General features: G+C 41.8%; 109 protein-coding genes and 3 tRNA genes (1 of these 112 cut by a window edge). 55 read left to right on the top strand and 57 right to left on the bottom strand.

Going from position 1 to position 115,343, the window contains the following annotated elements:
- Positions 1 to 530, top strand: the 3' portion of a protein-coding gene (locus tag ABH008_RS05565) for a sulfite exporter TauE/SafE family protein (protein ID WP_347988862.1). Its footprint begins 196 nt before the window's first position; 530 of the gene's 726 nt are visible here — the last part of the coding sequence; its start codon lies beyond the left edge, outside the window; the stop codon is at positions 528 to 530.
- A gap of 10 nt (positions 531 to 540) precedes the next feature.
- On the top strand, positions 541 to 1,497 hold the full coding sequence (locus ABH008_RS05560; RefSeq protein ID WP_347988861.1) for a sigma-54 dependent transcriptional regulator: 957 nt from the start codon (positions 541 to 543) through the stop codon (positions 1,495 to 1,497).
- A 104-nt stretch (positions 1,498 to 1,601) separates the two neighbouring features.
- On the opposite strand, the gene ABH008_RS05555 is transcribed toward ABH008_RS05560, so the two are convergent.
- The 6 genes from ABH008_RS05555 to ABH008_RS05530 all read right to left on the bottom strand — a co-directional run bounded on the left by ABH008_RS05555 (position 1,602) and on the right by ABH008_RS05530 (position 7,171).
- Positions 1,602 to 3,014 carry a PhoH family protein gene (locus ABH008_RS05555; RefSeq protein ID WP_347988860.1) on the bottom strand — a complete coding sequence of 471 codons (1,413 nt, stop codon included), beginning with the start codon at positions 3,012 to 3,014 and terminating at the stop codon, positions 1,602 to 1,604.
- Positions 3,015 to 3,333: 319 nt separating this feature from the next.
- Complete coding sequence (gene lipA / locus ABH008_RS05550; protein WP_347988859.1) at positions 3,334 to 4,290, bottom strand: lipoyl synthase; 957 nt, start codon at positions 4,288 to 4,290, stop codon at positions 3,334 to 3,336.
- Positions 4,287 to 4,907 carry a lipoyl(octanoyl) transferase LipB gene (gene lipB / locus ABH008_RS05545; protein ID WP_347988858.1) on the bottom strand — a complete coding sequence of 207 codons (621 nt, stop codon included), beginning with the start codon at positions 4,905 to 4,907 and terminating at the stop codon, positions 4,287 to 4,289. The genes lipA and lipB overlap by 4 nt, the downstream gene beginning before the upstream one ends.
- Before the next feature lie 5 nt (positions 4,908 to 4,912).
- The gene (locus tag ABH008_RS05540; protein ID WP_347988857.1) at positions 4,913 to 5,179 is read right to left on the bottom strand and encodes a DUF493 domain-containing protein; all 267 of its coding nucleotides are present in this window, start codon (positions 5,177 to 5,179) and stop codon (positions 4,913 to 4,915) included.
- On the bottom strand, positions 5,176 to 6,012 hold the full coding sequence (locus ABH008_RS05535) for a D-amino acid aminotransferase (protein WP_347988856.1): 837 nt from the start codon (positions 6,010 to 6,012) through the stop codon (positions 5,176 to 5,178). Before ABH008_RS05535 ends, ABH008_RS05540 begins: the two co-directional genes overlap by 4 nt.
- A 1-nt stretch (position 6,013) precedes the next feature.
- On the bottom strand, positions 6,014 to 7,171 hold the full coding sequence (locus ABH008_RS05530) for a D-alanyl-D-alanine carboxypeptidase family protein (protein ID WP_347988855.1): 1,158 nt from the start codon (positions 7,169 to 7,171) through the stop codon (positions 6,014 to 6,016).
- Positions 7,172 to 7,334: 163 nt separating this feature from the next.
- On the opposite strand from ABH008_RS05530, the gene ABH008_RS05525 reads away from it, so the two are divergent.
- The 3 genes from ABH008_RS05525 (at position 7,335) to ABH008_RS05515 (ending at position 8,598) form a co-directional block, all read left to right on the top strand.
- A complete protein-coding gene (locus ABH008_RS05525; RefSeq protein WP_347988854.1) occupies positions 7,335 to 7,730 on the top strand; it encodes a PilZ domain-containing protein in 396 nt (131 codons plus the stop codon).
- A gap of 80 nt (positions 7,731 to 7,810) precedes the next feature.
- Complete coding sequence (locus ABH008_RS05520; RefSeq protein ID WP_347988853.1) at positions 7,811 to 7,996, top strand: YbdD/YjiX family protein; 186 nt, start codon at positions 7,811 to 7,813, stop codon at positions 7,994 to 7,996.
- Positions 7,997 to 8,064: 68 nt separating this feature from the next.
- Entirely contained in the window at positions 8,065 to 8,598 is a 534-nt protein-coding gene (locus tag ABH008_RS05515; protein WP_347988852.1) for a gamma carbonic anhydrase family protein, read from the top strand.
- Positions 8,599 to 8,672: 74 nt separating this feature from the next.
- Here ABH008_RS05515 and ABH008_RS05510 read toward each other — a convergent pair whose 3' ends face one another.
- Positions 8,673 to 9,614: a DUF523 and DUF1722 domain-containing protein gene (locus tag ABH008_RS05510; RefSeq protein ID WP_347988851.1), complete on the bottom strand. Its 942-nt coding sequence runs from the start codon at positions 9,612 to 9,614 to the stop codon at positions 8,673 to 8,675.
- 385 nt (positions 9,615 to 9,999) lie between these two features.
- On the opposite strand from ABH008_RS05510, the gene ABH008_RS05505 reads away from it, so the two are divergent.
- Positions 10,000 to 10,749: a DUF2490 domain-containing protein gene (locus ABH008_RS05505; RefSeq protein WP_347988850.1), complete on the top strand. Its 750-nt coding sequence runs from the start codon at positions 10,000 to 10,002 to the stop codon at positions 10,747 to 10,749.
- 209 nt (positions 10,750 to 10,958) lie between these two features.
- Here the strand turns inward: ABH008_RS05505 and ABH008_RS05500 are convergent, their stop codons facing one another.
- From ABH008_RS05500 to ABH008_RS05440, 13 genes are all read right to left on the bottom strand, one after another.
- On the bottom strand, positions 10,959 to 11,345 hold the full coding sequence (locus ABH008_RS05500) for a cupin domain-containing protein (protein ID WP_347988849.1): 387 nt from the start codon (positions 11,343 to 11,345) through the stop codon (positions 10,959 to 10,961).
- A 78-nt stretch (positions 11,346 to 11,423) separates the two neighbouring features.
- Positions 11,424 to 14,687, bottom strand: a complete 3,264-nt coding sequence (locus ABH008_RS05495) for an efflux RND transporter permease subunit (RefSeq protein ID WP_347988848.1) — start codon at positions 14,685 to 14,687, stop codon at positions 11,424 to 11,426.
- The gene (locus ABH008_RS05490; RefSeq protein WP_347988847.1) at positions 14,684 to 15,781 is read right to left on the bottom strand and encodes an efflux RND transporter periplasmic adaptor subunit; all 1,098 of its coding nucleotides are present in this window, start codon (positions 15,779 to 15,781) and stop codon (positions 14,684 to 14,686) included. The genes ABH008_RS05495 and ABH008_RS05490 overlap by 4 nt, the downstream gene beginning before the upstream one ends.
- A 24-nt stretch (positions 15,782 to 15,805) precedes the next feature.
- Positions 15,806 to 17,146, bottom strand: coding sequence for a TolC family protein (locus tag ABH008_RS05485; RefSeq protein WP_347988846.1), 1,341 nt, complete (start codon positions 17,144 to 17,146; stop codon positions 15,806 to 15,808).
- A gap of 112 nt (positions 17,147 to 17,258) precedes the next feature.
- Positions 17,259 to 18,542, bottom strand: coding sequence for an FAD/NAD(P)-binding oxidoreductase (locus ABH008_RS05480; RefSeq protein ID WP_347988845.1), 1,284 nt, complete (start codon positions 18,540 to 18,542; stop codon positions 17,259 to 17,261).
- Positions 18,543 to 18,578: 36 nt separating this feature from the next.
- A complete protein-coding gene (locus ABH008_RS05475; RefSeq protein ID WP_347988844.1) occupies positions 18,579 to 18,791 on the bottom strand; it encodes a DUF2892 domain-containing protein in 213 nt (70 codons plus the stop codon).
- Positions 18,792 to 18,793: 2 nt separating this feature from the next.
- Positions 18,794 to 18,943 carry a cytochrome bd-I oxidase subunit CydX gene (cydX, locus tag ABH008_RS05470; RefSeq protein ID WP_347988843.1) on the bottom strand — a complete coding sequence of 50 codons (150 nt, stop codon included), beginning with the start codon at positions 18,941 to 18,943 and terminating at the stop codon, positions 18,794 to 18,796.
- A gap of 11 nt (positions 18,944 to 18,954) precedes the next feature.
- The gene (cydB, locus tag ABH008_RS05465; protein WP_347988842.1) at positions 18,955 to 20,094 is read right to left on the bottom strand and encodes a cytochrome d ubiquinol oxidase subunit II; all 1,140 of its coding nucleotides are present in this window, start codon (positions 20,092 to 20,094) and stop codon (positions 18,955 to 18,957) included.
- Positions 20,095 to 20,132: 38 nt separating this feature from the next.
- Positions 20,133 to 21,680 carry a cytochrome ubiquinol oxidase subunit I gene (locus tag ABH008_RS05460; protein WP_347988841.1) on the bottom strand — a complete coding sequence of 516 codons (1,548 nt, stop codon included), beginning with the start codon at positions 21,678 to 21,680 and terminating at the stop codon, positions 20,133 to 20,135.
- Positions 21,670 to 21,915 (bottom strand): hypothetical protein, encoded by a 246-nt coding sequence (locus ABH008_RS05455; RefSeq protein WP_347988840.1) that lies wholly within the window; start codon positions 21,913 to 21,915, stop codon positions 21,670 to 21,672. The genes ABH008_RS05460 and ABH008_RS05455 overlap by 11 nt, the downstream gene beginning before the upstream one ends.
- A gap of 44 nt (positions 21,916 to 21,959) precedes the next feature.
- Positions 21,960 to 22,382 carry a phosphate-starvation-inducible PsiE family protein gene (locus ABH008_RS05450; RefSeq protein WP_347988839.1) on the bottom strand — a complete coding sequence of 141 codons (423 nt, stop codon included), beginning with the start codon at positions 22,380 to 22,382 and terminating at the stop codon, positions 21,960 to 21,962.
- A 4-nt stretch (positions 22,383 to 22,386) separates the two neighbouring features.
- On the bottom strand, positions 22,387 to 23,310 hold the full coding sequence (locus tag ABH008_RS05445) for a sulfite exporter TauE/SafE family protein (RefSeq protein WP_347988838.1): 924 nt from the start codon (positions 23,308 to 23,310) through the stop codon (positions 22,387 to 22,389).
- A gap of 22 nt (positions 23,311 to 23,332) precedes the next feature.
- A complete protein-coding gene (locus tag ABH008_RS05440; RefSeq protein ID WP_347988837.1) occupies positions 23,333 to 24,031 on the bottom strand; it encodes an MBL fold metallo-hydrolase in 699 nt (232 codons plus the stop codon).
- Between the two features lie 190 nt (positions 24,032 to 24,221).
- Between ABH008_RS05440 and ABH008_RS05435 the strand changes: the two genes are divergently transcribed.
- From ABH008_RS05435 to topA, 6 genes are all read left to right on the top strand, one after another.
- Entirely contained in the window at positions 24,222 to 25,571 is a 1,350-nt protein-coding gene (locus ABH008_RS05435) for a sigma 54-interacting transcriptional regulator (protein ID WP_347988836.1), read from the top strand.
- Between the two features lie 355 nt (positions 25,572 to 25,926).
- Positions 25,927 to 27,330 (top strand): sigma-54 dependent transcriptional regulator, encoded by a 1,404-nt coding sequence (locus tag ABH008_RS05430; protein ID WP_347988835.1) that lies wholly within the window; start codon positions 25,927 to 25,929, stop codon positions 27,328 to 27,330.
- Between the two features lie 376 nt (positions 27,331 to 27,706).
- A complete protein-coding gene (locus ABH008_RS05425) occupies positions 27,707 to 28,750 on the top strand; it encodes a LysM peptidoglycan-binding domain-containing protein (RefSeq protein WP_347988834.1) in 1,044 nt (347 codons plus the stop codon).
- 184 nt (positions 28,751 to 28,934) lie between these two features.
- The gene (dprA, locus tag ABH008_RS05420; RefSeq protein WP_347988833.1) at positions 28,935 to 30,029 is read left to right on the top strand and encodes a DNA-processing protein DprA; all 1,095 of its coding nucleotides are present in this window, start codon (positions 28,935 to 28,937) and stop codon (positions 30,027 to 30,029) included.
- 11 nt (positions 30,030 to 30,040) lie between these two features.
- Positions 30,041 to 30,508: a DUF494 domain-containing protein gene (locus tag ABH008_RS05415; RefSeq protein WP_347988832.1), complete on the top strand. Its 468-nt coding sequence runs from the start codon at positions 30,041 to 30,043 to the stop codon at positions 30,506 to 30,508.
- A 19-nt stretch (positions 30,509 to 30,527) separates the two neighbouring features.
- A complete protein-coding gene (topA, locus tag ABH008_RS05410) occupies positions 30,528 to 32,846 on the top strand; it encodes a type I DNA topoisomerase (RefSeq protein WP_347988831.1) in 2,319 nt (772 codons plus the stop codon).
- Positions 32,847 to 32,858: 12 nt separating this feature from the next.
- On the opposite strand, the gene ABH008_RS05405 is transcribed toward topA, so the two are convergent.
- Positions 32,859 to 33,293 (bottom strand): DUF192 domain-containing protein, encoded by a 435-nt coding sequence (locus ABH008_RS05405; RefSeq protein WP_347988830.1) that lies wholly within the window; start codon positions 33,291 to 33,293, stop codon positions 32,859 to 32,861.
- Between the two features lie 113 nt (positions 33,294 to 33,406).
- On the opposite strand from ABH008_RS05405, the gene ABH008_RS05400 reads away from it, so the two are divergent.
- From ABH008_RS05400 to ABH008_RS05370, 7 genes are all read left to right on the top strand, one after another.
- Positions 33,407 to 33,490, top strand: a tRNA-Leu gene (locus tag ABH008_RS05400).
- A 101-nt stretch (positions 33,491 to 33,591) separates the two neighbouring features.
- Positions 33,592 to 34,899, top strand: a complete 1,308-nt coding sequence (gene tig, locus ABH008_RS05395) for a trigger factor (protein ID WP_347988829.1) — start codon at positions 33,592 to 33,594, stop codon at positions 34,897 to 34,899.
- Between the two features lies 1 nt (position 34,900).
- Entirely contained in the window at positions 34,901 to 35,536 is a 636-nt protein-coding gene (gene clpP / locus ABH008_RS05390; RefSeq protein WP_347988828.1) for an ATP-dependent Clp endopeptidase proteolytic subunit ClpP, read from the top strand.
- A 118-nt stretch (positions 35,537 to 35,654) separates the two neighbouring features.
- Positions 35,655 to 36,932 carry an ATP-dependent Clp protease ATP-binding subunit ClpX gene (gene clpX / locus ABH008_RS05385; protein ID WP_347988827.1) on the top strand — a complete coding sequence of 426 codons (1,278 nt, stop codon included), beginning with the start codon at positions 35,655 to 35,657 and terminating at the stop codon, positions 36,930 to 36,932.
- A gap of 148 nt (positions 36,933 to 37,080) precedes the next feature.
- On the top strand, positions 37,081 to 38,133 hold the full coding sequence (locus ABH008_RS05380; RefSeq protein ID WP_347988826.1) for a PIG-L family deacetylase: 1,053 nt from the start codon (positions 37,081 to 37,083) through the stop codon (positions 38,131 to 38,133).
- A gap of 287 nt (positions 38,134 to 38,420) precedes the next feature.
- Positions 38,421 to 39,617, top strand: coding sequence for a Fic family protein (locus ABH008_RS05375; protein ID WP_347988825.1), 1,197 nt, complete (start codon positions 38,421 to 38,423; stop codon positions 39,615 to 39,617).
- Between the two features lie 1,217 nt (positions 39,618 to 40,834).
- Positions 40,835 to 41,668 (top strand): ATP-binding protein, encoded by an 834-nt coding sequence (locus tag ABH008_RS05370; protein ID WP_347988824.1) that lies wholly within the window; start codon positions 40,835 to 40,837, stop codon positions 41,666 to 41,668.
- Positions 41,669 to 41,678: 10 nt separating this feature from the next.
- On the opposite strand, the gene ABH008_RS05365 is transcribed toward ABH008_RS05370, so the two are convergent.
- Genes ABH008_RS05365 through ABH008_RS05355 form a run of 3 tightly spaced genes read right to left on the bottom strand, consistent with a single transcriptional unit; the run spans position 41,679 to position 45,267 of the window.
- Positions 41,679 to 42,095, bottom strand: a complete 417-nt coding sequence (locus tag ABH008_RS05365; RefSeq protein ID WP_347988823.1) for a DUF3574 domain-containing protein — start codon at positions 42,093 to 42,095, stop codon at positions 41,679 to 41,681.
- A gap of 2 nt (positions 42,096 to 42,097) precedes the next feature.
- The gene (locus ABH008_RS05360) at positions 42,098 to 44,581 is read right to left on the bottom strand and encodes an FtsX-like permease family protein (RefSeq protein WP_347988822.1); all 2,484 of its coding nucleotides are present in this window, start codon (positions 44,579 to 44,581) and stop codon (positions 42,098 to 42,100) included.
- Positions 44,578 to 45,267: an ABC transporter ATP-binding protein gene (locus tag ABH008_RS05355; protein ID WP_347989949.1), complete on the bottom strand. Its 690-nt coding sequence runs from the start codon at positions 45,265 to 45,267 to the stop codon at positions 44,578 to 44,580. The genes ABH008_RS05360 and ABH008_RS05355 overlap by 4 nt, the downstream gene beginning before the upstream one ends.
- Position 45,268: 1 nt before the next feature.
- Here ABH008_RS05355 and ABH008_RS05350 point away from each other — a divergent pair, with 1 nt between their 5' ends.
- The 3 genes from ABH008_RS05350 to ABH008_RS05340 all read left to right on the top strand — a co-directional run bounded on the left by ABH008_RS05350 (position 45,269) and on the right by ABH008_RS05340 (position 47,081).
- Entirely contained in the window at positions 45,269 to 45,871 is a 603-nt protein-coding gene (locus ABH008_RS05350; RefSeq protein ID WP_347988821.1) for an arylesterase, read from the top strand.
- A gap of 31 nt (positions 45,872 to 45,902) precedes the next feature.
- Entirely contained in the window at positions 45,903 to 46,679 is a 777-nt protein-coding gene (locus tag ABH008_RS05345) for an alpha/beta fold hydrolase (RefSeq protein ID WP_347988820.1), read from the top strand.
- Between the two features lie 144 nt (positions 46,680 to 46,823).
- Positions 46,824 to 47,081 carry a hypothetical protein gene (locus ABH008_RS05340; RefSeq protein WP_347988819.1) on the top strand — a complete coding sequence of 86 codons (258 nt, stop codon included), beginning with the start codon at positions 46,824 to 46,826 and terminating at the stop codon, positions 47,079 to 47,081.
- Here ABH008_RS05340 and ABH008_RS05335 read toward each other — a convergent pair.
- Positions 47,078 to 47,872, bottom strand: coding sequence for a DUF2797 domain-containing protein (locus ABH008_RS05335; RefSeq protein ID WP_347988818.1), 795 nt, complete (start codon positions 47,870 to 47,872; stop codon positions 47,078 to 47,080). The genes ABH008_RS05340 and ABH008_RS05335 overlap by 4 nt on opposite strands.
- Before the next feature lie 227 nt (positions 47,873 to 48,099).
- Between ABH008_RS05335 and ABH008_RS05330 the strand changes: the two genes are divergently transcribed.
- Positions 48,100 to 49,329, top strand: coding sequence for a pyrophosphate--fructose-6-phosphate 1-phosphotransferase (locus ABH008_RS05330; RefSeq protein WP_347988817.1), 1,230 nt, complete (start codon positions 48,100 to 48,102; stop codon positions 49,327 to 49,329).
- A gap of 166 nt (positions 49,330 to 49,495) precedes the next feature.
- Here ABH008_RS05330 and ABH008_RS05325 read toward each other — a convergent pair whose 3' ends face one another.
- Positions 49,496 to 50,641 carry a PilT/PilU family type 4a pilus ATPase gene (locus ABH008_RS05325; RefSeq protein WP_347988816.1) on the bottom strand — a complete coding sequence of 382 codons (1,146 nt, stop codon included), beginning with the start codon at positions 50,639 to 50,641 and terminating at the stop codon, positions 49,496 to 49,498.
- A 556-nt stretch (positions 50,642 to 51,197) separates the two neighbouring features.
- Between ABH008_RS05325 and ABH008_RS05320 the strand changes: the two genes are divergently transcribed.
- From ABH008_RS05320 to ABH008_RS05290, 7 genes are all read left to right on the top strand, one after another.
- Positions 51,198 to 52,826, top strand: coding sequence for a CTP synthase (locus ABH008_RS05320; protein ID WP_347988815.1), 1,629 nt, complete (start codon positions 51,198 to 51,200; stop codon positions 52,824 to 52,826).
- A gap of 2 nt (positions 52,827 to 52,828) precedes the next feature.
- Positions 52,829 to 53,662 (top strand): 3-deoxy-8-phosphooctulonate synthase, encoded by an 834-nt coding sequence (gene kdsA / locus ABH008_RS05315; protein WP_347988814.1) that lies wholly within the window; start codon positions 52,829 to 52,831, stop codon positions 53,660 to 53,662.
- A 12-nt stretch (positions 53,663 to 53,674) separates the two neighbouring features.
- The gene (gene eno / locus ABH008_RS05310; RefSeq protein WP_347988813.1) at positions 53,675 to 54,958 is read left to right on the top strand and encodes a phosphopyruvate hydratase; all 1,284 of its coding nucleotides are present in this window, start codon (positions 53,675 to 53,677) and stop codon (positions 54,956 to 54,958) included.
- 113 nt (positions 54,959 to 55,071) lie between these two features.
- Entirely contained in the window at positions 55,072 to 55,341 is a 270-nt protein-coding gene (locus ABH008_RS05305) for a septum formation initiator family protein (protein WP_347989948.1), read from the top strand.
- A 3-nt stretch (positions 55,342 to 55,344) separates the two neighbouring features.
- Entirely contained in the window at positions 55,345 to 56,040 is a 696-nt protein-coding gene (gene ispD / locus ABH008_RS05300) for a 2-C-methyl-D-erythritol 4-phosphate cytidylyltransferase (RefSeq protein WP_347988812.1), read from the top strand.
- A complete protein-coding gene (ispF, locus tag ABH008_RS05295) occupies positions 56,037 to 56,510 on the top strand; it encodes a 2-C-methyl-D-erythritol 2,4-cyclodiphosphate synthase (RefSeq protein ID WP_347988811.1) in 474 nt (157 codons plus the stop codon). Before ispD ends, ispF begins: the two co-directional genes overlap by 4 nt.
- Before the next feature lie 4 nt (positions 56,511 to 56,514).
- Entirely contained in the window at positions 56,515 to 57,540 is a 1,026-nt protein-coding gene (locus tag ABH008_RS05290) for a tRNA pseudouridine(13) synthase TruD (RefSeq protein WP_347988810.1), read from the top strand.
- Positions 57,541 to 57,665: 125 nt separating this feature from the next.
- On the opposite strand, the gene ABH008_RS05285 is transcribed toward ABH008_RS05290, so the two are convergent.
- Positions 57,666 to 58,067 (bottom strand): hypothetical protein, encoded by a 402-nt coding sequence (locus ABH008_RS05285; protein ID WP_347988809.1) that lies wholly within the window; start codon positions 58,065 to 58,067, stop codon positions 57,666 to 57,668.
- A gap of 1,006 nt (positions 58,068 to 59,073) precedes the next feature.
- Here ABH008_RS05285 and rpoZ point away from each other — a divergent pair.
- From rpoZ to ABH008_RS05255, 6 genes are all read left to right on the top strand, one after another.
- The gene (gene rpoZ, locus ABH008_RS05280) at positions 59,074 to 59,313 is read left to right on the top strand and encodes a DNA-directed RNA polymerase subunit omega (RefSeq protein WP_347988808.1); all 240 of its coding nucleotides are present in this window, start codon (positions 59,074 to 59,076) and stop codon (positions 59,311 to 59,313) included.
- Between the two features lie 8 nt (positions 59,314 to 59,321).
- Complete coding sequence (locus ABH008_RS05275; protein WP_347988807.1) at positions 59,322 to 61,499, top strand: bifunctional (p)ppGpp synthetase/guanosine-3',5'-bis(diphosphate) 3'-pyrophosphohydrolase; 2,178 nt, start codon at positions 59,322 to 59,324, stop codon at positions 61,497 to 61,499.
- Positions 61,500 to 61,502: 3 nt separating this feature from the next.
- Positions 61,503 to 61,898 (top strand): RidA family protein, encoded by a 396-nt coding sequence (locus ABH008_RS05270; RefSeq protein ID WP_347988806.1) that lies wholly within the window; start codon positions 61,503 to 61,505, stop codon positions 61,896 to 61,898.
- A gap of 38 nt (positions 61,899 to 61,936) precedes the next feature.
- Positions 61,937 to 64,036 (top strand): ATP-dependent DNA helicase RecG, encoded by a 2,100-nt coding sequence (gene recG, locus ABH008_RS05265; protein WP_347988805.1) that lies wholly within the window; start codon positions 61,937 to 61,939, stop codon positions 64,034 to 64,036.
- Between the two features lie 141 nt (positions 64,037 to 64,177).
- Positions 64,178 to 64,729 carry a chorismate lyase gene (locus ABH008_RS05260; protein WP_347988804.1) on the top strand — a complete coding sequence of 184 codons (552 nt, stop codon included), beginning with the start codon at positions 64,178 to 64,180 and terminating at the stop codon, positions 64,727 to 64,729.
- A gap of 90 nt (positions 64,730 to 64,819) precedes the next feature.
- Positions 64,820 to 65,332 (top strand): hypothetical protein, encoded by a 513-nt coding sequence (locus tag ABH008_RS05255; protein WP_347988803.1) that lies wholly within the window; start codon positions 64,820 to 64,822, stop codon positions 65,330 to 65,332.
- Positions 65,333 to 65,521: 189 nt separating this feature from the next.
- Here the strand turns inward: ABH008_RS05255 and ABH008_RS05250 are convergent, their stop codons facing one another.
- The gene (locus tag ABH008_RS05250) at positions 65,522 to 66,220 is read right to left on the bottom strand and encodes an SDR family oxidoreductase (RefSeq protein WP_347988802.1); all 699 of its coding nucleotides are present in this window, start codon (positions 66,218 to 66,220) and stop codon (positions 65,522 to 65,524) included.
- A 501-nt stretch (positions 66,221 to 66,721) separates the two neighbouring features.
- Between ABH008_RS05250 and ABH008_RS05245 the strand changes: the two genes are divergently transcribed.
- From ABH008_RS05245 to ABH008_RS05210, 8 genes are all read left to right on the top strand, one after another.
- On the top strand, positions 66,722 to 66,940 hold the full coding sequence (locus ABH008_RS05245; RefSeq protein ID WP_347988801.1) for a cold shock domain-containing protein: 219 nt from the start codon (positions 66,722 to 66,724) through the stop codon (positions 66,938 to 66,940).
- A 651-nt stretch (positions 66,941 to 67,591) separates the two neighbouring features.
- Positions 67,592 to 69,742, top strand: a complete 2,151-nt coding sequence (locus ABH008_RS05240) for an adenosylcobalamin-dependent ribonucleoside-diphosphate reductase (protein WP_347988800.1) — start codon at positions 67,592 to 67,594, stop codon at positions 69,740 to 69,742.
- Between the two features lie 14 nt (positions 69,743 to 69,756).
- Positions 69,757 to 70,431, top strand: coding sequence for an NrdJb (locus tag ABH008_RS05235; protein ID WP_347988799.1), 675 nt, complete (start codon positions 69,757 to 69,759; stop codon positions 70,429 to 70,431).
- Between the two features lie 153 nt (positions 70,432 to 70,584).
- Complete coding sequence (gene lon / locus ABH008_RS05230; protein ID WP_347988798.1) at positions 70,585 to 72,996, top strand: endopeptidase La; 2,412 nt, start codon at positions 70,585 to 70,587, stop codon at positions 72,994 to 72,996.
- Positions 72,997 to 73,216: 220 nt separating this feature from the next.
- On the top strand, positions 73,217 to 73,489 hold the full coding sequence (locus ABH008_RS05225) for an HU family DNA-binding protein (RefSeq protein WP_347988797.1): 273 nt from the start codon (positions 73,217 to 73,219) through the stop codon (positions 73,487 to 73,489).
- A 13-nt stretch (positions 73,490 to 73,502) separates the two neighbouring features.
- Positions 73,503 to 73,578 (top strand) — tRNA-Val (locus ABH008_RS05220).
- A 6-nt stretch (positions 73,579 to 73,584) separates the two neighbouring features.
- Positions 73,585 to 73,661, top strand: a tRNA-Asp gene (locus ABH008_RS05215).
- A 103-nt stretch (positions 73,662 to 73,764) separates the two neighbouring features.
- Positions 73,765 to 75,633, top strand: a complete 1,869-nt coding sequence (locus ABH008_RS05210; protein ID WP_347988796.1) for a SurA N-terminal domain-containing protein — start codon at positions 73,765 to 73,767, stop codon at positions 75,631 to 75,633.
- A gap of 136 nt (positions 75,634 to 75,769) precedes the next feature.
- Here ABH008_RS05210 and pdxJ read toward each other — a convergent pair whose 3' ends face one another.
- From pdxJ to tusD, 14 genes are all read right to left on the bottom strand, one after another.
- Positions 75,770 to 76,513: a pyridoxine 5'-phosphate synthase gene (pdxJ, locus tag ABH008_RS05205; protein ID WP_347988795.1), complete on the bottom strand. Its 744-nt coding sequence runs from the start codon at positions 76,511 to 76,513 to the stop codon at positions 75,770 to 75,772.
- A 119-nt stretch (positions 76,514 to 76,632) separates the two neighbouring features.
- Positions 76,633 to 77,334 carry a DNA repair protein RecO gene (gene recO / locus ABH008_RS05200; protein ID WP_347988794.1) on the bottom strand — a complete coding sequence of 234 codons (702 nt, stop codon included), beginning with the start codon at positions 77,332 to 77,334 and terminating at the stop codon, positions 76,633 to 76,635.
- Between the two features lie 8 nt (positions 77,335 to 77,342).
- The gene (era, locus tag ABH008_RS05195; RefSeq protein WP_347988793.1) at positions 77,343 to 78,233 is read right to left on the bottom strand and encodes a GTPase Era; all 891 of its coding nucleotides are present in this window, start codon (positions 78,231 to 78,233) and stop codon (positions 77,343 to 77,345) included.
- The gene (gene rnc / locus ABH008_RS05190; RefSeq protein WP_347988792.1) at positions 78,230 to 78,913 is read right to left on the bottom strand and encodes a ribonuclease III; all 684 of its coding nucleotides are present in this window, start codon (positions 78,911 to 78,913) and stop codon (positions 78,230 to 78,232) included. Before rnc ends, era begins: the two co-directional genes overlap by 4 nt.
- The gene (locus ABH008_RS05185) at positions 78,910 to 79,281 is read right to left on the bottom strand and encodes a DUF4845 domain-containing protein (protein WP_347988791.1); all 372 of its coding nucleotides are present in this window, start codon (positions 79,279 to 79,281) and stop codon (positions 78,910 to 78,912) included. Before ABH008_RS05185 ends, rnc begins: the two co-directional genes overlap by 4 nt.
- 17 nt (positions 79,282 to 79,298) lie before the next feature.
- Positions 79,299 to 80,075: a signal peptidase I gene (gene lepB, locus ABH008_RS05180; protein WP_347988790.1), complete on the bottom strand. Its 777-nt coding sequence runs from the start codon at positions 80,073 to 80,075 to the stop codon at positions 79,299 to 79,301.
- A gap of 20 nt (positions 80,076 to 80,095) precedes the next feature.
- Positions 80,096 to 81,895, bottom strand: a complete 1,800-nt coding sequence (gene lepA / locus ABH008_RS05175) for a translation elongation factor 4 (RefSeq protein WP_347988789.1) — start codon at positions 81,893 to 81,895, stop codon at positions 80,096 to 80,098.
- A 64-nt stretch (positions 81,896 to 81,959) separates the two neighbouring features.
- On the bottom strand, positions 81,960 to 82,658 hold the full coding sequence (locus ABH008_RS05170) for a cell division protein ZipA C-terminal FtsZ-binding domain-containing protein (RefSeq protein WP_347988788.1): 699 nt from the start codon (positions 82,656 to 82,658) through the stop codon (positions 81,960 to 81,962).
- Complete coding sequence (gene smc, locus ABH008_RS05165; RefSeq protein ID WP_347988787.1) at positions 82,658 to 86,155, bottom strand: chromosome segregation protein SMC; 3,498 nt, start codon at positions 86,153 to 86,155, stop codon at positions 82,658 to 82,660. Before smc ends, ABH008_RS05170 begins: the two co-directional genes overlap by 1 nt.
- Before the next feature lie 221 nt (positions 86,156 to 86,376).
- On the bottom strand, positions 86,377 to 87,225 hold the full coding sequence (locus ABH008_RS05160; protein ID WP_347988786.1) for a type III pantothenate kinase: 849 nt from the start codon (positions 87,223 to 87,225) through the stop codon (positions 86,377 to 86,379).
- On the bottom strand, positions 87,222 to 88,214 hold the full coding sequence (birA, locus tag ABH008_RS05155; RefSeq protein WP_347988785.1) for a bifunctional biotin--[acetyl-CoA-carboxylase] ligase/biotin operon repressor BirA: 993 nt from the start codon (positions 88,212 to 88,214) through the stop codon (positions 87,222 to 87,224). Before birA ends, ABH008_RS05160 begins: the two co-directional genes overlap by 4 nt.
- Before the next feature lie 19 nt (positions 88,215 to 88,233).
- On the bottom strand, positions 88,234 to 88,818 hold the full coding sequence (locus ABH008_RS05150; protein ID WP_347988784.1) for a PilZ domain-containing protein: 585 nt from the start codon (positions 88,816 to 88,818) through the stop codon (positions 88,234 to 88,236).
- Positions 88,819 to 88,885: 67 nt separating this feature from the next.
- A complete protein-coding gene (gene tusC, locus ABH008_RS05145; RefSeq protein WP_347988783.1) occupies positions 88,886 to 89,242 on the bottom strand; it encodes a sulfurtransferase complex subunit TusC in 357 nt (118 codons plus the stop codon).
- A 6-nt stretch (positions 89,243 to 89,248) separates the two neighbouring features.
- A complete protein-coding gene (gene tusD / locus ABH008_RS05140; RefSeq protein ID WP_347988782.1) occupies positions 89,249 to 89,638 on the bottom strand; it encodes a sulfurtransferase complex subunit TusD in 390 nt (129 codons plus the stop codon).
- A gap of 130 nt (positions 89,639 to 89,768) precedes the next feature.
- On the opposite strand from tusD, the gene ABH008_RS05135 reads away from it, so the two are divergent.
- Positions 89,769 to 91,223 carry a M48 family metalloprotease gene (locus ABH008_RS05135; RefSeq protein WP_347988781.1) on the top strand — a complete coding sequence of 485 codons (1,455 nt, stop codon included), beginning with the start codon at positions 89,769 to 89,771 and terminating at the stop codon, positions 91,221 to 91,223.
- 3 nt (positions 91,224 to 91,226) lie between these two features.
- Here the strand turns inward: ABH008_RS05135 and gloB are convergent, their stop codons facing one another.
- The gene (gloB, locus tag ABH008_RS05130; RefSeq protein WP_347988780.1) at positions 91,227 to 91,997 is read right to left on the bottom strand and encodes a hydroxyacylglutathione hydrolase; all 771 of its coding nucleotides are present in this window, start codon (positions 91,995 to 91,997) and stop codon (positions 91,227 to 91,229) included.
- A gap of 432 nt (positions 91,998 to 92,429) precedes the next feature.
- On the opposite strand from gloB, the gene ABH008_RS05125 reads away from it, so the two are divergent.
- The 5 genes from ABH008_RS05125 to ABH008_RS05105 all read left to right on the top strand — a co-directional run bounded on the left by ABH008_RS05125 (position 92,430) and on the right by ABH008_RS05105 (position 95,989).
- Positions 92,430 to 93,629, top strand: coding sequence for an HDOD domain-containing protein (locus ABH008_RS05125; RefSeq protein WP_347988779.1), 1,200 nt, complete (start codon positions 92,430 to 92,432; stop codon positions 93,627 to 93,629).
- 11 nt (positions 93,630 to 93,640) lie between these two features.
- Complete coding sequence (locus ABH008_RS05120) at positions 93,641 to 94,054, top strand: rhodanese-like domain-containing protein (protein ID WP_347988778.1); 414 nt, start codon at positions 93,641 to 93,643, stop codon at positions 94,052 to 94,054.
- 21 nt (positions 94,055 to 94,075) lie between these two features.
- A complete protein-coding gene (gene hflD, locus ABH008_RS05115) occupies positions 94,076 to 94,699 on the top strand; it encodes a high frequency lysogenization protein HflD (RefSeq protein WP_347988777.1) in 624 nt (207 codons plus the stop codon).
- 3 nt (positions 94,700 to 94,702) lie between these two features.
- Positions 94,703 to 95,518: a bifunctional DNA-formamidopyrimidine glycosylase/DNA-(apurinic or apyrimidinic site) lyase gene (mutM, locus tag ABH008_RS05110; protein WP_347988776.1), complete on the top strand. Its 816-nt coding sequence runs from the start codon at positions 94,703 to 94,705 to the stop codon at positions 95,516 to 95,518.
- A 120-nt stretch (positions 95,519 to 95,638) separates the two neighbouring features.
- A complete protein-coding gene (locus ABH008_RS05105) occupies positions 95,639 to 95,989 on the top strand; it encodes a DUF6164 family protein (RefSeq protein WP_347988775.1) in 351 nt (116 codons plus the stop codon).
- Between the two features lie 80 nt (positions 95,990 to 96,069).
- Here ABH008_RS05105 and ABH008_RS05100 read toward each other — a convergent pair whose 3' ends face one another.
- From ABH008_RS05100 to ABH008_RS05045, 12 genes are all read right to left on the bottom strand, one after another.
- Positions 96,070 to 96,303, bottom strand: a complete 234-nt coding sequence (locus ABH008_RS05100) for a TIGR02647 family protein (RefSeq protein WP_347988774.1) — start codon at positions 96,301 to 96,303, stop codon at positions 96,070 to 96,072.
- 33 nt (positions 96,304 to 96,336) lie between these two features.
- Positions 96,337 to 97,134 (bottom strand): DUF3530 family protein, encoded by a 798-nt coding sequence (locus tag ABH008_RS05095; protein ID WP_347988773.1) that lies wholly within the window; start codon positions 97,132 to 97,134, stop codon positions 96,337 to 96,339.
- A gap of 29 nt (positions 97,135 to 97,163) precedes the next feature.
- On the bottom strand, positions 97,164 to 98,246 hold the full coding sequence (locus ABH008_RS05090) for an AI-2E family transporter (RefSeq protein WP_347988772.1): 1,083 nt from the start codon (positions 98,244 to 98,246) through the stop codon (positions 97,164 to 97,166).
- Positions 98,247 to 98,888 (bottom strand): DedA family protein, encoded by a 642-nt coding sequence (locus ABH008_RS05085; RefSeq protein WP_347988771.1) that lies wholly within the window; start codon positions 98,886 to 98,888, stop codon positions 98,247 to 98,249. It abuts the gene before it with no gap.
- A gap of 59 nt (positions 98,889 to 98,947) precedes the next feature.
- Positions 98,948 to 99,274, bottom strand: coding sequence for a cold shock domain-containing protein (locus ABH008_RS05080; RefSeq protein ID WP_347988770.1), 327 nt, complete (start codon positions 99,272 to 99,274; stop codon positions 98,948 to 98,950).
- A 315-nt stretch (positions 99,275 to 99,589) separates the two neighbouring features.
- Positions 99,590 to 99,949, bottom strand: a complete 360-nt coding sequence (locus ABH008_RS05075; RefSeq protein WP_347988769.1) for a hypothetical protein — start codon at positions 99,947 to 99,949, stop codon at positions 99,590 to 99,592.
- Positions 99,950 to 100,062: 113 nt separating this feature from the next.
- Positions 100,063 to 100,470: a ketosteroid isomerase-related protein gene (locus tag ABH008_RS05070; RefSeq protein WP_347988768.1), complete on the bottom strand. Its 408-nt coding sequence runs from the start codon at positions 100,468 to 100,470 to the stop codon at positions 100,063 to 100,065.
- Positions 100,471 to 100,532: 62 nt separating this feature from the next.
- Positions 100,533 to 101,069: a cob(I)yrinic acid a,c-diamide adenosyltransferase gene (gene cobO, locus ABH008_RS05065; RefSeq protein ID WP_347988767.1), complete on the bottom strand. Its 537-nt coding sequence runs from the start codon at positions 101,067 to 101,069 to the stop codon at positions 100,533 to 100,535.
- Between the two features lie 238 nt (positions 101,070 to 101,307).
- Positions 101,308 to 102,606 carry a tetratricopeptide repeat protein gene (locus ABH008_RS05060; RefSeq protein ID WP_347988766.1) on the bottom strand — a complete coding sequence of 433 codons (1,299 nt, stop codon included), beginning with the start codon at positions 102,604 to 102,606 and terminating at the stop codon, positions 101,308 to 101,310.
- 139 nt (positions 102,607 to 102,745) lie between these two features.
- Positions 102,746 to 103,030 (bottom strand): SemiSWEET transporter, encoded by a 285-nt coding sequence (locus ABH008_RS05055; protein ID WP_347988765.1) that lies wholly within the window; start codon positions 103,028 to 103,030, stop codon positions 102,746 to 102,748.
- 10 nt (positions 103,031 to 103,040) lie between these two features.
- Positions 103,041 to 103,235, bottom strand: coding sequence for a hypothetical protein (locus ABH008_RS05050; protein WP_347988764.1), 195 nt, complete (start codon positions 103,233 to 103,235; stop codon positions 103,041 to 103,043).
- A complete protein-coding gene (locus ABH008_RS05045; protein ID WP_347988763.1) occupies positions 103,235 to 105,550 on the bottom strand; it encodes a DNA translocase FtsK 4TM domain-containing protein in 2,316 nt (771 codons plus the stop codon). Before ABH008_RS05045 ends, ABH008_RS05050 begins: the two co-directional genes overlap by 1 nt.
- A 185-nt stretch (positions 105,551 to 105,735) precedes the next feature.
- Here ABH008_RS05045 and trxB point away from each other — a divergent pair, with 185 nt between their 5' ends.
- From trxB to ABH008_RS05020, 5 genes are all read left to right on the top strand, one after another.
- Positions 105,736 to 106,686, top strand: coding sequence for a thioredoxin-disulfide reductase (gene trxB, locus ABH008_RS05040; protein ID WP_347988762.1), 951 nt, complete (start codon positions 105,736 to 105,738; stop codon positions 106,684 to 106,686).
- A gap of 181 nt (positions 106,687 to 106,867) precedes the next feature.
- Positions 106,868 to 107,560 carry a leucyl/phenylalanyl-tRNA--protein transferase gene (gene aat / locus ABH008_RS05035; protein WP_347988761.1) on the top strand — a complete coding sequence of 231 codons (693 nt, stop codon included), beginning with the start codon at positions 106,868 to 106,870 and terminating at the stop codon, positions 107,558 to 107,560.
- Positions 107,560 to 108,261, top strand: coding sequence for an arginyltransferase (locus ABH008_RS05030; RefSeq protein WP_347988760.1), 702 nt, complete (start codon positions 107,560 to 107,562; stop codon positions 108,259 to 108,261). Before aat ends, ABH008_RS05030 begins: the two co-directional genes overlap by 1 nt.
- Before the next feature lie 27 nt (positions 108,262 to 108,288).
- A complete protein-coding gene (yeiP, locus tag ABH008_RS05025; RefSeq protein ID WP_347988759.1) occupies positions 108,289 to 108,855 on the top strand; it encodes an elongation factor P-like protein YeiP in 567 nt (188 codons plus the stop codon).
- Positions 108,856 to 109,119: 264 nt separating this feature from the next.
- Positions 109,120 to 111,366 carry a heavy metal translocating P-type ATPase gene (locus ABH008_RS05020; RefSeq protein WP_347988758.1) on the top strand — a complete coding sequence of 749 codons (2,247 nt, stop codon included), beginning with the start codon at positions 109,120 to 109,122 and terminating at the stop codon, positions 111,364 to 111,366.
- Between the two features lie 70 nt (positions 111,367 to 111,436).
- Here the strand turns inward: ABH008_RS05020 and ABH008_RS05015 are convergent, their stop codons facing one another.
- Entirely contained in the window at positions 111,437 to 112,666 is a 1,230-nt protein-coding gene (locus tag ABH008_RS05015; RefSeq protein ID WP_347988757.1) for a hypothetical protein, read from the bottom strand.
- A gap of 50 nt (positions 112,667 to 112,716) precedes the next feature.
- Positions 112,717 to 115,242: a 6-hydroxymethylpterin diphosphokinase MptE-like protein gene (locus ABH008_RS05010; RefSeq protein WP_347988756.1), complete on the bottom strand. Its 2,526-nt coding sequence runs from the start codon at positions 115,240 to 115,242 to the stop codon at positions 112,717 to 112,719.
- Positions 115,243 to 115,343 lie beyond the last annotated feature (101 nt).

Here is a 115,343-nt window from a genome sequence, read left to right as displayed (position 1 = left end):
ATGCTATGGCAGGCGCAGTGGTTGCAGTGGTGGTAGAATTTTTGAGCCTACCTTTTAGCAATGGGCAGGCTCATCGTGCTTTACAATTAATTTCTGCAGTGATTATGGCTGGTGCAGGTTTGTATTTAGCCGGTTGGTTTCCACGTTTTGCCTATATCGAAAAATTAGGCATACACTTATGGAAAATTGCTGAACCCTATGGTCGCAAACTTATTCCAGTTAAATCTTTAAAACAAGCGTTGTTATTCGGCATGGTTTGGGGCTGGCTCCCTTGCGGTTTAATCTATACCGCTCTTGCCTTAGCTGCAACCACTGGCAATATATTACATAGTGCGCTAACCATGTTCATTTTTGGCTTAGGTACTTTACCCGCTGTTATGGGTGTAGGTATAATTACACCTTTGTTAACCCGACTATCCAGAGCTCAGCGCTTTAAAAGCATTGTAGGGGTTTTGTTTATTATCTTTGCCTTACTGGCTGCATTCCCTTCGCTTAACCCCATGCGGGTTGAACACATAATGACGTATTAAAGGGTTATTAATGAATCATTTCAATTCGATTATTGGCAAATCACCTGCATTAGAAGCTTTAATTCGTAGCGCACAAATTGTGGCAGCAACCGATGTCACAGTGCTCATTAAAGGCGAAACTGGCACTGGCAAGGAAGTATTAGCCACCGCCATACAAAAAAGTAGCCCACGGGCAAATAAACCGTTTATTACTTTAAATTGCGCAGCTTTACCTGAAGCGCTGGTTGAATCTGAAATTTTTGGTCATAAAAAAGGCGCATTTACTGGCGCTACCAATGACAAAATCGGTTTGTTTAAGGTTGCAGATGGCGGCACATTATTCCTTGATGAAATCAATTCATTACCACTTTCTATACAATCCAAATTATTGCGTTTTCTTGAGTCGGGCGAATGTTTATGTATTGGTGAAACTACACCCTACAAAGTAAATGTACGCATTTTTGCGGCGACTAACATGGATTTAAACGCCTTGATTGATGCGGGTGAGTTTCGACGCGACCTGTATTTCCGACTTAATGTCGTGCCTTTGGAACTACCCTCCTTACATGAGCGTAGTGAAGATTTAGACTTATTGATTGAGCATTTTTTCAAAAATTTTTCTGCTACCCATAACCTGGAAGCACCGGTATTCAGCCGCGCGGCTGTAAAAGTGTTACGTAGCTACAAATGGCCTGGCAATGTCAGAGAATTACGCAATTTATGTGAACGACTCTGTATTTTGCTGTCAGGACGTAACATAGAACCTGAAAATCTGCCTCGTGAATTTACACTAGTAAAAAGCACTGAAACAGTTGGCGGCTACATATTGCCAGAACTGGGCGTGCAATTGGAAGAACTGGAAGCAGATATTATTTATCAGGCGTTAATAAGAACTAAAGGCAACCGCAGTAAAACTGCCCGCTTACTTGGCATATCCAGAGATGCTTTACTCTATCGCATCCAAAAACACGGATTAGCCAGTCACTGAATGATACTGGCTTCCAAATGTCATTCAGTGATAATCCTTGAACTGTTAATACCTACCAAAATGGCGGAAAAAATATTAACAGTCAGCCAAGAAAACAAATAAAGTTATAAATTTTCTGAAGCAAAATCCGCCAACCTGGAGCGTTCGCCACGCCTTAGTGTTATATGCGCACTGTTCTCCCAATTTTTAAATCGGTCTACTACATAGGCCAAGCCGGAACTGGTTGCCGTGAGATAAGGCGTATCAATTTGCGCCAGATTACCAATACAAATAATTTTTGTTCCTGGGCCAGCCCGTGTAATTAAAGTTTTCATTTGTTTCGGCGTCAGGTTTTGCGCCTCGTCAATGATGAGAAAACGATTTAAAAAAGTACGACCGCGCATGAAATTTAATGAGCGGATTTTAACCCGATTCATCATCATATTATGTGAAGCACCTTGCTCCCATTCGGTAGCCCCAGAACGGCTACCTAGCAGTTCCAGATTATCCATTAAAGCCCCCATCCAAGGTGCCATTTTTTCTTCCTCAGTACCCGGCAAAAAGCCAATATCCTGACCAACGGGCATGGTTTCCCGTGTCATAATAATTTCCAGAAAGGCTTTTTGCTCCAATGTCAAAGACAATCCCGCCGCCAAAGCCAACAAGGTTTTTCCAGTACCTGCCGAACCCAATAGCGTAACAAAGTCAACATCAGGATCTAATAATGCATTAAGGGCAAAATTCTGTTCACGGTTTTTGGCGATTACACCCCATACGTTATGATTTTTAGTTTTATAGTCGCGCGTTAATTGCAACACAGCGGACTCACCATCACACGACTTAACCACCGCTTCAAAACCAAAGTCATCGTCCATGTACAGATACTGATTGGGATACCATTCAGCCACTAACGGACCATGCAAGCGATAAAAAGTACGATTATTATCCTGCCAGGACTCCATTTTACTGCCGTGTTCTTCCCAAAAATCAGCATCCAACGCCATAGAGCCACTATATAGCAGGTCTATATCTTCGATAGCCTGATCATTATGGTAATCTTCGGCATTAATTTGTAACGCTGCGGCTTTAATGCGCATATTAATGTCTTTAGACACCAAAATCACATTAACTTCTGGAAATTCCTGCCCTAAGGCTAGGACAATGCTTAATATGGAATTATCCGCAATTTGACCGGGTAAATCTGCGGGTAATAAATGGGCCAATTGCCGGGTTTGAAAATATAAACGACCATCCAAATTTTGTTCGTTGCCTGAAGTATTTTCAATCAGAGACAAAGGCAACCCATCATTGATGCTTTGTTGATCAGCATCGCGAATTAAATCATCCAGAAAACGGCTAACCTGCCGTACATTACGCGAGACATCGGATAATCCTTTTTTAGCATGATCCAACTCTTCCAACACTATCATTGGAATAAAAATATTGTGTTCTTGGAAGCGAAACAAGGCGGTAGGATCGTGCATTAATACATTGGTATCCAGCACGAACAATTTTTTACCGACGGAAAGAATATTCATATTTTTTATATTTTCTAAAAGATGGATTGCTACTTAGTCCAGTATAGCCACAGTTAAAAACTTAACCTACAAATTGACTGGCGGATGTATAAGCATGGGCTATCAAAAATTGCCATCTACCTGCGATTAAAGTAAAAATATGCATTTACTCCTTCTTTGCCCGCAAAAAAACCACAAAAATTAGATGTACCATGAATACAATAAGGGATAGTTTCGCTGATTTTAAACATTTTCGAAACTTTTGCGGTGAAAATAATTTTAATTTACAAACCATCGCCAGCAAGGTGCTGATTCAAACAGACAACTTAGCGACTAGGCATCAAACCAACCCAGCCGCCTGCAAATCAGCATGATAAGACGAACGCACCAAAGGCGCACTGGCAACCTGCTGAAATCCCATTTGCTTGGCCAGATCGGCGTAACGTTTGAATTGGTCAGGATGAATATACTCTTTAACTGCCAAGTGTTCTTTACTAGGCTGTAAATACTGACCTAAGGTTAACATGCTACAACCATGCTCTAGCAAGTCCTGTAGTACTTGCAGTACTTCTACTTCTGTTTCGCCTATGCCTAACATTAAACCGGATTTGGTGGGTATTTCCGGCAAATTTTCCTTATGCTGTTGAAGTAAAACCAACGAATGCAGGTAATCTGCACCCGGCCGCGCTTCCTTATATAATCTGGGTACGGTTTCCAGATTATGATTAAACACATCACAAGGTTGTTGTTTTAAGATATCCAGTGCTAATGACAACCGCCCCCTAAAATCCGGCACTAATATTTCTATGCGGGTGGCGGGTGATTGTTGACGAATAGCAGCAATACAATGGGCAAAATGCCTTGCACCACCATCGCGCAGATCATCTCTGTCTACTGAGGTTACCACCACATATTTTAAGGCCATAGCGGCGATGGTGTTGGCAAGATTTTGCGGCTCTTCGGCATCTAAAGGCAGTGGTTTCCCATGTGCAACATCGCAGAACGGGCAGCGCCGGGTGCATAAATCCCCCATAATCATAAATGTTGCAGTTCCGTGACTAAAGCACTCTCCTAAATTTGGACAGGCGGCTTCCTCGCATACTGTATGCAAACGGTTTTCGCGTAAGGATTTTTTGATTTGATTAACTTTATCCCCCACTGGCAGCTTGATACGTAACCAGTCTGGTTTACGCAAAATGGTTTCAGGCTTTTCCACCTTAATAGGAATTTTTGATAACTTGTCGGCCTGACGCTGATGCGTTAACGGGTTTGAGCGCGAAGGTGCTTCCAGTTTCATAATTCGATTGCCTTAATGATTTGATGTATGACGGGGACCGCCACTTCATGAGTTTGCACATCTACCCCACATACCAGCAACTGGGTAACTTCCAGACCGGCATAACCACAAGGATTAATATTCAGAAACGGGGTCAGATCCATATTATTATTCAGACTCAAGCCATGATAACAACAGCCGCGTTTAATACGTAAGCCTAAGGAAGCTATCTTTTTTTCTGCAACATAGACACCAGGTGCAGTAGGTTTTGTTTCAGCGCTAATACCGTATTGACGCAGAGTTTGTCGTACAGCATTTTCCAAAATAGTCACTATTTGCCGAGGACCTAAATGGCAACGACGCAGATCGATCAAAACATAAACCACTAATTGCCCAGGGCCGTGATAACTGATTTGCCCTCCCCTATCGCTGGCAACTACGGGAATATTAGTAGCGCTTAATAAATGTTCAAGTTTACCATTTAGCCCCAGTGTGTAAACTGGCGGATGCTCAGTAATCCAGATTTCATCGGCCGTACTTTCAGTACGCTCAGCGGTAAACTGCTGCATTTGTTGCCAGACAGTGACATAGTCCTGCACACCCAAATTACGGACAACGGTACGGGTATCATCCACCATAAAAACTATAAAGCCATCAACACATCCGTGCTGTCAGTTAAATCCTGATAAATAGCATTTAATTGTTCACGACTAGTGGCCTCTATCATCACAGTTACAGCCGTGTAATTGCCAGCTTTACTGGGTCGGCTAGTCACAGCTCCCTCCTTAATATCATCCACATGACGGCGAATAATTTCAACCACAATCAAGTCAAAATCATCACGACTTTTACCCATAGCTTTGATGGGAAACTCACATGGAAATACCAATAAAGATTCGGTTTCTGTCATAGTAAGGATTTTTTATAAGCTTGTAAAAGTTGATCGATTTTCAGCCAAACCTCGCCCGGTTTACCATCGGCAATGACCTCACCATCCAATTCTACAATCGGTAAAATTTCACGAGTGGAACTGGCCACCCAAACTTCACTGGCAGATTTTAGAGCTTCCAGAGCAATAATATCTTCACGGTAAGGAATATTATTCGCTGCGGCTAACTCAAGAATGACATCCCGCGTGATACCTGGCAAAATTTCATTGCTTTTTGGTGGAGTAATTAATTCCCCCTCAATCACCGCAAACACGTTACTGGCGGCACCCTCGATAACATAACCGTTTTTGACTAAAATCGCTTCTGCACAACCTTGATCAAGCGCTTGTTGTCTAAGCAAAATATTACCTAATAAAGTAATGGCCTTAATATTACATAATTGCCAACGGGTATCATCCAGAGTAAGTGCTTTAATACCATTAAATTTACCAGCAAACGGCACTATCTCAGAACACATGGCAAAAATGGTTGGAATCACTTTTTCAGGAAAGCCATGATCGCGTTTTGGTGCGTAACCACGAGTAATCTGTAGATAAATATATTGATCTTTGCTACTTTCTAACAAAGGATTAAAGATAGCCTCCCAATCGCTAACTGAATTATCAATGGACATGCGAATACCAGCAAGACTGTTATTCAAGCGTTGAATATGGTCAGCCAAGCGAAAAAGACGGCCCGCATACGCAGGTATTACCTCATAAATGCCATCTCCAAACAGAAAGCCCCGATCCAGCACGGAGACCTTTGCCTCATCAATAGGCAAATAATCACCATTTAAAAAAACTTTCTGCATATTATTTCTCCAATAATCCCAAAGCCGCATCGTAGAGACGACGGAAAATACCACCCTCTGCAATGCTATCCATGGCCACCAGAGGCTTATTCAGAATGGTTTCTCCAGCCAAGGTAATATTTAAAGTACCTACGGCATCACCTTTATTAACAGGGGCAAGAATAGCCTTATCAATTTGAGTTTCGGCTTTTAACTCTGTAAAGTGTTTGCGCGGTGCGGTGACATACACATCGTCTGCAACACCCACTTGTAATTTAGAACTAACTCCTTTTCTGACTCTGGCTTCGGCCAACGGAGTTTTAGCTTCGTATAAGCGATGGGTTTCGAAAAAGCGAAAACCGTAATTGAGCAGGGATTGACTTTCATTGGCACGCGCATTTGGACTTGCAGTACCCATCACTACCGAAATTAAACGCATATCTTCACGTTTGGCAGAAGCGACCATACAATAACCGGCTTCATCAGTAAAACCAGTTTTAACCCCATCCACAGATGCGTCGCGCCATAATAATTGATTACGATTTTGCTGGGTTATATTGTTGTAAGTAAATTCTTTCTGTGAATCCCAACGATAATAATCGGGAAACTCAGTAATCAATGCTTGTGCCAATATAGCCAGATCACGTGCGGTACTGTAATGATTTTGCGTAGGCAAACCCATACTATTCTCGAAATGACTATTGGTCATCCCTAGTCGAGCAGCTTGTTCATTCATCATGGTGGCAAAAGTTTCTTCGCTACCAGCCACATGTTCTGCCAAAGCAACGCTGGCATCATTGCCAGATTGAATAACCACTCCTTTGAGTAAATCTTCAACCAAGACTTGTTTATTGACTTCTACAAACATCTTGGAACCGCCAGTTTCCCAAGCATTCTGACTGATAGTTACTTTTTCATCCAGAGCCAAATGTCCGGCTTTTAACTCTCTAAATACTACATAAACGGTCATGATCTTGGTTAAACTGGCAGGCGCAACCCGCTTATCAGGTTCTTTTTCTGCCAATACCCTACCACTGTTAAAATCTAACAATATGTAGCTAGACGCTGCAACCGTCGGTGCTGCAGGGGTAAAAACCGGGCTGGCGGCTTGTACCGACAAAACGGTAAGTAACAATAATCCAAAAAACAGACTTAATCTTGAATAGAAATAGGGCATCATAGGTTGTGCATCAAAAAGCTTTCGGGGAAATGCTATTGTAACACTGACCAGAGCTGCTTAGAATAAACGCGGCTGAATCGACTATTAAATCTTGGCATTACATATAAATTTTGCCAAATAACAGTTTCTGCCTATACTTTCCCTGCAACAATGGAGTTAGGCAATGTATACAGAAAATCGCAATTGCAAAAGATTTAATCCGGTAGGCTTAAATGCGCATATTGTTATTGATCTTCCCAACGGTGAAGAAATCGTTGCAGATGGTTATGTACTCGATATGAGTTACAACGGCATTAAAATCAGACTCAAAAGACCTCTAGCCTATATTACCGAAATAGCAGAACTACGAATATCGTTGGTATTACCGGAGTCTGGAATTACTGTTTCCATACATGGCAACATTAAACATGTGCAACAAGACCATGTCTTTGGATTGCAATACAAGCACCATCATACTGAAAATACTCTGGATAACATGATGTTTGAATGTGTAAAACTAACTCATGATAATGTGGATGTAGATGAACAAGACTCTAACCTTACGTTTAAAATTAGTTAACATTATTTACATAACGCAAACAGCCTCTATTATTTTAGTGTATTTATGCTTGGGGTAATTATCTTTACTGATATTAAGAAATGAACCGGAAATTAGAGAAATTGAAAACAGTTTGGCACAATTTGAATGGTGATAGCGCCTACCAACGTTACCTAATTCATTGGCAACAACAGCATGCTATGACTGAAGATAGACCACTTAACCGCAAAGACTTTTTTGCGGAGGAAACACAGCGTAAATGGAACGGTATTAAACGTTGTTGTTAGCTCGTTGCCTATTTTTTATTGTGCCTTTCGCACTTGCCTGATATTTGCATTTTATCTTAGGAGCCCAGGTGGCCATTAGATCTTTCCGTAACCAGCGTCCTCAAATTGGCAACAGTGTCTATATTGATGAGAGTGCCGTTGTAATAGGCAATGTGCTGATTGGTGATGATGTTTCTATCTGGCCTCACACGGTTATCAGGGGAGATGTTGAAGCTATTTCTATCGGCAAAGCTAGCAATATACAGGACGGCAGTGTATTACATGTCTCTCATGCTGGCGATTACTCACCCACTGGACACTCATTAACGATTGGTCGGGGGGTCACAATTGGACACCGAGCCGTAATACATGGTTGCAGCATAGGTAATTTCTGCTTGATTGGCATAGGCGCGATTATAATGGATGGTGCTGTGATTGAGGATTACGTAATGTTGGGTGCGGGAGCATTGGTACCTCCCGGAAAAAAATTGGAAACGGGCCATCTATACGTTGGCTCACCAGCGAAACCATCCAGAATACTTACGGATAATGAAAAAGCCTTTCTGGAATATTCTTCCCACCATTATGTGCTTTTAAAAAACCAATACTTACAACAGGAATAATGAGTAATTACTTACCTGCATGAAATAAAGCCCGTATGCCAGACACCACTTTACCAAACCACCCCACTCTCCTCTCATATTTCATTTAACAAAGACAACTCTCCAGGATGTGGCAACATATAGTAAGAAGCATCTATAAAATCATTTGGCTGTTTTCGAAAATAATGGCGTAACAAGGTAAGAGGCACAATTAAGGGTATTTCATTTTTTCTATAATTTTCAATAGTTTCTGATAACTCGCGTTTATCTTCTTTATCCAAACTAGTTTTCAGATACCCCTGTATATGTTGCAAAACATTGACGTGATTTCCTCTGGTAGCCACGGTTTTTAAACAGCCCATTAATGTGGAAATATATTGCTGCGCATCTGTCGCAAGGGTTTCAGGTTTTATATTGGCAATAATTCTACCCAAGTCCTTAGCAATATTTTGATTGTGACTCATGGCAATCAACTTGTGGCGACTATGGAAGATCATTAGTTCATGGGTTGTTAAGTCTTGCAGACACAATTGCTGCCAACGCCACATAACGAAAACCCGTTGAATAAAATTTTCGCGTAACACTGGGTCACCAAGCCGCCCCTCTTCTTCTATAGGCAAATTTGGAAAGGCTTTCTGCAAATAGTCGGCAAAAATACCTATGCCTGAACGGGCAGGTATTCCATTTTTATAAACCTTGACTCGTTCCATACCACAGCTGGGGGAGTCTTTTTTCAGAATGTATGCAGATAGATTTTTTAACCACTCATGCTGCTGAATTGAGATTTGTTCTAATTTTTCAGTTACATCCAGATTTGAATCTTTAACGCCAATGCTGCGTATGCCTGCAGCGGTCTGCTGTAACTGAATGGGTGGTCTGGGAATAGTCATCCCGCTTGCTACTTCAGGGCAAAATGACCGAAATTCAAAATATTGTCCCAATGTTTGCTCTATGTAGCTATTATATTTATGTGCGCCATCGTAACGTACTAAGTTCCCTAATAAACAACTGCTAATACCCACCTGAATTTTTTCCATAGCTATCTGCCTTATGTTCCTGAATTAACTTTCTTAACTAAAACGGCTACACATTAATGACTAATTAGATCAAGCCAAGCTTCCTGATAAAAACATTCTAAAGTCTACCATGAAGATCCAGCTTTAAATTTACCTCGGTTACGATCTAATATTAGTCAAAATAAAATCCAAGTTTGGTTTATACACACCTATATTTTGACAAAAAAGCAAAAATATAAACATAGATCGTTTAACTATAAAAACTACTTCAAAAATATAGGTCGCAATTATAGCCCCACATCACAAATATCGACCTTTTTAGCAGTCAAAACTGTCACAAATCTGTAATATTTAAGTGTAGAATTCCCGCTGATTTTTCATTCTGTATTATTTTAGGACTACCTAGATGCAAAAAATGTTAACTTACCAATGGCTTACAACCGCCGTTATTCTAACTTCGATTTACCAAACTTCTGTTCAAGCAGGTACTTCTTTAGTTGAAGATACTGGCGCATGGTTTCAGGCAGTTGGTGAAGGCAGTTTAAAAGCTGTCGATCCCTCATTGGAAAAAGCCCGGCTTTGGGTAGAAGGGCAATCACGTTTTGATCAGGGTATGGATCACTGGTATCAAGGCATGGTGCGAGCAGCGGCTGGTTATGCAATTACTGATCGACTAACAGTCTGGGCTGGTTACACTTACCTACCAACTGATAATTTGGTGTACGCTAAAGAACTGCATGGACAACTCGTCAACGGTCAGGCCATAGGCCAGCAAGATTTATGGCCAGCCATTCGTTATGTACTGCCCACGGAACTAGGAACATTTACTTTTAGAACTATGTGGGAAAGTAATTTTGGTCTGGGTTCACAGGTAAGAGAGCGACCCCGCCAAATGATTAAATTTATGCACCCCCTGGAATTCGAACCGCGTTTAAGTTTAATTGCTTGGGATGAAGCATTTTACCGAATAAATACTACCAATTGGGGCGGTAACTCCGGTTTTGACCAAAATCGCGCCTTTGCGGGTTTCGGCTGGAGTTTTAACAGCAATATCCGTACCGAACTAGGATATATGAATCAATATTTGGATGGTGCAAACCACAACACCCATACAGTTCACAATTTGGGCATGGCTTCCGTGTTTGTAAATTTTTGATCAGATAACAACCAATACACCAATTTATTGTTGTTAGTTGGCTATGTGGACTTTTATAATGTCCACATAGCAATTGGCTTAAAGCGCTTCTTTACCGACACATTGCATAAAAGCTAGAATAGTCAATCGAATACTATCTATCTCAGCCAGATTATGGACGTTTTAAAGACATGCAAAAACTGCACGAATAATGATTTCTGTTTACAAAATTAATTTATTACAGGGGCCATTTCAAAAATAATGATTTCAGCTTCCCCAGTACCCACATTTTCCACTGTCATCGCTTCCCCTGTTTCCCAAAACACTTCTCCAGCACTAAATACCTGATTTTTAGCACCCTCTTCAACCCGTAGCTTACCCTTTACCACATAACGCGGCCCTGCCCCCTCATGAGTATGCACAGGGGTTTTATAGCCTTGTGGAAATTGTACTCGTATTACTTTTGAGTCTATGGAGTTTGCAGACAGCGTGACTCTTTTTTTCAACAATAAATGCCGACTAAGCGTCGATGCCGAGAGATCGTCAGTTGCGGCAAAAACAACAGGTGACAATAATACTAAAATGGATATATACAGCAACTTATTTATAAATTTCATGATTTTTTCCTAAACTTTAAATAAAAACATCTAATTTGCCCTAAGCTCAGATTATAAACATTCCCCTAGGTTATTCCCTTATTCATCAGTCAATCCTTGCTTGGACATATTTCGATTAATAAGAAAATATACGACGGGTATCACCACTAAAGAAAATAGCGTGGAGGCAATAATGCCAAAAATGAAACTCCAGGCTAATCCTGAAAAGATAGGGTCAAGCACGATCATCATCGACCCAAGCACGGCTGAAGCAGCAGTTAAAAAAATTGGATTAAGACGTGTTGCGCCAGCTGCGACAATAGCATCCGCTAAACTGATGAAGGGATTATTCCGGTAAATTTTCTCAATAAAGTCTATCAGAATAATTGAGTTACGCACCACGATACCCGCCAGAGCAATCATGCCAATCATTGCCGTAGCGGTAAAGTAGATTGGCGTTGGATAACCCGCAACTGGCTCGGTGAACAGATTGATAAACCAAAAACCTGGCATAATACCTATAACGGTTAGCGGGATGGCGATCATCATTATCAACGGTACACTGAGTGAACCCGTCTGCCCAACCAATAGGATATAGATCATTACCATGGCTGCGGCGAATGCCAAACCCAAATCCCTAAATACATCCACAGTGATTTTCCATTCCCCCTCCCCGGCCATTTCGGCTCTGTATCCAGGCGGTAAGGGCTGTTTTTTAAAGCTGTCGAATAAATCCAGAATGGCTTCAACCGGACTACGTCCAGCCATTTCAGCAGTCACATAAGCAACAGGCTGTAAGTTTTTATGGTAAATAGCTTGTTGGTTATGTTCATGACTGAAATGGCCAATTTCACTGAGTCGTACCAGTGTAGCACTGGCTGTTTTTACGGTAAGCCCTAATAAATCCTGTTCAGAAGAGCGCACAGCACGGGGTAATTGCACTTGTATGCTCAAGGGCTGCCGTTCTTCGGCAATATGCAACAAACCGACACCACTACCAGCGATTGCCAAGCGTAAGGTATTAGCAACCTGACTACTGTTTATACCCAGTAATGCCGCTTTATCCTGATCAAGCAGAAAATGCAGTTTGTCCTGTTCAGCTTCCACAAAATCATCCACATCGACTACACCTGCGGTATGCTCCATATCCGCCCTGACCTGCTTGGCAACTTGTATCACATCTTGATAACCGGATTCAGGCGGACCATAGACTTCTGCTACCAGAGTTGACAGCACAGGAGGACCGGGCGGCATTTCGACAATTTTGATATTCGCCGCGTACTTTTTTTCAATCCGTTCAATATCGGGTCTTATGCGTAAAGCAATATCATGTGAACTTTGCTGGCGGTGTGCTTTATCCGCCAACACTATACGCATATCACCGAGATGAGCACCCTGTCTAAGATAGTAGTGGCGTACCATGCCATTAAAATCCATAGGCGATGCGGTACCCACATAAGTTTGATAACTACTGACCTCGTTAACGGTGGCTAAATATTGGCCTAATTCTGCCGCAACCGCATCGGTTGCTTCCAGTGCCGAGCCTTTAGGCATATCAATAATCAGCTGCAATTCATTTTTATTATCGAAAGGTAGCAATTTCAAAGGTACCACACGCGTCACTGCCAACAGCGCCGAAGCGACAAATGCAAAAAACACGGCGAGTAAAAACCAATAGGCTTTGCTCCTGCTAGCTAATAAGGGACCTAAAATCGATTGGTAAAGTTTAAAACCACGCGATTCCTCAAGTACAAAAGCCGGACCATGCTCTTTGCCGTAATCACCTTTCAGCAAACGATAACTGGCCCAGGGTGTGACGGTAAATGCAATGACTAACGACAACAACATTGCAATCGGCACATTAAACGCCATGGGCGCCATATACGGCCCCATCATGCCGGTAATAAAAAACATTGGCACAAAGGACATAATGACCGCAAAGGTGGCCAAAATGGTTGGCGGACGGATTTCATTCACAGCACTCAACAAGGCTTGTAACGGTGGTTCCTTACGCATCTTGTAGTGGCGATGGATATTCTCAACATCGACAATGGGATCATCGACCAGTAAGCCCAACGATAAAATAAGCGCGAACATGGTGACCCGATTAATGGTATATCCAAAAATCAAGTCACATAATAAAGTGATGGCAAATGTCATGGGTACTGCTAATGACACAATCAGAGATTCCTTTAAACCCAGGGATAAAGCCAGCAGCACAATGATAGTCAAAATGGCGATGGATAAATGCATGACCAATTCATTTACTTTATGGTCTGCAGTTTCACCATAATTACGCGTGACGGTCATCAATACATCGTCTGGAATTAAAGTGCCTTGTAATTGTGTGGTTAAAGCCAAAACCTGTTCGGCCACACTCACCGCATTACTTCCGCGCCGTTTGGAAATAGCAATGGTCGCCATTTGCCTTTCTTCACCCGCTTCAGGAAATTTTCCATGACTGTCACCCACGGTTTTCATCTGAGCAACTGCTGGCCCAAAACCAATGCGCGTATATTCATCAGTATCAGCGGGGCCATCCAGCACGTTGGCAACATCGCGCAAATATAACAAACGCCCATTGAGGCTTTGTAATACCGTAGCACCAACATCTTCGGCAGTTTGATAATGCGGTCCAGATTCCAACACAATTTCGTGATTATTATGGGTAAGTTGGCCTATCTGCAGATTAACATTGCTTTGCAGCAATGCTTGTTTGACATCCAGCAAACTGATACCAGTAGCTTCCAGTCTAACGGGATCGGGATAAACCGAAATCCTGCGTGGGGCCGCGCCCATTACCCAGCTATTACCCACATTATCCACTGTACGTAAACGTTCGATGAGTTCATCGGCAATGCGACGTAGAGCCAAGGCATCTGTAGCGGAATGTTTAGACGACAGACTTAATAATAAAATAGGCACATCGTCAATTTCGACCGGTTTCACCAGCCAATCACTGACACCTGGTGGAATGGTATCCTGATTCGCCAACAATTTATCTCGGGTTTTGATCAAACTGTTTTCCAGATTTTCACCCACAAAATAACGCACAGTAACAACCGCTGAACCTGGACGCGAAACTGAATAAACATATTCGACACCCTTTATCTGCCGCAACAATACTTCCAGCGGAGTTGTTACCTGTTTTTCAACTTCTTCACTAGATGCACCCGGTACCTGTACAAACACATCCATCACTGGCACAATAATTTGCGGATCTTCTTCGCGGGGCGTTAATAGCAGTGCAGCCGCCCCAGCCAATAGGGATATGATCAAAAACAGTAGCGACAAATGCGAAGTGGTAAACAAGCGTACAATGCTGACAGTCAAACTGTCTTTTTTAATTTCACCCTGTTTCATTGTGCTTTTCCACCTGTTACCAGAATGATTTCGCCTTCTTGTAAACCCGACAATACTTCTAATTGTTCACCGTATTGTTTACCGGTACGAATATGTCGGTTGTGCAACAAATTGCCAACAACTACTTTTACTACCTGTAACTGACCGTAATGTAAAACAGCCGAAACAGGTATCAATAGTGTGGCTTGCTCGGCCTGACATGCCAATTCAAGCCAGCCGAACTGGCCATGCTGTAAACCATTAACTTTCGGCAAACGAACTTTGAGTTGTTGGCTACGCGTTAGAGGATCGATCTCTGGAATAATCTCGTCTATAGTGCCGCTCATGGCTTGCTGAATAGCATCAATGCGCACAGTGACCTGCATACCGAGCTTTGCTCTGGCAGCACAACGATCCGCAATCGCCACTTCCAAACGCAAATCATCAGGTTTTAGAAAAGTAATGATGGGTTGATTGGGCATACTCATATCTCCCGGCTCCTGCAAACGCTCACCCACCACCCCATCAAAGGGGGCATACAATATATTTTCGCCCAGCATGACTTTACTTTGCTGAGCATTACTGGCGGCTTGCTTAGCCATGGCCTGCGCGGATTGCGATTGCGCGAGTACCGCATCATAATTTTGCCGGGTAGCCGCTTGTTTGTTATAGAGGTCGATAATACGATTTTCTTCTGCCTTGGCTTGTACCGCCTGAGCTTGCGCGGCACTATGTGCGGCATTGGCAGCGTTATAGGCAGCCAGTAAATCACGGCCATCCAGACGAGCGATGACATCTCCTTTTTTCAGGCGATCACCAGGATGTACCAAAACATCAACAATGCGGGCATTCAATTTCGGTGCAATTTTCACCGCCAAACGTGAGCGCACAGTACCTTGCCATGACAACAAATTAGCTTCTGCATGGCTATCGACTTTTAAAACCTTTGCGCCTTCGGGTAGGGCTTCACCTTTAATTTCGGTGTTACCCGACTCAGTCTTTTTGTCGCCGCTAAGCACTCCCAGTGCAAACAATATTACCAGTAGTAATGCACTTATTGCCGCAACTGGTATCAGCCATTTAGGTTTATGTGCTACTGTGTTGTCATCAGTCATGAATTAGTCCTCTAACTTTCTAAGTTATTGCCAAAAACCAATGGCTTGTTTAAGTTCAGCTTCTGCGCGTAAAGCATCGTAACGACTACTTATTTGCCGGGTATTGGCTCTATCGCGGGCAACTTCTGCCTCAAGATAGCGGGTAACCGTTACAACGCCAGCCTGACGTTGCTCGTTAACCAGACGTAAGGCTTCTTGGGCCGATTGAACCGCCACAGCACTGACTTGCACACGGTTTAACGCTTCCTGCAATCGAAGCTGGGCAGATTTCAGCTGATTTTCTATGCGTAAACGGGTTTGTCGAGCCGTTTCCTGTGCGGCTGTCAATTCGTGTTCGGCTTTTTTAATTTTTTCCTGCGTTGAAAAACCGGTAAAAAGATCCAATTCCACTATTACACCGGCACTGACATTGTCCCGATTACTGTTATAAGTCAGATTTTTGCTATCTGAGCCATAATTAACAAACGCATCCGCTCTGGGCAAATATGCCGCTTGTGCTGCCGCAAGTTGTTTTTCGGCAATCGCTACCCGATTTTCAGCTGCTTTTAATTCCGGATGATGACTTAAAGCTTCATTCAACAAGTCATCAAAACCAGCTGGGGCAGCGGGTAAAGCACTGACCTGAGTCTCGTTTATGGCAAATACCTCGTTTATCGAAAGACCCAGCAAGGTTTTCAACATATTTTGTGCCATTTCAATGACATTTGCCGCCTGAATATCCTGCTCTTTGGCCTCTGCCAATTGTACTTCCAGAGATAGAACATCGGACTTCAACACCGTTCCGGCGTCGAAGCGAACTCGAGATTGATCCAATTCACTTTGCACGGCCTCAATGGCACGTTGACTGATTTTATGTGCATCTATAGCTGCCAATTCACCATAATAGGCTGCGGTGACATTACTCAGCAGACGATTTCGGGTGGCAGACTTTTCATATTCAGAAACTTCCACCCCCAATTTGGCAGCCTGACTCTGATAATAATCCTGTCCTCCACGAAATAGCGCGTAACTGGCGCTAACTTGCGGACGATAATCTTCAATAAAGCCGGGTTGATTAAAATTAGTACCTGCAAAATTTAAGCGACGCTCTGCAATCAACATGGCAAAAGCTTGGGCAGGATTATTACTATATTGATAAGACAAACTGGTTTTTAATTGCGGGTAAAAACTGGCCATCGCTTGACCCAACTGAGCATCAGCCTGTTCTATACGTGCTTGCATAATGCTTAACTCTGGATTATTCGCCAAAGCTAGATCAATCGCTTGCTCCAGGTTATAACTTTGCATGGCAGATTCAGCAAACACCAGCTTACTGAGTGCTAGCAATAACGTAGCTGAAAAAAATAGAAATGTTAATTGTTTCATTTTAAATTCATTAGTTTGTCTAATACTTTTCAGCGAATTGTAACGTGTATTGTTCAGGAAAAATCCCCCAAGGTGTAGGGTAATATAACAATACACCTTGGAGCTAAACTTTTTAGACCTTAGGCTTATGTTTAAGTCGCATAATGCCCAGCATTTTTAACGGCAAACGCTCATAAATCGGCTCACTGAGGCCTTGACGTACCTTACGAATAAAGTATTTTTCATAAGCAATTTTGGCTAAATGCACCCATTTGCCTCTGGAGGCCCATTGCACATTTCGTGGCGGTATTTGCGGCATGGCAAGAAAGGCGATACCCGTATCACCAAAATCCGCCAAACATAACGCATTCCAACTACCTTTATGTGTTGGCTGTCCACCATCGAGCTCTTCGCGAATATTATGTGCTGTGGCAGTAACCATAGATTCGATCATATAACCGGTTTTTGGCGTTCCGGTTGGCACCGGCGTTTGCGAAAGCGGCGGAATGGCAATACAAACACCTACCGAATAGATATTTTTATAGGTCGGATTACGCTGATGCTCGTCGACCAATACAAATCCACGTGGATTAACCAGTTTATCAATACCCAATAAAGCGTCCACGCCTTTAAATGCAGGTAATAACATGCTGTGTTTAAATGGCAATTCGTGTTTCTTTTTCTCTTGCCCATTCTCATCCACTTCAGTGACATACATCATACCTGCTTCGATTTTATCGACCTTGGCATTACAGATCCAATCAATATGTTTATTCCGTAGTTCACTTTCCAGCATGCCTTTGGTGTCACCCACTCCACCCAAACCTAAATGCCCGATGTACGGTTCGGAGGTTACATAAGTCATTTTCACTTGGTCGCGAATTTTACGTTTACGCAAATCGGTTTCAGCAATAAACATATATTCATAAGCAGGTCCAAAACAGGAGGCGCCTTGCACTGCACCAATCACAATGGGGCCAGGATCCTGCACAAAGTTAGTCCAAAACTCGCCCGACTCACCAGCATGATCGACATGACACACAGACTGAGTATACCCATCAGGCCCTAACCCCGGCACTTCGTCAAAAGCCAGTTTGGGGCCAGTGGCAATAATCAAAAAATCATAATCCACCCGAGTGCCATCTGCTATCTCTACCTGATTGCTTTCAGGATGAAAACGGATAGCTTTTTGCTGAATAAAGCTGATTTTTTTCTTTTTAAAAACCGGTGCCAATTCCACTTTAATGTCTTCCGGTTTTCGCCAATTTACCCCTACCCATGGATTAGACGGTACAAAATGAAAAGTTGGGGTATCCGCTATCACCAGCACTTCATCTTCTGCACGCGCCATTTCTTTCATTTCAAAAGCCATCGGGATACCCCCAATGCCTGCTCCTACGATTACTATTTTTGCCATGTTAAATTCCTCGTTGATAGATATTTTCTGTCGGTTTTACCGACATGTTTCTTTTATACCCAGCTTTTTTAAGATCATTTCCAGCGGGCAAAATTGGGTAAAACCGCTTTGAAACAGATTGGCACCAACAAAAGCAGTAAACCAAAGCCAATTAACATTTTGAAACAACGGGCTACCTTCCACCCCTAAACTCAGAGACAACAAAATAAAAAAGCCCGCAACAATTCTGACTATACGTTCGGTGGTCATACTTATAGTTCCCGATTAGATTTTGATAAACTGTCGCAAGACTCTTCGATACCATGGGTATCAATAGCGCAGACCGATTCCAGCCACATAGCGTTAATGATGGCAAAAGCAGCCGCAAAACCAACGCCGAGCATCCAGGTGAAATACCACATCGCATGTCTCCTTAATAAAGTGTATGAGTATCTTTTAATACAGAATCTTCAGTAACGCTGCCCCACATGATTTTGTACACCCATCGGGTATACAACAGCACGATAGGTAAAAACACTACGGTAATCCAAAAGGCTAATAAGAGTGTGAAATGACTAGAACTTGCATCCCACAGTGTCAAACTTGAGTCAGGATGGGTTGAAGAGATCAACAGAAAGGGAAACAATCCAAATCCCAAAGTCAATAACAACCCGGTAATACCCAAACAACTATACATAAAGGCTGCAATACGTGCCGTGCCTTTACCATACAACCAAGCCAACGTAATGCCAGAAAAACCAAGCACGGGTGCCACCAGCATCCAGGGATGAGTAAGAAAATGTTGCAGCCAGCCAGGCCCCACTGCAAGCACGATTTTATGCAACGGATTGGAGGGCGCATCGGTAGCGGCCATCTGCATAATTTCAGGACGATCAATACCCATGACAACCCAAAGCGTAATTAGTACTACACCGATCAGCAACACCCCCCCCAAACGTCTAACCGCCACAGTAGCACGTTGATGAATAACACCTTCACTACGCCATTTCAAAAATAAAGCGCCGTGAAAGCTGGTTCCCAGTAAGCTAACCACACCACACAACAAGGAGAATGGACTCAACAAAGCCCAGAACGACCCCGTATAAAAACTGCGTAAATCCTGATCAAGATGAAACGGCAATCCCAAAATCAGGTTACCAATCAGAACTCCAAACAACACGGGTGGCAAGGTACCACCTAAAAACAAACACCAATCCCAAGTATTTCGCCAAATTGGATTTGCCAGTTTGCCACGATAATCAAACCCGGCAGGTCTGAAAAACAAGGAAAATAGCACTAGCAACATGGCGATATACAAACCCGAAAACAGGGTGGCATAGACAGCGGGCCAAATGGCAAAAATAGCACCACCCAGTAATATCAACCAAACCTGATTACCTTCCCAGGTTGCACCGACAGTATTAATGATAACCCTGCGTTCAACATCGGTTTTACCAAGAAAAGGCAGTAAGGTGGCAACCCCAAAATCAAAGCCTTCTGTCAAGGTAAATGCAATGGCGACCACCCCAATAAACACCCACCAGATCAGGCGGATAGATTCATAATCGAACATAATGTATTCCTCATTAAATGCTTTAGTGGTTAATGCGCCTATTGTTCAAAGCAATAGCGACCGGTATGCAAACTGCTAGGACCAAGACGTACATATTTGAACATCAGATACAATTCAATTATCAGCAATACTGTATAGAACAGAGCAAAACCTCCAATACTGAACCAAAGCTGTTCGCTACTGACGCTAGACACACTGATATGCGTGGGTAATATGCCTGATATAGTCCAGGGTTGGCGACCCGCTTCAGCCACAAACCAGCCGGTTTCTGCTGCAATCCACGGTAGCGGGATACACCACACAGCCATGCGCATTAACCAGCGTTTTTGGTCGGCTACGCGTGTGGCGCAGTAGTAAAATGACATTGCAAAAATAAACAGCATGGTAAAACCGCAAACAACCATTACCCGAAAAGTCCAAAATAGTGGTGCCACTTTAGGAATAGTGTCATTAGCGGCTTTTTGTATAGTCGCAGTGTCTGCATCGACTACCTTTTCAGTATATTTTTTCAGCAGTAGTCCATAACCCAAATCGGCTTTATGAGCATCAAAATTTTGTTTGGTGGCAGCACTATGATCATCACTGCGCAATTTTTGCAGTTCTGCGTAGGCAATCATGCCACTTTTAATTCGAATGACGCTTTCCTCGCGCAATTCCTTTAACCCCTTAACATCTTCGTCGATGGAACGCGTTGCAATCAGACCCAGCACATAAGGTACTTTAATAGCGTAATCGGTTTTTTCGTTCACCTGATCCGGCAAGCCAAATAGCGTAAAGCCTGCGGGTGCAGGGTGAGTTTCCCACTCAGATTCAATTGCGGCCAGTTTCATTTTTTGGGTTTCACCCGAAGTGTAGCCACTCTCATCCCCCAGCACGATAACCGATAACACTGAAGCCAATCCAAAGGCTGAAGCAATTGAAAATGAACGCCGGGCAAAACCAATATCACGCTTCTTTAACAAATACCAGGAACTAATACCGAGCACAAACATGGAGCCGGTAACGTATCCAGCTGCAACGGTATGCACAAATTTAACCTGAGCTACCGGGTTGAAAAACACATCGGCAAAACTGGTCATTTCCATACGCAGCGTTTCGTAGTTAAATTCTGCCCCCACTGGATACTGCATCCAGCCATTGGCAATCAGAATCCATAACGCTGAAAGACTGGTACCTACCGCCAGCAACCACGTCACCACCAAATGTTGAACACGGGTCAATTTGTCCCAGCCGAAGAAAAACAGACCTACAAAGGTCGATTCCAGGAAAAATGCCATCCAGCCTTCACTGGCTAACAATGGGCCAAATATATCCCCGACATAATGCGAGTAATAGGCCCAATTTGTGCCAAACTGAAACTCCAGGGTCAAACCGGTAGTTACGCCCATGGCAAAGTTAATACCAAATAATTTGCCCCAGAATTTAGTCATATCTTTGTAGACCTCTTTTCCGGTCATCACATACACCGACTCCATAATGCCAAGAATAAAGGTCATGCCTAAAGTCAGCGGCACAAATAGAAAGTGGTAGAGCGCTGTCAGGCCAAATTGCAACCGGGACAACATAACAATATCTTCACCGATCATGGTGAGTCTCCTTTTTGGATTGGGAGGAAAAATCAGGATCTACCTGAGGTTGAGAATTGGATTGCATAAAATGCACAGCTATATCTGGCTTATGCACAGGTTTATCCGGCCAGCGAAAAATCAGAAACCATAATCCGGTTAAAAATATTACTTTTATGATTAACGCCACACCGATTTCCCATCGATATAAGCTGGTTTTCGGTACCGATACAGATTTTGAAACGAACTCATTCATACTTACCTCCTGTTACATGGCGTAAAAAATAATCACGCAGCACCTCAATTATTAGCTGTAGCTGGTTTACAGATTACGCGCGTGGCTATCGCTAGCAATAAAATTGCAGTAGCCACCAATAAAATACCGGTATCTACCTGATGGTGTGCCTGAATATCGCCTATCAGTAATCTTGATAATGCTGTAATAGCTATATAAATCAAACAAGTTACAGGCATGACACTGGTTTTAAAATAAATACCCACCATCGCCCCAAACTCCAGATAAATAAACAACAGCAAAATATCACCGATGGTGGCGTGTCCCTGTTGCATCATCCCACCGTAAGCCACCACTGCCGACCAGACGATACTGGCACCAATCACAAACAAAGCCAGATAATGAAAGGCCTCAATTAATAAACTACCTAATTCATCAATCCAATTGCGGATAATTTGCCGATTTTGGTTAAATTGTTCTAATTGCATTAAGTTAGTCCTCTTTCGCTGCATCAGAGTACGACGGCAAACCCAACGGTGCGGTTCTGTGTATGCTATAAGCAATGCGTACCAGCACCCCAAATAACAACACTGCCAACATAGCCCATTCCAGACTTTGCACATCAGTTATCAACACACACAACGACTCCAATATTGACAAGCTTAAGGATTGAAATAAGGTATAAGCGGCCACCAACAATACTAACACGCCAAATAGGCGTCGCAACCAGACCGGATTTACATAGCCTGATAACCAGGCACCTCCTGTACTGCCCATGATTGCACCGCTTGCTACAATCAAAGTCAGATTTAAATCCAAACTGACATGCTGACTATAGCCAATCAAACCTGCCATGGCATTCATGACAATAACCAGTAAAGAAGTGCCTACAGCTCCCTGAATAGGCAAGCCAATTAATAGCGTTAAAGCCGGCATGATTAAAAACCCACCACCCACGCCCACCATGCCGGTCAGACCGCCAACAAAAAATCCATCGAACAATACCCGTAAAAAGGGAAGATTTAACGGACAAATTGGTAAAGGTTTTTGACTGTCAACATTGGTTTTGCTGGCTATTTTTTCACCTTTCAGCATAAAAATACCCGTTATTGCCACCACCAGACCAAACAACGTCATCAGTAACTGCGCCGAAAAATGTCCGGCCAAATGACCGCCACCAAATGCCCCTGCCATACCGGCAATGCCAAACACTCCACCGCTTTTCCAGCATACAGTGCCACGCCGGGCATGCGATAACAAAGCTATCAAACTGGAAATACCAACGACCACAAACGAAGTGAGAATAGCCTGCTTAGGTTCGACATGTAACAGGTAGACCAGCATAGGCACCGTCAAAATTGATCCGCCGCCACCGAGAAGTCCCAACATCAAGCCAATTAAAATTGACAAACTCATCGTCAGTATCATGTTGTGTCTTCTATAATGAATCAGCTGCCAGTCCGCAACACTGATTTGCTGGCAGCGCCTGATCAATGAACCTGGGATACGCTATTTTCAGCTCTTGCATAATGGCAATGAAATCCTCGCGCTTACGCGCATTACCAATGCGTGGATTCTTCGTTATTTCCTGTTTAATGGTTGAAACAGTATTACCGTTATAATCGTGACCAGGATAAACCAGCGTATCGGCAGGCAGAGTAAACAGCTGGCGAGTAATGCTATCGTATAGTTGACCAGCATCACCTTGTTGAAAATCAGTTCGCCCACAACCGCCTATCAACAAACTATCGCCGGTAAATACCCGATCAGACAACACATAGCTAACACAACCATTGGTATGTCCTGGGGTATGTCGCACTTCAATATCGAGATCACCAACTTGTAGCAATACTTGATCCGTCACCAATAAATCAGCACACTTAGCCCCAGCATCACGATGCACCACACTTTTACTGCCTAAAGTTTGGCGTAATAAACCCGCAGCGGTGATATGGTCAGCATGTACATGTGTTTCAAAAGTAAAAATCAGGTTTAGATTAAGCTTGTTTAATAAATCGACATAGGTAGCTAACTCAGAGGCTACTGAATCGATTAAACAGGCTCGTCGTGTACGTTCACAACCTAAAAGATAAGTATAGGTTGAGGTTTCAAGATCAAAAAGCTGTCTAAAAATCATAGAGGCCTCCAGTTAATTAGTAAATTCTAATAAACTTATATCAAATTATATGCCATTTCTAATTTTCTGCTTAAATACTTGCTTTTAATGCTTTTCAAGGATAATTATTAGTCACTTTTATGTTTCACATTGAAACATTGAAACAAATATGCTACTTTTGAAACAAATTTGACACATATCAATTTTACTTATGGCTGGATACTCACCTTTTTTTATACGCTGGCTTAGCCAAATTGGCCCCGACCAAGTAATTGCTGTACTGGCCGACCTTATTGATATAGGTGCTGTGTTTGTGATCGACGCGGAACATAAAGTTTTATTTTGGAATAATAGCGCAGAAAGCATATTTGGCCTGAATGCCGATGCAGTGCTTGGCAAACTGTGTACCGATGTTTTGCATTGCGATGGCGAAATTGATCCTTGCGACCTTAAACAACACGGCGTGATTAAAGCGCAACCTATCTCTTTAAAACAAACTAATGGCACTCGAATCAAATGTTATCGTACAGCACGCGCGTTTTTTAATACCGATGGGCAATTTGCAGGTGCGGTGGAAATTATACAGCCGGAATCCAAAGCCACACTCGCAGTCCCTACACAACCCGCTAACGATAGTTTCCATGGTATTTTGTCAAATGACCCAGCCATGCTGGAAGTCATTAAAGTTATTAGTAATGTGGCTGAAACTGAAGCCACCGTGTTAATTCGCGGTGAATCGGGTACCGGGAAAGAATTAGTCGCTCATGCCTTGCATCAAGAAAGTTCTCGCCGTAACCAACCGTTTCTGGCTATTAATTGCGCAGCTCTCAGCCCCAGCTTATTGGAAAGTGAATTATTTGGGCATGTGAAAGGCGCCTTTACCGGTGCTGTTCGTCATCACGCGGGCTTGTTTCAACGCGCGGATAGGGGTACCTTATTTTTGGACGAAGTTGCAGAATTGCCACTGGAACTGCAAGCTAAATTGCTTAGAGTATTGCAAGAGCAAACTTTTATTCCGGTAGGCGGTAATGTGTCGATCACAGTTGACGTACGAATTATCGCCGCCACTCACCGTTCGCTTCGAGAAGAAGTTAAATCAGGCCGATTTAGAGAAGACTTGATGTACCGTTTGCGGGTGGTGCCGGTTTTTCTTCCGCCATTACGTGATCGTCGTATGGATGTTAGTTTATTGCTTTGGCATAACATCAATCAACATAATATACGTGGTCGCAGACATATCAATACCATTGCTCCAGACGTCATGCGTTGTTTACTTGATTACCACTGGCCGGGTAATGTCCGTGAATTAATCAATGTTGTCGAATATGCTTTTGCCGTTGGCCGCGGGAACCAATTATGCATGGAAGATTTACCACCCGAATTTAGGGAAACTAACTCACCAATAAAGTCACCACACAATCTAGTCAACTATCTAAATGAAGAAGAGTCGATCCGTGAAGCATTAAGAATTGCTGGCGGCAATCTGGAAACTGCCGCTAGTATTGTCGGCATGAGTAGAGCCACTTTCTGGCGTAAACGTAAAAAATACCATTTGAACTAACTTTTTGCCATATTAACCGCAAAGCCACTTAGAGATAATGTGTTTGCTTTGCAACAACTGGCTTAACATAATCTTAGCAATGCCCCATCAAAGCAAGTGATGTCGCGTATAACAGTATTTATATGCCACTTAATTTGTATATTTATCACTAGATTCTATACTGTAGACCTCCTATCAAACAGTTAATCTCTGTTTAGGAATTGCGCCTTGGCAATATTTGTTTAAAAATCTTGAACTATTTCATACAACGAATTGAATTACACAGCGTTCTGTCATAGATCAACTACAATGATTAACTTAGAATTTTTTATATGGTCGTTGTGACCGGCTTAGTAATTCATAGAGAACCTATCGTATGGCTGTACCGGAAATTTTGCTGATTGATGACAATAAACAACGCTTGCATCTACTAGAAACAGTACTTAAATTCATGGAATGTACGGTTATAGTGGCGAGTGGTAATGATTATCAGTTGGTATTGTCAAGTAATGACCTTGATGCTATTTTTATTGGCTGTAGCGATAGCACGCAAACAAACGTTATTAAAGAGCTGACCTTACATAGTAACGGCACACCAGTATTTTTGGTCATTGACAAGGATCAGCCACAATCCCAATCCAATCAGGCAATGCTGGCTGGAGTTTTAGAGTGGCCAACGGTTTATCCAAAGTTATTGGCACTTTTAAATAGCATTCCTCAAGCTTCGGAAACCAATAAAAAACCACAAACCAATAAAGGCTTAGCGGGTCAAAGTAAAGCCATCCAAAAAATCAGAGATCTTATCAATCAAGTAGCCAAATCCGATGCAACCGTTTTAATACTGGGTGAATCGGGTACAGGAAAAGAAGTTGTGGCACAAGCACTGCATCGCTCATCCACGCGTAGAGACAAACCGTTTGTTCCCGTTAATTGCGGCGCAATTCCAGGGGAATTATTGGAAAGTGAGTTATTTGGACATGAAAAAGGGGCATTCACTGGCGCATTCAACTCCAGACAGGGCCGCTTTGAAATGGCGGAAGGCGGCACGCTTTTCCTTGACGAAATTGGCGACATGCCTATGCCTATGCAGGTTAAACTGCTCCGCGTTTTACAAGAACGCACCTTCGAAAGAGTCGGTAGCAATAAAACCGTTCACTGTAATGTACGCGTAATTGCCGCCACACATCGCCAGCTTGAACAAGAAATTATTGAAAAACGTTTTCGTGAGGATTTATATTACCGCTTGAATGTATTTCCCATAGAAATCCCCCCCTTGCGTGATAGAATTGAAGATATTCCTTTTCTTATTAATGACTTGCTAGCCAAAATGACAGTGAGCCAACGCGGAAATATCCGCCTGACTCAAAAAGCGATTGCTTTATTAATGCAACACCAATGGCCAGGCAATGTCCGCGAGTTATCTAATTTAATCGAACGTATAGCCATTACTCACCCTGATGGTACTGTTGATGCCAATGATCTGCCTGAAAAATTCCAAGCTTATACAATACCCGATAACTTGCCAACAATTAGTGTTACCCCCCAATGGGAGGAAACAAATTCTCCTTCTATTCCCTTATTTAAGCCCGGTGTAACTACAGGCAACACAGTACAACTTCCCGAACAAGGGATTGATTTGAAAGAGTATCTGACTGATCTTGAAAATGAACTTATCCGCCAGGCATTGGATGAATGCAACGGTGTGGTAGCTCACGCAGCCAAGCTATTGAATATGCGCCGCACCACACTGGTCGAAAAACTTCGTAAAGTGGACGTATAAAGCCGCCCAGCTTACTAATAATTGATAAATATAGGGAAATTAAACTTGAGTCCGTTTTAAGCGTTAAAACTTATTAATAACAAACACCCATGTAAGTTTAGAGCGACTATTATCTGTACGTTATTTAAATTAATCGCAGGGCAAAACATTCAATATGCAGATTTATTACCCTGCGAAATGAGCCGCCAAGCCTGATTAAAAGTGATTCGAAATTCCGAATCGATTACAATTATATTCATAAACACAGTAACTTTCGGTAAGCATGGTTTTAGCACCGTTTGCGGCAAACTCAGCTACTATCGTTCAAAGTGTAACAAATAACTCTATACATTCTTTTTAACTTGGTTATTTAATCTTAAATCTAGCAGGATACTTTATGGTTTTGCGTACAATATTCGGCATACTGCTGGGCTTTTTTTTTAGTACCAGTCTTTTGGCTGAAGAACTAAAAATAAATCCTAACCACCCAGACCAATACACAGTGGTAAAAGGAGATACGTTATGGGATATCTCTGGCAAGTTTCTACAACATCCATGGCAATGGCCCAAGCTCTGGCATAATAATCCACAAATTAAAGACCCTCACTGGATATATCCTGGCGATACCCTTTATTTTTCATATGTCAACGGTGAACCCCGTCTGAGCTTTTCACGCTATTCTGGTTCTGGTGAGGAAAAAATGGAGCCGAGAATACGCGAATCAGGTATCGATTCTGCGATACCGATGATACCCAGCGATGCAATAGCACAATTTTTAAGTTCACCTAAAATTGTAGGCAAAGACGAATTGAATAATTCCCCATACATAGTCGATATTGGTGGAAATGAACGTCTGGTTGGTGGAGCGGGTGACCGGCTCTATGCTCGATCAATAGTAACACCAACTACCCTTTCTTATGGTATTTACAGGCAAGGAGATCCCTATATTAGTCCACAAACCAACGAAATTTTAGGTTACGAAGCGCTGTTTATAGGCGACGCCACACTGGTTGCATCTGGAGATCCTGCAACCTTAATAGCCAACAAATCTAATTCCCAAATTCGTCAGGGTGACCGTTTAATGCCCAGTGAGGAAAACAGTGTTGCATTGAATTATTTTCCTAAAGCACCAGAAAGCCAAATCTCTGCCTATATTATTCGGGTAATGGGCGGCATAACACAGATAGGACAACACGACATTGTAGTGATCGACAAAGGTATAGCAGACGGTTTGCAAGCAGGTCATACCCTAAATATTTTTCGGGCGGGTAGAGTTATCAATGACACGCTACACTCAATAGAAGAACCGGAAGCAGTAAAGTTACCTGACGAATACTCAGGAGTAATTATGATTTTCAGACCTTTCGAACGGGTGAGTTATGCGCTGGTGATGGACGCATTAGGGCCCATTCACATACTGGACAGAGTACAAACTCCTTAAACTCAATTTCAAAGGTAGAGAAGTAAATAGCAAGCAGTTAGTATTGTATTTAACCCCAATTTCTGATCATATCATCCGTTTATGCCTTAGTCACACTCAGCATAAACGGACTAGATGATACAGAGCATGGTGTCTATTCTAAACAGATTAACTGGCTGATTATTAAATCTAAATTTATACTTAATTGGTACACATTATCAATCCGAATATTAAATACTGGCTAGCAATCGTTAGAACCCCAGGTATCGGCAGTAATACTCTGCTACGATTGCTCAATCATTATGAACTCAGTGAAATTTTTTCTGCGCCGCAAAGCAATCTCAGTGCGCTGGGACTTAGCGAAAAAATTATTCAAGCCATACACAATCCAGACTGGGCGTTGATCGAACAAGATCTAGCTTGGTTGAATCAGAATCAAAATTACGCACTAACGCTTGAAGATGCTGCTTATCCAGCTCAATTAAAAGAAATAAGCAACCCACCGCCGGTATTATTTGTAAAAGGCAATCCGGCATTATTGGCACAACCACAGATTGCGATTGTTGGTAGCCGAAATCCATCGACAATCGGTACTAAAATTGCCATTGAATTTTCTCAAGCCTTGGCAATGACAGGTTTAACCATTACCAGTGGTATGGCGCTAGGTATTGATGCTGCCAGCCACCAGGGTGCCATTAATGTTAACGGTCAAACCATTGCTGTAGCCGGCACCGGATTGGATCGAGTCTATCCTGCCTGTCACAAACACTTAGCCACACAAATTGTCGAACAGGGAGCATTGGTTTCAGAGTTTCCTCCTGGTACTTCGGCTAAAGCCAATCATTTTCCAAGACGGAATCGAATCATTAGCGGCTTATGCATGGGGTTACTCGTTGTCGAAGCGGCTCAAGAAAGTGGCTCTTTAATTACTGCGCGCTTAGCACTGGAACAAAATCGTGAAGTTTTTGCAATTCCAGGCTCTATTCACAATCCTTTAGCGCGAGGATGCAATGCATTAATTAGACAAGGAGCTAAATTAGTTGAAACTGTCGAAGATATTTTTGAAGAATTAGGGCAATACAATCAACTGCCTATAAAAAACAGAGTAGAAAGCATACAAACAGGACTTGACCTGGAGCAGCAAAATCTATTGAAATTGATCGACTACAACCCGACAACGGTTGATACTCTGGTATTAGAAAGCGGCTGGTCAGTGGAAATAATTTCCTCAATGTTGCTAGTTTTGGAACTACAGGGTTATATTGCTACCGCCTCCGGTGGTAGCTATTTCAGAATCTAAAAAAGGCTCTAATGAAAGAAGATATTTTTGATGTCCTAATCTACTTGTTTGAAAATTATCTCGATGGTGACGGTGAGAGTTATCCTGACACCGACGTTATTGCCAATGAATTGGTAGAAGCCGGATTCCATCAACCCGATGTCAATAAAGCTTTCGATTGGTTAGAATCACTGGCAGAAATTGAAACCATCAGTCCCGCAGTGGCATCTTCGTTTAGAGTGTTTAGCAGCGAAGAAACTGCAGTTTTTGACCTAGAATGTCGAGATTTTCTGATGTTTTTGGAACATACAGGAATTTTATCTCCCATAAATAGGGAAATTGCCATTGATAGGGCGATGGCTTTACAAGACGAAAATATCACTTTAGAGAGACTAAAGTGGATAGTACTAATGGTGTTGTTAAGTCAACCAGGCGATAGTGTGGCTTTCTCTAGAATGGAAGATATCGTCTATGATTTAATACCCACTTCTTTACACTGATTTTTTTTGTATGGATAGCATGAGCAAGAGTTTAGTCATTGTAGAGTCACCCGCAAAATGTAAGACCATAGAAAAATATTTGGGCAAGGATTTTCAAGTTCTTGCCTCCTATGGTCATGTCCGTGATTTGATACCCAAAGAAGGAGCCGTTGATCCTGAAAATGCTTTTGCAATGAAATATCAGGTCATTGATCGCAATCTTCGCCATTTACAGGAAATTGGCAAGGCGATTAAAAATGCAGATACTCTTTATCTCGCCACTGACCCGGATCGCGAAGGTGAAGCGATATCATGGCATGTCTTTGAGCATCTCAAGGAAAAAAAGCTACTAAAAAACAAAGAAGTATTTCGTGTAGTTTTCCATGAAATCACCAAAAAAGCCGTAACGGATGCTATTGCTCATCCAACTGAGTTATCGACCAATATGGTCAATGCTCAGCAAGCAAGACGCGCACTTGATTATCTGGTAGGTTTTAATCTTTCACCATTGTTATGGAAAAAAATTCGTCGAGGCTTGTCTGCGGGGCGCGTGCAAAGTCCAGCGCTCAGAATGATAGTCGAACGAGAAATGGAAATAGAGGCTTTTAAAAGCCGCGAGTACTGGTCTCACACAGCTGAAGCCAGCTCGCAAGAGTTGCCTTTCAAAGCTAAGTTAACGCATTTTAATGGCGAAAAGCTCAATCAATTCAGCTTTACCGACGCAGATCAGGCTGCGCAAGTACAACAAACCTTACTTGAAGCCGCAGATGGTCGTCTAATACCTATCAAGCTAGAAAAAAAACAACGTAGCCGTAATCCAGCGCCACCATTTATTACTTCTACGCTACAACAGGAAGCCGCCCGTAAACTCGGCTTTACCACTAAACGTACCATGATGGTGGCACAACAACTTTACGAAGGGATTGATTTAGGCGGCGAAACTGTCGGCTTAATTTCCTATATGCGTACCGATTCAGTCAATCTATCTGAAGAAGCGTTAGCGGATATTCGTACCTTAATTGCCGAAAAGTATGGTATTGAAAATGTTCCTAAACAAACCAGGGAATTTAAGACAAAATCAAAAAATGCCCAGGAAGCGCACGAAGCTATCCGACCCACTTCTGTACATCGTCAACCAGAAGACGTAAAAAATCGGCTAACTATCGAACAATTTAAACTTTACGACCTGATCTGGAAACGTACCGTAGCGTGCCAAATGATAAACGCCACTCTTAATCAAGTGGCGGTAGATCTTTCTTGTGGCAGCGAAAAAAATGTGTTTCGTGCTACAGGCTCCACGGTCACCAACCCAGGGTTTATGGCCGTTTATCTGGAAGGCAAAGACGACAACAAAGACGCCGCTGACGACCAGGAAAGCATCTTACCGCCCATGGAAGAGGGACGCCCTATAAGCCTTAAAGACATTACTGCCGACCAACACTTTACAGAACCACCTCCGCGTTATAGCGAAGCGAGTTTGGTTAAAGCCTTGGAAGAGCATGGTATTGGCCGTCCATCCACCTATGCGACCATTATTTCGACACTACAAAACCGTGAATATGTCACCTTGGACAATAAACGCTTCTACCCCTCTGATGTAGGGCGAATTGTTAACAAGTTTTTGACTGATCATTTTACTAAATACGTCGATTACGACTTTACAGCCAATCTGGAAGATGATTTAGACGCTGTTGCTCGGGGTGAAAAAGACTGGATTCCGTTAATGAACGATTTCTGGCGGCCTTTTACCCAATTAATTACTGAAAAGGAAGAATCGGTACAACGAAGCGATGTTACGCAAGAAAGCATTGATGAAAAATGTCCTGAATGTGGCAACCCTTTATCCATTCGTCTCGGTCGTAATGGCCGATTCATTGGCTGTACCCATTATCCAACCTGCTCCTACACCCGTAATTTAGGTGATGACAACACAGCAAGTACAGCAGGGCCTGAAACCGTAGAAGGCCGAGTATGTCCGCTCTGCTCATCCACATTAGTGATTAAAACCGGACGCTACGGAAAATTTATTGGTTGTAGTGGCTATCCGGGGTGCAAGCATATTGAGCCACTGGAAAAACCGCAAGATACGGGGGTAACCTGTCCACAATGTCAAAAAGGTGAGATTCTTAAGCGTAAATCTCGTAATGGTAAGATATTTTATTCCTGTTCTGGCTATCCTAAATGCGACTACGCTCTTTGGGACGCACCCATTAAGGAAAATTGTCCGAGCTGCAATTGGCCGATATTAACCTTGAAAACCACCAAACGCCGTGGCACCGAAAAAGTTTGTCCGCAAAAAGAATGTAAATACGCAACGCCTTATGAAGGTGATGAGGCCGATGTAAATGGACCAGTGTAACTAGCTGACAGATTAATTAGCTGGATGTTTTGATAAATCGGGCAATCTTAATGTTTGCCCAATTTGTAAATGATGATCATGACTAAAACCAGCATTGAGTTCTAACATGAAACTTGCAGCAGCTTGCGGGCTATAAATTTCGCAGGGTTCATGCAAACAAGGTTGCAAATTTTCCAGTATCGACACAATATGACCATCGGTAGATAAAAAAATCGCATCCAGAGGTATATAAGTGTTTTTCATCCATACTTCATGCACAGCCTGATCTGGATAAACAAATAACATACCCTGGTTGATACCTAAATGGGTTCTGAACATTAAACCCTGCTCTCGCTCAGTTTGATTAAGAGCAATCTCGACGCGAATATCTAATTTCTGTGCTATAAAAGTTAGGCTATGTATAGGCTTGGTATTTATATTTTCCGCGTTTACTGTAAAAGAATTCATCAGTAACGCACATAAAATGCCAAAATATTTGAAAATTGGTGAATTCATACAGAGAGATAGTAAATAGAGGGTTGTTTTTAAAAAATTGACTGATTATAATAACAGGCTACTTTGCGAGCGTGGCGAAATTGGTAGACGCGCTGGATTTAGGTTCCAGTGGTAACCCCGTGGGAGTTCGAGTCTCCCCGCTCGCACCATCCTCTTTTTTTAGTTAACGATGCCGCGTTAATTCTCCGAATTGATAAACAGCTGGTCGGTCTCTGCAACATGTCCCTTTTTTATTTTTTGAGGTAAAGCAATGCAAGTTTCTGTCGAGAAGACATCAGAATTAAGCAGAAAAATGACTGTCAGCATCCCAGATGCGATAGTACAGGAAAAAATGGAATCTCGTCTCAAAAAGCTGGCGCGGGAAGTTAAGGTTGACGGTTTCCGTCCTGGAAAAGTCCCTGCTCATGTCGTTAAAAAACTCTATGGTGACAGAGTAAAAGGCGAAATTACTGGCGACTTGGTTGAATCAAGCTATTTCGAAGCCTTAAAACAAGAAAACATTAATCCAGCCGGACAACCACATATCCAGCCGCTTGCAGAAACCGAAGGTTTTGCATATGTCGCCGAATTTGAAGTGTATCCTGAAATTTCTTTAGACAACATCAACCAACTACAGGTTATTCGCCCTTTAGCCAATATTACTGAAGACGATGTTGACACCATGATTGAAAAACTTCGCCAACAGAAAAAAACTTGGCAGGAAGTTGATCGCGCCTCAGCAGAAGGTGACAATATTACTATTAACTTCTCTGGCGTTTCAGAAGGCGAAAACTTTACGGGTGGCAAAGTCGAAAATTCTAAAATCGAAATTGGTAGCCAACAAATGATACCGGGTTTTGAAGATGAACTGAAAGGCTTGAGCGCAGGTGCGGTTAAAACCTTTTCAGCCACCTTTCCTGAACAATACCACAGCAGTAATCTGGCTGGAAAAACCGCAGAGTTTGAAATTGAAGTTGTCAAAGTCGAAGCTTCAGTATTGCCTGAAGTTGATGCCGAATTCATTAAAGCATACGGTGTTGATGCTGGCGAAATTACAGAATTTCGCGCCGATGTTTCTGCAAATATGGAACGCGAACTACAGCAAGGCCTTAAAAACAAACTAAAGTCGTCTGTATTTGACAATCTGCTTACGCACATCACTGTACCGCTGCCAAAAGCGATGATTGATCAGGAAATGCAACAACTGCTGCAGCCTTATGCAGAACAAGCTAAAAAACGCAAAGTTAAATTGGAAGATTTAAACCTGTCACCTGAATTATTCGAATCGCAAGCGAAACGCCGCGTGGCTTTAGGCTTAATATTTTCTGAAGTGATTCAAAAAAACAAACTTACCATTGATGCCGATAAAGTACGTGCAGTCATCACCGACATGGCAAAAAGTTACGAACAACCTGAAGATGTCGTAAACTGGTATTATGCTGATCAAAGTCGATTAAATGATGTACAACAAATGGTACTTGAAGATCAAGCTATAGACTGGTTAGTCAGTCAGGCACAAGTTACCGACCAAACCTTCAGCTTTAGTGAAGTAATGGAAAAACAGCAAACTGAGGCCTAATATGCATTTAAAACATACCCTGCAAGAAACTTTTGCACCTTCTGCCGCTGGCGGCTTAGTGCCTATCGTCATTGAACAAACCGCTCGTGGTGAACGTTCATTTGATATTTATTCGCGCTTACTGAAAGAACGGGTAATTTTTCTGGTGGGTCAGGTAGAAGATTACATGGCAAACCTAGTCGTTGCTCAGCTACTATTTCTGGAATCTGAAAACCCAGACAAAGATATTCACCTGTATATTAACTCACCCGGCGGATCGGTTACAGCTGGCATGTCTATCTATGACACCATGCAGTTCATCAAACCCGATGTCAGCACTATGTGTATCGGCCAAGCGGCCAGCATGGGGTCTTTACTACTGGCTGGTGGTGCCGCAGGTAAACGTTACTGCCTACCGCACTCAAGAGTGATGATACACCAACCACTAGGTGGATTTCAGGGCCAAGCATCCGACTTTGATATTCATGCTCGTGAAATCCTATCTATTCGTGATAAGTTGAATAAAATACTGTCGCATCACACTGGACAAACTTTGCAAAAAATAGAACAAGATACTGATCGGGACAATTTTTTAAGTTCTGACCAAGCTGTTGAATATGGGATTATCGATAAGGTACTCAGCAATCGCATCGCCTAAAAAATATTCAAACCTGACTTAGTCGACAATATGATTAATAGCCGCTTGGAAAATTTATTATTTGGCTATATGCTTTGTACAACAAAAGCGATATACCCTATTGGCGCGGAGATCCCCCATGACTAAAGAAAAAAAAGGTAAGGACGACGAAAAACTGCTTTATTGCTCTTTTTGCGGTAAAAGCCAAAACGAAGTTCGTAAATTGATTGCAGGACCATCAGTCTATGTTTGTGACGAGTGCGTTGAACTTTGTAATGACATTATAAAAGACGAATTATTAGAAGATGAGTCAAGTAATGGTCATAGCGCTCTTCCTAAACCCAAAGATATTAAGCTAGAGCTTGATAACTATGTCATTGGACAGGAAAACGCAAAGAAAATTCTGGCTGTTGCTGTCTACAACCATTACAAACGTCTGCGCTCTAATAGCCATAAAAAGCAGGAAGTCGAACTGGCTAAAAGCAATATTTTGCTGATAGGTCCCACAGGTTCAGGTAAGACACTGTTAGCTGAAACTTTGGCAAAATTGCTGGATGTACCTTTTACCATTGCCGATGCAACCACGCTAACCGAAGCGGGTTATGTTGGCGAAGACGTGGAAAACATCATTCTGAAAATTCTGCAAAAATGTGATTATGATGTAGAAAAAGCCGAAACTGGTATTGTTTATATCGACGAAATCGATAAAATTTCGCGTAAATCAGACAATCCATCTATTACTCGTGATGTGTCAGGCGAAGGCGTACAACAAGCGCTGCTTAAACTGATTGAAGGCACCGTGGCATCGGTACCACCCCAAGGTGGCAGAAAACATCCACAACAGGATTTTTTACAGGTCAATACGGCTAACATTCTGTTTATTGTTGGTGGCGCATTTGCTGGGTTGGATAAAGTAATCAAACACCGCACCGAAAAAGGCGGCATTGGTTTTTCGGCAGAAGTCAAAAGCAAAGAAGACAACACCAATATCGGCGAATTATTTGCAGATGTCCGAGCGGAAGATTTAATTAAATACGGTTTGATTCCTGAGTTTGTGGGTCGCTTGCCAGTAGTGGCTACCCTTGACGAATTGGATGAAGCAGCATTAATTCAAATTCTGACAGAACCCAAAAATGCGCTCATAAAACAGTACAAACACCTGTTCAATATGGAAGGTGCTGAGCTGGAGTTCCGAGATGACTCCTTGTCTGCTATTGCTCGTAAATCCATGGAGAGAAAAACGGGTGCCAGAGGTTTGCGCACCATTGTAGAGAACGTGTTGTTGAATACTATGTACGAACTCCCCTCCAATGACAAAATTGCCAAAGTGGTCATTGATGAAAGCGTTATCATGGGTAATTCGGAACCTATTCTGGTCTATGGAGCAGAACAGCGCCTCGCCGCATCTGACTCTTAATCGGGCTACTGCTAACTAAAAAAGGGCTGTTAATCAGCCCTTTTTTGTTTGTGTTGACCCAAAAAGTGCCTTAAGCATCTGTTTTAGGTCATTTTTAACAGTAATGGTATGATCACGCCCTAAATAGTATTAACTTATGCTTTAATCCATGAATTCTGCGACACAATCAGTCTCATTCGGCAAAACCACTTTGGCTGTAGCAGGTATCTTTTTTCTGCTATGCCCAACTAGCTCGTCCGCCCAAACTGTACAAAAATTTGACGTGGGAAAAGGGGAACGCTTATTGATTCTGGCTCCGCATCCAGACGACGAAACCTTGGGTGCAGCGGGTCTGGCACAACAGGTGTTTGAACAGGGGGGCAGTGTACGTAGCGTAGTGGTAACGGCCGGCGACGCTTATGTAGACGCTATTGAAGAAGCAACCGGAAGACATCACCTGAAACGCGCCGATTTTTATAAATACGGCGAACAACGTTTGGAAGAATCGCAAAAAGCCGCGCAACTGTTGGGGAATGGTGCGCTAAAATTGAATTTACTTGGCTTTTCCGACGGCTCTATCTATGACATGTTGGTGTCCAACTGGTGGCGCAAATATCCAGATAAATCAGAATATACCGGTTTCAATCACGTCTATTATAAACAGGCCGAAAAAAAAGGTATGGCTCAAGATGGTCAGGACTTGAGAAACGAACTGGTAGCCATCCTTAGAACCAGCAAGCCAACTTTAATAGTATTTCCAGATGTCATGGAAGATGATTCGGATCATGCCGCTCTAGGTATGTTTGCCTTACTGGCCATAGACGAATGGCTGGAACATCAAAAACCTCCTCGGCCACAACCACGCCTGCTGGCCTACCTAATCCACTGGCCAAACTGGCCACCCGGCGCTAACGGTGTAAAACCCGTTGATTACAGTCAAAAACCTTTATATTTACCAACGAACTTGCCCTTGCGCGGACATGTCCGTGCCTGCGTCGATCTCAGTCGACAACAAACCCTGACCAAACGTGAAGCGCTGGCACAGTATAAGACCCAGCAGAATTTCATGGCACCTTATCTGGAAGCCTTTGTACATAGCAACGAATGTTTCACCCAGTTAAAACCGGCTGACACCGACGGTATAGAAAAAGTGGTTAAGCGCTGGCAAAATGCCAAGAAGTCGTTTAGTTCGCATCCAAATACTCGGCGGCGGATTTTGTGAGAAATTTGTATCGAGTGCAACCAACGTCAACCTGAATGAGTGCACCCCAAAAGCATGATTGTCAATCTGTTGACTTGTCAGTCATCCATTATCGACTAACTATTATCATCTTAAAGTGGCAACAGCCAAAATTAATCGGCACAATAAATCAGCAAAACACTTAAAACTAACTGTGAAATCATAAAGTTACCTTAAAGCAAATAATCGCTATCAAGATCGGCATTTTTTTTAATTAGTTGTATAATCAAGCCATAATAAACAATCAATTAAGTTAATCAAAGATCGGCATGCCTATCACCACTGAAACACCTTATCGCATTGAACCTTGTTTACTGGATAATCCGCCGCTTGAGCTTGTTGATTTAATTGCTGATTTGACAGCACTAACAGAACAACTTGGTGCTCGTCTTCATACCCATACAGCAGCCAGTTTGGCCGATCTGGTTCGGGTGATGAACTGCTATTACTCAAACCTGATTGAAGGCCATAATACCAAACCGCGCGATATTGAACGTGCATTGGCAAATGAATTTGACAATGATCAATCCAGACGAAATTTACAAATTGAAGCCAGAGCGCACATTCGAGTACAAAGACTAATTGATGAGCTGTATGCGAAAAACGCATTGCCTGAACCAGCATCAGCGGATTTTTTACAATGGCTGCATGCGGAATTTTACAGGGATGCAACTGAGGAAATGCTTTACATCAATAATGGTCAGAAAGCCTTTACAATGTCACCTGGTATTTTCCGGTCATTTAAAGAGCATAATGTTTCTGTAGGACGGCATTTACCTCCAGATAGTGAATTTGTGTTGGATTTCATGCGCTATTTTGAGCAGCGTTATTGCTTTGAGAATATGGGCAAAGGTGGTCGTATTCTGGCTATGGCAGCTGCACATCACCGACTTGCCTTTATTCACCCGTTTCCGGATGGCAATGGTCGAGTTAGTCGTTTGATGAGCCATGCCATGGGACTCAAGGCAGGTATTGGGGCTTCCAGTTTATGGTCAATCTCTAGAGGTCTTGCTCGTGGCTTGGAAAGTCGTCAAGAATACAAACAGATGATGGATTATGCCGATAATCCAAGACAAGGTGATTTGGATGGTCGTGGAAATCTGTCGCAAAAAGCACTGATAGATTATGTACGCTGGTTCCTAAATGTGTGTATTGATCAGGTTAAATTCATGGTTGAATTGTTTGAATTTGAACAGTTAGCCAATCGATTAAAGTCCTATACAGAAAAGCAAAGCATGCGCCCAGAGGCGTTTTTGATTTTGCATCGCATTCTATTGCAAGGTGAAATGCTGCGTGGCGAAGCTGAGCGAGTAACGGGATTGAAAGAGCGAAGTGCAAGGATGGTATTGGCTGAGTTAATTCACGATGGTATCGTCGACTCCCAAACTCCCAAAGGAGCGGTGTCGTTACGATTTAATAGTCAATCCATCGACATACTATTTCCCAGACTGTTTTCCGAAAGCTGACAATTACATCAGTGACTGGCTTTAATTCACCTTTAGTAACAATTCAGCGTAAAGGAAAGTTTTTATAGATTGTCGATCAACCTTTATCAAAAAGGTATAAAAAAGGTTGTGTAACATTACTATTTATATAATATTTTCAACATGAGCTTTGAATATGATCCAGAAAAAAAGCGTAGCCAATAAAATCAAACATAGAATTGATTTCGATGAGGCACAAACTTTATGGAACGATCCAAACCGACTTGAAATTACAGCCAAAAATCTAGATCAGCCGCGAAATCTGATTATAGGTACAATCGCAGATAAACGATAGTCAGCAGTAGTCACATATCGAGGCGAGGCAATCCGCCTGATTTCCGTCAGACGATCACGCAAAGAAGAGTTAGAACTGTATGTGTTTATTCCGGCACCCAGATTCACAGGGACGTTCAAATTGGTAACAATTGCGTTATTGCAGGCTGGCTTGGAAATGGCTCCGTTGTAGAAAGCAATGTCAAAATGTTTGGACAACTTGTGCATGAGTATGAGGCAGAGCGAGGCTCCGTCCACGAGCCAGCCCCAATCGTTAGAGCAGGAGCATTTGTTGGTTGGAATTCAATAATTATAGGTGGTGTTGAGATAGGGAGCTCTTCTGTTGTTGCTGCCGGGACAACGGTTGTTTCAGACTACGGTTGTTTCAGACATAAAATCATCTGACATTGTTGCAGGGAATCCTGCCCGGAAAATAGGTACAAAGGTAAACGAAGATTGAGTTCAATTTTTTATGGCAACAACTGACCTCTCATTTTTCCAGAAATTATATTTAAAAAAACCAAGTTTTTCAATAGCATGAATATAGTCGACTGACCATGAATTCTAGCACAACTAGTCTTGAAATTGCATAATTTTTGTAACTATTCAGCTAGTTTATCAAAAATCTACATGTAGCTGATTGCTTAGGCTTTTGTTGCCAGTATTGTTGGCAGAGGTGTTGCCAGTAGGGAGACTGGCATCAAGCTATTTACGGTGCCCTCTTGGCATCAAAAGCCGGGTAGCTGACCAACTGGGTCAGAAGTTACCCATTAAATTAATTCTAAATTCGGGTAATGACGTGTGGTCAGCTTTGATTGTTGGGCTTGGGCAGCTCACCCCACCTACTCAACTCTTCATCTCATCCCACACTCATTCCAATTTTCCTGCATAATTAGCCTTTTTTGGCTCCCGGTATTCCAGCCCGCATGAAACGACTGTTTTTTTTGATGCTAGTCATCTGGCGACAACAATTTAAATTATATGTGTACGCAGCACTGATCGGGGCTTTGGTGGGTATTTTTATATTGGCGCCCAGTTATGATTACATATATGCGCGTGAGCATTTGGCTGGTCCCTTGTCTTCTTTGGGTTTTGTATTTAACCAGATCGTGGACATGTTGCTGGGACGTATTAGCCATGACAACTTGTTATTACTACTGTTTTATGCCGAAATTGGCGCGATGTTGGGTCTGCTATCCTTGCTGTTGTATACCACTCTGCATAAACGTTTAAAGCATATTGATTTTTTGCAACAGGAAATAAATAAGGATTTGCCCTCTATTATTCGGCAGGGCGAAGGCCCGTATCTGGAGTTTAAATCGTCTTTACGTTGGGATATCAGTGAAAGTAGGGTTAACCGTGCACTGGAAGGAGTCATCATAAAAACGCTGACTGGGTTTTTAAACAGTAGTATTGGCGGGACTTTATTAATTGGCGTCGCCGATAACGGCGAAATTTTAGGCTTAGAAAAAGATTTTCAGACTTTAAAAAAAGCCAATCAGGATGGTTTTGAACTGGCATTGATGACTCTTGTTTCAGAACATTTAGGTGCTGAACTATGCTCCTTTTTACATGTGTTATTTCATGTAATTGACGATAAACAAGTATGCCGAATTATTGTTACTCCGGCACCCCGCCCGGTATTTTTAGAGCACAACAATACCCCTAAGTTTTTTGTGCGAACGGGTGGAGCCACCCGCGAGTTGAATATTCAGGAAGCTTTAGGTTATGTAACAGGGCGTTGGCCACGTAATCAATAGCCAGTAACCGTTAAAAACTGACACAAGCGGGTGTTTGCACTCTTAATACCGCTTCCTGCTGAAACTGATTTTTGTAGGCTGTCACTATCTCGCTAATGCGTTGCTTACTTTCTGTATCGTCTGGATGAATAAGAAACAACACATAGCTCTCTTCCTGTACTAACTGGCCTTGCGCATTTTGCCATTGACCCTGGGCTGGCAATACAGTAAATCCTTGCGGAAAACGTGGTGTTATAGTATCACTGACAAAATCACGCCAGGCCTCTTTAGTTACCCTGCCCTGCGATTTGTCGCTACCAAAATACAGTGTATCAGTGAGCTCTGCCGTCTGCTGGGCATTACAGCCATGGCGATACAAATTGCTGCAGCCATAGCTGCTCAAAACTACTGGCAAAAATAGGCAGGCAGTTTTTGCCAATATTCTCATACTTACAAACCACGCAGAATAGGTAGAGGTGGATGTCTGGCTACCGATTTAACGCCCAAATATCCAGCTGCACCGACACCAAAGACTCCAGCAAGCGGCAATGCCCACCACAAGTAAAAACTGGGGCTATAAGCCATATGCATCACTTGTTGATATAGCACAAATAAGATAGCTTCCACTACCATAGTTGCCAGAATGCCGGCCAAACCACCCAATAGTCCAAACTCGATAATGTGCATACGCCTTAAAAATCCACTACGCGCACCTAAGGTGCGCAACAATGCCGCTTCGTAAATCCGTTGATCAAGCGTGGCATACACCGCCGCAAATAACACGCTGAATCCAGCCAACAAAGCAAAATATAGCAACAGATTAATGGCTTGAGTTAATTGGGTCAGTATGGTTTTAAATTGTTGCAGTATCAAATCCACTTCTAGTATGGTTACTGCCGGAAATTTTTTCAGCAATCCATTTAATTGTGGTTTCTGCTCTGGGGTTAAATAAAAACTGGTCATAATGGTAGCGGGGAATTTTTCCAGACTGCCGGGTGAAAAAATCATGTAGAAATTGGGGCGCATGGTATCCCACTGCACATTGCGAATATTAGCTACTTTTGCCTGAAAAGCTTCGCTACCGATCATAAACCCCAATTCATCCCCAACTTGAATGGAGAGATTTTCCGCAAGTTTTTGTTCTACCGACACCAAACCCGTTTGTGCTGCTTGCCAGACACTGCCAGCGGTAATCTTATTATCTTCTGGTAATTGCTCGGCCCAAGTTAAACTCAGTTCACGCCGGGTGGCTTCCTCGCCCTGACTGTCCTTACTGACGCGTTCTTGTACTGGCGTATTATTAATAGTCACCAAACGCCCTCTTACCACCGGATAATAATGGCTGCTAGTAATTTGTGCCTGTTCCAAATAATTTTGAAAGGCTGACTGCTGATCTGTAAAAATGTTCAGCGCAAAATGGTTGGGAGCCTGAGCAGGTAATTGTTTTTGCCAGCTATCCAGCAAATCGTGACGTACCACAAAACTAAGGGCCATAGCGGTAAGCGTAATACTAAATGCCAGAATCTGGCTAACACTGCTGCTGCGATTTCTGACTATACCCTGCAACCCAAAGCGCCAACTTGGACGCAAATGGCGCAGTAATTTGCGGCTTTGTGTTAATAAAAAATAAATTAACACGCTGAGTAGCAACCATGTCAATATGCCTACGCCTAATATAATGACTGTCATTTTCAGGTTTAAGGTATAACGCCAAATAAGTACACCCACTACCATCAAGGCTAATCCATAAACTAACCAAACACTACTGGAAATGGGATCTAAATCGCGGCGTAATACCCGTAACGGAGACACATTTTGCAATCGCAACAACGGTGGCAGGGAAAAACCGAACAAAATCACCATGCCGGTTACCATACCAAAAACATAGGCCCAACCACTGGCTGCAGCCAAAGTTTCTGGCAAGAGTGATTTTAACAACCAAAACAAGCCTTGCTGGGAAAACCACCCTAGCACACAGCCCATACCACTGGTTATTAAACCCAAAACTAAAAACTGACAGACAAACATCCAAACAATTTCCTGTTGTTTGCAACCCAGGCAACGTAATAATGCAGCGGTGTTGAAATGGCGCTCGGTATACCGCCTAGTCGACATGGCAATGGCGACTCCGGCTATTAACACCACCACAATACTGGATAAGCCCAAATATTGCTCGGCTCTACTCAGGGCCGAACCTATTTCCGGCCTGTCATTATGAATATCCAGCAGACGTTGTGAGGCCAATAATTTTGGCTTTAAGCGTTCTTTAAAGGCGTTTAGCAGTGCCTCATCGCCACTAAATTGAAATTCATAATGTACACGACTCCCCGGCTTGACAACAGCTGTGGCCTCTAAATCGGCCTGATTCATCATCACGCGAGGGGAAAAATTATAAAAATTGCTGCGTTTGTCTGGCTCGTAACTTAAAACCCGACTAATAGTTAGTGCTTTTTCGCCTACAGTCAGTAAATCGCCTACTTTCAGTTGTAAGGCCGATAACACCCGCTTTTCCACCCATACTTCTCTGGGTGGAGGACCCTGCTGAGTGCTGGTTTCGTTAGCATAATCCCCATCGATAGTTTTTAACTGTCCACGCAGGGGATAATGTTGGCTAACTGCTTTTACCGAACTTAACAACATTTCATTATTTTCCAGCAACACGCTGGAAAATTCGCTAGTCTGCGCCTGACCCAAACCCATTGCTTGGGCCTGTGTCAGCCATTCTTCCGCCAACGGTACCGGACTGGACACCGACAGATCACCAGCCAAAAATTCAGCCGCCTGACTGTCCAAAGTACGGTACATACGATCTGCAAACAGGGTGATGGTGGTGGAACTGGTAACAGCAATCAACAGAGCTAGCGCTAATAAGGTGAGTTCGCCGGTACGAAAGTCGCGAACTAGAAGCCGTAAGGCCAGTTTCATGCGACTCATACCAATGTCCCGCTATCCAAACGAATAGTACGCTGACAGCGCGCGGCCAGTTTGACATCATGCGTGACCAAAATCAGTGTAGTTTGTTGCTCAGCGTTCAGTTCAAACAGCAAGTCAATAATATTCGTACCGGTTTTACTATCCAGATTACCCGTCGGTTCGTCTGCAAATAAAATAGCCGGTCGAGTTACAAAGGCACGCGCCAATGCCACTCGTTGTTGTTCACCGCCTGAAAGCTGTTTAGGAAGATGTGCTAATCTGTGCTGCAAACCTACACGCTGCAAATAACTTCGTGCTTCTGCTTCAGCCTGGGTATTACCTGTTAGCTCCAGTGGCAACATGACATTTTCCAGAGCAGTCAGCCCCGGCAATAGATGAAAGGATTGGAACACAAAACTGATAAACTTACTACGTAAGATGGCTCGGCCATCTTCATCCAGTTGCGTAAGGTCCTGTCCATTGATTTCTACCCTGCCAGTGCTAGGTGTATCCAATCCGGCCAGTAATCCTAGTAAGGTGGATTTACCCGAACCCGACTCGCCAATAATGGCAATACTCTCACCAGACTTGATGATTATATCAACCGATGACAATATATGCAGAGTACCTTCGGAAATCGTTACCGCTTTGCCCAGATTATGGGTAACAATAATGGAGGAGGGGTTTTCATTACTTTGAGATTGCATCATGTATAAGGTTGTCCTTGCCATATTTATAGGTTTACTACCAATAACCACATTCGCCCAATCAATTTTAGTGTTCGGCGATAGTATTAGTGCAGGTTATGGTATAGAAGTTCAGCAAGGTTGGGTGGTATTGTTGCAAAAAAAATTAGCTGAGCAACGTTATCAATCAGTCATCCACAATGAAAGTATTAGTGGCGAAACCACTGCCGGCGGTTTAGCTCGAATTGATAATGCCATTAACCGCCTTAAACCTGACTTGGTATTATTGGAATTGGGGGCGAATGATGGTTTGCGTGGATTATCTCCTCAGGAAATGCATAAAAACCTGACCGATATGGTATTACGTGCGCAAAAATCGGGCGCTAAAGTCTTGCTGTTGAGCATGAAAATACCACCAAATTACGGCAGCCGTTATATAGAAATGTTTTACAGCATATATCCGCAACTGGCAAAGGAACTTAACATACCTTATGTACCCTTTATGCTGGAAGACGTGGCATTAAAACCAGAAATGATGCAAGCAGACGGATTGCATCCCAATGCCTTAGCACAACCCATTATTGCCGAAAAAATCTGGCATTATTTAGTGCCGTTATTAAAATAATATTTCTTTGTCATTCGCTTTTGGAAATTTAATGCAGACAGTCGAACTGGCTTTCGAGCACTTTGGAGAACAACATACCACTTGTCCAATACTGATTTTGCATGGTTTTTTTGCATCTTCACGTAATTGGAGGGGAATTGCCAAACAGCTTGCCATCCATTATCCGGTTTATGTTCTGGATATGCGCAATCACGGTTTTTCGCCACACCATGAAAAAATGGATTATCCAGCGATGGCAGCCGATCTAGAACAATTCATGGATCAGCAAGGCATAAGCAAAGCCCATTTAATAGGACATAGCATGGGAGGTAAAATTGCCATGTGGTTTGCGTTTCAACACCCTCAACGCATTGAAAAACTAATAGTCGTTGATATTGCGCCTATTAGTTACAAACACTGTTTTGACTCGATGATCAATGCTTTAAAATCAGTCCCCTTAAGTAGCCTCGACAATCGTAAACAGGCTGAAGAATGGCTTGCTAGCCGCATTAGTGATGCTAATTACAGGCAATTTTTATTACAGAATCTGGTTTTTAAAGACAACCAATACAGCTGGCGTATTAATCTCGATTTTTTCCAGAATAATGCTCAATTTATAACCGCATTTCCCGACACATCCAGCATACCCCCCTATCCCTATCCCATCTTATTTCTAGCTGGCGAAACCTCAGGTTACGTAAAAGAAAATCAGATCTACGCGCTATTTCCTCAAGCAAAAATAACAATCATCAACGGAACAGGGCATTGGTTACAGGTAGATGCTCCTGAAAAATTCTGCTTAGCGGTTATCGAATGGTTAAAAACCTAACTACTGCCAATGGCTTAAATGACTTAGTACCGCTATCTTTTATTATCGGGTGGAATATTGTTCTTAAGTACAATAGGCTAAATTCAGGAATTAGATATGATAATCATCAAAGAGACTTAACACAGGAAGAGGCTAAAACATCCAATGTTTTCGCAAATAATGGCACACGAAATATCCAAAACAGCAAGACTAACACTCCAAGATTTTCTTGAAGCACGTTACGAGCATTCATTAAGCAAATATCTGTCTTTATCTGTTAAATATTTGGATAGGGATATTCATATTAGCATCACCACTACAGACAACGAACCCAGCACCTACTCAACGCACATTCCTACAACGGTAACGTTTGACCAATCGGCCTTAATTTTTGAACTACAGCCCAAAAACCAAGTTAGTTAGCAGTCCAGTTCAATTTCGTAACCTGCAAATTTCCGTATATTGATCACGCCCGTATCTAATAACAAATATTGCCCCTTAATTCCCTGCAATACGCCTTGAACAGAAGGATCTTTATCAAAACTTAGAGATTTTATTTTGGCGGGATATTCCAATACTGGAAAGTTAATTTTTAAGCTTTCTGCTTCGTGAAGATAGCGCATGGCAGATTCACCAAACTGACGCTTAATCTCCAGCAAATGTTCGGCACTTTTAGCCAGTAATTCATCACGCAACGTTGGCAAATCAAGACTTTCTACCTTATTTTTCAGCATCTGCTGCCAACTGGTTTTATCGCTAACATAGTTGGCCAAACTGACTTCAACCAAACCTGAAATATAGCGTGAATCCACTTCGAAGAGCGGTAAAGCTTGTATTGCGCCTTGATCAATCCAACGCGTGGGTAATTGTGTCTTGCGTGTGATTCCAACTTTAATACCCGATGAATTTGCCAGATAAATAATATGCGGCTGAAAACAGAACGTCTCGCCCCACTGTGGTTCGCGACAGGTACCTGCTGCATAATGGCAAATTTCTGGCTTCATAATACATAAATCACATTCTGCTAGGCGTATAAAACACGGATAACAATAGCCTTGATTAAAACTTTTACTGGTTTTTTTTTGACAATGTACACAGTAAATATTGCCGGTATGACGTAATTTTAACGGCTGCCCAAGTAAAGCATTTATATCCAGATTTGCATCACCTATAGGCAAAGAGTATTTGACCGGATCAGCGTGGGTGGTTGTCATTTTTTGTATACTGCCTAACACTACTTTACCTCAGATTTATTTTTATTTTGCTAATCATGACAGGATTTAGTTTTTATACAAGAAACACAATCAGCAGTGTCGGCAAATGAAATGCCTGTGATAAAATTGTCTGATTGGTTTAGTCTTGGTGCGAGCCTTAACTGGCAATGACGAGCACCGCCTTTTTACCGATTACTTATTTCCTAACTTCTACGTGTGAATTGTTTATGAACAAACCCAAAAAAGTTGCCATTCTGACTGCTGGTGGATTAGCACCCTGCCTAAACTCTGCTATCGGCAGTTTGATTGAACGTTATACTGAAATTGATCCCAGTATCGAAATCATCTGTTATCGCGGCGGTTATAAGGGGCTGCTACTTGGTGACTCTTATGCAGTAACTGCTAAAGTGCGTGAAAATGCACATTTGCTGCAACGTTTTGGCGGTTCGGTAATAGGCAATAGTCGTGTCAAACTTACTAATATAAAGGACTGTGTTAAACGCGGACTGGTTAAAGAAGGCGAAGATCCACAAAAAGTTGCTGCCGATCAACTGGTAAAAGACGGCGTTGAAATATTACACACCATAGGTGGCGATGACACAAATACAGCTGCCGCCGATCTGGCAGCGTTTTTAGCAAAAAATAACTATGGATTGACTGTTATTGGCTTACCTAAAACAGTTGATAACGATGTATTTCCTATTAAACAGTCACTAGGTGCTTGGACTGCCGCAGAACAGGGGGCACGCTATTTTTGGAACGTAGTTGCCGAAAACAACTCCAATCCGCGCATGCTGATTGTACATGAGGTAATGGGCAGAAACTGTGGTTGGCTGACTGCCGCCACTGCGGCTGAATACCGTAAACTGTTATCCAGAAACGAATGGTTGCCTGAGTTGGGTTTATCTCGCGAATCTTATGAAGTACATGCGGTATTCATACCCGAAATGGCAATTGATTTAGCTGCTGAAGCGGCTCGTCTAAGCGAAGTAATGGACAAGGTTGACTGCGTTAACATCTTTGTTTCTGAAGGTGCGGGGGTTGAGGCTATTGTCGCCGAACTACAAGCAAAAGGACAGGAAGTACCACGCGATGCTTTTGGACACATTAAGCTGGATGCCGTTAACCCCGGCAAATGGTTTGGTGAGCAATTTGCACAAATGATAGGCGCAGAAAAAACACTAGTACAAAAGTCCGGCTATTTTGCGCGTGCCGCCGCCGCAAACATTGAAGATATGCGCTTAATTAAATCTTGTGCTGATTTAGCGGTTGAATGTGCATTTCGCAGAGAATCTGGCGTAATGGGCCATGACGAAGATAATGGCAATATTTTACGCGCCATTGAATTTCCACGTATCAAAGGCGGCAAACCTTTTGATATAGAAACACCTTGGTTTAATGAAATATTGTCCGAAATTGGTCAAGCAAAAGGTGGTAAAGTCGACGTTAGTCATTAATAACAAGATTGCCGGATAAATTGTTCCTGCGCTTAAGATGCTTTTGTACTTAAGCGTGGGAACAAACACTCTCAACTTGCTGGATGATAAAGACACAAAATAGCAACAGATATGCAACAACCCGCTGCTTGTCATATCCATCTTGTATTATCAAAAAATGATCCGTCTATTCATCTTTGAGTATTGGATGCAATGATAGACTGCTAGTCAATTTTTTAATATTTTCTATTTGCAATCCACCTACAGAACCTTTTCCTTCACTAAGATTAATTTTCAATTTCAAGTTATTTGGGGAATCGGAGTTTTGTAAGGCATTATCCAATGAAATGATTCCTGATTTATACAATTGCAGTAGATGATAATCGAAAGTCTGCATACCCACTTCTACTGACTTTTCCATAACTTCCTTAATACCATGTACATCACCTTTAAAGATTAAGTCACTCACCAACTTAGTCCCTAACAAAATCTCGATAGCAGCTACACGCTTACCATCCAGAGTCGGCACTAAGCGCTGGGACACAAACGCTTGAAGATTCAAGGACAAATCCATTAATAATTGATTACGCCGCTCTTCTGGAAAAAAATTGATAATCCGATCCAGAGCCTGATTCGCATTATTGGCGTGTAGAGTTGATAAACACAAATGTCCGGTTTCCGCGAAAGCCAATGCATGCTCCATGGTTTCCTGACTACGAATTTCGCCGATTTGGATGACATCAGGTGCTTGGCGTAAAGTATTTTTTAATGCGTCAGCATAGCTCAGGGTATCCACACCAACCTCGCGTTGACTGACCAACGATTTTTTATGCGGGTGTATATACTCTATCGGATCTTCAATGGTAATTATGTGTCCAGACGAATTACTGTTTCGATAATCAAGTAGTGCAGCCAGAGAAGTAGATTTCCCTGAACCCGTACCACCCACAAATAATATCAGACCGCGTTTCTCCATAATTTTACGCTTAAGAACTTCGGGCAAGCCCAATTCATCAACATTAGGAATAGTTACCTTGATGTTACGAATAACCAAAGCATAGTCATTGCGCTGTTTGTAAATATTTACCCTGAAACGCCCTATCCCTTCTTCAGCTATAGCCAGATTCATTTCTGGTATGCTTTCAAAACTCCTGCGTTGTTCAGCATCCATAATGCTATCAGCAATTTCTTTGATGCGTTGACTGGTAAGCTTAATGTTTTCCAATGGCTTTAGAACGCCATGAAATTTTCCAGCAGGGGGTGCATTTGTGGTTAGATATAGATCAGAACCATCATTCTGTACCAATATTTTTAAATAGTCTTTTAATTCCATAATGGCAGTTACCTTTCGATCTATAAACCTAAAGCTAGTATTTAGGTGGAATAATTATCTTAAATTAAGCACTCAGCAATCCAAGTATAGTGATGTAAGTAAACTCTCGTATCTGATTTAAAATTATTTAGCTCATCCCACTTAGTGCAGAAAAGTTCTGACAAAGGACGCCGTGAATACAGCTCTGTATGCATTTGTCGGTATCAATGCCAGCTAAACCTTTCTCGAAATGCCCCTAAACAAAAATAACGAGTCTAATTATAGCTTATGCAAAGCAAGGTTTAGTCTATGGAAAAGAAAAATCCAGTTTTTATTCAATACGCTTTAACTCTAACATTGCACAAATTCAAGCATTAGTAATTCCTTAATCCATCAGACAGTACAGAGGCAAATTAACCCATTAATGCCTTGGGAATACAGAAACAAAATCCAGCCCTTTTTTAAGATTCACTGAGCACCTACTGAATAAATCAGCAGGTATTATGCAAAACTGGTAAAATTGCTCTCTTTTCGTTCCCCTTAAATTGTCATCCGCTAAACAGGGTACAAAAAGTTCATGACAAAATTCATCTTTATTACAGGTGGTGTGGTTTCTTCCTTGGGAAAAGGGATAGCGGCTTCCTCCCTAGCAGCGATTCTTGAAGATCGTGGCTTAAAAGTAACCATGACCAAACTTGATCCCTATATCAATGTTGACCCCGGCACCATGAGCCCATTTCAGCATGGCGAGGTTTTCGTTACCGAAGACGGCGCAGAGACTGATCTGGATTTAGGTCATTATGAGCGGTTTTTAAAAACCACCATGACCAAAAAAAATAATTTCACTACTGGTCAGGTATACGAACAGGTGTTACGAAATGAGCGCAAAGGCGATTATCTTGGCGCCACTGTTCAGGTTATCCCGCATATTACCGATGAAATCAAACGCCGGGTTTATGCCAGCGCAGAAGGAATGGATGTCGCTTTAATTGAGGTGGGCGGTACCGTAGGCGATATTGAATCCCTGCCTTTTTTGGAGTCTATCCGCCAACTAGGTTTGGAACTGGGCAGAGACAGAGCTGTGTTTATCCATCTAACGCTGGTACCCTATATCAAATCGGCAGGTGAAATTAAAACCAAGCCTACCCAGCATTCTGTTAAAGAATTACGCACAATTGGTATTCAGCCCGATATACTCATCTGTCGCTCTGAACTTCCCATACCAGCCAGTGACAGACGCAAAATCGCTTCATTTACCAATGTTCCTGAAAAAGCCGTAATTTCTGCGATTGATGCTGATACTATTTATCGTATTCCACTACTACTGCGTGAGCAGGGTCTGGATGATATTGTGGTGGATCAATTGCGACTAGACGTTCCTCCTGCGGATTTATCCGCCTGGGAAAAAGTGGTCGAAGGCTTGACGCATCCTACTGATGAAGTGACCATTGCCATTGTCGGCAAATATGTTGATCACACCGATGCCTACAAGTCGTTAAATGAAGCATTGATACATGCAGGCATTCATACCCGCCACAAAGTGCAGATAAAATATATTGACTCTGAAACCATCGAAGCTGAAGGCACTTCCCCATTGAAAGATGTGGATGCCATTTTAGTACCCGGTGGCTTTGGTGAGCGTGGTGTGGAAGGAAAAATATCTACCGTGCGCTTTGCAAGAGAAAATAAAATTCCGTATTTGGGCATCTGTTTGGGCATGCAATCAGCCGTTATCGAATTTGCTCGAGATGTGGTGGGACTGGAAGGTGCGCACAGCACTGAATTTTTACCCAAATCACCCCATCCTGTCATTGGCTTAATCACCGAATGGATGGATGAAGCTGGGCAACTGAATGTGCGTAATGAAGATTCTGACTTGGGCGGCTCTATGCGTTTGGGTGGACAAAAATGCCGATTAAAATCAGAATCTTTGGCCTTTGATCTCTATCAAAAGGATGTCATTACTGAACGCCATCGGCATCGTTACGAGTTTAACAACCAATATTTAAAACAGCTGGAAGCTGCAGGCATGCGTTTTTCCGGCAAATCTCTGGATGGCCGATTAGTAGAAATCATCGAACTACCCGACCATCCTTGGTTCCTGGCTTGCCAGTTTCACCCAGAGTTTACCTCCACACCACGCAACGGCCATCCATTATTCTCCGGTTTTGTATCCGCTGCTGCACAACATAAAAAACAAGGTTAAGTATGAAGTTATGCCATTTTGAAGCTAGTCAGGATCATCCTTTCTTCCTGATTGCAGGCACTTGCGTGATTGAAAGTGAACAAATGACAATAGATACTGCAGGTAAACTTAAAGAAATTACCGACGAGTTAAATATTCCGTTTATCTATAAATCATCATTCGACAAGGCCAATCGTTCTTCTTTACACAGTTTTCGTGGACCTGGCGTGGAACAAGGCTTAAAAATACTGGAAAAAGTTAAACAGCAACTACAGGTACCGGTATTAACTGATGTACATGAAGACACCCCCCTACACGAAGTGGCAGCAGTAGTCGATGTATTGCAAACACCCGCTTTCCTGTGTAGACAAACTAATTTTATTCAAAGCGTTGCCGCACTCGGCAAACCCGTAAATATTAAAAAAGGTCAGTTTCTGGCTCCTTGGGACATGGCCAATGTAGCAAATAAAGCCAAAGCAACCGGCAATGAGCAAATCATGGTATGTGAACGAGGCGTGTCGTTTGGTTATAATAATTTAGTATCGGATATGCGTTCGCTGGCCGTGATGCGAGAAACGGGCTGCCCAGTGGTGTTCGACGCCACCCATTCCGTTCAACTGCCAGGCGGACAAGGCAATTGCTCTGGCGGGCAACGGGAATTTGTACCTGTCCTATCGCGAGCAGCTATAGCCGTTGGCATTGCTGGACTCTTTATGGAATCTCACCCCAAACCGGATGAAGCATTGAGTGATGGCCCTAACTCCTGGCCATTACATCGCATGAAAGAATTGCTTGAAATGTTAGTAACAATAGACAGGGCTGTTAAGTCCCGCACTTTAATTGAAACCACTCTTTAAGAAGGAATACAAATGGCACGAATAGTTGATGTAAAGGCAAGAGAAGTACTTGATTCTCGTGGTAATCCAACCGTAGAAGCTGAAGTTTATTTGGCTTCTGGCATTGTTGGCAGCGCCATGGTTCCATCCGGTGCATCTACAGGCGAACGTGAAGCAATCGAATTACGTGATAACGACAAATCTCGCTATCTGGGTAAAGGTGTACTGACGGCTGTTAACTATGTCAACACTGAAATTCGTGAAGCTGTTATTGGTATGGATGCCAGTAATCAGGCCGCGTTAGATAAAAAGTTGATTGAACTGGACGGCACTGCAAGTAAAAGTCGTTTAGGCGCTAACGCCATTTTGGGCGTATCCATGGCTGCTGCTCGTGCCGCTGCAGAAGAAGCGGGTGTTCCTTTATACCGTTTCTTAAATACCAGTGGCGAATTTATTTTACCTGTACCCATGATGAATATCATCAACGGTGGCTCACATGCGGATAACAGCGTTGACTTGCAAGAATTCATGATATTACCTGTTGGTGCCCCCACCTTCCGCGAAGCTATTCGCTACGGCGCAGAGGTATTCCACAACCTGAAAAAAGTATTAACTTCGCGCGGTCTGGCAACTACAGTAGGTGATGAAGGTGGTTTTGCACCTAATCTATCTTCCAACGAAGAAGCCATTGAAGTGATTCTGGAAGCGATTGAAAAAGCGGGTTACAAAGCGGGTGTGGATATTTTCTTGGGTATGGACGCCGCAAGTTCCGAATATTATAAAAATGGTCGTTATGAATTATCTGCAGAGGGCAGAAGCTTTAACTCCGAAGAAATGACTGAATTTTTTGTCGATTGGGTCAATAAATATCCTATTATTTCCATTGAAGACGGTTTGGATCAAAATGACTGGGCTGGCTGGAAATATCACACCGAAAGATTAGGCGACAAAGTGCAGTTAGTCGGTGATGACCTATTTGTAACCAACCCAGCCATCCTGAAAGAAGGCATAGAAAAAGGTATTGCTAATTCCATTTTAATCAAAGTCAACCAAATCGGTACTTTGACTGAAACCCTGGAAGCCATCAATACTGCAAAAGCCGCGGGTTATAGTGCAGTTGTTTCTCATCGTTCTGGCGAAACTGAAGATACAACCATTGCAGACTTAGTAGTTGCAACCGGTACAGGTCAAATTAAAACTGGCTCACTAAGTCGTTCTGACCGGGTTGCTAAATACAACCGCCTAATGAAAATTGAAGATGAGTTAGGCGATAAAGCCAAATACGCTGGTCGTAGCGCATTTAAAATTTTGGCTTAAATTGTAGAGTTAGGTTACACTTTTTGTTTAGCCTAACTTGCACAATTACTTTTGCAGCGCATGCAGACTGATAGTAATCAGCCTGCATGCATGTATAATCATGAGGAATCGTTATTAAAATTCTCATTTGCGTTATCATTTTGCTGATTGCTCACCTCCAATATCGATTATGGCTGGGTGATGCCAGCTTGGCTCAAATTAATAGTTCGCGCCATCACCTTGAAGAAGTCACTAAAGACGCTCAGGAAAAAAAAGAACGCAACGAGTCTCTGTACGCAGAAGTAAAAGATTTACGCAAAGGTATGGAAACGATTGAAGAACGCGCACGCTACGATCTGGGTATGATTAAGGAAAACGAAACTTTCTTTCAAGTGCTTGAGTAAAGCATGATGACATCAAATTCTTGCTGGGCAGTGGTTCCAGCTGCGGGTGTCGGCAAACGCATGCAGGCTGACCGCCCCAAACAATATTTACCCCTAAACGGTAAAACCGTCATTGAACACACATTAGAGCGGTTGTTACTGTCAGGCTGTTTTCAGGCAATAAGCGTTGCCATTTCCCTAGAAGATCCCTATTGGCCAGAGTTATCCATCGCAACTCATGCTGATGTTATTACCGCACCCGGCGGCAAAGAACGTGCTGATTCAGTGTTGTCTGCACTGAAATCTTTACAAGGCCGTGCCAATGAAAATGACTGGGTATTAGTCCACGATGCCGCCCGCCCCTGCCTGACTAGTAGCGATATAAAACAATTAATCGATAGATTAAAAGAGGATACAGTAGGTGGCATTTTAGCACTACCATCTCACGACACTTTGAAACGAGTACAGGGTAACAGCATAACAGCCAGTGTTGATCGCCAAACTATTTGGCGCGCGCTTACTCCGCAAATGTTCCGTTATGGAATGTTACGAGACGCATTACTTCGCGCTGAAGGCAATCCAGCCATTACCGATGAAGCTAGTGCACTGGAACTAATGGGTTTACAGCCAAAAATTATCGAAGGTCGTCCCGACAACATAAAAATCACCCGCCCAGAAGATCTGGCGCTGGCACAATTCTATATGGAGCAACAATCATGATTCGAGTTGGACAAGGCTATGATGTACACCGATTTACCAGTGGCGACCACATTATACTCGGCGGAGTAAAAATCGATTATGAACAGGGATTGGAAGCACATTCTGATGGCGATGTGGTACTGCATGCTCTTAGCGATGCATTATTAGGTGCAGCTGCTCTAGGAGATATTGGCAAGCATTTTCCTGATACCGATCCACAATTTAAAGGCGCTGACAGCCGTGCATTACTGCGCCATGTCTACCAGATTATTCAAGAAAAAGGATTTCGTTTAATCAATGCCGACATCACTATCATTGCCCAGGCTCCTAAAATGGCACCCCATATTACTGCGATGTGCAGCATTATTGCTAGCGATTTAGCAGTAGAAACGGATGCTATTAATGTCAAAGCCACTACAACAGAACGCCTCGGGTTTGAAGGTCGTAAGGAAGGTATTGCCGTACAAGCGGTGGTATTGATAGAGAAATAAATAGATGTCTAACTTAGAGCTACCAGAATGGCCATACGCTTTTGGCAGCCCCAGCGTTAGCGGCAATATCAAAACTCAGGTTGATGATTTCATCGTAGAAGAAATTTTGTCATTTACACCTGAAGGAAGCGGCGAACACGCATTTTTATACATTGAAAAATGCGGCGAAAACACTGAATATGTTGCGCGATTGTTGGCTAGACACGCCGGGGTCAGACAACGCGATGTCAGTTTTGCTGGCTTAAAAGATCGGCATGGTCGTACCCGGCAATGGTTTAGCGTATGGCTACCTGGCAAACAAGATCCAGACTGGCAGGTTTTGTCCTCTGAAAACCTGCAGTTTCTACAAATTATACGTCACGCACGTAAACTTAAGCGCGGCGTCCTGGCAGGCAATCAGTTTCGTTTGATAATACGTAACTGCCAGGGTGACATGACTTGCTGCATTAAACAATTGCAAGCAATAAAGCAATTTGGCTTTCCAAATTATTTCGCCGAACAACGCTTTGGACATCATGGACAGAATCTAAACAAAGCCTTAGCCATGTTTCAAGGATTATCGGTTAAACGCGAACAGCGTTCTCTGTATTTATCAGCAGCTCGTTCGTTTTTATTTAACCTGATTTTGGCAGAACGCGTAACAGAACAAACATGGCAACAAGCAATAGCCGGAGAAGTTTTCAAATTACACCAAACTAATAGTGTTTTCCGCTCGGAAAATGATGATGGTAATTTAACTGACCGCCTGATCAGTGGTGATATTCACCCAACTGGAGTGTTATGGGGCAAAGGTGATAGCGGCGTCAGCAACGACTGCTTGGCCTTAGAAAGGCACATTATCACCAAGCACCCGGCTCTCATGGAAGGCTTACTAAAAGCAGGCCTAGAAATTGACAGACGCGCTTTACGGGTAATACCGGAAAATCTGCAATGGGAGTTTTATGGAGACAATTTGCATTTAGAATTTCGTCTTCCTGCCGGCAGTTATGCAACAGCATTATTAAGAGAAATCATCAGAACTAGCAGTTAACCTACCACGCAAACAGCGATTAAAATAAACGCAATAGTGTGTTGGGTTGCGAAAACAGCAACCCAACAACTCTGCCTTACCAAAAATTCGCAACGCTTAAGTAGTATCCAGCCTAAATTGAATCATTACTGAACTTTCAGCAACTCTTTGCCATCAGAGGTGAAATGGCAAATGCCTGAGGCAAAGTAATTACAATCGGTTGATTGTTCCAATTTGGCACCCGTTTCTGATAAAGTCGCTTTTATAGTACATACCCGCGCTTCACCTTCGATGTGTTTTTTCATCACTAATTCGTTTGCTGATACGCTTTTAGCTTCACCTGATACTTGTGCAGAACAGGCATGCCGCCCCGTTTCTGCCGCATTTGGTTCAAAATCAACATCGGCGGTGACCGTAATATTATTCGCTACTTTAGTAATTTTTAAGTGTTGTACATGATTGCCATCACGCAAGATATAGTGATCGGTTCCTGCAAAAGCAGTACCAGACACCAGCAGGGCAATAGCCAAAAACAAGTTCTTTTTCATTTATTATTCCTCTGTTTTGTTAAATTGATTAACGGCAAACCGCGCATTAGCGGCGATTCATTAGGCATTAAAATGCCAACACGCCAAACGATGATTGTACCTTACTGCTGAGATTTACCCAAAAGCAGTTACCCGCTACATCACTTATATTGCGCGTTAACACCTAATTTTATCGCTATAGTCACTAATACTGTGCCATTTTCAAACTTCCATCCACTGGCTGACAAACGCTGCCAAACTTATTTAGGGGAGAAAATTGCTCAGATAATTAATCTTTAAAGCCATACAGACAAAACAAAAAAGGTGCGTTTTACTAATCAAGACTTTCGCTATGACTCTGTTTTTAAAACCACTTAATTTCGAGCCAAAACTAATTTTCAACATAGGCAATTTTTTTATGGACAAGCGTAATTTTTTTCACTACACTGCGCGGCACCTTGATTGGGTTAAGAAATATCCAGCTAGGTCGTTATCTTAAGGGGAGGAAAGCGGCCTGTAACCAAGGCTGATAATAATAATAAAAAACAGTAACTGCTTTACTAAACTGTCTTCAAGACAGGCGTCCAACAAATAATAAAACAATAAACCGGACGGGCCCGCTAAATGCGGGCTTTTTATTGTCAAACATCCTTAAATTCAGTGTAACATTGGCTACAGCTGGCATTTGTCATATAATCACATCCAACTCCTTAAAGAATTGGTAAAAAACAATAATTTCCCTGGTTTATTTTTGGTATATTTGGAGCTACATCAGCTTAAGGTATACTACAAAGTAAGCACTAAAAAGTGTAAACACTTATAAGAATACTCTGTACATACTCGTATACTGAGCATATCTCTTTATTTATAGCCTTGAATACACCTTGAAGCGTGGTATCAACGGTATAACTTGATAATGCTTAGGGAAGTATTCTTTCACCGTTTCCTAAAAGCTGTTAAAAACCGCCTATTTGTTACTTAGAGCAAGCAGGCACCATTCAACCAGAAAAATTCTGAAGGCATAAAAATGGCACGCGTTACCATTGAAGATTGTTTAAATAATATTGAAAACCGCTTTAAATTGGTCTTACTGGCCAGTAAAAGAGCTCGTCAACTGGAAAAGGGTGCTGACGAATTTCTGCCGCGTGGTAAGGACAAAGATACTGTTTTGGCATTACGCGAAATTGCTGGCGGCTTTGTAACAGAAGAAAATATAGAGCGCCTGCACCGCTCTGGATATGTTTCAGAAACGCATATAGAGCTTTAAACACACCTATGCCCGAGATAGCTGTCAAACCCATTGATAACACATTAGAGCATCCTGAAGAAAAATTACTTCAGCAGCTTTGCGTTATATTGCACAGTTATCTCGACCAAAATCAAATCAACGACATTATTCGCGCTTATCATTTTAGTGCTTCTGCCCATTCAGGACAGTTCCGTAAAACAGGTGAAGCCTATATTTGTCATCCGGTATCAGTAGCTATAACTTTAGCCGCTATGCACATGGATGCCAATGGTATTATGGCGGCCATTTTGCATGATGTCATCGAAGACACCCCCATAACCAAATGGGAAATCAGCGAAAAGTTCAATCCTGAAGTTGCCGATCTAGTTGATGGCGTTACCAAACTTTCACAAATCGATAGCCGTTCCAGAGCAGAGGCACAAGCGGAAAATGTCAGAAAAATGTTTCTGGCAATGGCTAAAGATTTACGCGTAATTATCGTTAAACTGGCTGACCGTCTGCATAATATGCAAACGATCGGTAATCTGCCCAGCGAAAAAAAACGTCGTATCGCTAAAGAAACTTTGGAAATTTACGCACCTATCGCCAATCGACTGGGTATGAATGAAATCAGGCATCAGTTGGAGTCTCTTGGTTTTAAAGCCATGTATCCCAACCGCTTCTCGGTTATTAGTAACGCGGTCAGAAAGTCGCGGGGTAATCGTAAAGAAATTGTCGATACAATTCAAAACTCTATTGATTTACGTTTGAAAGAAACAGGGCTGGACTGCTCTGTTGCAGGTCGAGAAAAAAATATTGCCAGTATTTACCAAAAAATGCTGCATAAAAAAATTTCTTTCTCCGACGTGTTTGATGTGTATGCGTTCAGAATATATTGTCAACAAGTTGACGATTGCTACCGAGCATTAGGCTGTGTTCATAATCTATTCAAACCCATACCTGGCCGATTTAAAGACTATATCGCCCTCCCCAAAGCGAATGGTTATCAATCTTTACATACCATCCTGATTGGCCCCTACGGCGTACCTATCGAAATACAAATACGCACCCATGAAATGCATCGCATGTCTGAATCAGGCATTGCCGCGCATTGGCTATATAAATCGGATAAAGATAAAAGTGAAACTATCCAAGCCAGAGCGAATGAATGGTTACGGGATCTACTGGAAATTCAAAAGTCTGCTGGCGACTCACTGGAGTTTATAGATAATCTAAAAGTCGATCTGTTTCCACAAGAAGTTTTTGTGTTTAGCCCAAAAGGCAAGATTATTAAACTACCGCGCGGTGCAACCATTGTTGACTTTGCATATATGGTACATACCGATGTTGGAAATGCCTGTATTTCAGCACGTATTGATAAAAAACTGGTTCCGCTACAAACCAAACTTGAAAATGGCATGACCATAGAAGTGATTACTGCTGCCTGGGCACGTCCTAATCCTCTATGGCTTAATTATGTTGCCACCGCTAAAGCACGTAGCTGTATCCGGGCCTATCTTAAAAACTTTAAACAACAAGAAGCCATCAATCTAGGTCGCCGCCTGCTGGAAAAAGAATTACAAAGTATCGACATTCAACTGGATCAAGTCGATAACAACCGCATAATTCAGGTTCTGCAAACCTTAAAAAAACACTCGCTAAATGAATTACTGGAAGACATTGGTCTCGGTAATAAAATGCCTTTTCTAGTCGCCAAACATATTGTGCAGTCTGATATTAATGCCAGTGGCAAACTTAATGAGCACGATGTTTCTCATAGCAAACCTCTCATTATTAAGGGCACAGAAGGGATAGTCGTCAGTTTAGCAAAATGTTGCAGACCCATTCCCGGTGATTCGATTATTGGCTTTTTCAATCCTGGCAAGGGTATCGTGGTGCATCATCATACCTGTAGGAATAGCAACGAAGTTAGAAAAAAACAAACCAGCTGGCTTGATGTGGAATGGAGTCCAGATGCCAGTGGCGAGTTTTCTGCTGAAATTCGCATCGAACTACTCAACCAACGTGGATCCTTAGCCACCATAGCGTCTACTATCTCCAGTTTGGACTCAAACATTGAAAACATCAATGTGGTGAGTCAAGACAATCGAGTATCGGTTGACTTGCTAACTTTAGCCGTGCGAGATCGTGTGCATCTTGCCTCTATTATTCGAAAACTGAAAAAACTTTCAATTGTATTAAAAATTACTCGCATTAAGGCCTAGAGCATGAACAAGGAAATTATTTCAACCCCACTCGCACCGCAAGCTATCGGCACATACTCTCAAGCTGTTAAAGTTGATAACACCGTCTATCTATCTGGACAAATTGCCTTGGACCCAGAGACTATGGAAGTGATAACTGGTGACATCAATAGCCAAATTCGCCGCGTGTTTGATAATTTGCTAGCTGTTGCCACCGCTGCAGGAGGCGATTTTTCCGACATCGTAAAACTCAATGTGTATTTAACTGATCTGGGACATTTCCCACTGGTCAATCAACTCATGGCGGAATATTTCACTGAGCCTTACCCTGCTCGCGCCGCTGTTGGTGTTGCAGCTCTTCCTAAGAATGTTAATGTTGAAATGGATGCGGTAATGGTGTTACGCAACGAATATTACTAATTAATACTTATTATTTCGTTTAGACATCCGGCTCCGGCATGCATAGCCAGGAACCTCATACCCTACCGGTCACAACCCTAACGGGCATAGGCTCACAAGTAGCAGCACGGTTGCAAAAACTGGGTATAATCACTTTACAGGATTTGCTATTTCACTTGCCTTTGCGCTATCAGGACCGTAGCAAAATTACCGCCATTGCCCAATTACAAACCGGTATCTCTGCTTTGGTATGTGGGATTGTGGAATTTACTGACACTATTCAGCGTGGACGCCCTAGTATCATCTGTCGTATAAATGACAATAGCGGCTTACTATCGCTACGTTTCTTTCACTTCAGCGCTCAACAAGCCAAGCAATTAAAACCCGGCACGCTACTCGCCTGTTTTGGCGAAATTCGATATGGCTATACCGGACTGGAAATGGTACATCCCGAATACAAAATTGTCCAAAACGCGAAACAGATCATTGAGACAACATTATCACCCGTTTACCCTCTCACAGAAGGTGTAGGGCAAACTCTGTTGAGAAAAATTATCAAACAAGCACTTAGTCTATGCCTGACTGTTGATAACACACTTAGCGACTTAATCCCAAACGAAGTTCTAAATCGTCATCACTTTCCTAGCCTTAAAGAATCACTACTAACCTTGCATAACCCCCCAACAAACTTAAGCATAGAAAGTTTGCAGGATGGCCAATTACCGGCCTTAAAACGTCTGGCGTTTGAGGAGTTTCTTACTCATCACCTTGCACTCCTGCAAGGTAAATTAGCTTATAAACAGTGGCAAGCTCCAAAGCTAGCGCTGGATGTGAATATTAAACAAGACTTTATAAATCGCTTACCCTTTCAACTCACTACAGCCCAACAGCGAGTGATTGCTGAAATTGAAAGTGATTGCAGCCAGACTCACCCAATGTTAAGACTGGTACACGGTGATGTAGGCTCCGGTAAGACTGTGGTAGCGGCTATTGCCGCATTAGCGGCCGTTAGTTCTGGCTTTCAAGTGGCAATTATGGCACCTACCGAGTTATTGGCTGAACAGCATTTACATAATTTTAGGCAATGGTTTGCAGTCAACAGCATAGACATACAATTTCTGACAGGCCAGCTGAAAGGCAAAAATCGACAAAGCACATTACAAGCTCTTGCCGAAGGCAGCATCCAGATTATTATTGGCACCCATGCCTTGTTTCAGGACAGTGTTACTTTCCATAATCTGGGATTAATTATCATCGATGAACAACACCGTTTTGGCGTCAATCAGCGTCTGGCTTTACGCGAAAAAGGTCAACAAGGTGACTTAAGACCGCATCAACTCATTATGACTGCCACCCCGATACCCCGCACATTGGCTATGCTGCAATATTCGGATTTGGATATGTCAAAAATTGATCAACTACCTCCAGGACGTAAACCCGTTACCACTAGCGTTATTCCCTCGGAACGTCGTGATGAAGTGATTAAGCGCATAGAAAATTGGGTTAGCCAACAACGCCAAGCTTATTGGGTATGCACACTTATTGAAGAATCGGAACTTCTTCAATGTGAAGCAGCAGAAAAAACCGCCACCTATTTATCGCATACCTTACCTAATGTCAAAATTGGTCTGGTACACGGGCGTATGAAAGCAAATGAGAAAGAACGCGTGATGCAGGCCTTTAAACAGCATGAATGCGATTTGCTGGTTGCCACCACCGTTATCGAAGTAGGTGTCGATGTTCCGAATGCGGGATTGATGATTATTGAAAATCCAGAGCGCTTAGGCTTATCACAACTTCATCAGTTACGCGGTCGCGTGGGCAGAGGTAATCAGGAAAGCTACTGCCTGTTACTGTATCAATCGCCTCTGTCTTTTGCGGGAAAACAACGTTTAGGTATTATGAAAGAAACCAACGATGGCTTTATCATTGCGGAAAAAGATCTGGAGTTGCGAGGTCCCGGTGAAGTCATGGGTACTCGGCAAACCGGACAAATTCAATTTAAAATTGCAGACTTAAATCGTGACAGTGATTTACTGGACTTAATACCGGCAGCAGCTCAAGCCATTTACCAACAACAAGCTCAAGTGATACCTGAATTAGTGCAGCGCTGGCTAGGATCGGCAAATAAAGTTAATGAAGGTATAGCGCAGTCTTAATTGAAATTTTGCCGCTGTAAATACAAGCTTGTAATATATTGATACACAGTATAATCCACTATCACACAGAGACCAAAACCCTTGTTGCATAGAAGTTTTTTATTCACTTACCCACCAAGTTGGAAACAACCAGTACCAGGCATGATGCATCGGCTACCCGCCGAATTATATTCCTGGCTTTCGGAAACAGGCTCATTAACCAAACGCTTGCGTAGTGTTTATGGCAGCGGCTTTTCCGTTAACGTATTGTTTCATCAATGGAAGCCAGCATTTATAGATGAAACCCAACTACTATCCATACCGACAGCACATTTCCATTTGCTGCGGGAAGTGGTGCTCAGTGGTAATGGTCAACCCTTGGTATTGGCGCGCACTGTGTTGCCTGCGCAAACTATAAAAATTGCCCATCGTAATCTTTCCCACTTAGGCAATCGACCACTAGGTGAAGTCATTTTTGCCTATTCGGATTTAGAATTACGCCAACGCCAATTCTGTCAGGTCTCAACCAACAACTGGACACCCCAATTACAAACAAGATGCACGATTGATCAAATAATATCGGGTAGGCGAACCGTTTACGTTATTCATAACCAACCTTTATTGGTAGCTGAGTTTTTTCTGCCGGCATTGCTGGAAAAGTTTAGCGCTGATAACAATCTGTTCGGAGAAGAACTCGGCACAAAACCTTTATAAACTACACTAAATGTCTAAAGGTATGAGTGGGCAAAGTCAGGATGTATTTTTGTGGTAAATTAAGTCACTACCTTAACTAAGGCCATTAATATGATAGTATTTATTGCATGCTGTGCACTATTGGCAATTTTGGTGCAAAGCCATAATCCTTATGTGTTACTCCTCACCACCCCTCTTGGTTTGGGCATTAGTCTGGCTATTATGAGTATTAGTTTAATAATTGGTTACTTTAAAAAAGTACCCAGTCTCATTTGGCATGATGGCTTTGCCAGTGCAGGCTTGCTGGTCTGGTATGGTTACTGGCAGCCACAATTTGATGAAAATGCACCGATGTTCATTTTTTATCCGCTCTATTTCGCGTTATTTACATCCATAGTGACTTTAGCGTTGATTAACAAAAGCCAACGCTTTGATTTGGAGTCCATTCAATATCTTAGGCAATTAAACAAAATTGTCCGCTACGATATCAGCGTAGCAATCCTGTTTGTTTTAATTAGCATTGCCATCACCCGCCATTACGCTCTATATATGATAGCAATGACTTTTTTCATTGTGCGCCATACCCTAATTGTCTGTCTGGAAGAGATTGACCAACAACCCTAGTACTTTCTGCTATCTACTTTAGGTGAAACAGTTTATGGTTAAGCCTTTCGTGATGAGCTTATGGAACCAAGAACAGCTTAACCGCACAGGCTCAGGGCGAACGGCAGCTATGACAATCAATAAGTTATCCGTTCGTCCTGTGTCTGTCGAAGTAACAAAGCCAGTTTTTGAAATTCCCATTAAATTTGATTACCAAGGCACCAATCCACCGTCATATCTGATAAACATGCCGGTTTTATCCAGCGAAAAAACCTTAATTTGCTCAATCATCCCACTAACACTTTCCTCTACCTCTATCAATGCATTTTCACCCCCCATATCGGTTTTAACCCAACCTGGATGTAGAATTAAGATACCAATAGACTTTGGTCGCAAATCAAGAGATAAACTTTTCATCGCCGCATTCAATCCGGCTTTACTGGAACGGTAAAGCAAACTACCACCACTGGTATTGTCCGTCAGGCTACCCATTAAACTACTCACATTCACGATCAACTTACTCTTACCATTTTCCAGCTGCGGTAAAAAAGCTTCCGCCATTTTAATGGGTGCCAGCGTATTAATGGCTAACGTATGCGCCCAAGCTTGATAATCTAATTGACCAAAACTATGCTCAGCTTTATCACCATAAACGCCTGCATTGTTGAGTAACACATCAATGGTTTCTTCCGCTAACTTCTCTGACAAGGCATCAATCTGTGCAAAATCACCTACATCCAGCACCTCTATCTGTAAACTGGAATATTCATCTGCCAGTTTTTGCAGTGCATGGGCAGCTTTAGGCTGACGACAAGCAGTAATAACCCGCCAGCCAGCCTCAGCATATTGACGAGAAAATTCAAGACCCAGTCCCCGATTGGCTCCGGTAATCAATACAGTTTTTTGCATGTAAGGCTCCTAAATAATCATATTGGTAATGGTTAATGAATATTCTATACTATCCAATCATTTTGTTAACTTACAGATATTGGAGTGTTGAGCGCATCCACATTAACCAGCACTTAAGTACTGGTTAGGCATCAAAATTTACCCAGTTTTTTCGCTAGCCATTACCTGAAAAGGCAGTTTTTCAGAATTTAGTTTTGAACAGCCATATTAGACATGCTCTAAATGCATAGCATCATCAGCAACGGAATATCAACTAGGCTTAAATACCCCTAATCTTAAACTAGAATAAGTTAATATATTAATTTTATTAATAATTCCTTGACAATAAACTCTTTCAGCATACAATGCTACTTAGCTAGAAAATATGATTTACCCTTTGTTTACCATTTCGATGCATATCCTGTAGTTCTTCGTCCTGTTCTTCATTAAGTAATTTACACATTTACCAGCTCTACCCGCTTGGCTATCCAAGCTTTATATCTAATTTTTATAGGACTTATCATGTCTACTACAATGACAACCGGCACCGTTAAATGGTTTAATGCTGACAAAGGCTTTGGCTTTATTGAGCAAAAACAAGGACCAGACGTTTTTGTTCATTTCAAAAACATTCTTAACCCAAACAACAGCTACAGAACTCTTGATGAAGGCCAACACGTGCAATTCAAATTGGGTCGCGGCCCTAAAGGTCCTCAAGCTGAAGAAGTCACTATTCTTTAAGTAGCTGTTTTAATCAAAAGCACTTGACTAAAAAGCCTCCGATAGCCTTGGTATCGGAGGCTTTTCTGTTTTTTAGCCAGAGAAGTTTCAGCTTAAGCCCCCCATATATACACACTTAAGCTCCTCACTTTTTCATATAGCCCTACCCAGTATTCAGGCTAGTTATATCGGTATCCCCATTACCAATAGATAAGCACTTTTACCTATTTGTTACTCTGCAGAAATAGTCTTTCGAACCACTCAGTTCATACATCATTCAACAAATTCGCTTTGAAATAAGCCATGTAGTTCAAAGTGGCTATTGCTTAATCGATTAAGAAAAATCCCCCCCTTTTTGCAGTCAATTAGTTGAACATTGAGCATCAAAATACTTCAATCACACCCGAAACACATTAATAAATAGGCATGACTACGTCTATTTGTAATAAACAAAAACACAACTATCAAGCTAACTTATTGAAGTGTAAAAACTACTGAAAATTTAATAGAAAAAACTGCTGACAACACAATATATTGTGCTAGAATTTTAAAAAAACACTACATACAGTATTTAACCTGTTTTATTTTGCAATAAAATATACATCAATATGTTAGCCATCTCAGGCAGGATTGTATTGATGCCTACCACAATCAGACCAGGAAATCCGACGAATGACCGCCAAACTTCATGTTGTTTCGCCTAATAATACCGAAATCCCCTTGCAAAGCGCTTCGCTGGATATTTGGGACAGCAAATATCGTTTAAAAACAAAAGAAGGCAAGGCTCTCGACAATAACATTGATGAAACCTATAAAAGAGTTGCCAAGGCTTTATCCAGTGTTGAAATTAGCAAGGAATTACAAGAGCTTCATTACAAAGAATTCTTATGGGCCTTACGTAAAGGAGCCATCCCTGCTGGCCGCATCATTTCCAACGCTGGCGCGCTTGCCCATAAACCTGCCACATCGACTATTAATTGCACGGTGTCAGGCATTATTGAAGACTCTATGGACGATATATTGGCTAAAGTCCATGAAGCTGGCTTAACCCTAAAAGCAGGCTGCGGCATCGGTTACGAATTTTCTACGCTTCGCCCAAAAGATGCCTATGTTTCGGGAGCGGGTGCCTATACCTCCGGGCCACTATCGTTCATGGATATTTATGACAAAATGTGTTTCACCGTTTCCTCAGCAGGTGGACGCCGTGGCGCACAAATGGCTACTTTCGATATTGCCCACCCCGATGTAGTGGATTTTATCCGTGCCAAACGCGAAGATGGGCGTTTGCGTCAGTTTAATTTATCCCTGTTAATTACCAGCGAGTTTGTTGAAGCTGTTAAAAACAATGGGCAGTGGGCTTTATCATTTCCTGTCACTGATCGCGATGTCAAAGTGGATAAACTCGATCTTAAAGATGCCGAAAAAATTGTCTGGCGCGATCTTCCCAACAAAAAGGGTTATGTCGTTAACGAAGCGGGTCTGGTTGCTTGTCGGGTTAGTAAAGTCATGCCAGCCAGACGGTTATGGGACATTATTATGTCTTCCACCTATGACTACGCAGAACCCGGATTTATATTGATAGATAAAGTTAATGAAATGAACAATAACTGGTTCTGTGAACATATACGCGCCACCAATCCATGCGGAGAGCAACCCTTACCACCATACGGCAGTTGCTTGCTAGGCTCTATTAATCTGACTCACTTCGTCGAAAATCCCTTTACGTCTATGGCTATCTTCAACTGGGAGGCTTATCGAAAAACCATACGCATCTTTACCCGCATGCTGGATAACGTAGTGGAAATCAACGGTTTGCCGCTGGAAAAACAACGCATGGAAATAATTGGTAAACGTCGACACGGCATGGGTTATCTGGGCTTAGGTTCAACCATAACCCTGTTGGGCATGAAATACGGCGATAATGCTTCGCTTGAATTCACCGAACAAGTCACCAAAGAACTGGCTATCGAAGGCTGGAAAGCTGGCCTGGAATTAGCCAAAGAGAAAGGTCCTGCACCGATAATGGAGCAAGTATTCACTGTCACTGGCGAAATGCTGCATAAACGCCCAGAAATGCTTAAAGACGGCTACAAACTGGGTGACCATCTACCCGGCAAGGTTTTACATGCAAAATATAGTCGTTACATGCAGCAACTGGCTGAAGAAGTGCCAGAATTGGTTGCTGAACTGGCTGAAGTGGGTTGTCGCTTCACACATCATAGTTCTATAGCCCCGACTGGTACCATCTCATTGTCATTAGCCAATAATGCCAGCAATGGTATTGAGCCCAGTTTTGCTCACCATTATTCGCGAAATGTCATCCGCGAAGGTAAAAAATCGAAAGAAAAAATCGATGTATTTTCCTTTGAACTACTGGCTTATCGGCATTTAATCAACCCCGAAGCAATGCCCTATAGCGAAAACCCCGCACAACAATTACCTGAATTTTTTATTTCTGCGGATGACGTAAGTCCAAAACAACATGTTGACATTCAGGCCGCCGCACAAAAATGGATAGATTCATCCATATCTAAAACTGCAAATGTGCCAACCAACTACCCCTACGAAGATTTTAAATCCATATATGAATACGCTTATGATAAAGGTTTAAAAGGTTGCACCACTTTCCGCTTTAACCCCGAAGTATTTCAAGGCGTGCTAGTAAAAGAATCCGATCTGGAAAACACCCTTTACCAATTCACGCTCGAAGATGGTCATGTAGTTGAATATAAAGGGAATGAAGAAATCGAGTACGATGGCGAAATTCACACGGCTGCTAATTTGTTTGATGCCTTAAAAGAAGGCTATTACGGTAAGTTTTAATAAGGCGCAAACTCATGACACATAAAATCAACAAAAAAATCATCAGCTATAAAGTAATTACTCCCGATACACAGGAAACAAATACACCTGTGGAACAAAACCAAGTGGAGAGTATGCATGAAAATGTGGAGCGTCCAGAAGTACTTTTAGGCTCTACCTATAAAATAAAGACACCACAATCAGAACATGCACTGTATATCACTATCAACGATATGATACTTAATCAGGGCACTCCACACGAAGAGCGCCGACCCTATGAAGTGTTTATTAATTCAAAAAACATGGAACATTTTCAATGGGTTTTAGCTTTGACACGGGTAATTTCAGCGGTATTCCGCAAAGGTGGTGATGCCTGTTTTCTGGTTGAAGAAATGAAGGCTGTTTTTGATCCGCGCGGTGGCTATTTCAAAAAAGGCGGGGTTTTTATGCCCTCGTTGGTAGCAGAAATTGGTTGTGCCATAGAATCACACCTTAGACACATAGGCATGCTCAAACCAGAAGTGATGACGGATCATCAAAAACAGTTTCTTAATGAAAAGCGTCGCGAATTTGAAGCATTACATGGCACCAGTGATCAGCAATCATTTCCAGAAAAAGCGGTTTTGTGTAGCAAGTGCAGCACTAAAGCGATGGTTTTGATGGATGGTTGCATGACTTGCTTAAATTGCGGCGACAGTAAGTGCGGGTAATATTGTCAGCTATACGGCAACTTTAGTGGACTCCAATGTTTGTGACTAAACACAATTTTTTGCGCAATAAAAAAAATACTTGTTTATTCTGAGACTGACCTCATATAGGATTGTGACAAAATGTAATGCTATCCTGCCAAAAGGAAAACTAAAATGACCCATTCTAAAAGTAAAGACGAGCTGATTCCGGTTTTACCACTGCGTGATGTTGTGGTGTACCCGCATATGGTTATCCCTCTATTCGTAGGTAGAGGCATGTCTATTGATGCACTAGATGCGGCTATCAAATTGGATAAGCAGGTGTTACTGGTTGCACAGATACAGGCTGATGTTGATGAGCCGGGCTTTGATGATCTCTATAAAGTGGGCACTCTGGCCAATATTCTGCAATTGCTGAAACTGCCTGATGGCACAGTTAAGGTTCTGGTTGAGGGCTGCAAGCGTTGCAAAATCATCCAATATCAGGAAGTTGATAATTATTGCGCTGCTAATGTCGTTGAATTAGAAGATGAAATATTAATTCCAGAAACGGAATTAGAGGTGTTACAACGAACTGCTGTTAACTCATTCGATCAATACGTCAAACTAAACAGTAAAATTCCTCCTGAAGTTCTAAACTCACTGTCAGGCATTGACGATGCTGGCCGCTTGGCTGACACCATGGCTGCACATATGGCACTGAAAGTGGAAGAAAAGCAATCCATGCTAGAAATGCTGGATGTCGCTAAGCGTCTGGAAAACTTAATGACGCTAATGGAAGGAGAAGTCGATATTCTGGAGATGGAAAAGAAAATCCGTGGTCGCGTTAAAAAACAAATGGAGAAAAACCAACGCGAATACTATTTGAATGAACAAATGAAAGCCATTCAAAAAGAACTGGGCGAAATGGATGAAGCCAGCAACGAAGTGGAAGAGCTGGAAAAGAAAATAACAGCGGCTGGTATGTCTGCTGAAGCCAATACCAAAGCCATAGCTGAGCTTAACAAACTAAAAATGATGTCCCCCATGTCGGCAGAAGCCACTGTGGTGCGTAATTATATTGACTGGATGGTAAACGTTCCCTGGAAAAAGAAAACCAAGGTACGCCACGATTTAAAAGTGGCTGAACAAGTCTTAGAAACCGAACATTACGGCTTGGAAAAAGTTAAAGAACGCATCTTGGAGTATCTGGCTGTTCAGCAACGTGTAAAACAATTGAAAGGGCCTATCTTATGTTTAGTTGGGCCTCCAGGGGTGGGTAAAACCTCATTGGGCCAATCCATCGCACGTGCTACCAATCGTAAATATGTACGTATGGCCTTAGGTGGTGTGCGTGATGAAGCGGAAATACGCGGTCATAGACGAACCTATATCGGCTCCATGCCCGGAAAAATACTGCAAAATCTGTCCAAAATAAAAACACGTAATCCCATGTTTTTACTTGATGAAATAGACAAAATGGCAGCAGATTTTCGTGGTGATCCAGCATCTGCCTTATTGGAAGTGCTTGATCCCGAACAAAATCACACTTTCTCTGACCATTATCTAGAGGTTGATTTCGATTTATCTGATGTGATGTTTGTGGCTACCGCCAATACCATGAACATTCCCCCAGCGCTTTTGGACAGGATGGAAATAATTCGTTTATCTGGTTATACCGAAGACGAAAAGATTAATATCGCCACTCGGTTTTTGATTGTAAAACAAATTAAAAACAATGGACTATCAGAATCAGAGATTAGCATTTCAGAATCTGCGGTTAAAAATATTATTCGTTATTACACCCGCGAAGCAGGCGTCAGAAGCCTGGAGCGGGAAATTTCAAAAATTTGTCGTAAAGTGGTAAAAAGCTTGTTATTACAAGAAGATAAATCCCTAATCACTATTACTGATGAAAATTTAGATAAATATTTGGGTGTAAGGCGCTTTAATTACGGTATCGCTGAAGATAAAGATCAAATTGGTCAGGTTACCGGATTGGCGTGGACAGAAGTAGGCGGAGAACTCCTCACGATTGAAACCGCTGTTATGCCGGGTAAAGGTAAACAATCCACTACCGGAAAACTAGGTGATGTGATGAAAGAGTCTATCGAAGCTGCTGTAACGGTAGTTAGAAGTCGAGCAAATATTTTAGGTATCGACAACGAAGTCTTTCAAAAAAATGATATTCACATACATGTTCCAGAAGGTGCGACACCCAAAGATGGCCCTAGCGCTGGCATAGGCATGTGTACTGCCATTATTTCTGCACTGACTAAAATTCCAGTACGTGCTGATGTGGCCATGACCGGCGAAATCACTTTACGTGGCGAAGTTTTACCGATTGGCGGCTTAAAAGAGAAATTATTAGCAGCACATCGTGGCGGCATTACCACTGTGGTTATCCCCGCCGAAAATGAAAAGGATTTGATTGAAATTCCAGAAAATATCAAACAAAATTTAACCATTAAATGTGTGCGCTGGATAGATGAAGTTCTGGAAATCGCCTTACAATACATGCCAGTACCGATTGAATTGAGTGCTGAAATTACTGACACTACTTCGGGTAAAAACGAAATTAAATCGTCTACCGTTGTAGCGCATTAAATTACATTGAATTGCTTATATTTTTTGCTACTTACTAAAAAAAATGGGCTTACAGTCATTTACTTGCTTGACACATACAGTTGGCGATTGTTATAAATACCGCCTCTTTCTTGTGTCAAGAGACTGTAAACTTCCCTCATCAGATCCAGAGTTTGCAGGGCAATATTAACCGCTTGATTGATAAGCATAATTAATACAACAACAACCTAAGGGTAAATAAATGAATAAATCGGAACTTATCGATGCAATCGCAGGTGTGTCACAATTGACCAAAACCGATGCAGGCCGTGCTTTGGACGGTTTTATTAAAGCCGTAGAAAATGCTTTAAAATCAGGCGATTCTGTTGCATTAGTAGGCTTTGGCACTTTCGAAGTTAAAGAAAGAGCAGAGCGTAAAGGTCGTAATCCGCAAACAGGCGAAGAAATTACAATCAAAGCAGCAAAAATTCCTTCATTTAAAGCTGGCAAATCTTTAAAAGATGCTGTAAACTAGTCGCTCTTTAGTCGGGTGCTTAGCTCAGCTGGGAGAGCATCGCCCTTACAAGGCGAGGGTCGGGGGTTCGAACCCCTCAGCACCCACCAGACTTAGGAGCGGTAGTTCAGTTGGTTAGAATACCGGCCTGTCACGCCGGGGGTCGCGGGTTCGAGCCCCGTCCGCTCCGCCAAAACAGAAACCTCGGGCCGTAACATGGTTCGAGGTTTTTTTTTGCATGCTTACATTCATTGCCTGAAGAAATCAGGTTTAAATCTGTTTTAGGGACAGGGTTTATGCTATTAAAGATTAGAGAAAAAGTACACGGTGTTTTTGCATCAGTCATTTTGGTATTAATTTGTGTGCTATTCGGTTTATGGGGTATTCAAAACTACCTTGGCGGTGGCAAGGAAGTACCTATAGTATCTGTCGGTGACAAAGATTTTTTTCAAAACGATATTAATCGAGCCTATCAACAGTATGTACAAAATCTGGGAGGTATGAAGTTTGATGAAGAGTCCCTCAGAAAGCAGGCGTTAAGCAAATTAATACGCGATGAAGTTCTGCTTCAATATGTGCAAGATGAAAAATTACTGATCAGCGATGAAACCGCTAAAGACTTCATCAAAACTCTGGAATATTTTCAGAAAGACGGTAAATTTGATAAAGGCCAATATCAGGCCCTACTCGGATCACAAGGCATGTCTTCCGACGAATTTATTAATAGAATAAAAAAAGCTATTCTTATGGAACAGTTTCAACGTTCTATTGTTGACAGTAGTTTCGTTACACCCGCGGAAGTGAATGCCTTTTTCAAAATTCAAAATCAGAAACGCGATTTTGAATATTTGACCGTGCCACTCACCGCAGTGACTGATACTCCAAATGATGAAGAAATTACTAGCTACTTTCAACAACATCAAGATGCATTTCAAACTGAAGAACAAGTGTCTGTTGAGTATGTAGAACTATCACTGGATAAATTAGCCGCTGACGTTAAACCGACCGAAGAACAGCTACAGGCCTATTATGAAGAGCAAAAGCCACAATTTAGCTCTAAAGAACGCCGCAGAATCAGTCATATACTATTCGCCTTTACTAAAGACCCTGCTGCTGATGAACAGGCATTGCAAAAAGCATTGCAAGCTAAACAGGAATTAAGCCACCAAGACTTTGCTAAATTAGCTGCGTCAATCTCTGACGATAAAGAATCGGCGAAAAATGGCGGTGATTTGGGCTTATTTAATGTTGGCGTTATGGAAAAAGCTTTTGAAGAAGCCGCGACCAAGCTTAAACTCGGCGAGGTTTCTGAACCGGTAAAATCTGCATTTGGCTATCACCTTATCAAAGTGACAGAATTGGTGCCTGGCGAAGTAAAATCTTATGAATCGCTAAAACCTGAGTTAATTAAAGCCTATCAAAAATCCCAGGCCGAAAATACGTTTAATACTCTAGGTGAAAAACTCACTGAAGTCAGCTACGAAAATCCTGATAATCTAAATGCAGCAGCTAAAGTCCTGGGTGTTGAAATTAACAAAACCGGTATGTTTACCCATGCTCATGGCGAAGGCGTCGCTAGCGAAGAAAAAGTGCGCTTAGCAGCGTTTTCTGAGGACGTATTAAAAGGCAATAATAGCGAACCACTTGAAGTAGGTAATGACAAATTAGTGGTGTTGCGTATGCAATCTCATTTACCCTCTGCCAGCAAAGAACTAAAAGAGGTTAAACCGCAAATTATTAAAGCCATACAGCATGATAAGGCGCAACAAAAAGCCATTGCCACTGCTGAACAGATAAAGTCCGAACTACTTTCTGGTAAAGCACTATCTCAACTAGCTGATACTTATCATTTGCCTGTAAAAAAGGTGAATGGATTTAATCGTAAAGCGACTGATTTGCCACCTGATTTTAGTCAAGCAGTTTTCAGAGCAGCAAAACCGGAAAACGGCCACCCTAGTGTTATTTTGATTAATGAGAGTACTGGCGGTAAAATTGTAGCCAGCATAGTCAAAGTCACTGAAGGTGAACTTACGGATGAGGATAAGGCTAAACAGTCGGTTTTAGAAAAGAATATATCTGCCGCTTTTGGAAAAGCACAGTTTGAAGCGGTGTTAAACGCCCTGCAAGCCAAGGCTGATATTAAAATGCATCCGCAAAAGCAATAAGCTTATTGTTTAAGAAATAAAAAAAGGGGAACTATTAGTTCCCCTTTTTTATGCTAGTTACAAACAGTAGAAATTGTCAAATTTGTATTAACACTGATTGACCTTGCTGCCAGAAAAAGTAACGGCTATTGGCAATTTAACAGTGAAAGCGCGCCGCCCTAATCACCTGTTTCATCTCACTTACCGCTTTCTCCAAGCCACCAAACAGCGCTTGTGCAATAATGGCATGGCCAATATTCAATTCTATTATTTGTTCTATCTGGCAAATAGCTTCTACATTGTGCATATTTAAACCGTGTCCCGCATTGACCTGCAAACCAGCTTTACTGGCATATTCGGCAGCCAACTGCAGGCGCTGTAACTCTAAGGCTTGCCGTGATTTATTGTCAGCATCTGCATAGCGACCAGTGTGTAATTCTATAACTGGTGCACCAGCATTCACTGCGGCATCAATTTGTTTAAAATCAGGGTCTATGAATAGCGAGACTTCAATGCCCGCAGCCCCTAATTCCTGACAGGCGGATTTAATTTTAGCTTCAGCACCTGCAACATCCAACCCACCTTCTGTGGTAAGTTCTTCGCGGCGTTCTGGAACCAAACAACAAGCATAAGGCTTAATTTGACAGGCAATTTCCACCATGGCATTAGTAACGGCCATTTCTAGGTTTAAGCGGGTATGTAGGCGCTCCTTGAGTAAAACGATATCTCTATCCTGTATGTGCCGCCTATCTTCACGTAAATGTGCTGTAATGCCGTCAGCACCCGCCTGCTCTGCTACCAATGCAGCTTGCACAGGATCAGGAAAGCGCGTGCCTCTAGCCTGCCTTAAAGTAGCAACGTGATCAATATTGACACCTAATAATATATTATTTTTATTCATTTATTCATTTGGCTATTTGGGGAGTGCAGCAGCGGCTGTACTTCGTTTATTATTCAAGCTGAATAGGCAATACGGAGCATAGTGACTTTTTATAAACCGCTTAATTGCAATTTTATTGATCACAAATATTGGATAATATTGGCTAGTACATCACGACTTTTCAAGGGCTTACCCTGTAGATAAGAATCCAGCATTTTTCTTAACAAAATCTTGGATTCCGACAATGCTTTTGTATCAAGCATTGCATTTTTGGCCAATAACTGTAATGTCTCGCCACTAATTATGCCATGTGCCGAGTATTTCATCCCATGAGCAGGTAAATAATGATAGCGCTGCACAGAATCAACATTAACGCCAGTTTCGCAGTCAACGTCCAATTGTATGCCATAGCCAGTGTCTTGTAACAAATCCAGTTCAAAATATCGCAAGGTTTGTTCTATAGTTTCTGCACTAGACAAAGCTTGCAGGCAGTGCAGATAACGGACAAATAACGCTGGATAAGGATCGTATTTATGCAAAAATTTTTGCAACAATTCATTTACATAAAAGCCACAATACAGTGACATACCCTGTAACGGGTAGCTACTTACAAACTCAACCTGGGTCAGCGTTTTTAATTCATTTCTGCCCAGATAGGAAATGTTGACTAGTATAAACGGCAGTAACAAACCTGCCATTTTCGATTTTTCTTTACGCACGCCTTTGGCAAGCACAGAAATAATGCCATAATCGCGCGTAAATACTTCCAGTAACAGACTGCTTTCCCGATAAGCATGATGTTGTAATATCAGAGCAGGCTGAAGATAAACAACCGCTTCCATCTATTAATTTAATTTAGAGTATCAATAAATCCCAGACTTTGTAGAGCGCGCTCACTATCCGACCAACCTTTTTTTACTTTAACCCATAGCTGTAGATAAACTTTTTGGCCTATGAGTTTCTCAATATCGATACGTGCTTCGGTACCGATATTTTTCAACATTTCACCTTGCTTACCAATCACGATACTTTTTTGACTACTGCGTTCTACCCAAATATTTGCATAGATTTTGCACAAATCGGGATGCTCTTCATAAAGCTCAATTTCAACAGTCAACGCATAAGGTAATTCGTCACCCAAGCGTCTTGTCAGTTTTTCTCGGACTATTTCTGCAACAAAAAAACGTTCCGGTCTATCCGTAATTTGATCTTCAGGATAAATAGGTTCTGCTACTGGCAATAAAGCCATCACATGCTTTTCCAGTAGATCCAAATTAGTTTTTTTCAGCGCAGAAACGGGAATAATTTCCTGAAAAGGAAATTTTTCTCTGGCTTCCGAAAAAAACGCTAAAAAAGCCTGTTTGTCTTTAATTTTATCGATTTTGTTGATAACCAGAATGACGGGCAAACCCGCATAACGCAATTTATTAAAAATCTGCTCGTCATATTCATGCCAATATAAACCATCCAGTAACCACAGTACCAAATCTACGCCGAGTAAAGTACTATCTGCCGTTTTATTGAGGTGGCGATTTAATACCTTCTTTTCATCCTGATGCATGCCGGGCGTATCCATAAAAATAGCCTGCCCTTCTGCAGTGGTTTTGATTCCTATTATCCGATGCCGGGTAGTTTGTGGTTTTCTTGAGGTAATACTAAGCTTTTGACCCAGTAAATGATTCATTAATGTAGATTTACCAACATTAGGTCTACCGATTAAAGCAACGTATCCGCAGTTCATTGGTCCTTGTTTTGAAGTAGGTTTAACATATTTTCGGCCGCAGCCTGTTCAGCTTTTTTTCGGGAAATCCCGAATCCCTTACAAGCTTGCTCTGAGATAGTTACTTTGCAAATCACTTCGAAAGTTTGTGCATGATCAGCACCCGACATACTTACCAATTCATAAATTGGCAATTCTACTCGCCTGGACTGCATTAATTCCTGCAAACGGGTTTTAGGATCTTTATTCCAGTTGTCTGCTTTTAATGCAGCCAATTTTTCAGAAAACAATTTAAGAATCCATTGTCGACAAACATCAAATCCTTGATCCATTAAGATGGCACCCATAATAGCTTCCATTGCATCAGACAGGATAGATTCGCGACGAAATCCACCACTTTTAAGTTCTCCAGAACCTAAGATCAAATAATCACCTAGATTATGCAGTCTAGCCAATTCGGCTAATGAGCTTTGATTGACCAGACTGGCACGTAAACGACTCAGTACACCTTCACCCGCCATTGGAAATAATTCATATAATTGCTGGGCAATGACAAAACCTAATACTGAATCGCCCAAATATTCCAAGCGTTCATTGTTACTAGCTCCCATGCTGCGATGTGTCAATGCTATTGAAAAAAGCTGTGGTTGATTAAACTTCAACCCCAGTTTTTTAGCCAAAATATCTGAATGCTTAATCACCTGTGGATTTCAAATCCTTCATGGAATTGCACCAATATACTGAGATTACCCACAATAGCTTCAACACGTTCATATTCAACACTTATTCTCACAATATCGCCTTGTTTAACTATCTTTATATCTTGCTCAGTAACATTACTTACCATATTCATATCCATATTCTTATTAAACTTGTTTTTAATCTCCTCAGCGGAAAGATTAATAAGCCCAGGATAGTTTTTCAATGCATTCAGTGAACTAACCAATTTATAATTATTGGTGTAAATGGGTGCAATTTTAAGAATCAATATGATTACAAAAGTTATCATGCTTATTAAAACGAGCATTGAAATAACCGTCATACCTTTTTGATTTCTTTTAAATTTCACCTGAACATCTCTACAAGTTAGTTAAGAATTGTACCCAAACGATTAAACGCTATGCCACTATTTTGCCAATCCCAATTCATCCAGATCACAACCGCTTTACCTACCAGGTTCGCTTCCGGCACTGTACCCCAATAGCGACTGTCATTACTGTTATCACGATTATCACCCATCACAAAATAATGACCAGCAGGGACAACAAACACATCTTCTACAGTAGAAACACCACTGCTAATGAGTATTGAATGTTCTACGCCTTCTAGATCCTCATTAATCAGTTCAGCACCACTCATGTTACTACCCTGTCCAACACCCTGATAACGTCCTAAAGAAATCTGTTTAGTCGGTTGCCCGTTTACATATAACTTTTTATCGTAATAAGCTATTCGATCCCCCGGCAAACCAATCACCCGTTTGATATAATCAATACTGGGCTGTTTGGGAAAACGGAACACCACAATATCACCACGTTTTGGTTCATTTATTTCAATAATTTTGGTATTCAGAACTGGCAAACGTACACCATAACTAAATTTATTCACCAAAATAAAATCACCAATTAACAAGGTGGGCATCATCGATCCCGATGGAATACGAAATGGCTCAAATAGAAATGAGCGTAATAACAACACGATCAAAACTACCGGAAAAAATGAACGAGCGTATTCAACCATAAGTGGTTCTTTTTCCACTGGATAAGGCTGCTGTGTATACTTAAGGTATAGCCAAAAACCACCCCATACCACACCAGTGACAAAGGTTGCGGAGACCAGAAAGAATGAAAAATCGTAATCCATAATATTATATTAAATAGCTGTTAATCTTTATTAACCTGTAACACCGCCAGAAATGCTTCCTGGGGAATCTCAATACTGCCGACCTGCTTCATGCGTTTTTTTCCGGCTTTCTGTTTTTCCAATAGTTTTTTCTTACGGGTTATATCGCCGCCATAACATTTAGCTGTTACATTTTTGCGCATAGCTTTGACTGTGGAGCGCGCTATCACTTTAGAGCCTATTGCCGCCTGAATGGCCACCTCATACATTTGTCTTGGAATGAGATCTTTCATTTTTTCTACCAGATCGCGACCACGATTCTGACTCAAATCTCTATGCACTATAATAGATAAGGCATCGACTTTATCACCGTTAATTAAAACATCGAGTTTAACCAAGGGCGCTGAATCAAAACGTAAAAACTCATAATCGAAAGAAGCATAACCCCGACTGACTGATTTAAGGCGATCAAAAAAATCCAACACCACTTCACTCATCGGCAATTCATAATTCAATGATACTTGGCTACCAGCATATTGCATGTTCTTTTGTACGCCGCGTTTTTCGATGCATAAACTGATAACATTGCCCAAATAGGATTGTGGCACCAGAATATTAGCCAGAATAATCGGTTCACGAATATCGGTAATAGTACCTACATCGGGTAATTTAGCTGGATTATCAACCAAAATCACTTCTCCATTATGAGTTTCTACCTCATAGACCACGGTCGGTGCAGTAGTGATTAAATCAATATCATATTCACGTTCCAAGCGTTCCTGCACAATCTCCATATGCAACATACCCAAAAAGCCGCAGCGAAATCCAAAACCCAAGGCTTGAGAGGTTTCAGGTTCAAAATTCAAAGCGGAGTCGTTAAGGCGTAGTTTATCCAATGCTTCGCGCATATTACCGTAATCATCTGAGCTAATTGGATATAAACCGGCAAATACTCGTGGCTGTACGGTTTCAAATCCGGGCAATCCTGTGCTGGCTGGATTATCTGTAGCCGTAATGGTATCGCCAACCGGTGCGCCAAAAATGTCTTTAATGCCAGCAACGATGAATCCCACTTCTCCTGTATGGAGCACAGGCTTTTCTAACTGCTTTGGTGTATAGACGCCCAGTTTTTCGACTAAGAAGGACTTACCCGTAGACATAACGGTAATTTTCTGTTTTTTACGCAAACTACCATTAACAATACGAACTAATGACACTACCCCCAGATAATTATCGAACCAGGAATCTATGATTAATGCTTGTAAGGGTGCATTCTCATCACCACTAGGTGCTGGAACTTTACGAATCAACTGTTCAAGCACCGCCTCCACGCCTATGCCGGTTTTAGCACTGATTTTCAGGGCTTCATCAGCAGGGATGCCAATAACATCTTCAATCTCTGCCATCACTCTTTCAGGTTCTGCAGAGGGTAAATCTATCTTGTTCAGGACAGGTACCACTTCCAGCCCTTGCTCCAACGCAGTATAACAATTGGCAACACTTTGTGCTTCTACACCTTGTGCTGCATCAACCACTAACAATGCACCTTCACAAGCCGCCAAAGACCGTGATACTTCATAGGAAAAATCCACATGCCCTGGTGTATCAATAAAGTTAAGCTGATAGATTTCATTATCACTGGCTTTATAATTAAGCGTAACGCTTTGTGCCTTAATAGTGATACCACGCTCTCGTTCCAGATCCATGGTATCCAGTACTTGCGATTCCATTTCTCTATCGCTTAACCCCCCACAAATTTGAATAAATCTATCTGCTAAAGTCGATTTACCATGATCGATATGCGCAATGATGGAGAAATTTCTAATGTTTTTTTGATCCACTTAATCTTACTAGTTTATTTTACAAAATAAGAGCGCTGTACTGCGCCCGCTAAAATCGCTGAATTTATTTCTGAGCCAACAGGTCTCTAAAATAGGCAATGGTTTCCGCTGTCAATGGCTGTTTTTGATTATCCCAAACGACACCATCCAAATCTTCAGCAAGCAGATCGATAGTCTCTATAAAATCATCAAACACCGCCAATGGTGAATCAACTTCACGTGGTTGCATAAAAAACACAATGCCGGGGCAATAAAAGTTTTCCAGATCAGTATCTGGAAAAGTACCTGGCTCTATCATACTGGCCACTGTAAAATGAACCATACGTTGCTTATCAACCCGTTCAAAAACTTTTACACTTCCATATTCCAGATGCAAATGATCAAATGCATCAAAAAGTTCTTCACCATTAAAACCCTGATCTGCACGTGCAACCAGACTAAATTCAATAAGCTTGGGTAATTCATGTCGTGACACAGCTGATTTGGGAATCTCTGTCTTTGACTGTCGGTAAGCGTCTGACTGTCGAACAGGCTTTATTTCATCCTCATCAAGCAAGGCATCACCATCGACCATCGTACTTGGTGAAAACTCACTCTGACCTAGCGAAAACTCTTCGTCTTCCAATTCATCATAGCCTGATTCGTCGAAATAATCATTCTCGCGACGCTCTCGCATAGATTTGAAAAAATGCCACAACAGCATGCCAATCATGACCAGCACGCCCAACAATATAATCACGACTCTTAATAATTCTTTATCCATTAGCTTTCTGCCATACTTACAGCTTCTTCAATATCAACAGCCACCATTCTAGATACTCCCGGTTCTTTCATGGTAACACCTGCCAGATGTTTTGCAATTTCCATTGTGACTTTATTATGTGAAATGTACAAAAATTGTACACTCTCCGACATATCTTCCACCATTTGCGAAAATCTTACTACGTTTGCGTCATCTAATGGTGCATCAACTTCATCCAACAAACAGAACGGTGCCGGATTCAACTCAAAAATTGAAAACACTAAGGCCACTGCGGTCAACGCCTTTTCTCCACCAGACAACAAATGAATCGAACTATTCCGTTTACCAGGTGGTTGAGCAATGATGTTCACACCAGCCTCCAAAACATCCTGATCTGTTAATTCCAAATATGCCCGTCCGCCACCAAACAAGCGCGGAAACTTTTCTTGCAAGCCCAGATTAATTTTATCGAAAGTTTCGGTAAATCGCTGACGACTTTCTTTATCTATTTTACTAATTGCTTGATCTAATGTTTGCAAAGCTTCTTGCAAATCATCACGTTGTTCATTCAAAAACCTCATCCGTTCTGATTGAGTTTTATATTCCTCAATCGCAGTCAGATTGATTGATCCTAACTTATCAATCTCTTCCATCAGTTCATCAACAGCAGACTTCCATTTTGATTCTTTTGCCTCAGCAGGCAAATTTGCTAATATTTGCTCTGGATCGGCATCAACTTCTTTAAGTTGCTCTGCAATAGTTTGCTGCCGAACCCGACTGTCTTGTTGCTCAAAGCGTAAATCATCTAGGGCCTGTTTTTGCGTTTCCAGAGCCGTTTGTGTCTGCGCGTATTGTTCGGCTAACTCACTAACTGTTTGTTCACTTGCCTCTTGCGCAAGACGATCAGCCGCCAAACTATCTTCAAACGCTTGCTTTTCTTCATACAACACAGCTAGTTGCATTTTTTCGTCATCCATAGGCGATAAGGATACCTGCAATTTTTTCTGCAACTCAACAACACGCTCATCAGCTTGCTGATGCTGTAACTGCAATCGTTCAATTTGCTTGGCAGTCAAAATCTCTGAAGATTTTAACGACTCTATCTGAGCATGTAGCCGATGTAAATGCTGACGAGCCTCATTCACAGAAACATTGCTGTCTTGCTGCTGTAGTTGTAGATGTTGACTTAATTCTTCAAGTGCCAGTTTTTTATCTAACAGTTCCGATAAAGCCTGCTCAGCATCTTCTTTTATCATTTCGGCTTCGGAAATGTTTTCAGCATTTTCGTTGATCTGCATAATAATTTCAGCAATATCTAGCTCTAGTTGCTGTAAGCGACGACTTTGTTGCTGCAAATGTACGGACTGAGCACTGTATTCTGCACTTTTGACAGAAAACTCAGTACTCAATATTTTTTCCTTTTGCTGGCTTTGTTCACGAACGCTTTCTGCTATTTTTAATTCCTGCTCACAGCTTATCAGTAGTTGCTCATCATCGCTAATTAGGTTTTGCAACTCCGCCTGATGTTCCTTTAAATCTCTTAGTTCTTTTTCCCTATGCAGCAAACCCGATTTACTATCGCTACCTCGACTAATTCTAATCCAATCGCGCCCCAACCAAATACCATTGGGCAGCACCACTGACTCATGAGCCTGTAGGGATAACCGCCGCGCATCTTGCAAGGTTTCTGCACAATAAATACCACTTAAAAGGCTCGACAAATCATAAGGACAACTAACTTTGCTCAGCAAAGTATCAGGAGCTTCGGTCTTTACTTGCTTGGGTAGTGTTTCATAAATGACCAAAGATTGCTTACCTAAATCTTCTAATTCACCCAATATTGCTGCGGTGTCATCCACACAAATAGCTTCCAGATAACTTCCCAGCACAGTTTCCAGTGCGGTTTCCCAACCAGTGGCTGCCTCCAAAAACTCGGCAAGACGTGGTTGCTGTATCAAACCCACTTGTTCCAGCCACACAATTAAATCTTTTTTGTCCTTACCCATCGCGTGTTGCTGCAATAACTCTAAGGAGGTTATTTTGCCATTAACGCGCTGCAATTCTGCGCGCTTGTTATGCAATTGTTCTTGAATTAATTTAATTTTCTGCCTTAATTCGTTAATACGCAGCAATACAGCTTCCAATTGTTGCTGTAACTGATTACGTTCAGCTTCTATCAACTCTATACTGCTTTCAAGTGTTTCCAGTTCTTCTTGTAACTGTATGCTACTTAATAAACCTTGCTCACCTTGCAATTTCTCCAGGCGGATTTGCAGTTGTCGATTTTGATTTTCCAATTGTGTTAGCTTAACGCGTTGCACTTCGGCCTGTTCGCGAAAGCCAGCGTTTTCTGACAAAAACTTTTCCCATTGTTGCTGCCATTGCTGCTTTTTATATTCTGTATCTTGCTGCATGCCCAAAACATCTTCTTCACGCTCTTTGGCTACGATCATTGTTTCTTCTGCAGCCAGCAACGTTTGACGAATTTCTTCAAGTTGCAGGCGATCTTGCTCACATTCGTGATAGGCATGTTCAGCCTGTTGCTTTAAACGATTAATTTCAATCAAAGTTTCTTCATGACTTTTTTCGTTATGCTTGATCGCTTGTTCAAGCCGACTCACTTCTGTAACCACATTATAATAAACATCTTGGCGCGCATCTAATTGCTGACGTTTAAGCTTCTGTTCGCTACGTTTTCCTTCCATGCTTTTTTCAAGATCACGAAGTAATACAAATAAGCGATTATGTTCAGCGGCAATTGTCTGTAAATTTCCTTCCAGTTTCTGAGCGACATTATGAAAATTTTGCCAACGCATAGCCAACAATTCTTGCTTAAACTGTCGTTCCTGCTTTTTTAGCTCAGTATATTTTTCCGCTTTTTGTGCTTGCCTGGCTAAATTTTTGATTTGCTTATCAACCTCATCACGCAAATCATCCAAACGCTCAAGATTTTCGCGAGTATGCCGCATCCTTGTTTCGGTCTCTGCCCGCCTTTCTTTATATTTTGAAATACCGGCAGCTTCTTCTATATGCACTCTTAAATCTTCTGGCTTAGCTTCTACCATACGGGAAATAGTGCCCTGCTCGATAATCGCGTAGCTTCGCGATCCTAAACCAGTACCCAAAAATAAATCAGTGATATCTTTACGCCGACAACGAGAGCCGTTTAGCATATAGAGAGCTTGTCCATCACGACTAACTTGCCGCTTGATGGAAATGGTATTGTATTGGGCATATTCACCAGCAGCCCGACCATCACTATTATCAAAAACCAATTCAACAGCAGCAACACTGACGGGTTTACGCCCGGACGAACCATTAAAAATCACATCCGTCATACTGCCGCCACGTAAATGTTTGGCAGAACTTTCCCCCATCACCCAACGCACTGCGTCAATAATATTGGATTTTCCACAGCCATTAGGCCCGACAATCGCAGTTAAATTACCGTTAATCGGAATTGTGGTTGGATCAACAAAAGATTTAAAACCCGAAAGTTTGATTTTTTCCAGCTTCATGACAGGCTGAACATACTCAAGACCATAAAAAGGTGCCTATTATCAACTAAATGCCCTATAGATTCGAATAGAATTTAAATATTCGCAAATTTTGGCAATTAAAAGACTACTAGATTTGATCGTACAAATCGCTCATGAAACAACTGAGCATCACTCGAACCGATTGAGAAATACAGTGGATAGTGAATAGATTCTAACAACTTAGCCATCATTTATGGTTATTAACAAAATAAACTCAGACCTTTAAATACCAAATTTTTGTCCACCCAACTTTTCAAGCTTAAATGTGCTGTTATCTCAACGGCATCGCCTCCGGTCACTATAAGTTGGTTTAATGCTGGAAATTGAGTCATTACGTTTTCAATCATACCAACAACGGCATACAAAGTACCATTTGCTATGGCAGTAGCCGTGTTACATGCTAAAGCCAAATCGTGTGCTTGAGTATAGACACCCAAACTAGCCGTATTGACCGCAAGTGATTGTTTCATTGTTTGCAAGCCTGGACAGATCACCCCACCCAGATGCAACCCCTGCTCTGTCAACACATCTATAGTCACTGCAGTGCCACAATCGACAATGCAGGTAAACCCCGGATAATACTGGTGCGCAGCCAATAAAGTCAGCCACCGGTCGATACCCAGCTTTTCCGACTCTGGGTACGCATTAATTACACCAAAGGCGGCCGCACTGACTTTAGGGATTACCAATTTAACCTGTGGCCATAATTGCTGAATCAATTCAATCATATCAGTCACAAGTTGTGTTGCACCTACCGAGGCAATAGCAACTATCTGTGGCTCAGGCAATAATTGCCAAGCACTCCGTAATTCCAGGCACACATTCTGTTGTCGATAGAATAAAACACCTTCGTACATTGGACATAAGTCACCTAGCGCCGTTTGAATATCTTTTTCAACCGCAGAACTGGTTAATTTTGAGTTTACCCCGTTAGCTTCATTAACAAGCTTATTGTTGTCTGTCCGCTCAACATTATTATGTATCAAGGCAGCACAATCAGCGAAAATCCATTTTAAACGGGTATTGCCAATATCAATCAGAATATTCATGCTGATCGAAAACTCACTTCGCCGGAAGCGAAACTGCGTAAATGGCCATCACTCGTTTCCAATAATAACAGCCCATCATCATCTATGCCTTTCAGCCTACCTTTAAAACACTGCTGGCCTATATATATATCAACAACACTGTCCAGCAGACAATCATAGCTACGCCATTCGGCGGCATATTTTTGGATACTTCCGGCTTCATATCCCGCAATTAAGGGCAATAATTGGTTAAGCAAATAGGCCACTAGTTCATTTCGACGCAGATAAGCATTTTCTCCTAAAGCAGTGACGATATCTGTCCAAGGTTGATCGATGCTATCTGCCTGTTGAGCTGTTAGATAAAAATTAAGACCTAAACCAATCACTGCATGACACGGCCCACTACTTTCGCCTGACACTTCGACTAAAATACCGCCCAATTTGCGTTGTTGCCGAAATATGTCATTGGGCCATTTCAAGCCTATCTCTGTTACACCCAACTGCTTTAAGGTTCTTGCAACCGCTACACCCAACGCCAAACTCAAGCCAGCTATCGCCGCAGGGCCCTCTTGATAACGCCAGAGTATCGACAGATATATATTTTGGCCAAATGGAGATACCCACTGTCTTCCACGCCGACCTTTACCTGCAGATTGATACTCAGCGACACATACACAGCCCGAATCAGCTCCCAAACGAGCCTGTTCCAATAAATAATTATTTGTGGAATCAATACAGTCGTGAATTTCCAAACGGTTTATAAACTGATGGATATCCGGCCGTAGATAGCGATCAATATGCTGTCTATCCAAAAATTGCAAAGGTTGGGATAGCTTATAACCCTTACCAGAAACAGCAATCAGCTCAATCCCTACGTCAGCAAGAGTTTGCAAATGTTTCCAAATTGCAGAACGACTAACACCGACTGCACTGGCTAATGCCGTACCGGAATGAAATTGCCCATCAGCCAATAAGCATAAAAGTTTTTTTAGTACCTCTGAAATCAGCACAGAGCGACCACTCCCTGGTTTATTGATCGTACTTATCGCGTAATTGTTGTAGTTGTTTTTTCACCACATGCTTTATTAACAATTCCCGATCATCTTCTTGTAAATTAATATATTCCACACATATTGCAAACGGCTGTGAAGGGTTTTCCTGCACAATATTTTTGCACTGAACGACACGGGCAAAAGCCACTATTACTGCCATACAGGAAGTAAGTAACATTCTCAACTCAAGCAATTGACCCGGTTTAATTTCCGTTTCGTTACTAAAGGCTAAACCGGTAGCACTGAGCACAACCTCACGGGTATCGTGCTCAAAAAACTGCTGACTCTGTACACTGATAGCTTGAGCAAGCAGATTAATTTTAGTGTCCATAATCTTCAAATATTCAGCAATCTCTGAATCACGTCTTTCCAATCGTGTAAATAATGCACGAGAATCCTGAGTCAATACATCTAGCGCTGTATTCAGCGTACAATTACTCAATACATCATTACTAACATGACTTAGTTTATCTAAAACATGTTCATCAATAAGTTTATGGTGCAGATTGATGGTGTCATTTACCCGAAAGTAGCGTCTTTTCTCTTCAATTTCATCCGCCATGCAGACCTGTCCTCATTAATAATTAGATAAATAGTCTAACTGATTCCTGTGTAATGCTGTATGCGTGTTAATCAGTCAGCAATACATCATACTGCTGCAAAAACGCGCTAGTTTCTCTACGTTGAATTAGCTGAACAGGCAAAATCAAATCCGTCACTTGCAAACCTCTGGCCTGCAAGGATTCAATTTCAACATAAATTTGTTTGACATCATAAATTTCCAGAGCCGAAAATACGGCATTCGTATCTCTTAAACCTAAAGATTTTGCATTCTGGAGTGCGTTTAATTGAACTACTCCGTCATCAACAAACAGTAAACTAACTGATTGATCAAATGCAGCTGTCGTTAATATCATATCCAGTGTTTCCTGAACATGAATACCGATATTGGGCAAATGTCGCATTATAAACAAAAACTTTTTCATATCCAGCTAGGCGAAGACAATGGTACGGTCTGCTAATAAAGTAGATTCCAGCCACTGCCCTAATCCTGCAATTCGAAATCCAGGAGCGACATCAACATCCAGTTTACCCTGCAGCTTAGCCTCATCAGAACACAGCAACCCACGCCGCTGAGCAGCAGAAATACAAACCACTAAATCTATATGCTGTGCCTCTGCCAATGAGCTCCACATCCGGTTCAAATTTATTTCATCATCGGGTGGAGAAGCATAGCGCATTGCATGGTAAATACCATCTTTATAGAAAAATACTCGCACAATTTCATGTTGAGCTTCGAGTGCCGCCAAAATAAAATAGTATGCATCAAGCCCACTATTTGCGGCGTAAGGGCTGACATTAATTTGTACTGCAAATTTCATAAATTAAGATGAATAATTTAGTTTTTGAAAATATACTAGCAGTATTTTAATTCCACTATATCAAAATCTGTCAATGCTTTATGCTACTTGGATCACTGAACTATAATCGTACGCGACTGTCTATGTCACAATGAAAATTAAAAGCCTAGCACTGAGTATTGCACTAATATTGGTATCCACATCCAAACAGGCTGTGGAAATCGAAAAAATTCAGCTACCGGATATGGGTGATTCATCAGGCGCTATTATATCGCCCGCACAGGAAAAAGAACTGGGGGAGTCATTTTTCCGAGGCCTACATTCTGAAACAACCATTAATCAGGATATGGAAATCCAGCAATTCATTCAAACAATTGGCCAGCAATTAGTCGCCCATAGCTATGCACCTGCAAATCCTTTTCATTTTTTTGTGGTGATGGATCCTAATATCAACGCTTTTGCCGGACCAGGTGGCTATATTGGGGTTAACTCTGGATTAATATTGTTAACGGAATCTGAAAGTGAACTTGCATCGGTAATGGCACATGAGATAGCTCACGTAACCCAACGACATCTCTATCGCTCCATAGAGCAATCAGAACGCATGTCTATCCCCACTATTGCAGCAACGCTTGCATCTGCCTTATTAGCCATTAAAGCACCAAGTGCTGGCATGGCTGGCTTGATGGCAGTACAAGCCGGAAATGTGCAGTTTCAAATCAACTTTACCCGTGATCATGAAAAGGAAGCGGACCGGGTAGGAATGAACACACTTTTCGACTCGAATTTTGATCCGCGTAGCATGCCGATTTTTTTTGAACGCTTGCAACAAGCCACTCGTTTTTACGGCAGTGGAGTACCCGAGTTTTTACGTACCCACCCTATGTCTGAAAACAGGGTGGCAGATACGCGAGGACGTGCTGAAACCTACCCCTATCGACAATACCCTGACTCAATAGGTTATGCACTCACCAAAGCCAAACTAGCGGTTATTGCAGAAACAGACAAAAAAGTCGCGCTTCAACATTTTGCCGTATTGGAACTACAGGGTACAGTTGAACAACGAGCCGTAGCACACTATGGCATTGGATTGGCCTACCTTGACATGCAACAATTTGAAGCAGCATCCTCAGTATTCTCAAAATTGACCGAACAATACCCTACCCAACCACAATATATTTCTGCACTGGCCCGCACTGAAGTAGAGAGCCATAACTTTGACAAAGCTAATCAGTTATTTGCAAAAGCAATCAATACTTTCCCTAGCAACGATGCCATTAAAATTGACTATATCCGTAGCTTGTTAAAAAGCTCACATCCGCAACAAGCATTAATCATATTGGATACCCTGTCGGGTACAGAAAAACGGCAGCCAATTTACTTTGAACTGTTGGCACAAACCTATGCTGATTTACACCAACCCGGTGAATCGCATCGTTATCTGGCTGAATATTATTATGCCAGCGGCGCAACCGAAGACGCTATCATGCAAATCCGGTTGGCTCGAGATGAAAAAGATCTGAATTATCAATTATTGGCTATTCTGAACGAGCGTTTAAGCTTTTTCCAGGCTGAACAAGAAGATCGAAAGGCAAAACGCAAATAACGCTCAGCGAAATTGATCTTTACTCCGTCTGATGTGAGAAAATATGGATACAGGATCAATGACATCCTCGATTCCCAGCGCCTTACGTATGGATAAACTGTGTTCTCTTAGAAAAGGATTGGTTGCCAATTCCTGACCAATAGTAGAAGGCAATGTAGATAGACTTAGCCTGCGTAACCTATCCACTTCCATTACTCGCCGTTGCAAGTCAGGATTATCTGCTTCCAGAAGTAAGGCAAACCGAGCATTAGCTTGCGTATATTCATGGGCACAATAAATACTGGTTGCCAAGGGCAAAGTTTTCAGAGCTTGTAGTGATTGCCACATCTGTTTAGCACTTCCTTCAAACAAACGCCCACAACCTAGCGAAAACAATGTATCTCCACAAAATAAGGTTTGGCTATCGGCACTATAATAAACAATATGTCCCAGAGTATGCCCGGGAGTCGCGATCACCTGCCAGCTTAGCTCACCTAGCCACACTTGATCTCCATCACTAACCGCTATATCTATGTCTGGGATTCGGTGACTATCAGCACTTGCCGCAACCACTTTACAAGCTGTCAATTGCTTTAAACGTTGATTGCCACCAATATGATCTGGGTGATGATGGGTATTAAAAATATAATCTAATGTCCAACTATTTTTTTGCAGTATCTCCATGACTGGCTCAGAATCAGCAGGATCGACCACCGCTGTTTGCCCTGACTTATCTTCATGCAGTAAATAGATATAATTGTCACTACGAGCAGGGATTTGGATAATATCTAACATGAATATAATAAGCCGTTGTCAATACTAAGCACAGTTTACCCTTCCTGCCTAATAACACCAACCCTATGCAACTAGCCGGGAGGGTTTCACTAAATTCCGCTTCTTACCAATACCGCCAACCATTATGCAAAAAATTTTTGCATAATGGCTACTTTATCGCTAATCACATCCGAAAAAAACCAATGATTTAAGCGTAATAGTAGTTTTGCAGCCCTAAATGCGTACCTAACGATGTTAATGGTAATGTTTGTGACACCATGTTTTTTCTTAAATCAAATAAGGTTAAACATTGAATAAGAGAACCAATATAGAGTGACAATCGACGACAAAGCGTCGAACATGATATAAAGAACCTATATGTCAGGTATACTGGTTTAACATTTGGCATCTAGTTTTCTTTCATAATTCTATGCTTACTGATTCATAATCTTAATGACAGATTTTTTAATTGGCCGACAGCAAATTTTAGATAGCAACCTTAATACGTTTGCCTATGAAATTCTGTTTAGGGGTAAAAACTTTGATTTGACTGACAACGTAGATGCAACTAATGCTACCAACCAAGTAGTCACCGATACTATTCTGGAAATCGGATTAAATGAAATCGTCGGTACTCATAAGGCGTTTATCAATTTTACGGGCCAGAATATCCTGGATAAAACGCCACTTCTTTTGCCCAAAGACCGTATAGTTATTGAAGTTCTTGAGTCAGTTCACGTTGATGCTGTTATGATTAACAGTCTAAAGGAGCTTTCCAAGGCTGGTTATACCATAGCCCTGGATGATTTTGTTTTAACTGACGAATGGAGGCCATTACTCGATTTCGCCAATATTATAAAGCTAGATATTATCACTACATCTTTACCAGAAACCCAACTACTAATCGAAGAATTAAAACCCTACAACGTTACACTATTAGCCGAAAAAATCGAAACTCATCAGGAATTCGAAATTTTACGCCACTGGGGTTGTCGCTTATTTCAAGGCTTTTTTTTTAGTCGGCCTAATATCGTAGAAGGTAAACGTCTTAGTATCAATCAATCTTCAGCCATTCATTTACTCTCAGTAGTTAACAAAGCTGACATTCGTTTTGAAGAAATAAGCAATTGTATAGCGCAAGATGCAGGTTTAAGTTATAAATTACTCCATTACATTAATTCTGCTTTTTTTTCATTACCCATTGAGATTGAATCCATTCAGCAAGCTATTACCTTTCTGGGATTGCTGGAAATGAAACGCTGGATCAATATACTTGCCTTATCCTCACTGTCAAACAAACCCCATGCAATACTGCAAATTGCCATGATTCGTGCCAAAATGTGCGAACTAATGGCAGAACAGCTAAATGAGGACCCTAATCGTTATTTTCTAATCGGCATGTTGTCATGTCTCGACATTATTTTAGATATGCCGCTCGAAAAAGTGCTGATACAACTCCCTTTGCCCAAAGAAATTGCAGAAGCCATTTTGCATAAAACGGGTAAAGCAGGTGAAACTTTACAATACACCATCAACTATGAACGCTGGGAATTATCGTCAAACCAATTCAGAACTATCAAACCTCAAATCATTGCAAGCATATACATTGATAGTATCAATTGGGCAAATGATGTACTGAATAACTTAAATTAAAGGTGATTAACATGACGCTACTATCCAAACTTTTTATACTACTAGCTTTTTTTTCAAGCGGGCTGTATGCTGCTGAATTAAAAGAAGTATCTAACAAACAACTACTGACTATGCAGCAAAGTCAAAATGCGTTAGTCATCGATATTCGTACCGAGGCTGAATGGCAGGCAACTGGCATTATTCCTAAAAGCGAAAAATTACAAGCTTACGACAAACAAGGAAACTTTGATACGACAAACTGGCTGACAAATTTACAAAAATTAAAATCTTCATCCGATCAACCCATCATTTTAGTGTGCCGCTCCGGCCACAGAAGTAGTAAAGTGGGGGAGTTTTTAACCAAACAGGGCATAAATAATGTTTATCATCTAAATAATGGTATACAGTCCTGGATAAAATCCGGTTTCCCTGTAAGTACCGACTAATCGGCCACCAATTTACATTCTATGTCTTTAAAAAATATTACCAATCAAACTATTGCTCTGGCTGGCGTTTCCCAAACCTGTCGCTTAGTGCACCAGCTGGCCATTACGGGTTGTGCAGATTCTGCCGCCTTAGAATCAAGCTTATCAAGTTTATTAAAAATTGATGCCGACAGTGTAGCCGATGTTTATGGAGGCTTAACTGGCATAAAATACGGTTTAGAACAGCTGGTTATGCAAATGAGCAGTAAGGTTTTTAACAATCCAGAACAAACTCGCTACGCAGCACAATTGGTTTTTTTACAAAATCAATTAACTAAACGTAGTGATTTAATTCAAACTATTGAAATTGGAATTACAAAAGCTCAAGCTCAAGCAGAGCAATATGGTGTTTTGCACGTAAATGTTCAAGCTAATTTTGCTGATCTTTACCATAATACCATCAGCACTCTCCAACCTCGGATTATGGTGGTCGGTGATCAAAATTATCTATGCTCACAAAATACGGTTAACAAAATACGGGCGTTGTTACTAGCTGGTATTCGTGCCGTTTTATTATGGCGTCAATGCGGAGGCAGTCGCTGGAAACTGCTATTTTTCCGAAAAAAAATCCAGGAAGAAGCCCGATTTTTATTGACCCAAATTTGAGTTATGCCAGAGTTACCCGAGGTTGAAACCTGCCGCGCAGGCATTGCACCACACATTGAAGGTAAAATCTTTAAAACGGTTATTATTCGTCAACCACAATTACGCTGGCCCATTCCCGCAGATTTGGTAACGCTACTACCTGGATTAACATTACACAATGTGAAGCGTCGAGCCAAATATTTGATCCTAAGCTGTTCTGAAGGCAGCTTACTATTGCACTTAGGTATGTCGGGCAAACTACGTATCACTACACTTGAACAACCTGTTGATAAACATGATCATATCGATTTTATTTTTACTGACCATACCGTGCTACGTTTAAATGATCAACGTAGGTTTGGCGCAGTATTATGGTCTACAGATTCCATTGATGAGCATCCATTACTGGCAATGCTTGGCCCAGAGCCACTAGCAGAAAAGTTTGATGGTGTTTATTTGCATTCGCGGGCAGGAAACCGCAGTTTACCGATTAAGTCCTTCATAATGGATAGTCATATTGTGGTCGGTGTAGGTAATATTTACGCCAGTGAATCACTATTTTTAGCAGGGATAGCTCCCAATCGACCTGCCGGACAAATCAGTCTTCTAGACTTTCAAGCGTTAGCGAATGCTATAAAATCCGTGTTGCAAATGGCTATTTTAAAAGGAGGAACCACTTTACGTGACTTTACGAATCCTGAAGGCAAGCCTGGCTACTTCCAACAAGCGCTCAATGTCTATGGGCGCACAGGTCAACCCTGCCTACGTTGTACACACCCCATTAGCGTGCTAAAAATTGGACAACGGAGTAGTTTTTTTTGCCCAATATGTCAAACTTGATAAGCTAATCCTTTACATACTAAAACACTAAAACCACCTGATAGTTCAATCCAGAATACTAAATGCTGTGTTTTCAAGTTTCTTTATATCTGTACTTATAATTTATCATACTCTAAAAATATGGCTATACTGTTTTTCTCTTTACGAGGCGTTCCCGTTGATGAAGCCGAAGATGTTAGGTCTCTACTGATTGATAATTCAATTGAATTTTATGAAACACCTGGCGGAAACTGGGGGGTTTCGATGCCAGCCATTTGGCTGTATCACCAAGAAGATCTGGAAACAATCCAGCCAGTATTCGATGCTTATCAACATCAAAGGACTATACAACAACGAAATTTGTACCACCAATTAAAACAATCGCAACAGCAACGCAGTTTTATAAAAATAATACAAATCATTACCTATAGCAGTATTATGATTTTAACTTTGTACGTCTCATTCAAATGGTTGTTTGAATTAGGATTATAACATCACCCAAATCCGTCTCTGACGGAAGGTGAGTGATATTATAATTTTTTGACAATCGTAATACCTTTTAGGTAACCCTGTTAGGAATTCAGAATTATCAGCATTTTTTGGGCATATTCGGCAACTTCCACACCTAAATCACTGAGATAACCACCATCTTCCTGAGTAACAAAACCCTTATCAAACAATCGCTTAGCAGCAGAAATCATTTGTGGATCGGCATTACCATGTACCTTTACACCTTCCTGATGTGAGGCCAAATTAAAAAGTGATAAAAACTTAATCTCGGCAACTATTTCGTCGCTTAAAAGCATACATTCTTCTCCATATTTATTATTATCGAGCGTTCATTTGTTCTGGAAAGTAGTGCCTAACCAGCTGTATACCCGTTTAACAAGTCGCTCGTGATCTTGTTGATAGGTATGATTTTCATTATCTAACTGTTGCTGCCAAAACATGGGATTATCTTTACCGGCCATCCGGCGCAGCCTTACTGTATCTAATACGGTGGGCAAATCAAACTCCGCATACAAATCAAGAAAAGGTAACGAGATAGTTTTAATAAAAGCCTCTGTTTGTACTTCAGATACAGTGCTAGAGGGCACTGGTAGACTAATAGTAATTAATGCAGCAAAAACACTGGGCTTTTTGCTCACGCTATAAGTGGCCATCAATGCACCCAGTCCGTAACCAACCAGTACAATGTTTTTAGCACCTTGATTGTGTAAATATTCAACAGCACTAGCAACTCTGGCTTCTGCTTCGGGAAACAAGGAATAGTAATCCTCTTCTGTGGCCGATGTTTCTCTAAGAGGCATTTGTAATGCCAAACTGGCCCAGTTATGTCGAGGTAATTGCGTTCTTAGTTCAAATGCTACCGATTTTTGGTCAGGATAAGCGCCCATTTCATGCAGAATGATCACCGCATTGCTATTATCAGTTTTCTCAGCTTCTGTATACAAACCTAAAAAACGCTGACCAGCTGCTTCAAGCCATACAATTTTACCTAGCAACAGTTGCCTTTCAAGCAAAGCCGCATAATCTTGCTCACGTTTGTTATCGCTTGCAAAAACCGGACATACTTGCATTGCCAATAACAGAATAAAGCCAATACAAAAGCTCTCGTATCTGGTTTTTTTTTTCATAGGAAGGCTTGTCAAGCAAATCACACTTTTCACGATTGAGAAATGCTGTAAAACTCACTATCCGTATAGCGTTCGTGGATATGACGCAGCAACACCATCACCACCGAGGCTATTGGCAGAGCTAACAATACGCCTAAAAACCCAAACAATTGGCCTCCCGCTAAAACAGCAAAGATGACAGCTACTGGGTGCAAACCTATTTTATTGCCCACCAGCCAAGGTGTCAGCACCATACTTTCCATAGCGTGTCCAATTGCAAACACTATCAACACTGGCGCTAGTTGCATGGCTTCCTGATATTGCAATAAGGCCGCTATACTGGCAATGACAATTCCAGAGATAACGCCCATATAGGGTACAAAACTGACTAGCCCTGCTAACATGCCTATTAACATTGCCAATTCAAGTCCAGTGAGCCATAAACCCAGACTATATATCAAACCTAATGCCAGCATGACATAAAACTGACCACGCATAAATGCCCCCAGCACATCATCAACTTCAGACGCCAACTTGCTAACCAAGAAGGCAAAACGACGTGGAAACAAGTTATGAATCTGTAACATTAAATCATCCCAATCTCGTAGCAGATAAAAAGTAATGACGGGAATCAACACTAAATTCATTACCCAACCAAGAACAACAACACTGGAATGCGATACCGACATAATCAGATTTTCTGAAATCCCCCCATTTGCCCAATGAGTTCTGATCAAATTAACCAGTTGATCAATCTGCAATGCATGGATATTTCGTCCCAAATATTTCTGTAATACGGGTATAACTGATTTATTTAACCAGGTGAGATAGGAAGGAAGTTTATCAATGAAATCATTTATTTGATATTCAAGGGCAGGAATAACAATAATCAACAAAGTTGCAATTACAAAAATGATCACCAAAAATACCAAGATGACCGCAATGGTTCGGCTCAAGCGCATACCTCGATAGTGCAAGGTTTCCAGCCTATCAACCAAAGGATCCCCCAAATATGCTAAGCCTGCAGAAAAAGCAAAAGGCATTAGTATTGGAGCCAGTTTATACAGTATCCATCCCAGAGCCAATGTAAATGCTAATACCAACCATTTCTGCGAATCGGTCATCTGTAACATTTATTTACTACTCGCAGCTGTGCGACGCGCATTCCAAACTTCAATCGCTATAGGCAAGATCGAAATTACGATAATCGCCAGTATCACCAATTCAAAATTTTTCTTAACGATTTCAATTTGTCCGAAAAAATAGCCCGCAAACACACAAATCATGACCCAAGCGATGCCGCCGATAATGTTATAGCTGATAAATTTTAGATACGGCATACTACCGATACCAGCTACAAATGGGGCGAATGTCCTGACAATAGGTACAAACCTTGCCAATATAATAGCTTTCCCACCATAGGTATCGTAAAACGCTTGGGCTTTATCCAAATGTTGATGATTAACCCAGCTCAGCGTATAGGCATGTTTGCCCAATTTACGTCCTATTAAATAGTTAATGGTATCACCCAATATAGCGGCAGCCATCAACAACCCTAATAATATTAATAAATTTAATTCACCATTTGCGGCAAAAGCACCCGCTGCAAACAACAAAGAATCACCAGGCAAAAAAGGCATGATGACAAAACCCGTTTCGACAAAAACGACCAGAAACAGAATAGAATAGGTAAGAGCCCCATATTCGTTAATAATATTGGCTAAATGCTTATCGATATGTAAAATGATATCTATAAATTGCTTTATTAATTCCATGTTTTTAAGTTCTGGGCTATAAATTTTATATCGAATTTGTATACCTTCTCAGAAACTGACTAACTTTTCTGATATAAATATGCAACAGTGATAGCCACTATTCCCAAAATCAGAATGGTTAGCCACACCCATTTTTTATTTGATCGGGCAATTGTTCCGCCACTACTAACGTATTCAGTTCGTACGTTAATGGCTTTAAGTTTGCCGTCACCGTCTTCTACAACTTCATAATACAGTGCTTCACCACGATTTGGACGACGAGCCAAATCTTTTAAGGAGGAAATATGTACAAAAATATCCTTGTCACCATTATCCGGTTTAATAAAACCAAAGCCTCGATCGTCTTTCCAGGTTTTTAAAACACCTTTGTAGACAGCATTCGCCATTTTTTTCACCTTTTTTCTATTTTATTTTTATTATTTGTGTATGCCTCACTGATATTAAGGGGTGAACCTTAACTAAACGAAGCATATTCAAGGTATTTTATTTCTGAATGCATCTTTAACTGCAAGTAACAGATCGGATGCATCTTAACTTATTAAATATAAGATTGAAGCATACAAACAATACCCTTAATCTAAACCCATATTCTGAGATTATTTGTCTCATCACTATTCCCCAGAAAAGAGCAGGATTAGTTTGTGGTTGCTTACTATAAAGGTTCAGGGGTTCCGGCATAAAATGCAGAAACCCGAGAGAATTTATTTTTTATCTATCAAAATCTGATCATCAATAACCAATTTGGATACCCCACCCAATGACAAAAGCAACGTGCAGGAAGCGGTTTTAAAATTGGAGTCTTTTTCACCAACCCATTCCATAGTTACGTAGGATTTTTTATCCGTATCTGTTTTAGTTGGAAAGTAAACTTGTGTGCCAGTTTTATTTTGAATCAATTTGGGGCATTTTTGATTAGCCATCTCCTGCATGGCAACCAAAGTGCGGATTTGTGAGGCTGATTCTTTTTCTTCGTTTGTTTGCTGTTTGCTGGCTCCAACCATCAGAAAACCCACAACGAAAACACCCACGACAGCAATCATTATCTTTTGTGTTTCACCCATTATGCTCTCCCCTGTTTATAATAATAATTTTAAGCAAATCCGAAGTTTTGCACTTCGGATTCTATGCCAAATAAACGATGTCAGCAACGCAAGAAATTAAATTCGCAATAGGTTTATTGCGGATCTACCTGCTCAATCCAATCACCTAGATTGTAATAATTGGTTACGCGAGCCACTTTTCCGTCACGAATATCGAAAAACGCCCCCGCAGGCAACCGGTATTTCTGACCGTTTGCTTCGGGTAAACCTTCATCCGTATTGAGATATTCCCCCAATACCACAAACTCGGCAGCTGCCCTAGTACCCTCTTCATTCGCCATTACGACAATATTTTCCAATTGTTCACGATAATGATGATTCATTTTTTGCATAAATCGGGCAAATGTATCTTTACCTTGCTCTCTTTCACCTTGATTAATGTCATGCACCACGTCATCACACAGCAAACTCAGAAAAGTGTCCATGTCACCTTGATTAAAGGCTTGATAATAGTTTTCGATCAGTGTTTTGGCTTGTTGCATAATATTTATCTATTTAAGTTTAAAAAACGATGATTTTGCCAGAAGCTAGATTTTATTTCAGCCTAAAATTCTATACCCTGCTCTGCTTTTATATCCTGCTCGTAAGCATGTTTAATTTTATGCATTTCGGTTACAGTATGCGCAACAGCGATCACTTCAGGCGCAGCATTTCTTCCCGTCAACACTAAATGTAACCAGGAAGGTTTTTCATGTTTAATAAAATCGGCGATTTCCTGTCCACTAATCCAGTTATAGTGTGAACAATAGTTAATTTCGTCCAGCACAACCAAATCGAACAAACCAGAGCGTATCTTTTCTTTACAGAGTTCCCATATTTCACGACTGGTCGCAATGTCCTGCTCAGGATTTTTGGTATCCCAGGTAAATCCATCGCCCAAAGCATGCCATTCAATATTTTCGAAATGTGTAGCTGCTTTTTGTTCTCCGGTTTGCCATTGGCCTTTGATAAACTGAATGACACAGACATTCAACCCCCAGCCTGCACTTCTAAAAACCATACCAAAAGCACTGGATGACTTGCCCTTACCATCACCAGTATGCACCAATACCAGACCTTGCCGTCTTTCTCTGCTTTTCATGTTTACCTATCTACGCTTTTACTTTATACCCCTATTGTAACAGGGATAAGTATTAAACCGACTTTAACAAGCTTATCAACGAACAATCCCTTAAAAATGCATGATTACCTACAAGCTTAAGCAACACCGATTCCCGGTCATCAGATAAAAGCAGCTAATAAACTTTAAGTGCTGACCAACCTGGATTTTGCTACAGGGCTTATGGGTAATCAGGTAAGAAATTTAACATTCAGTACATTCATCCCCCAAAGCCAACTAACATCGCCACACCGGGTATAGGCTGACCAAATTCAGTGCGCAATATTGCTTGATTTTCTGCAACGATAACTAAACCATGTACACTAAGAACTTCAGAAAGATAGCAAAGACTATGTGTATAACGACCGACAACGCTTAAATTATAACCCAATGGCTGAGGCGCATTTTCCGAGCTAATCTCGATGGTAAAACAGATAAAACCGTGCGGACGTAATACTTGCCGAATAACTCTAAAAAGCTCAATTAATTCACCAAAATAAATAAGCGTATCGGCCAGTACAACCAAATCAAAACGCTTTTCACAATTTCTTAGGTAGCACACCAACTCGGCTTCCACCAAATCAGTATAAATATTTCTAGCTCTTGCTTGGCCCAACATCCCAGCAGAAATATCGACTCCAATCAAATATCGACTATAGCGGGCCAGTATTGGGGCCATCAAACCAGTGCCACAACCACCATCAAGCACATCTAAAGTTTTTTCTTGAAACGCGCATTCTTTAAGTAAGACAGCAATCATCTCAGGACCTGAGTATGCAAGAGTCGTAACTAGTTTTTCTTCAAAAAAATCAGACATTCCATCAAACACTTCTTTCAAATACGCATCAGGTGTTTTCTCGGGAACATTTTCACCTGTGCATGCCGCTAAATGCAGTTTTGCATAAACATTATCCGGTTCCATATGGAGCCAGGCACGATAACATTCAGCCGCATCAGCAATTAAGCCAAGTCTAAAATACGCTACAGCTAATTGCTTTAAAGGTTTATCTGTTAAAGGTGGCTGAATATAAGCCAAACAAATCAAACGCGAGGATTCAGCATGCTGACCAGTATCGGACAATAAACTGGCTAGATTATTTAACGCAGGAACAAAATTTGGCGTATGGAATAAAGCTTGCCGATAAGCATATTCGGCTTCCTTTATTTGCGTTTGATGGTGTAATACTGATCCTAGATTATTCCAAACATTGGCATCGTCATGACAATACTCTAATGATGATTGGAAAGCTGTAATGGCATTGTCAAAGTCTGCTATCTGTACCAGAATATTACCTAGATCATTGTAGCGCGAAGCCTTGCCAACATCGGAGATAAGTGCTTCCTTAATTAATTCAACACCCTCTGCTGAGAGCCCTTGTTGATGCATAAGCACGCCTAAATAATGCTTAGCCATAACATGTAATGGTTGTTCAGACAGAATTTGTCGATAAATATCTTCAGCTTCGGAAAATTTGCCTGACAAGTGTAATTTAAAAGCAGATTCGAACAATTGGTCCACAAACAAACCTCTGAGTGATGATGATTTACTTGCTGAAACCCAGAACCTGCATTTTAGGTCATAGTTTCGTTTTAATTATTGATGAGAAATCTTTCAGGCTACAATGGTTAATTGAACTAAGCAAGTATTCCAGCTAGATTTATTCTTGAGATTTTTGTTTGCTTTGCAAGTTATTATAAATTTTAAAGCACAGTATCAAGGCTGCCAAAATAAAAGTGATGGCATTAGCAATAATAATTGCATTGTTTGACAAATAGATCCCATAGATAAACCATAAAAAAACGCCTAAGGCAAACATACTATACATACCCAAGGACAGCGATTCGGTATCTCTGGTTTTAATGGTCATAATGGCTTGCGGCAAAAAAGAAGCAGTCGTTAAGGTTGCCGCCAGATAACCAATAATTTCAGGTGTAGTTTCCATGTATGTAAAATTAAATGTGTTGTTTTATAAAATACACCAAACCAAAAAGCAATAATTGGGCAAAAGCCAACATCCAAAAGTAGACAACAAACAACATTGCTCTGACTGGTTTTTCAACCGTTTTACCTGCGCTTAAAAACCAAGCACCCATAGTTGATACCAAGGTGATAACCAATAAACCCGCAATTGCCGGAGGAATATTCATCAGCGTGGCGGCGGAGCGAGTACCTCGCGCGAGCCATTACTTTCTGCCGGACTGACCACACCAGAATTTTCCATATCTTCTATAATGCGTGCAGCACGGTTATAACCAATTTTGAAACGTCTTTGCACACTGGAAATTGATGCTTTTCTGGATTCGGTAACAAACTGTACAGCCTCATCATACAAACTGTCACTTTCACTTTCATCGCCATCCAATCCAGCAACTTCGCCACTATCGGTACGTTCCTGTGTAATCTCGTCTAAATAATTGGTAGGCCCGGTTTTTTTCAAAAACTCAACGACCTGATGCACTTCATGATCATCAACAAATGCACCATGGGCACGAATGGGTATGCTGGTACCAGAAGGTAAAAACAACATATCACCATTACCCAACAAAGCTTCAGCACCCCCTTGATCAATAATGGTTCTGGAATCAATACGCGAGGATACCTGAAATGAAATTCGGGTTGGTACGTTGGCTTTGATTAAACCCGTCAAAACATCAACTGATGGTCTTTGCGTAGCTAATACCAAATGAATACCAGCCGCCCTAGCTTTTTGTGCCAATCGCGCTATCAATTCCTCCACTTTTTTGCCAACCACCATCATCATATCGGCCAGCTCATCAATTACAATAACGATACTAGGCAAAGTGTCCAATAAGGGATAATCTTCTGCAGCCACTGGCGTCTGCGGCTTAAATAACGGATCACGCAGAGGTTTACCCGCCGCCTCGGCTTCTTTGACAGCCTGATTGTAACCAGCCAAATTGCGCACACCCACTTTTGACATCAATTTATAACGACGCTCCATCTCTGCGACAGCCCAACGCAAGGCATTCTGTGCATCTTTCATATCGGTAACAACGGGCGTCAATAAATGCGGAATACCTTCATAAACAGATAATTCCAACATTTTAGGATCAATCATAATCATCCGCACATCAGCTGGCTTAGCTTTATATAATAAGCTTAGGATCATCGTGTTGATGGCCACTGATTTACCAGACCCTGTAGTCCCAGCAACCAACGCGTGTGGCATTTTCCCCAAATCGGCCACTACAGGATTTCCAGAAATATCCTTGCCCATAGCGATACTTAATTTTGATTTGGCACGATCAAACTCATCCGAAATAAGTAGATCCCGCAGAGAGACCATTTCTCGTTCCTGATTAGGAATCTCCAGACCTATAACCGATTTACCTTCTATAATTTCAACTATCCTGACACTGGTTACTGATAATCCCCTGGCCAAATCTTTAGACAGCCCACTGATACGACTCACTTTTACACCCGCTGCCGGACGAAGTTCGAAGCGGGTAATAACAGGGCCAGGATAAACACCTTCAACCTCAGCAGCAATACCATAGTCTTGCAATACGCTCTCTACTTGTCTTGAAATTTCTTGCAGTTCAAGTTTTGAATAACGCTTTACTCTTATTTCTCGGGTTTCCAACAAACTTAACGGTGGCAATGCATTTAGATACATGGAAGGAGGTAAATCATCCACTGTTTTGCTATCTTTACGCCGTTGTGGCTTAACCTCTTCCGCAACCGTCTGTGAGATAGGTTTAAGCGTTTCAATTTTGATTTTTTTACCATTTTCTTGTGGTTTATTTTTATCCTCTGTTTCCATTTGATTAGCTGGACGAGATTTCTTTTTTTCAGTTGCCCGTTGTTTTGGTTGATCATCCCTATAACGCTCTTCAGCAGAGATTGCCTGACGACCTAATATCCCAAACAGCGAGATAGCCCATTTACCAACAACATTCATCAACCCTAACCAGGACAAACCAGTTAGTAAAGTAACCCCAATCATGAAAATGGCTAACAACAGCAAGGTTGAACCGGAATTACCTAATAAACGAACTAAAGTCTCACCAATTTCCTGTCCGATAATACCGCCTGGAGTATTGGGTAAATCAACTTTTGTTCTAAGAAAATACAGATGTAGAAAGAAAATAGAGGCACCTGAAATAGTGGTAAATATAAAACCACTCCAACTTACCAGAAAGCGCCAGCGATTATTAGTCAAAGGCTCTGGGTGATATAACATATAACCAGACCAGAAAATCATCAACGGAATCAAATAAGCGGTTAATCCCAGAAAGCTGAGAATGAAATCGGCCAACCATGCACCAAATAAACCACAGGCATTATGTAAGGATTGAAAAGAAGTACTATGACTCCAACCGGGATCTTCGGAATTAAAAGTCAGTAAGGCAATAAAAAAAAATAACGCACAACTGGAAAAACCCAGTAAAGCAATCTCGCGCGGACCACGTGCAGATTTTTCTTCAATAACAGCAACCATATCGATAGACTCAAAAAATAAAGTATCAGAAACATGATTATAGATGATAAATTGGATAAATTACATTAGCGAATATAAATTCAATTGTGGAATAGATCACTTTCCTTAACTGCGAAGCGGTTTTATCGATCCGCAATAGCCCGTATAATTTAACAACCTACACCGCCGATGGAGATATAGCGCAAATGACAACCGCAAAACATTGCAAACTTTTAATTTTAGGTTCTGGACCGGCCGGTTATACAGCGGCTATTTATGCCGCACGAGCAAATCTAAATCCGGTGATAATTACTGGCATGCAGCAAGGTGGACAGTTGACTACAACGACCGAAGTCGATAATTGGCCGGGCGATATTGAGGGCTTGCAAGGACCGGAATTAATGGAAAGAATGCGTTTACATGCTGAACGCTTCGCTACCGAAATAATTTTTGATCATATTCACACTACTGATCTGTCCAAAAGACCGTTCACACTAACAGGTGATGCAGGGGTTTATACCTGCGACGCTTTAATAATTGCTACAGGTGCTTCTGCAAAATATTTAGGCATGGATTCCGAAGAAGCATTTAAAGGTCGCGGAGTTTCTGCCTGTGCTACCTGTGATGGTTTTTTCTACCGTAATAAACCTGTCGCTGTTATTGGTGGCGGCAATACGGCCGTCGAGGAAGCCTTGTATTTAGCCAATATTGCCTCGGAAGTGATTGTTGTTCATCGACGAGACAAGTTTCGCTCTGAGAAAATACTCTCTGATAAATTGATCGAAAAATCCAAATCCGGCAATGTTCGCATCGAATGGAATCATGAACTGGATGAAGTGTTGGGTGATGATATGGGTGTGACGGGCCTGAGAATTAAAAGTTCTCTTGACGGCAGTACCAAAGAAATTGAAGTTCACGGTGTATTTATTGCAATTGGTCACACACCCAATACTGATATTTTTGCTGGCCAATTAGCCATGGACCACGGATATATTATTGTTAATAGTGGCATAAAAGGCAATGCAACCGCAACCAGCGTTCCTGGGGTTTTTGCAGCAGGCGATGTTATGGATTCACAGTATAAACAGGCGATTACATCCGCTGGCGCGGGTTGCATGGCAGCACTGGATGCTGAAAAATTTCTGGATGAACTATAAATTATAATTCTAGCATGGGGTAGACGTGAGAATGTCTACCCCAAAAGGAAATCCTGTTTGTCTGCCTTGGATAACTTTCAATAGGACATTCTCCAAATCGGCCTATACGAAAAGCCATATAAGCTAATTACGCAACGATACTATAAAATATGCTTCCTTTAAACGGAACATTTCCGTCTTTATGTCACTGATAGAACTAGACGCCAACAACCCACAACAAGTATTTCCAACGCCTGCGCAAGCACTTGCAGAACCGAATGGCTTACTGGCTTATGGCGGCTGCTTATCTGAAATTCGCCTGATCAATGCTTATCAGTTAGGCATTTTTCCCTGGTACAATCCTGACGAACCTATCTTATGGTGGTCTCCCAATCCACGTCTAGTCTTGTTTCCAGACAGATTAAAACTATCACGCAGTTTGCAGAAAACCCTGCGCCAAAAACCTTTTCAAATAAAATATGACACTGCTTTTGAGAAGGTGATGCATGGTTGCGCTGCACCCAGAGAGGGTAGCTCCGGCACCTGGATTAACCCAGAAATACTCAACGCCTACCAAAAACTGCACGCTAGCGGAGTTGCACATAGCTTCGAAGCCTGGCAACAGGATGAATTAGTCGGTGGACTTTATGGCGTAGCTATTGGACAAGTATTTTTCGGCGAATCGATGTTCCATACCAAAACGGATGCCTCAAAAGTGGTGTTTGCGCACATGGTAGAACAATTGACAGCCTGGGGGTATCGCTTAATTGATTGTCAAGTTACCAATAAACATTTATTGAGCCTGGGGGCAGAAGAAATACCCCGCTCTCAATTTCAAGATTTTCTAAGCGAATGGTGTAACGCCACACCCAGTGCCAGCGCATGGCAGCGATAATGATCAGCATTCCTTTGTGGTTAAGCGTAGAACATGAATGCAGCTATCTAAGTGCACAAATGGCCCGTTCCCTATTAGTGAGTAGTGATTTTAGTTTAAATACACAATATTATTCAGAGTTAATCGCGCAAGGTTTCAGGCGTAGTGGTGATCAAGTATATCGACCTTATTGCCAAAGTTGCCAAGCTTGCATACCCACCAGACTGGCTGTTAAAGATTTTTTAGCTGATCGCAAACAAATTCGATGTGCCAAAAAAAATGCTGACACACAAGTTGTCATTAAACCGCCCGTATTTGATCCCCTGCATTTTGATTTATACCAACGCTATCAGACCTCTCGGCATCATAATGTAGACAAAGATCCCATTAGTTGTGAAGATTATCTACAATTTTTATCCAGCAGCTGGTGTAAAACCTGGTTTGTTGAGTTTTGGATCAATCAGCAACTAGTAACCGTAGCCGTTGTCGATTTACTGGATAATGCTTTATCCGCAGTTTATACATTTTTCGATCCCGATTACGCTACGTATAGCCCCGGTGTGTTTGCTGTGTTATGGCAAATTCAGCAAGCCAAGCAACTCAATCTTGACTTCGTTTATTTAGGTTTCTGGATAAAAAATTGCCAAAAAATGAGTTACAAAAACCAATATCAGCCCTTATGGGGACTTATCGACCAGCAATGGCAAATTATTTCCGACTAACCTAATATTTTTAAAGAGGACAAACTAGTGCCAAAAGCCAACGAACTTAAGCAGGGTACTGCCATTGAAATTAATGGCGAACCTTATATTGTTAAAAAAATCGAAGTTAGAAACCCATCTTCACGCGGTGCAGCCACACTGTATAAAGTCCGCTATGCCCATATGAAAACTAAACAAAAACTGGATGAAAGCTATAAAAGTGATGATATGTTGAAAGCGGCGGATTGCTCCAGAGTACCGGTGCAATTTTCCTATCAAGACGGCGACACCTATCATTTTATGCATAGCGAAACCTATGAGCAATACAGCTTAACCAACGAAGATATTGAAGAGCAAATTGATTATCTGAGTGAGGGATTGGAAGGCATAGTCCTGTTGTTAATGGATGATGTAGCACTGGGCGTGGAATTACCAGCAACCATTACCTTACAAATTGTGGAAACACCGCCTGCTATGAAAGGAGCCAGCGCCACCAGTCGCACCAAAACGGCAAAACTAACGACTGGACTGGAAATTCAGGTACCCGAATATATTGAATCTGGCGAATTAGTCAAAGTAAATACCGAGACAGGTAAATTTATGTCCAGAGCTTAATTGCACAATACGGCAAGCTCTTTGCGTACACTCTTTCAAACACTCGAAAGTGGTCTACTCACTTGACTTATACTTGCAAACTAAATACTTAAGGCGTATTAATATAAGCAACTTATTTAGTTTTGTAACTATTCAGATTGATGCTTTAAAACTTAAAAAACCAATGAGGTAGGATGGGTAGAGGGATAGATAAACCCATCCTACACCGAAAAGTTACTTAGTTTTTCAAGTTCCACGTTAATATGCTTTTACACTGAGACAGCCATGAATGCAGAGCCAACCAGCCTATCACCCACAGATCTACGCTTATCCATACTTGGCATGCGTTGCGCTGGCTGTATTGCCGCAGTCGACACCGCTTTACGTTCTGTAAACGGCGTAACAGACGTCAGTGTCAATTTTGCTGATCACTCTGCCAATGTTTCAGGCAGTCCCGAACCGGAATTGCTGAAAACTGCATTAAAAGCCGCTGGCTACGATGGTGCCATCATGGAAGGCTTTGAAGACCCTGCGGAAGAAGAACAGCAGGAAATGCAGCGTTACCAGGAATTATTAAAAAAAGCGGCCGTTGCTGGTGCGCTGGGCATTCCGTTAATGTTGGGAGCACATTTGGATTGGTTTCCAATGATGGGTACGCCTGAGGGTACCGGATTTTGGACAAAAGTTGCCTTAATCACACTGTTAGTTATGTATTATTCCGGCGGACATTTTTACCACAGCGCCATTAAATTATTACGTGTTAAACAAGCCAATATGGACACACTGATAGCGCTGGGTACGGGAGCGGCATGGCTATATTCCTGCATCGTGATCGATTACTCACAACTATTACCACCCATGTCAGCGCATGCTTATTTTGAAGCATCAGCCGTCATTTTGGCTTTCATTAATCTTGGCAATGCCTTAGAGACGCGTGCACGTGGCAAAACTTCTTCCGCCATACGCGCCTTAATCGGCTTGCAGCCCCGTACCGCCAGAATCGTTAGGGACGGACAAGAACTGGATATTGCCATTGATCAGGTAGGACTTGACGAAACTTTACGAGTAAGGCCCGGCGAAAAAATTGCGGTTGACGGCGTAGTTTTAGAAGGTCATTCCAGCGTGGATGAAGGCATGCTGACAGGCGAGCCCATACCGGTAGAAAAACTGCCGGGCAGTAGCGTCGCCGCTGGCACTATCAATCAACAAGGCAGTTTTTTATTCAAGGCCACCCGCATAGGCCGGGATACAGCATTGGCACAAATCATTCTTAGTGTTCGCCAAGCGCAAAACAGCAAACCCGAACTAGCACGCTTGGCCGACAAAATATCCAGCATTTTTGTTCCAACCGTTGTCGTAATCTCGGCCTTTACTTTTATGCTGTGGTGGATAATAGGCCCCGATCCGGCACTAGGCTATGCCTTTGTTACCTCTATGACAGTTCTAGTCATCGCCTGCCCTTGTGCTTTAGGTTTGGCTACGCCCATTTCTGTCATGGTTGCCGTGGGTAGAGCTGCGCAAATGGGTATTTTAATTCGTAAAGGTGAAGCCCTGCAAACCGCTGGTAAACTGACGTGTGTCATTCTCGACAAAACAGGAACCGTCACAACGGGCAAACCCAGCGTAGCGACTATTAAAGCGTTTGGCGATTATAGTGAAGACCAAATTTTACAACTTGCGGCCAGCCTGGAATCAGGTTCGGAGCATCCGTTGGCTGCGGCACTGCTTAACGCGGCCACTGAAAAGAAACTGAAGTTAAACAAAGTCAGGAAATTTCAGGCGATTGCCGGACATGGAATTACTGGACGTATTGCCGATCAAACCTACTGGTTTGGTAATCAAGCTCTATTAACTACCCAACAAATAACCACTGAGGAATACCAATCCACTCTGGAAAGCTATGCTGCTGAGGGACAAACACCCATGTTATTGGCCCATGAGCAAACCGTTATCGGCATCATTGCGGTTGCTGATCCGATTAAAACAGATTCCACAGCAGCTATAAGAGAACTGCAACGACTGGGGATACGCTTATTAATGGTAACCGGAGATAATTCTATAACCGCTCAGGCTATTGCCAAACAGGCTGGCTTAACTGAAATACGCGCACAGGTATTACCCGCCGATAAAGCCCAGGTAGTAAAAGAATTGCAAGCACAAGGAGAAGTTGTGGGCATGGTCGGTGATGGTATTAATGACGCCCCTGCCCTGGCACAAGCAGATGTGGGTTTTGCCATTGGCACTGGTACCGACGTGGCTATTGAAAGCGCCGACATTGTGCTGTTACTGGGTTCGTTGCTAAAAGTACCGGAAGCGATAAAACTTTCAAAATTGACCGTAAAAAATATCCACCAAAATTTGTTGGGCGCATTTTTTTATAACACCATTGGCATTCCTATTGCTGCTGGCTTGCTATATCCGTTATTTGGAATTTTATTAAACCCCATGTTGGCTGGAGCGGCCATGGCCATGTCTTCGGTGACTGTAGTCAGTAATGCCAATCGCTTACGGTGGATTAAGCTGGATAAATAGGGTTATTGTAAATATTAACAACTATTCTGCTTTTAGTGTCGGACTGCTTAGCAGAAGACGCTGTAAATACTCACTTAAGAGAATCGACACTCATTCGAAACAAAAACCCTCTAAACGCATCCCTTAGCTGCTGAATAGCCACCTGCTTATAAGCAAATTGCGCTTCGGGGTCCATGCCATGTACCACCATAGCGTGATCAATTTCGAATACAAATAATTGCCCATCGGCAGTTTCGGCACAATCGAGACACACATAATCCAGCTCGGTACGTTGACTAATTGCAGCCAAAGCTGCTTGATGGCGTTCGGCAAAGTTGGCAAAATCGGCTATAAAAGCCGCTTCTTCAGCTCTTTTTTGCCCATCTTCATACATGCCTGCATTGACATAATGAATCATCCAATGCGCTGAAACGGCCATGTGACAAGCAAATGCCTTACCGTCTAACAACGCTATGCGATACTTTCTGAACAAGCCATCGTTATTGCTATAGTCGATAAATGGCGACAGGAAGTATTCTATTACATCTACTCTGGAAAAATACGACTGTAAGTCTGCCATACTTTCCAGCTTTTCCAAATCTTTGCCAGCATGCGAACCAACCGGACGAATAATCAACGGAAAATCGCTGCCTGCCAATAAAGTCTGGATAGTGATTTTAGCATTGACTAAACCTTGCAATTTTTTGCGCGACAACCTGAGAGTGGGTGGTATAAACAAACCTGGCACATTTTGTAATAATTGCGCGGCGGCAAAACGTTCTACGCGTGGGATTTTATGCGGTGCATTAATTATGGGTTTTGGCCAATTTACTAACTCCTGTTGTAACTGATTGAGTAATGCGCTATTTTCATCCGCTTCACTAATCGCAACCATCATTACATCGTGCGTTGGCAATGCTAAAGCTTGCTCGGCGTTCACAAAATAATAAATCAGTTCTATATCGCTATTTTCCAGCAAACAATCCAGTGGGGTATTGGCGGCCAGATCACCTGCGGCCATTAGTAGTAATACGCACAGTTTTGCGGGCTTCTGCTGAGCAGAAAGATGATAGATATGTTGTATTTCCAATGCTTGAGATTGCATGGATAAGCCAATATCGCGTTGTCCTAAACAAAACATAATCGTAGATAAATTCATCCATAGATTAGGATCATTGTTTTGCGTTTGCAGCTTGGTTAATATTTCCTGACCGATAGGCAGTAAATCCTCTCCAGCAATATTGAGACGCAAAAAAGGAGCCAGTCCAAGAAATTCGGCGGCGATTAAATTTGCGTGATTTAAATGGCTTGGAGTATTCAAGTTAGCTCAGGGTCATAGAGTTTGAGATTACTGTTGGTTATGTAAACCCCTCAGCATACGAAATTTTTTGTGTCTGCTTTTAAACTAAGAATTTGCTTTTTGAGCAATAATGCAGCTTCCAGATTGGGCTTATTCAGCAGTATATAATCCAGCATTATCTCTGCGGCATCAAAAATATTCTGCTCAACATAGAGCATAACAAACTTTAGTTGCGTGACGCTATCGCCTGGAAACTGATTGATATAAGTGCTGTAAGCATCTATGGCCTGCATGATATTACCCCTCAGACGTTGTATTTCGGCGTACATAGGCAAATAAACAGGATTTAGCTGCGACAGACACTGCAGAGATATTTGTATTGATTCGCTATCATTTTGCTCGATACTGATAGCAGCAATTCTGATTAAGGCTTCCTCTAATAAAACATCTGCCGCCGCCACAATTTGCTGATAAGCATTCAACGCATTCGCTGGCTCACCTTTCAATTCTGCCAAATAGCCGTTAATTAAGTGTCGGTAAGGAACCCCCTGCTCAGCTTGTTGCTTATGTTTTTCCAAACCTGTTAGCAACGCCTGCAAATCCTCAATCTTTTTATGTTTAAACAATAATCCCGCGCGTTTTTTTAGTATAAATAAACTACTATGATTTTGGGCGTTAGCAAAATGCTGGGTATTTTTATCCTGCAAAATTGCTACAAAGTTTTGTTCAAATTCTGCTAACGTTACAGCAATCGCTTCTGGAATTTGTGTGTGTGCATATTTTTTCAGCCACAGACGCACTCGGCCATAACTTTTATCTTTGCGGCATTGCGCAATAAGTAGATTAAAATCGGCATGCTCTAAACTTTCTTGTTGTCTAGCCTCTACCCGGCTGATTGCATCGTCTAGCAAATTTAACAAGTTGGTCGTGCCTTCCAGATAAGCATCATAAAAAACATTGCCCATTTGTTTGGCTTCTTCGGCAGTCCATTCTTCATCAACAAAGGGTTTGGCCACTTTGATAAAGCGTCTTATGCCATAGATTTTTACCAAACGACTAAAATGTCTGTGTTCGCGCTTAAACTTTTTTTCAATCTGATCGAGCTGCTTTTTGTCTTTATAGTTTTCGATAATGCCTTGTGCGTTGTACATTTCGTCGTTCACTTTTCTGGCTTTTTCTGACAAATGGGCAATGGCATTGATCTGAAATCGGGCGCGTTTTAGTTCTTGCAAGGTTTTTTGATAAAATAAAGTATCTGCTGGTAAAGCATCAACTTTTGCCGCAACAATAGCTGCCACATCAACGCCACTTTCTTCCAAGTCAAGCGCATCAATTGGCAGGTATTCTATAGACTCTATTTTTGCCGCTTGCCCCGAAACATTGATTAATTGACAGCCGTTGCCACTAAGTTGTTTGGCTTGTACAGCCAGATTGGCTATGGCTTGCGAAAAATCCAAGCTGGTGGGTGCCATAAATCCGTCGTTGGTTTCCACTTGCAAAGAGGTAAGATTAAAACGCGGTCCGGCCAGTTGTTCATCACTACCTTTAGCATGGGTAAAGCCATCTCGGGTAAAACACAAATCCAGCCCGGCCAAAATAATGCGCTTAAAGCCAAAACAATGCGCGACATTGATAGCGGTATTCGTAACAGTTGGCCCTACGGAGCTAATATTGGCGAGATTTAAATCGGTTTTCCAGGGAAACCTTGCACCCAAATATAAGGCCCGCCCCGGCCATTGATTAACCAATGATGACACGGTGTGGTGCGAAAAGATAAAGGTAGTTTGGTTAGGAAAATTAAGCATTTCTTTACTGACATCGAAGCTTAATTCGGTGGGATCAACAGAAAAGACAAAGTCTGGCGCAATTTCGGCCTGAATTAATTGTCTGGAAATTCTGGACACCGCAAAGATAACCAATCGTTGCCTATTTAAGCGTACCCAGGAAATGGCGTCATCTAACGATGGCCCACCCGCTAGCAACACCACAGTTTTTTTAGCGAAGGCTTGTTCCAGTAATTTAGCTGGCAAAAGGGTGTCTGCTACATTTTTAAGCTGTCTGGAAATAAACGCTTCCGAGCCTAATTCAATGGTGTTAGTCCAATGCAGTTGCGATAACACCTCGGTAATATGCCAACTTAATTCGGCATATTCCTGAATATGATCATCCTCTGCACAAAAGGCATTATAGGATTGCACAGCATTGATATAAAAATAATCCCGTATTTTAAAGTTCTGAATGGTAATAACCCATTCATCTAAACTAATACAGGCGATACGCTCAGCATCCAGATCCGCCAACAGACCGTTGGCTGTTAGCGCTGCTAATACGGATACCGGTTCTATAAAAATATACCGAGAACCTTTTGGTAACTGATTTTTCTGAATATAGTGCGGCAATAAACCAGAATCAGTTCCCACTACTATATACAGTGCATTTTCATTAAACAGTGTTTTTGCAAACTTCTTTTCAAACAATGCCTCAGCACTGGTTTTGACAAAGCTATCCCGATTAATATTGAAAAAATACGACTCGCCAAAGCGATTTACACTGAGTGGCCCAAAATTATTTTCTTCTGCCAAACGTGTATTTTCCATTATCGGTTCTCAATTTTATTATCGGTTGTTATAAGATCACTCACTTATCAAACTCAGCACTTAGCAACTCATCTACCGGATCGCTCAGTTAATTCATAGTT

The organism is Methylomonas sp. AM2-LC, from assembly GCF_039904985.1.
Taxonomy (GTDB): Bacteria; Pseudomonadota; Gammaproteobacteria; order Methylococcales; family Methylomonadaceae; genus Methylomonas.
Note: the sequence above shows the minus strand (reverse complement) of the source record. Positions and strands in the feature narration are given on the sequence as shown.

Coding starts and splice junctions, on each gene's coding strand:
- ispD (WP_347988812.1), top strand. CDS start 55,345: ATGATGACATCAAATTCTTGCTGGGCAGTGGTTCCAGCTGCGGGTGTC.
- ABH008_RS05090 (WP_347988772.1), bottom strand. CDS start 98,246: ATGTTACAGATGACCGATTCGCAGAAATGGTTGGTATTAGCATTTACA.
- cydX (WP_347988843.1), bottom strand. CDS start 18,943: ATGTGGTATTTCACCTGGATGCTCGGCGTTGGTTTTGCGGCTGCTTTT.
- ABH008_RS05260 (WP_347988804.1), top strand. CDS start 64,178: ATGATGCATCGGCTACCCGCCGAATTATATTCCTGGCTTTCGGAAACA.
- ABH008_RS05095 (WP_347988773.1), bottom strand. CDS start 97,134: ATGAAAAAAAAAACCAGATACGAGAGCTTTTGTATTGGCTTTATTCTG.
- ABH008_RS05325 (WP_347988816.1), bottom strand. CDS start 50,641: ATGGAATTAAAAGACTATTTAAAAATATTGGTACAGAATGATGGTTCT.
- ABH008_RS05125 (WP_347988779.1), top strand. CDS start 92,430: ATGACAGATTTTTTAATTGGCCGACAGCAAATTTTAGATAGCAACCTT.
- ispF (WP_347988811.1), top strand. CDS start 56,037: ATGATTCGAGTTGGACAAGGCTATGATGTACACCGATTTACCAGTGGC.
- pdxJ (WP_347988795.1), bottom strand. CDS start 76,513: ATGAATAAAAATAATATATTATTAGGTGTCAATATTGATCACGTTGCT.
- lon (WP_347988798.1), top strand. CDS start 70,585: ATGACCCATTCTAAAAGTAAAGACGAGCTGATTCCGGTTTTACCACTG.
- lepB (WP_347988790.1), bottom strand. CDS start 80,075: ATGGATTACGATTTTTCATTCTTTCTGGTCTCCGCAACCTTTGTCACT.
- gloB (WP_347988780.1), bottom strand. CDS start 91,997: ATGTTAGATATTATCCAAATCCCTGCTCGTAGTGACAATTATATCTAT.
- ABH008_RS05285 (WP_347988809.1), bottom strand. CDS start 58,067: ATGAAAAAGAACTTGTTTTTGGCTATTGCCCTGCTGGTGTCTGGTACT.
- ABH008_RS05425 (WP_347988834.1), top strand. CDS start 27,707: ATGGTTTTGCGTACAATATTCGGCATACTGCTGGGCTTTTTTTTTAGT.
- ABH008_RS05370 (WP_347988824.1), top strand. CDS start 40,835: ATGAAACGACTGTTTTTTTTGATGCTAGTCATCTGGCGACAACAATTT.
- ABH008_RS05075 (WP_347988769.1), bottom strand. CDS start 99,949: ATGGGTGAAACACAAAAGATAATGATTGCTGTCGTGGGTGTTTTCGTT.
- ABH008_RS05475 (WP_347988844.1), bottom strand. CDS start 18,791: ATGACCACCGAACGTATAGTCAGAATTGTTGCGGGCTTTTTTATTTTG.
- ABH008_RS05170 (WP_347988788.1), bottom strand. CDS start 82,658: ATGGATAAAGAATTATTAAGAGTCGTGATTATATTGTTGGGCGTGCTG.
- ABH008_RS05045 (WP_347988763.1), bottom strand. CDS start 105,550: ATGGTTGCTGTTATTGAAGAAAAATCTGCACGTGGTCCGCGCGAGATT.
- era (WP_347988793.1), bottom strand. CDS start 78,233: ATGAACTGCGGATACGTTGCTTTAATCGGTAGACCTAATGTTGGTAAA.
- ABH008_RS05345 (WP_347988820.1), top strand. CDS start 45,903: ATGCAGACAGTCGAACTGGCTTTCGAGCACTTTGGAGAACAACATACC.
- ABH008_RS05070 (WP_347988768.1), bottom strand. CDS start 100,470: ATGCAACAAGCCAAAACACTGATCGAAAACTATTATCAAGCCTTTAAT.
- ABH008_RS05540 (WP_347988857.1), bottom strand. CDS start 5,179: ATGACAGAAACCGAATCTTTATTGGTATTTCCATGTGAGTTTCCCATC.
- ABH008_RS05150 (WP_347988784.1), bottom strand. CDS start 88,818: ATGGCGGATGAAATTGAAGAGAAAAGACGCTACTTTCGGGTAAATGAC.
- ABH008_RS05160 (WP_347988786.1), bottom strand. CDS start 87,225: ATGAATATTCTGATTGATATTGGCAATACCCGTTTAAAATGGATTTTC.
- lipB (WP_347988858.1), bottom strand. CDS start 4,907: ATGGTGGATGATACCCGTACCGTTGTCCGTAATTTGGGTGTGCAGGAC.
- ABH008_RS05250 (WP_347988802.1), bottom strand. CDS start 66,220: ATGCAAAAAACTGTATTGATTACCGGAGCCAATCGGGGACTGGGTCTT.
- ABH008_RS05510 (WP_347988851.1), bottom strand. CDS start 9,614: ATGGAAAAAATTCAGGTGGGTATTAGCAGTTGTTTATTAGGGAACTTA.
- ABH008_RS05010 (WP_347988756.1), bottom strand. CDS start 115,242: ATGGAAAATACACGTTTGGCAGAAGAAAATAATTTTGGGCCACTCAGT.
- ABH008_RS05360 (WP_347988822.1), bottom strand. CDS start 44,581: ATGAGTCGCATGAAACTGGCCTTACGGCTTCTAGTTCGCGACTTTCGT.
- ABH008_RS05020 (WP_347988758.1), top strand. CDS start 109,120: ATGAATGCAGAGCCAACCAGCCTATCACCCACAGATCTACGCTTATCC.
- ABH008_RS05340 (WP_347988819.1), top strand. CDS start 46,824: ATGTTTTCGCAAATAATGGCACACGAAATATCCAAAACAGCAAGACTA.
- aat (WP_347988761.1), top strand. CDS start 106,868: ATGTCACTGATAGAACTAGACGCCAACAACCCACAACAAGTATTTCCA.
- rpoZ (WP_347988808.1), top strand. CDS start 59,074: ATGGCACGCGTTACCATTGAAGATTGTTTAAATAATATTGAAAACCGC.
- clpP (WP_347988828.1), top strand. CDS start 34,901: ATGCATTTAAAACATACCCTGCAAGAAACTTTTGCACCTTCTGCCGCT.
- ABH008_RS05210 (WP_347988796.1), top strand. CDS start 73,765: ATGCTATTAAAGATTAGAGAAAAAGTACACGGTGTTTTTGCATCAGTC.
- lipA (WP_347988859.1), bottom strand. CDS start 4,290: ATGAAACTGGAAGCACCTTCGCGCTCAAACCCGTTAACGCATCAGCGT.
- ABH008_RS05225 (WP_347988797.1), top strand. CDS start 73,217: ATGAATAAATCGGAACTTATCGATGCAATCGCAGGTGTGTCACAATTG.
- ABH008_RS05555 (WP_347988860.1), bottom strand. CDS start 3,014: ATGAATATTCTTTCCGTCGGTAAAAAATTGTTCGTGCTGGATACCAAT.
- ABH008_RS05460 (WP_347988841.1), bottom strand. CDS start 21,680: ATGATCGGTGAAGATATTGTTATGTTGTCCCGGTTGCAATTTGGCCTG.
- ABH008_RS05100 (WP_347988774.1), bottom strand. CDS start 96,303: ATGCTTTTAAGCGACGAAATAGTTGCCGAGATTAAGTTTTTATCACTT.
- ABH008_RS05535 (WP_347988856.1), bottom strand. CDS start 6,012: ATGCAGAAAGTTTTTTTAAATGGTGATTATTTGCCTATTGATGAGGCA.
- trxB (WP_347988762.1), top strand. CDS start 105,736: ATGACAACCGCAAAACATTGCAAACTTTTAATTTTAGGTTCTGGACCG.
- eno (WP_347988813.1), top strand. CDS start 53,675: ATGGCACGAATAGTTGATGTAAAGGCAAGAGAAGTACTTGATTCTCGT.
- ABH008_RS05495 (WP_347988848.1), bottom strand. CDS start 14,687: ATGAAACAGGGTGAAATTAAAAAAGACAGTTTGACTGTCAGCATTGTA.
- ABH008_RS05055 (WP_347988765.1), bottom strand. CDS start 103,030: ATGGAAACTACACCTGAAATTATTGGTTATCTGGCGGCAACCTTAACG.
- ABH008_RS05030 (WP_347988760.1), top strand. CDS start 107,560: ATGATCAGCATTCCTTTGTGGTTAAGCGTAGAACATGAATGCAGCTAT.
- tig (WP_347988829.1), top strand. CDS start 33,592: ATGCAAGTTTCTGTCGAGAAGACATCAGAATTAAGCAGAAAAATGACT.
- ABH008_RS05255 (WP_347988803.1), top strand. CDS start 64,820: ATGATAGTATTTATTGCATGCTGTGCACTATTGGCAATTTTGGTGCAA.
- recO (WP_347988794.1), bottom strand. CDS start 77,334: ATGGAAGCGGTTGTTTATCTTCAGCCTGCTCTGATATTACAACATCAT.
- ABH008_RS05320 (WP_347988815.1), top strand. CDS start 51,198: ATGACAAAATTCATCTTTATTACAGGTGGTGTGGTTTCTTCCTTGGGA.
- clpX (WP_347988827.1), top strand. CDS start 35,655: ATGACTAAAGAAAAAAAAGGTAAGGACGACGAAAAACTGCTTTATTGC.
- ABH008_RS05490 (WP_347988847.1), bottom strand. CDS start 15,781: ATGACTGATGACAACACAGTAGCACATAAACCTAAATGGCTGATACCA.
- ABH008_RS05120 (WP_347988778.1), top strand. CDS start 93,641: ATGACGCTACTATCCAAACTTTTTATACTACTAGCTTTTTTTTCAAGC.
- ABH008_RS05505 (WP_347988850.1), top strand. CDS start 10,000: ATGCAAAAAATGTTAACTTACCAATGGCTTACAACCGCCGTTATTCTA.
- tusC (WP_347988783.1), bottom strand. CDS start 89,242: ATGAAAAAGTTTTTGTTTATAATGCGACATTTGCCCAATATCGGTATT.
- kdsA (WP_347988814.1), top strand. CDS start 52,829: ATGAAGTTATGCCATTTTGAAGCTAGTCAGGATCATCCTTTCTTCCTG.
- ABH008_RS05435 (WP_347988836.1), top strand. CDS start 24,222: ATGGCTGGATACTCACCTTTTTTTATACGCTGGCTTAGCCAAATTGGC.
- ABH008_RS05290 (WP_347988810.1), top strand. CDS start 56,515: ATGTCTAACTTAGAGCTACCAGAATGGCCATACGCTTTTGGCAGCCCC.
- ABH008_RS05235 (WP_347988799.1), top strand. CDS start 69,757: ATGACACATAAAATCAACAAAAAAATCATCAGCTATAAAGTAATTACT.
- topA (WP_347988831.1), top strand. CDS start 30,528: ATGAGCAAGAGTTTAGTCATTGTAGAGTCACCCGCAAAATGTAAGACC.
- tusD (WP_347988782.1), bottom strand. CDS start 89,638: ATGAAATTTGCAGTACAAATTAATGTCAGCCCTTACGCCGCAAATAGT.
- ABH008_RS05440 (WP_347988837.1), bottom strand. CDS start 24,031: ATGATTTTTAGACAGCTTTTTGATCTTGAAACCTCAACCTATACTTAT.
- ABH008_RS05085 (WP_347988771.1), bottom strand. CDS start 98,888: ATGGAATTAATAAAGCAATTTATAGATATCATTTTACATATCGATAAG.
- ABH008_RS05105 (WP_347988775.1), top strand. CDS start 95,639: ATGGCTATACTGTTTTTCTCTTTACGAGGCGTTCCCGTTGATGAAGCC.
- ABH008_RS05375 (WP_347988825.1), top strand. CDS start 38,421: ATGCCTATCACCACTGAAACACCTTATCGCATTGAACCTTGTTTACTG.
- ABH008_RS05430 (WP_347988835.1), top strand. CDS start 25,927: ATGGCTGTACCGGAAATTTTGCTGATTGATGACAATAAACAACGCTTG.
- recG (WP_347988805.1), top strand. CDS start 61,937: ATGCATAGCCAGGAACCTCATACCCTACCGGTCACAACCCTAACGGGC.
- ABH008_RS05500 (WP_347988849.1), bottom strand. CDS start 11,345: ATGAAATTTATAAATAAGTTGCTGTATATATCCATTTTAGTATTATTG.
- ABH008_RS05135 (WP_347988781.1), top strand. CDS start 89,769: ATGAAAATTAAAAGCCTAGCACTGAGTATTGCACTAATATTGGTATCC.
- ABH008_RS05520 (WP_347988853.1), top strand. CDS start 7,811: ATGAACCGGAAATTAGAGAAATTGAAAACAGTTTGGCACAATTTGAAT.
- ABH008_RS05455 (WP_347988840.1), bottom strand. CDS start 21,915: ATGAATGAGTTCGTTTCAAAATCTGTATCGGTACCGAAAACCAGCTTA.
- ABH008_RS05050 (WP_347988764.1), bottom strand. CDS start 103,235: ATGAATATTCCTCCGGCAATTGCGGGTTTATTGGTTATCACCTTGGTA.
- hflD (WP_347988777.1), top strand. CDS start 94,076: ATGTCTTTAAAAAATATTACCAATCAAACTATTGCTCTGGCTGGCGTT.
- ABH008_RS05335 (WP_347988818.1), bottom strand. CDS start 47,872: ATGACAACCACCCACGCTGATCCGGTCAAATACTCTTTGCCTATAGGT.
- ABH008_RS05450 (WP_347988839.1), bottom strand. CDS start 22,382: ATGCAATTAGAACAATTTAACCAAAATCGGCAAATTATCCGCAATTGG.
- cobO (WP_347988767.1), bottom strand. CDS start 101,069: ATGAAAAGCAGAGAAAGACGGCAAGGTCTGGTATTGGTGCATACTGGT.
- ABH008_RS05380 (WP_347988826.1), top strand. CDS start 37,081: ATGAATTCTGCGACACAATCAGTCTCATTCGGCAAAACCACTTTGGCT.
- ABH008_RS05485 (WP_347988846.1), bottom strand. CDS start 17,146: ATGAAACAATTAACATTTCTATTTTTTTCAGCTACGTTATTGCTAGCA.
- ABH008_RS05365 (WP_347988823.1), bottom strand. CDS start 42,095: ATGAGAATATTGGCAAAAACTGCCTGCCTATTTTTGCCAGTAGTTTTG.
- ABH008_RS05405 (WP_347988830.1), bottom strand. CDS start 33,293: ATGAATTCTTTTACAGTAAACGCGGAAAATATAAATACCAAGCCTATA.
- ABH008_RS05270 (WP_347988806.1), top strand. CDS start 61,503: ATGAACAAGGAAATTATTTCAACCCCACTCGCACCGCAAGCTATCGGC.
- ABH008_RS05275 (WP_347988807.1), top strand. CDS start 59,322: ATGCCCGAGATAGCTGTCAAACCCATTGATAACACATTAGAGCATCCT.
- ABH008_RS05245 (WP_347988801.1), top strand. CDS start 66,722: ATGTCTACTACAATGACAACCGGCACCGTTAAATGGTTTAATGCTGAC.
- ABH008_RS05445 (WP_347988838.1), bottom strand. CDS start 23,310: ATGAGTTTGTCAATTTTAATTGGCTTGATGTTGGGACTTCTCGGTGGC.
- ABH008_RS05355 (WP_347989949.1), bottom strand. CDS start 45,267: ATGCAATCTCAAAGTAATGAAAACCCCTCCTCCATTATTGTTACCCAT.
- mutM (WP_347988776.1), top strand. CDS start 94,703: ATGCCAGAGTTACCCGAGGTTGAAACCTGCCGCGCAGGCATTGCACCA.
- ABH008_RS05480 (WP_347988845.1), bottom strand. CDS start 18,542: ATGGCAAAAATAGTAATCGTAGGAGCAGGCATTGGGGGTATCCCGATG.
- cydB (WP_347988842.1), bottom strand. CDS start 20,094: ATGTTCGATTATGAATCTATCCGCCTGATCTGGTGGGTGTTTATTGGG.
- ABH008_RS05525 (WP_347988854.1), top strand. CDS start 7,335: ATGTATACAGAAAATCGCAATTGCAAAAGATTTAATCCGGTAGGCTTA.
- ABH008_RS05080 (WP_347988770.1), bottom strand. CDS start 99,274: ATGGCGAATGCTGTCTACAAAGGTGTTTTAAAAACCTGGAAAGACGAT.
- ABH008_RS05560 (WP_347988861.1), top strand. CDS start 541: ATGAATCATTTCAATTCGATTATTGGCAAATCACCTGCATTAGAAGCT.
- ABH008_RS05415 (WP_347988832.1), top strand. CDS start 30,041: ATGAAAGAAGATATTTTTGATGTCCTAATCTACTTGTTTGAAAATTAT.
- ABH008_RS05530 (WP_347988855.1), bottom strand. CDS start 7,171: ATGATGCCCTATTTCTATTCAAGATTAAGTCTGTTTTTTGGATTATTG.
- ABH008_RS05330 (WP_347988817.1), top strand. CDS start 48,100: ATGAACAAACCCAAAAAAGTTGCCATTCTGACTGCTGGTGGATTAGCA.
- ABH008_RS05350 (WP_347988821.1), top strand. CDS start 45,269: ATGTATAAGGTTGTCCTTGCCATATTTATAGGTTTACTACCAATAACC.
- smc (WP_347988787.1), bottom strand. CDS start 86,155: ATGAAGCTGGAAAAAATCAAACTTTCGGGTTTTAAATCTTTTGTTGAT.
- ABH008_RS05240 (WP_347988800.1), top strand. CDS start 67,592: ATGACCGCCAAACTTCATGTTGTTTCGCCTAATAATACCGAAATCCCC.